The organism is Pricia mediterranea, from assembly GCF_032248455.1.
Lineage (GTDB): Bacteria > Bacteroidota > Bacteroidia > Flavobacteriales > Flavobacteriaceae > Pricia > Pricia mediterranea.
The window spans coordinates 2,919,627-3,034,969 of sequence record NZ_JAVTTP010000001.1 but is presented as its reverse complement, the minus strand read 5'-3'; the positions used below and the strand labels follow the sequence as shown (position 1 = coordinate 3,034,969).

Here is a 115,343-nt window from a genome sequence, read left to right as displayed (position 1 = left end):
TATGTATGAACTGCCACAAATCGATCTATGAGGTCTCCGAGGAAACCTTGGCCGTAGGAAAGGAGGAATATGGGGTGGACTATAACGAGGAAATAAAGAAATTATATGCAGCGGTAGGCTGGGACGATGAGAACCAGCAATATACCGGAGAGACCCAACCGGTCGAATGGGTCCGCATCCATAACCTGCCCGACCTTGTGTATTTCAATCACTCCCAGCACGTTTCGGTAGCGGGCATACAATGTCAGGAGTGCCATGGCCCCGTCGAAGAAATGGAAATTATGTATCAGTATTCGCCTCTGACCATGGGGTGGTGTATCGAATGCCACCGGGAAACCGAAATTAACATGGAAGGTAGCGAGTACTATGAAAAAATACACGCCCAGCTCGCGAAAAAATATGGGGTAGAGAAGGTTACGGTTGCCGACATGGGAGGAATCGAGTGTGGCAAGTGTCACTATTAACAGAATAAGAGAGCAGCTAATTACAGGTAAACGTATGGCATCAAATAAGAAATACTGGAAGAACGAAGCGGAGTTGAATCCCAATGACTCCATTGTCGAGACGCTACGGCAAAACGAGTTTGTCGAGGAAATTCCGGTCGATGACTTTTTGGGTGACAAAGAAAAATTATCCGATTCATCTACCAACAGAAGGGATTTTTTAAAATACATCGGCTTCAGTACTGCGGCCGCTTCCCTAGCGGCATGTCAGGGCCCGGTAAAAAAGTCCATTCCCTATGTAGTCCAGCCCGAGAACATTGTACCGGGGGTGGCCAACTACTTTGCAACAAGCATTGCCAACGGTTTCGATTTTGCCAGTATCCTGGTAAAGACCCGCGAAGGGCGGCCCATCAAGGTCGAGAACAATGTCGATGCCAAAGTCGGAGGAGGTGCTAACGCCCGCGTCCAAGCTTCCGTGCTGTCCCTTTATGACAGCACCCGTCTTCAAGGTCCGTTGGCTGACGGCGAACCTGTGGAATGGAGCGCCTTGGACGCCGCTGTAAAATCCAAATTAGGGAATTCAGGCAATTCAGCCCAACAGATAGCCGTATTGACCCAGACCTACGCTAGCCCATCTACCCAAAGGTTAATGGCGGAGTTCAAGACGCAGTACCCCAACGTGAACCACGTGACCTACGATGCCGTTTCCGAAGATGCCGCGCTAGATGCCTATCAGGGCAAATATGGGGAGCGCGCCCTTGCGGACTACGATTTCGCAAAAGCAGACCTTATTGTTTCCTTCGGGGCCGACTTTTTGGGCGACTGGCAAGGCGGAGGCTATGACAGCGGCTACGCAAAGGGCCGTATTCCAAAAAATGGCAAGATGTCGCGCCACGTACAGTTCGAGGCGAATATGTCGCTGACCGGCGCTAACGCAGATAAGAGGGTACCTCTTACTCCGATGCTTCAAAAAGTGGCCTTGGCGCAACTCTATGCCAAATTAAACGGCACCAACGTTGGCGGCGAGCTTGACGAAAACGTACAGCGGGTCATTGATGACCTCGCCTCCCAGATACGAAAAAACAAGGGCAACGCCGTGGTGGTATGCGGACTAGATGACGTACATGCCCAAACCGTGGTCTTGGCCATAAACGAAATGTTAGGGAGCAAGGCCTTCGACCCCGAAATGCCACGTTATGTGCGCCAAGGAAACGTCAAGGCCGTTAACAAACTGATCGAGGATATGAAGGGCGGAAAGGTCGGTGCCCTGATCATGGATGGCGTCAACCCCATGTACACCTTGCCCAACGCTGCCGACTTCAAGGAAGGTATGGAGCAAGTGGACCTATCGGTAATCTTCTCCGCCAACTGGAACGAGACCACCGAAGTGACCCAGTATACAGGCGCTGCAAATCATTATCTGGAGTCTTGGGGCGACCTGCAGATCAAAAAAGGACATTTCAGTTTGATGCAGCCGACCATTAGAGAACTGTTCGATACCCGACAGTTTCAAGCGGCCCTTTTGAAATGGTTGGACAGCGATAAAACGTACTACGATTACGTTAAGGAAACATGGGACACTTCTATACTTAACGGTGGGGATTGGAACAAGGCATTGCACGATGGGGTATTGCCATCCAAAGACAACGTCGGCCCCAACATGTTCCCGATCATGTCGACAATGACCTCCGAACTTACGCAAGAATTGGGAATGACGGGTCAGTCCATCAACGAAGCATCGGCAGACCCTGATAATACGACTTCCGAAGAAGACAAGGAGCAGACTGGTACAGCCGTCCAAGACGAGGCCATGAACGAGGTTCGGGCCATCCCGATCGCTACCGCCATCAACTACCTGACCAACGCCACCAGCGGTAACGGAATGGAGTTAACGCTTTATTCCAAAACGGGGATGGGCGCGGGCGATCAGGCCAATAACCCTTGGTTACAAGAATTTCCAGACCCGATTACGCGTGTTTCTTGGGATAATTATGTAACAGTTTCCAAAGCGGATGCCGATCGGATGGGCTTTGAGAACCCACATGTTGCAGACGGCGGGATGAACGGTAGCTATGCCAATGTATCGGTTAACGGCGCTACCATAAATAACGTTCCGGTAATCATACAGCCTGGGCAGGCCACCGGCTCCATCGGACTTTCGTTCGGTTACGGAAAGACAGTGGGAATGAAAACCGAAATGCAGACCGGGGTAAATGCGTATCCCCTGTATCGGGATTTTAAGAACATCCAATCCGCTACCATAGAAAAGGCTTCCGGCGTTCACGAATTCGCATGCGTCCAGCTACATAAAACCTTAATGGGGCGGGGCGATATCATCAAAGAGACCACTTTGGAAATCTTCAATACCAAAGATCATGCGGAGTGGAACCATGTGCCCCAAGTATCATTGAGCCATCAAGAAGTTCCCGCCACATCGGTGGACCTTTGGAGAGGTTTTGATCGTTCCGTAGGCCACCATTTTAATCTCTCCATCGACTTAAACGCCTGTACGGGCTGTGGCGCATGTGTTATCGCGTGCCATGCGGAGAACAATGTACCCGTAGTCGGGAAGGCCGAGGTCAGAAAAAGTAGGGATATGCACTGGTTGCGTATCGACCGGTATTATTCCTCCGAGGACACTTTCGAAGAGGACCTCACGAAAAAGGAGGAAATGGACGGGCTCTGGGGCGACAAAGGATCCCTGGGCGGTTTCGACGAGATGGAAGATCCCGCTACGAACCCCCAGGTAGTCTTTCAACCTGTCATGTGCCAACATTGTAACCATGCCCCGTGTGAAACGGTTTGTCCCGTCGCGGCAACTTCGCACGGTAGGCAGGGCCAGAACCAAATGGCTTATAATCGTTGCGTAGGCACGCGATACTGTGCCAACAACTGCCCTTACAAAGTACGGCGCTTCAACTGGTTCCTGTACAATAATAACGATGAATTCGACTACCACATGAACAATGACCTAGGCAAAATGGTCATCAATCCGGACGTCAACGTCCGTTCCAGGGGGGTCATGGAAAAATGTTCGATGTGTATCCAAATGACGCAAAAAACCATTTTAGATGCCAAAAGAGATGGTCGCACTATAAAGGACGGAGAATTTCAAACGGCGTGTTCTGCCGCTTGTAGCAACGGTGCAATGGTTTTCGGCGATATCAATGACGAGGAAAGCCAGGTTTCGGAATTGCTCGAAAGCAATAGAATGTATCATTTGTTAGAGTACCTGAACACAAAACCCAACGTATTCTACCACGTAAAAGTGCGAAATACCAACGAGGCATAAGAAGTTAAAAGTTAAGTAATTATAATTAATATTTATGGCGTCGCATTACGAAGCACCTATTCGAAAGCCCTTGGTTCTCGGGGACAAAGGTTACCACGATGTTAGCGTGGATATCGCCGCTCCCGTCGAAGGAAAGGCGAACAAACATTGGTGGATTGTTTTTTCCATCGCTCTGGTCGCGTTTCTCTGGGGTGTAGGTTGTATCATTTACACCGTGTCCACAGGCATCGGAACATGGGGACTCAACAAGACCATAGGCTGGGCGTGGGACATTACCAACTTTGTTTGGTGGGTAGGAATAGGACACGCGGGCACATTGATTTCCGCGGTACTGCTGCTCTTCCGGCAAAAGTGGAGAATGGCCATCAACCGTTCTGCGGAGGCGATGACCATCTTTTCGGTCATACAGGCAGGGCTTTTCCCCGTCATTCACATGGGCCGCCCCTGGTTGGCCTATTGGGTGCTGCCTATCCCGAACCAGTTCGGTTCGTTATGGGTCAATTTTAACTCCCCCCTGCTCTGGGACGTTTTTGCCATATCGACCTATCTCTCCGTTTCCTTGGTATTCTGGTGGACGGGACTTTTACCCGATTTCGCCATGATCCGTGACCGGGCGGTCAAACCTTTTCAGAAGAAAATTTACAGTCTATTGAGCTTTGGATGGACCGGTCGTGCCAAAGACTGGCAACGTTTCGAAGAGGTATCCTTAGTATTGGCAGGTCTTGCCACGCCCTTGGTACTTTCCGTACACACCATTGTATCTTTTGACTTTGCCACTTCCATCGTGCCTGGATGGCACACCACCATTTTTCCGCCCTATTTTGTAGCTGGAGCCATATTTTCGGGTTTTGCCATGGTGAATACCCTTCTGATTATCATGCGTAAGGTATGTAGTCTTGAAGCGTATATCACCGTGCAGCATATCGAATTGATGAATATCGTAATTATGCTTACCGGTTCGATTGTAGGATGTGCCTATATCACCGAACTGTTTATGGCTTGGTATTCTGGTGTCGAGTACGAGCAATATGCCTTCTTGAATCGGGCTACCGGGCCTTACTGGTGGGCCTATTGGAGTATGATGACCTGTAATGTATTCTCCCCGCAGTTTATGTGGTTCAAAAAATTACGGACCAGTATTATGTTCTCGTTTTTCATTTCGATTGTCGTGAACATAGGGATGTGGTTCGAGCGTTTCGTGATTATCGTTACCTCGTTGCACCGCGATTATTTACCTTCGTCATGGACCATGTTCTCGCCGACTTTCGTCGATATCGGAATATTTATCGGGACCATCGGATTTTTCTTTGTATTATTTCTTCTGTACGCGAGAACCTTTCCGGTTATTGCCCAGGCGGAAGTGAAGACCATTTTGAAATCCTCGGGCGAACGCTATAAGAAATTACGTGAAGCTGGGAAGCCATTGTATACCATCGAAAAGATGAATAGGATCGAACCCGAACAAGAGTCAGTTACCCAAGATGTTTTGATGGGCGAGGTGGTTCCCCCAAAGGATAACAAAACCGGCGTTTCCGATTTATTGCGCACCATCGGTAGGTTCGATGCGGCACAAGAGAAACCCGACGACCTTAAAAAGATAAAAGGAATCGGTCCGCAGATGGAAGCTACCCTCAACGACATCGGAATCTTTACCTTCGCCCAGGTCGCAAGAATGACCAAACGGGAATACGACCTATTGGATACCATTACGGAATCGTTCCCCGGGAGGGCGCAACGTGACGATTGGGCCGGACAGGCAAGATTGCTCAGCGGCAAGGAAAGAAACAAATAGGGCAAAGCGATGGCCGTAAAGCCTTGATAGTATCAAAAAAAGTAGTAAGTAATAATTAGCGATCATTAATTATTGAGAGATTATGTTCAGGGCTTAGTTGTGCCGGTCTTTCGGTAGCGACAGACCAGAACTTGATAAGCTCGCCCGGAAATGTCGGGAAACTAGAATTTAAAAACTATGGCATCTAAAACGATACATGCATATTATAACGACGACGACGTGTTGATGCATGCCGTTGGTAAGGTAAAGGCGGCCAAACATCACATTGAAGAGGTATATTGTCCTTTCCCCGTCCACGGGTTGGACAAAGCCATGGGCCTGGCCCCGACCCGTATCGCGATAACATCGTTCCTTTACGGTTGTGTCGGCCTTGTCGTATCAATTGTGATGATGAACTATATGATGATAGAAGATTGGCCTCAGGACATCGGTGGCAAACCGAGTTTCAGCTATATCGAGAACATGCCGGCCTTTGTCCCAATCATGTTCGAGCTCACAGTGTTCTTTGCAGCACACCTGATGGTCATCACCTTTTACCTAAGAAGCCGTTTGTGGCCTTTCAAAAAAGCGGAAAATCCCGATGTTCGTTCTACCGACGACCATTTCATCATGGAAATCGAAATTCATGAAAATGAAATTGATTTGAAAAACTTGCTATGGGATACCGGGGCAGTAGAGATTAATATATTGGAAAAAGATAGTCATTGATGATGAACAATTTCAAAAATTTAGGGTTGCTATTGGGCATGGTTTTTCTTTTGGCATCGTGCTTCGACAAAAACGAGAGAAACTATGAGTACATGCCCAACATGTACGATGCTGTAGGTTATGAAACCTACGACGAGGTTTATTTTCTCCCTGGAGGGACGGAAGCCCAGAGGCCTGTCGAGAACACGATCATGCGTGGATGGATACCCTATGGTATCGAAGACAGTCCGGAAGGCAAAGAACAGGCCCGTTTGCTGTCCAGCCCATTAGATTCGACAGACCGGGAGGAGAACTTGGCCGTCGGAGGGCAATTATATACCATATATTGTGCCATTTGCCATGGTGATAAAGGTGAAGGCCAAGGCACCCTGGTAAAGCGCGAAAAGATATTGGGCGTACCCAGTTATGCCGATCCGGCACGTAATATTACCGTGGGCACCGCCTATCATACTGTACATTACGGCTTGAACGCCATGGGTTCATATGCCTCGCAGATGAATACCAAGGAAATGTGGCAAGTATCGGAGTATGTCATGAAACTGAAAGACGATTTATCAAAATAATAGATTAGCACGCAGATATATGTACACAATTTCGAATAACTTAAAAATTGGGGCCATTGTTTTGATGGTAGTCGGTGCGTTGGGCATCATCGGTGGTTTTCTGATGGCACCGAATACCGTCGAGGAAGCCCAGGCCATGGTATCGGAACACGATGACGGCCATGAAGCTGCAGCCTCCGATGCCGGGGAATACGAAGAAAACGAAGATGCCGCCATAGGCATGGGCGCGGAAATCGAGCATGGTAATGCCTTGGATGCCCAAGCGGGTGAACACGATGCCGACCACGGGGAACATTTATTGCACCAATTACAGAACCGCCCATGGTCCGCCTTGTACGTGGCCGCGCTGTTTTTCTTTATGATCGCCTTGGGGGTATTGGCCTTCTATGCCATTCACCGAGCCGCTCAAGCAGGCTGGACGCCCTTGCTTTTCAGGGTAATGGAAGGCATAACGGCCTATTTGGTGCCTGGCGGAATAATTGTATTCGTTATTCTGCTCCTATCCGTACTGCACATGAACCACTTATTCGTTTGGATGGATCCCGAGGTCGTAGCCAACGACCATTTACTGCAGGGCAAATCCGGTTATCTGAACCCGACCTTCTTTCTGATTCGAGCGGTCGTCTTTTTGGGGGGATGGATTGCCTATCGCGAATATTCCAGACGACTATCGTTGCGCCAGGACGAATCGGAGGACAATTCAAACTTTAAACTGAACTTTAGGATTTCTGCAGGTTTTCTTGTTTTTTACCTCATTACAGAATCCATGGTATCATGGGACTGGATCATGAGCATAGAACCGCACTGGTTCAGTACTCTTTTTGGATGGTATGTTTTTGCAAGTATGATGGTATCGGGGGTAACGGTCATCGCCATGGTTACCATTTATCTGAAAACCATGGGGTATCTGCCCGATGTCAATGATAGCCATGTTCACGATTTGGCTAAATATATGTTCGGTTTCAGTATCTTTTGGGCCTATCTCTGGTTCTCACAGTTTATGCTTATATGGTATGCCAATATCCCCGAAGAAGTCACTTATTTCGTCCAGCGCATCGCTGATTATAAAATACTGTTCTTCGGAATGCTTGTAACTAACTTCGTACTTCCTTTCTTGCTGTTGATGAACAGTGATTATAAACGGATCAACTGGTTTGTAGTCATGTCAGGCATCATCCTTTTAGTGGGGCAGTACGTCAATTTCTTTCAAATGATTACGCCTTCGACCGTTGGAGATCAATGGTATATAGGCATACCGGAACTCGGTTCCATCCTGTTCTTCGCGGGACTGTTTATTTTTTGGGTATTCCGAGCTTTGGCCAGCGCACCCTTACAGCCTAAACGCAATCCCTATATCGAAGAAAGTAGGCACTTTCATTATTAAAATAGGTAATTGTTGAGTAATTTTAACGCATAATAGTAGAGCATACGATGACTACAGTTTTGATTTTAGCGGTGTTGATCTTAGTGGCCATTGCCATTTGGCAAATGACGAAAATATTCGAATTGTCACAACTCAAGGCCGAAAGTTCTCAAATAGCGAACGACTCCGATAACAACACCAACGGATATCTTCTTTTCGCTTTTCTGATCTTTATCTACGGCATTACCATCTTCAGTTTTTGGAAATATGGTAATACCTTGTTGCCGGAAGCAGCATCTGAACACGGTGAGGAATATGACTCCCTGATGCTCGTATCCATGATTATCATCTTTTTTGTTCAGACCATAACACAGGCACTTTTGCATTACTTCGGATATAAGTATCGAGGAAAAGAAGGCAAAAAAGCACTGTTTTATGCCGACAACGACCGATTGGAGTTTATCTGGACCATTATTCCTGTTATTGTTTTGGCCGGACTGATACTGTGGGGGCTCTATGCCTGGACGAACATCATGAGTATCGATGAAGAAGACGACCCCTTGATTGTCGAACTTTACGGACAACAATTTAACTGGACTGCCAGATATGCAGGAGAAGACAATGTACTTGGCCTGGCCAATGTCAGAATGATCGATATCAATAAGGCGAACATTCTCGGTATCGATGAATCCGACACCTATGCAGCTGATGATATCATCGTAAAAGAGCTTCATCTACCGGTGGGAAGAAAGGTAAATTTTAAGATCCGTTCGCAAGATGTGCTGCACTCCGTCTTCATGCCACACTTTCGCGCGCAAATGAACGCGGTACCCGGTATGATTACCCAGTTCTCCTTTACACCGACCATCACTACGGCAGAGATGCGACAGAAATCGGAAATCATCGAAAAGGTGAAAAACATCAATGATATTAGAAAAGAACGGGCGGCAAATGGAGAGGATAACTCCGATCCTTGGGAATTCGATTATGTTTTATTGTGTAACAAAATTTGCGGGAAATCGCACTACAACATGCAAATGAAAATTATCGTTGAGAGCCAAGAAGACTATCAGGCCTGGATGGCCGATCAGAAAACTTTCAAGGAAAATGTCATGGGCGATGATTCCGAATCCGAGCCTGACATGGCGGAAACCGCCTCGACCGAAGCGCAAGGACGATAGTCTTTTTGCAATGAAAAAAAGCTAGAAAAAGTAAAGTAACAAACTAAAAAAAAAAATATGTCTGTAAGTGCGAATACACACATAGCCGATGATAATGCTCATGACGAGCATGCCCACCATCATAAGGAGACTTTCATCACAAAGTACGTCTTCAGTCAGGACCATAAAATGATCTCTCGACAGTTTTTAATCACGGGGCTCATCATGGGGGTTATAGGCATCGCTATGTCACTGTTGTTCAGAATGCAATTAGCATGGCCTGGCGAATCTTTCGCAGTATTCGATGCTTTGTTGGGAAAGTGGGCACCGGATGGCGTCATGGATGCCGACGTTTATTTGGCGCTGGTTACCATACACGGTACCCTGATGGTCTTTTTCGTGCTTACCCAAGGTCTGAGTGGAACCTTCAGTAACCTATTGATTCCCCTTCAGATCGGCGCGCGCGATATGGCGTCGGGGTTTTTGAACATGATCTCCTACTGGTTGTTTTTCATCTCTTCGGTTATCATGCTAGGCTCTTTGTTCGTTGAAGCGGGGCCCGCCGCTGCCGGATGGACCATATACCCTCCGCTGAGCGCGTTGCCCATGGCACAGCCGGGTTCCGGTTGGGGGATGACCCTGTGGCTGATTTCCATGGCGATTTTTATCGCATCATCGTTAATGGGCTCCCTGAATTACATAGTGACAGTTATCAATTTGAGAACCAAAGGAATGTCGATGACGCGCCTGCCCTTGACCATCTGGGCCTTTTTTGTCACGGCCATTATCGGGGTAGTCACCTTCCCGGTACTTTTATCGGCCGCCCTCCTATTGATTATGGACCGAAGTTTTGGTACTTCTTTTTTCTTGTCGGACATTTTTATCCAAGGTGAGGTATTGCATTATCAAGGTGGATCACCCGTACTTTTTGAGCATCTGTTCTGGTTTTTGGGGCACCCGGAAGTATATATTGTCATCTTACCTGCTATGGGTATCGTATCCGAAGTATTGGCGGTCAACGCCCGAAAGCCTATTTTTGGATATCGCGCTATGATTGCGTCTATATTGGCCATCGCCTTTTTATCTACAATCGTTTGGGGCCACCATATGTTCGTGTCCGGCATGAATCCGTTCTTGGGCTCCGTCTTTACCTTTACGACACTTTTAATCGCCATTCCTTCGGCGGTCAAGGCTTTTAACTGGATAACTACCCTCTGGAAAGGCAACCTACAATTGAATCCTGCTATGCTGTTCTCCATAGGTATGGTCTCTACTTTCATAACCGGGGGACTGACCGGTATTATCGTAGGTGACAGTACCCTTGACATCAACGTACACGACACTTATTTTGTGGTAGCCCACTTTCACTTGGTTATGGGGATATCGGCACTCTACGGGATGTTCGCCGGTATTTATCACTGGTTCCCTAAAATGTTCGAGGGCAGGTTAATGAATAAAAATATGGGATATATCCATTTTTGGATTACCGCTATCGGATCATATGGTATCTTTTTCCCGATGCATTTCGTTGGAATGGCGGGCGTTCCACGACGCTATTATGAGAATACCGCCTTTCCGATGTTCGACGACCTTACCGATATTCAGGTACTTATGACCGTATTTGCACTGATTACCGCGGGGGCCCAATTGATTTTCGCCTATAATTTCGTACATAGTATCTTCTACGGGGAAAGAGGTCCAAAAAATCCATGGAAGGCAACGACCTTGGAATGGACGGCACCGCAAAAACACATTCACGGCAACTGGCCGGGGGCCATACCTGAAGTACACCGCTGGGCCTACGATTACAGTAAAGTCGATGAAAACGACGAATACATACTTCCAGGTCAGGATTTCGTACCCCAGACAGTTCCTTTGCAAAAAGATGAAGAAGAACTCAGTCATTGACGTACTGAATCAAATCACGCTCTTAAATTAAAGAAGCCATCCCAAAATACTCGGAGATGGCTTTTTTCGTATCCTTCCGTTGCCATTTAGATGATTCCCGAGGTTGTCATGAAGAATACCTCTCCAAAAAATGATGAGGCCCACGGCATTTTCCTATTGCTCGTTTTTCAAATTTTACTTATATTATATGGAGGCAGTATGACTTAATGGGTATAACCTTTAATAAGAAAGGCATGTATAGACTATTTACTACCTTACTCGTACTATTTATAACAGTATCAAGCCTCGGTCAGACAGATTACAAGCTACAAAGGGCACATATGGTCGAAAAACAACTAAAGAATAGGGGCATAACCGACAGGCCAACATTACAGGCGATGTCAAGAGTACCGCGTCACGAATTTGTACCAGATCGGTTGAAAGGGGATGCCTATGACGACGGCCCGCTTCCCATCGGAGAAGGACAGACCATTTCGCAACCCTACATCGTGGCATTTATGACCCAATCGTTAAACCTCAAACCCAGTGATAAAGTGCTTGAGATAGGAACTGGCTCAGGGTACCAGGCCGCAGTGTTAGCCGAGATCGTGGATTCTGTTTACACCATCGAAATCGTCGAAAAGCTGGGCCATAGGGCCGAAGACCTACTACAAAGGTTGGAATATAGCAATGTCTATGTCAAAGTCGGTGACGGCTACGGCGGTTGGCCGGAAAAAGCACCCTTTGACGCCATCATCGTCACCGCTGGCGCGGAGGAGGTTCCCCCGCCACTTTTGGAACAACTCAACGAGGGAGGTCGCCTTATTATACCCAAAGGAGCTCAAGGTTCAGTGCAACAATTGATATTGGCCACAAAATCGAAAAACAAAATAAAGACGGAAAAACTATTACCGGTCCGATTCGTTCCCTTTACCCGGGACCAAGATTGATATCGCTTGCGATTTCAACCAAGCCTCTCGCAGTAGCGCCTGATTGGGACTGACGTTCTCTACGGGCACGATGGTTCCTACTTCGAGCATCGGCGTACCCACCTCTCCCTCGAGCTTCACCGCTTCATCCCCGCGTCGAACGGTCATGCTGATTTTCGAATCGGGAGACCACGAAAAGCTTTCCCCGATGATAGGTCGCATAGATTCCAATGTTATCGGTACTCCGTTAATGCTTTCTATCACATCTCCCCCTTTTGCTCCCAAATCGGTAAAAAAGCTATTGAGCGGAATACCCTTACGCACGAAGACCGCATTGTTTTTGGTCGGATCGATATCGATAAAAGGTTCTTGTCCGTCAAGAAAATATCCGGTCTGTTTCTCGGATCTTTCCATCTTAAGTCCGACTTTGGCCAGGTAGGTGTCGTAATCGATCGGGGTGTTGCCAATAACATGGGCATCAAAAAACCCGCGTATTTCCGGATAGGTCATCGCAACGATTTCATCGATCAATTCGTCGTCTTCGAACGGCCTATCCTGTCCGTATTTTTTTGATAGCTCTTTCATGAGCCATAAGACTCCGTTTTCACCGTTGCTCAATTCCCGCAGCTCGATATCCAAAGCCATATTGATCAAAGCACCTTTCTCGTAAACATTTGCATAATTCTTTTCGTAGGGCTTTTCAAGAATATTGCGGCTCATGGTCGTAAACGACATGGCATCGTCGTAGGCTTTCGCGTTGGTAATTTTATCCATCATCCGTTGGTAAAATTCCGCTTCATCGATCAGTCCCTGCTGTACCTGAAAAAGGTTTGCGAAATATTCGGTCGTACCTTCATACATCCAAAGATGGCGTGACATTTTGGGGTCGTTAAAATCGAAATCATGAACTTCTTTTGAATGTATGTTAAGCGGTGTTACCGTGTGAAAAAACTCATGCGAAACCACATCGATCATGGCCTGCTCCAATCGATCTTTCGGCATGGCCTCGGGCAATACCACCGTAGTGGAAGTATGGTGCTCCAAGGCACCGAACCCCCCGGCATCGGTGGAGTCCCACTTAGAAAGATACAGCAGGATATCGTATTTTTTAGTACTGTTGATATCGCCTAAGAAGGCTTTTTGGGCCGACATCATCCTTTCCATTTTATCCTTAAGGTCCGATGCCTTATAGACGTCGTTGGGAGAATACACGCTTAATGTAACTTTGATATCATCCAGGTGAAACGACTCGGTGTTGGGTTCGGCGTATAAAATAGGGTTGTCGATAACTTCGAAATAGCGGCTGGCCGTGAAAACATCCATTTCGGGATACGTATCGGTCGGCCCTGCCATAGGCAAGGTCGTCGTGGGCTTGAGGTTTTCGGGCACACTGATCTTGATCTCATAGGGCACTTCCTTGAAGCCGTTAAAATATCCGATAAAGCCGTGCAGGTTGAGCATGAAATTCTCATCCTTTAAAATATTCGTTCCAGCCGGGGAAAACACCGCGTTTTCGGTTTTCGATTCCATGTCGTAGGTATCGTTCACGTAATAGGTAAGCTTGTCCAACTTTTTGGCATTGGATATTAACCAGGTGTTTTCGTCCGATTTTGTGACTTCGAGCTCCTTTCCGCCATAATCCAAGGCCTTCAGGTCTTCGATATACTGTCCGTAATTATCGGTACTGTAGGTGCCTGGGACCGTTTTGGGAATATGAAAGGTAACCTCATCAGTGGAAAAGCTCCCGGGGTCTATAGAAACCATGACCTTATCGTCGATGACATTCTTAAGGTCCAGGGAAGTGCGAATCGGAGTCTTATCGGCCGTAACCAAGCCTCTGGTCGATCCGCAGCTGTAAAAGGCGATAGCGGTCAAGGTCAGTAACACCAAATTTTTAAAACTGTTCATTTACTGTTAAATTTATGCGGACATCCGCTTTACAATTAATCCATGCAAGATTATAAATTTTAGGAGAAACCCGCGGTATGATTGGCAAAGAATTAAGGAGACGGACCATCGAACTCCCGTCCCATTTTCTTCGGTACCACAAACAATTTTTGACTATTTTTGCTGCAAAGAAATCGTTTCGGATGCAATATAAGAGGATACTTTTAAAACTCAGCGGAGAGGCTCTGATGGGCGAAAAGCAATACGGGATCGATCCCAAACGGCTCGCGGAGTATGCCGAGGAAATCAAGAAAGTAGCGGACAAAGGAGTAGAAGTTGCCATCGTCATCGGAGGCGGAAACATATTTCGGGGAGTTGCGGGCGCGGCTACCGGTATGGATCGTGTGCAAGGTGACCATATGGGCATGTTGGCCACCGTCATTAACGGCCTGGCCTTACAAAGCGCCTTGGAAACCACAGGGGTCCAGACCCGATTACAATCTGCAATACACATCAACGAAGTGGCAGAACCCTTTATCCGGCGAAGGGCGTTGCGCCATCTAGAAAAAGGACGCGTCGTCATTTTTGGCGGAGGAACCGGGAATCCGTATTTTACAACGGATTCGGCAGCCGTATTACGCGCCATCGAAATCGAGGCCGATGTGATCTTAAAGGGAACCCGGGTAGACGGCATCTACACTTCCGATCCCGAAAAGGATAAAGATGCCACCAAATTCGATTCGATTTCCTTTGCAGATGTGCTTTTAAAGGGCTTAAAAGTTATGGATACCACCGCTTTTACCCTAAGTCAAGAGAACGAACTGCCTATCGTAGTGTTTGACATGAACAAGAACGGTAACCTTTTGAGATTGGTAGAAGGCGAGAATATCGGGACGGTCGTAAATCTTTGATTGGGTTACCAAGCCGATCGGGGATATTATTTTTATCGATAGAACATTCAAGATATTTAGCTATTATTATATTTGAGTTATGAACGAAGAAGTACAGTTTATATTAGATACCGCTAAAGAAGGTATGGCAGGCGCCATCAAGCATTTGGAAAAGGAGTTTATGAAAATCCGTGCCGGCAAGGCCAGTCCCGCGATGTTATCATCGGTGATGGTCGAATACTACGGTTCGGAGACACCACTTTCACAAGTTTCCAATATCAATACCCCCGATGGCCGTACCATTTCGGTACAGCCTTGGGAAAAGAATATGTTACAACCGATCGAAACCGCGATCATGAATGCCAATCTGGGGTTCAATCCTATGAACAACGGCGATTTTGTAATTATTAACGTACCCCCGTTGACGGAAGAACGCCGGGTTCAATTGACCAAACAGGCCAAGGCCGCTGCGGAAGAGGCCAAGATCGGAGTGCGCAATTCCCGGCAAGAAGCCAACAAAGACCTCCGGGACCTGGATATATCCGAAGATCTGCGCAAAAATGCCGAAGTAGATGTACAGGAACTTACGGACACCTACAGTAAAAAAATCGATGTCTTTTTAGAAGCCAAGGAAGCGGAAATTATGAAAGTATAGGACGAGATAACTGCACCTTAGATTTTCCTATAATGGTCCAACTTGCTCGCGGCCGAGTTCAGACTCGATTATACTATCTTTATCTATAAGGCCAATCAACCGCCTTACCTAATAAACACGAGCCGCCGCTCGTTCATTTCTCCTTTCTGTACTAATAACATGTAATATCCGGTGGGCACGTCTCCGACTTCCAGTGGGTTATTGGGGGTGTCTAAGGACTTGATCGAGAATCTCAAACTTTACCGTTACCGGTTATCCGGCACTAGCGGCGCCCCGGTCTTCGGCATAAGCGATAGCGGTCAAGGTATTGGTGCCGAGATTGGCTATCCATGGCCAATAATCGCAATTGGAATTCCCACCAATAGCATAGACAGGAACATTTTCTGTATGGTAGTTTGCCTCGCCTTGATAATCAAAGACGACACTCTCGGCATCTGCGGAAGGTTCGGCCCTAATGTCCAGATTGGAAGTGCCGTTATTTTTGTGATTAAAACCTCCGCCTTCGATAATCTCGCCAATATCTTGGTCCGTATCCGCATTGACCAACATCAAGCCTTGAACGACCCGGCCAGAAGAGTCTCCCCCGACCTGGTCGGTAGAATTGACGGAAAGGGAATTGGTGTCCAATAGAGTATCTGCCCCGTTAGGGGAAGCGTATACCTTACCCGCAACACTATAAGTTCGAAGATCTGGCACCCAAGGCTTATAATCGTCACCATTTTTTCCGGCCAGGGCAGAGCGAAATTTGTTTTCGCTCTGCCCTGGGCTCTGTTCAATTCGAAGACAAGGCTTCCTACAGGCCCCGAAGTATTTGCCCGGTACCAGGTTGATTGGTTGCCAGATTTGAATAAAAAGTTGAGATTGGATCCAGATTAAAATTTCGAGGAAACCAGTGCTCGTATAGCTTCCAATTTACATTTTTTAGAAATTTGAGTTGGGCGAAAAATCGATGTAGATAGTTTGATTTTGCCCGTGGTCAGAACTTAAAAAAGAAAACAACCTATCAATAGTTGGCTCAAACCTATCGTGTTTACCATCCTGTTTTTCATTACTGTGAGGCATTTTTTGTTTAAAATTAAGAAAACTAGTGTTTACAGTTCTCAGCAGCATCCTGTCCATGGCTAGTATATTCAAATATTCCGCCGCTCTAGGAACAATCCCCGTCATTCCCTACCTTTGCCCTCGGCAAAAAACGCAGCGCATTGGCAAACTTTACGAGGGGCTTTTGGGAAAAAACAGCGAACATCATTCTCCGGAACCGGATTCTGATTTTGGTCCTGGTCGCCGCCTTTACCGTTTTCTTGGGGCTGCAATGGAAAAACATGCGTTTTAGTAATTCGCAGGCCAACCTTTTGCCCGATCACCATCCCGTAAACCTGGAGTACGAGGCCTTCCTCGAAAAATTCGGCGAAGAGGGCAATGCTATCGTATTCGGCATCAGGGATTCATCGTTGTTCACCCCTTCCAAACTGAACCGCTGGAACAAGTTCAGTAAGCAATTGGACGCCTTTCCCGAAATCGATTTCGTACTTTCCCTCGACAACCTTCAAGAACTAAAAAGGGACACTACCGACCAGAAGTTCGTGCTAGAACCGCTTATTACCTCCCAAATTAGGACCCAAACGCAGCTCGATTCCCTTAAAGACCATCTCTTTAACGAGCTCCCCTTTTACGACAATCTGCTCTTCAATAGGGAGAGCGGCACCATACGCACCGTTGCCAATCTGGATAAGGAAATCGTAAACACCTCGGTCAGAAAGGATTTCATTCTGCAGGAAATCAATGACCTGGTCAGAGACTTTGAAGCGGACACCGGACTCGATGTACACGTATCGGGCATGCCCTACATCCGGACGATGAATTCCCAAAGTATCATCGACGAGATCGGTAAGTTTATCGGGGCGGCACTTTTGGTGACCTCATTGATTTTCTTTTTCTTCTTTCGAAGTTTCCGGGCTACGTTCATCTCGATGTGCGTGGTAATAATCGGGGTGATGTGGGCCTTTGGTATTTTGGGCTTGTTGCAATATGAAATCACGGTGCTGACCGCGCTCATACCGCCCCTGATCATCGTCATCGGGATCCCCAACTGTATTTTCTTGATCAACAAATACCAGCAAGAAGTCAAAAAACACGGGAACCAGGCACTTTCATTGCAAAGGGTCATTTCAAAAATCGGGAATGCGACCTTGATGACCAACATGACCACGGCCTCGGGCTTTGCGACGTTCATCATCACCGATAGCCACTTGTTAAAAGAGTTCGGCATCGTTGCTTCCCTGAACATTATCGGTATTTTTATTCTCTCGCTATTGATCATCCCCATCGTCTATAGCTATTTGTCGCTGCCGAAAACCCGACATTTAAAGCACCTGAACAAAAAATGGATCGATGCCTTTGTGAATAAGATGGAATATTTTGTTCGGCACCAGAGAATTGCGGTTTACATTGTGGCCCTAAGCCTTTTGATTGCTAGTATTATCGGCATTTACCAAATTAATATTTCCGGTAGCCCAATAGAAGACATGCCCAAGAACGCCCAGTTCTTTAAGGACATCCGGTTCTTTGAAAGAGAGTTCGACGGTATCATGCCCATTGAGATCGTTATCGATACCAAGAGGCCGAAAGGGGTGATGAATGCGGGCAACTTGAATAAAATCGATCGACTGGACGAGGTGATTACCGAGATACCCGAACTCTCCCAACCCCTTTCCGTGGTAAATCTGGTTAAATATTCGAAGCAGGCCTTCTATAACGGCATCCCCAAATACTACCAGCTTCCCACCAAACAAGAGACGAATTTTATTTTGAGCGTTGCCCAAAAATCGGCGGGCAACAATAACCTTCTTAAAAATTTTGTTGACAGTACGGGGCAGACTGCACGGGTCACCACGTTTATACAGGACGTAAAGACCGATAGAATGGAAGAAATTATAAACCGGTTGTCCGAGAATTTGGACAAGTTTTTTCCACCTGATCGCTATGAAACATATATGACGGGCAGTGCCCTATTGTTCTTGAAGGGCACAAAATATTTGGTGAAGAACCTCGTTCTTTCCCTAACCTTTGCCATCTTTTTAATCGCCCTGTTTATGGCCTACCTGTTCCGATCGTTCCGGATGATTATCATATCCCTGATCCCCAACCTGCTCCCTTTACTCATTACCGCCGGGGTCATGGGTTTTATAGGCGTGCCCATCAAACCCTCGACCATCTTGGTCTTCAGTATCGCTTTTGGTATCTCGGTGGACGACACCATTCACTTTTTAGCAAAATACCGGCAAGAATTGATCGTGAACCGTTGGCAAATCAAAAAATCGGTCTATGCGGCCCTGCGAGAGACCGGGGTGAGCATGTTCTACACCTCCATCGTACTCTTTTTTGGATTTTCGGTCTTTATCATATCCGATTTTGGCGGTACGGTCGCCTTGGGCTCCTTGGTATCGGCCACCTTGCTGTTCGCGATGCTATCGAATCTTGTTCTTCTTCCCTCCCTTTTGCTATCCCTGGAAAGAAACATTGCCAGCAAAAAATATCTCAAAGAGCCCCAAATCGATATCCTCCCCAAGGACGAAGAACGCAAATGAACGTCCTTCAGAACGTTTTATCCAAAGAATTAATCCCACATCAAAATCGGATGTTTTTCCCCAATATCCTATCTTTGGGGGCTAATTTGAAGTAAGCCACAATGAAATCGACAAGTGTAAAAGAACTACTTTCCAAAAGCCTGCTGTTACAGGAAGTGAGTGTAAACGGATGGGTGAAGACCTTCCGCAGCAACCGTTTTATTGCCCTTAACGACGGATCGACCTTGGCCAATATTCAATGTGTGGTGGATTTCGAAAAACTCGATCCGGCGCTCTTAAAACAGATAAATACCGGCGCGGCCCTTAAAGTATCGGGAACGTTGGTCGAAAGCCAGGGAAGGGGCCAGAGCGTAGAGATACAGGTATCGGATATTTTTGTACACGGAGGTTCAGACCCAGAAAAATATCCCATTCAGCCGAAGAAGCATTCCCTTGAATTCTTGCGCGAAAAGGCCCATTTACGCATCCGCACCAATACCTTTGCCGCGGTCATGCGCGTCCGGTCCGCCCTGTCGTTCGCCATTCATCAGTATTTTATCGAAAACGGATTTTATAACCTTCACTCCCCCGTCATAACCGGATCCGATGCCGAAGGTGCCGGCGAGATGTTCAGGGTCACCACCTTGGATGGCCAAGAGCCGCCGTTAAACGAAGACGGATCGATAAACTTCAAGGAAGATTTCTTTGGAAAGGAGACGAATCTGACCGTATCGGGGCAACTTGAGGCGGAAGCCTATGCGATGGCCCTAGGGAAGGTGTACACATTCGGCCCGACCTTTAGGGCAGAAAACTCAAATACTTCGAGGCACTTGGCCGAGTTTTGGATGGTGGAGCCCGAGGTCGCTTTTTATGATTTGGACGACAATATGGACCTGGCGGAGGATTTCATCAAAAAGGTCATTCAATATATCTTAAAGCACTGTCAAGAAGATCTAAAATTCTTGGAAAAACGCCTTTTGGACGAAGAAAAATCCAAACCCCAAGCCGAACGCAGTGCCATGCCTTTGATCGAAAAGCTGAAATTCGTATCCGAAAACACCTTTCAACGGCTGACTTACACCGAGGCCATCGACATCTTGAGGAACAGTAAGCCCAATAAAAAGAAAAAATTTCAATACACCATCGACGAATGGGGCGCTGATCTGCAAAGCGAGCACGAGCGGTACTTGGTAGAAAAGCACTTTAAATGTCCCGTTATCCTCTTCGATTACCCTGCAAAAATCAAGGCGTTCTATATGCGTTTAAACGAAGACGGTAAGACCGTGCGGGCCATGGATATATTATTTCCAGGAATCGGGGAAATTGTCGGAGGCTCACAGCGAGAGGAACGCCTAGAGGTCTTAAGAGAAAAAATGGCCGCCCTTCACATTCCCGAAGAAGAACTCTGGTGGTATCTCGACCTGCGAAAATTCGGAAGTGCGGTACACAGTGGCTTCGGACTCGGTTTTGAACGCCTCGTACTCTTTGCCACGGGTATGGGCAACATTAGGGACGTGATTCCCTTTCCCAGGACGCCCCAGAATGCCGAGTTCTGATCGGAATTGACTAACTTTATAGTGCAAGATTTTAGCCCTGATGTTAAAACAACACCTACAATTTAAGCTTTCACAAAAACTATCTCCGCAGCAGATACAGCTGATGAAGCTGATTCAGCTGCCCACACAGGCATTCGAACAACGGCTCAAGCAAGAGCTCGGAGAGAATCCGGCACTCGAGACGGGCAAGGAGGCCTCGGACTCGGCAGAAGATGCCTATGACGACCTTTACGAAAACGACGATTCGGGGGATAATGAGACCATCGATACGGAGGATATCAATATCGATGAATACCTCAGCGACGACGAAATTCCCGATTACCGCACAAAAGCGAACAATTACAGCGCGGACGATGACGATAAAAACATACCTTACGCGGCTGGTATCTCTTTTACCCGGTACTTGCTCAACCAACTTAATACGGTGTATCTCAGTGAAGAAGAGTGGGGCATCGCAGAGTTCCTAGTTGGAAGTGTCGATGAAAGCGGCTACATCCGAAGGCCTCTTTCCGATATTCTTGACGATCTTGCCTTTACCCAGAACATTTATACCGATGAAGAGACCATCGAAAAAGTACTCAAAATCGTTCAAAGTCTTGATCCGCCGGGTGTTGCCGCCCGTTCACTTAAGGAGTGCCTTATCATTCAGCTCGAAAGAAAAGAGCCCGACCCGGATATAGAGCTGGCCATTGCCATATTGGATAGATCTTTCGATCAGTTTACCAAAAAACATTATAAAAAACTCTTGCAAAAACACGGCATTTCGGAAGATCAGCTCAAGGGTGCCATTTCCGAAATCGAACGTTTAAACCCCAAGCCGGGCGGCTCTTACGCAGGCAATAACCGTATTGTAGAACACGTAGTGCCCGACTTTTCCATTCGTATCGTAGATGGCGAGCTCGAACTCACCCTCAACGGCCGAAATGCGCCGGAGCTACACGTATCCCGCGAATACAGCAACATGCTCAAAGGATATAAGGAGGCAAAGAAAAAAACAAAATCGCAGAAGGACACCGTACAATTCATCAAGCAAAAACTAGACGCTGCCAAATGGTTTATCGACGCCGTGCGCCAACGACAGCAAACCCTTTTCGTTACGATGAGCTCTATTATGAACTATCAAAAAGAATATTTTTTGACCGGGGACGAGCGCAATCTTCGCCCTATGATCTTAAAGGATATTGCGGATGAAATCGACATGGACGTATCTACCGTGTCCCGAGTGGCCAACAGTAAATACGTGGACACTCCTTATGGCACCAAACTCATCAAGGAATATTTTTCCGAATCCATGAAGAACGATCAAGGAGAAGAGGTCTCTACAAGGGAAATAAAAAAAATATTGGAAACGGTAATCAAGGAAGAACCAAAGAAAAAACCTCTTACCGACGACAAGCTGGCCGCAATTCTCAAGGAAAAAGGGTACCCGATAGCCCGACGCACTGTGGCAAAATATCGGGAGCAACTGGATATTCCCGTGGCACGCTTGCGTAAGAAAATTTGATGAAGATCGTCGCCAAGGTAATATCCTATCTATCCCATCCGTTGTTCGTTCCTATAGCTGGGGCGGGGACGTACTTTATCACAACGCCTAAATACAACCCTGATGGTCTTCAGGATTCTGTTTTGCTGCCCCTCTTCATTCTTACCGTCATTATTCCTATCATTGCTTATTTCATTCTGAGGAATATCGGGATAATCAGTGGGGTGTTCATGCCTACCCTCAAGGAACGCAGGTATCCCCTGTATATCCACATCACGCTACTCTTTATTGTGGTTTTAAAAGTGGTCCCTTTCCCTTATGTACCCGAACTTTATTATTTCTTCCTAGGCCTTATTGCTGCTGCCATGACTGCACTAATACTACTGTTTTTAAGGCAAAAGGTGAGCCAACATCTCATGGGTATGGGTAGTTTGTTCGTTTTCCTGGTATGTCTGAGCATACACTTCGAGAAAAATAGCATCCTAGCCATTAGCCTGTTGGTTTTTTCCATCGGTCTTGTAGCTACGTCTCGCCTCTATCTAAAAGCACATTCAAGAACAGAATTAATCATAGGATTCTTCGTGGGACTGCTCTCCCAGACCGTAATGCTCAAGTTTTGGCTATAGTTCCAAGGCTAACTTGGACATTTTGATCATTGAACATTCCGACTTATAGGATGTAGAAAATAAGGCCGACCCGAAGTGGCCTTATCGATAGCTCCGACCCCCCAAGCATGGTATTATCCTCAAAGAGTCCATTTAGCGCATAATACGCATGTAAATTGAAGGTATTGTAACCAAAATTAAAGGTCAGGCCATATTGAAATTTACGGATATCGTGGTTGTAGAACGACTCCTTTAGGTCTTGTGATGCATATTTCGAGCGTCCTCCGAACACGTATCCCAGCTTAACCCCGACATAAAGTCTCCAAAATTTATAATCGACAGCATTGGAGTTTCGCAACCGAAATTCGATCGGCACCTCTAACATATGAGTCTCGACCTTGTTTCTTTTTAAATTATCAACGTCGGCTATTACGGAATACTCAAAACTGTCATGGGTTTCTATGGCCCGAAGGTTGGAGTAATAGGAGTAAATCCCATATCCCAGACCGATTCCAAATGCCGTTGTACGCTTTTCATTTATGGGAATATCTTTTATTATACCTGCCTGAAGACCATAGGACAGATTCCGTTGATTCACGTTGTCGGGAATATCAATTAAAAAATTATAGGTCAGTCCTATATAAAATTGGTCCTCGAGGTACTTGGCATCCCGCAGGGTAGAATCGGGATAGACCTGCCCGAAAGACAAGAAGACAGACAACAAAAACGTACCGAGCCAAAACTCTTTAACTACCATATCCCTTTCCAACTAAAAAGGGTGCTTCGGACCGTCGGTCCGAAGCACCCTTCTCCTAAATTATCATAATCGACTTAGTCTACTATTGCAAATTAGTGAAGGCATCACCCTCGTACGTAGTATAATTGACCTTTAAGGCGTTTACCTTACGCAATTCCTGTTTAATATCGGAGATAAGTCCCATATTTGCACTTTTATCGACCTTAAGGGCTATAGTGAGCACATTTTGAAGTTCTTGTGATTTTTTAGCGCGCTCCTCCAAAACATAGTTACCGACATCGGAAGGTGATGAAAATTTATCGTTCAACTGAATACGCGCCTCATCACCGAATTTAGCGGTATACTGAGATGTGGGCTTTCCGACATAGATATATATTATCCGGTCTTTTTTCTCCAATTTCTTGGTCTCGCTTGCGTTTGGCAAAGTATTCTCGACCTTGAGCGTATTATCTTTCATAACGGTTACCGTCATGAAAAAGAACAATAGCATAAAAACGATATCAGGCAACGAAGCTGTATTCACCGCTGGCAAACCGGCATCTTTTTTCTTTGCAAACTTTGACATATCGAACTTATTTAAACTTGATTAATTCGTAGATGAGGTTTCAGCTTCCGATAATTTTTGCGGAAATAGTTCTTGTATCCGCTGGACCTTCTCCTTTAATTCATCCTTCACACTGGAAGGAGTTTCGGGATTTAAGTAATCGGCTTCCATGTCGGTAAAATCCCTACCGTACAATCGTTGCGCCTCTCGATTTCTCAATTCATTGTAAGCTCCGACAAGTTCATTTTGAACTGTTATATAGGTAGCATACTTCGTTTCTCGATCGTTCTTCAAGGAAATAATGGCCTTGGTGGGGTTATCCGAGGAGTCGGGACTGCGCCTTCCTTTACAATAACTGCAGAATTCCGGCGATCCTGAGGGGGCGCCCCCGTTATCCAAAAAGGCAACCGCTTTTTGGCGCAAATTCTTGATGTCGGTGATTTCCTCCTCGACCAAAAGTTGACCGTTACGGTTGATGTTCACCGTAAAAATATTCTTCTCCTTGATTATCGGCGGATTTTCTGTTGGCGGCTCAATGGGTGGCAACATCCGATCTAATCCCGCGTCCGTTTCAATGGTCGTGGTGACCAAGAAAAATATCAACAGTAAAAACGCAATGTCGGCCATTGAGCCTGCATTTACCTCTGGTGGTGCTCCTCTTCTAGGCATAGTTTCTAAATTTTAATTACTTCGTCGCTTTTCTGATTGCGCCCCAAATCATTCCTCCTACAGCGATAATCACCAAAATAAAAAATACGTTGATTCCAGCGCCTATCCTTTTAATTGTAGTCTCGGAGGTCTCGATACCACGGTCGGCCATTTCAGGAATGCTGACGTCGGTTCCATCGGCCAACACATATCCGATGGCCACGACCAAAAGGAACCCGACTACAACGAAAATGGTTTTTTTAATGCTCGCCGGGTTGGCAAAAAGGTGAATTATCGAAAAAATAAGACTCGCCGCAGCCGCAATACCCAACAAAATAAAGGTAATCCAAAACATAGCATTAAGGGCTCCATTTTGTGTGGCCTGACTTACCGGGGCATCGGAATCGGGCAGCATGAACCACAGTACGGCACCGGCCAAACCTACAAGTATCAATAGAATCTTTACAATTTTATTCATGATCTAATCTCTTTTATAGGTTTCTAGGTTTACTTCTTTACAACAACATCCCTTCTGTAATCGACCAACATGTCGATCAATACAATGGAGGAATCTTCCATATCGTTTACGATACTATCGATTTTGGCAATTATGTAGTTGTAAAAAATTTGAAGTATAATCGCTGTAATAAGTCCGAATACCGTGGTCAATAACGCAACCTGGATATCACCTGCGATAAGCGAGGCACTCAAGTTACCTACCGCACTAATCTTTTGGAAAGCCTGAATCATACCGATAACCGTACCCATGAACCCAAGCATGGGCGCGATAGCTATAAAGAGGGACAACCAAGAAACATTTTTTTCCAACTGACCCATCTGGACACCGCCATAGGCGACAACTGCTTTCTCGGCATTGTCAACACCTTCATCGGCCCTATCCAGACCTTGGTAATAAATCGAGGCAACGGGACCCTTTGTATTTCTACAGACCTCTTTGGCTGCTTCGACTCCCCCGGATGCCAATGCATCTTCGACCTGCTGCTTAAGCTTACTGGTATTGGTGGTGGCCATATTCAAATAAATAATACGCTCAATTGCCACGGCCAGACCGAGGATCAAACAAAGTAGAACGATGCCCATAAAGCCGGCACCACCTTGAATGAACATTTCCTTAAGCACCTGGGTAAAGCCTTTGTCAGCTTCTTCAGGGGCGGCATCTTGAAGCATCGTTGCAGTGGTTGCCATTGCATTTACAGTGTTCGTGCCCACTACAAACAAACCACCTGCGGCTAGGATAGAGAATAATTTTTTCATTTTTTCAAGCTTAAATTAGTTATTTAATAGGGTTAAAGATAAAAAAAAATCACAATAAAAAAAGTAAAAGCGCTTTGAAGGAGCAAAGTGACGATCATGTTCCAATACGGTTCAGAACAAGAACCTTTTATTGACGCGGGCTCGCTTTCCATAGCCCTCACCGTAGTTTACCTACACATATGGAACTAAACTACGAAGAATTTCAGAATAAACTAATTTCTATCCTAAAATTCTTTTTGACTTTGCAGAGAGGAAGGGATTCGAACCCTCGATACACTTTTGGTGTATACACACTTTCCAGGCGTGCGCCTTCGACCACTCGGCCACCTCTCTATTGGTCGTCAACTTAGCTTGAGCTAACGATTGGGCAAATAACGAAAAAAATGTTGGTTGGTAAAATTTAATCCGAAATTTTATTCGATATATTCCCAAATCATAGCGAGTCAGCGGTTCTCGGTCCTTATTGCATCTCCCCTCGCAAGGGCGTTTCGAAAACCGTTTTAAACAATCTGCCACTAATTTCATTACCTAAAAGATACATCAATTTGGTAATGGCCGCTTCTGTAGTAATGTCTTTTCCGTCGATTACCTGCAGTTTCTCAAGTTGCTCACTGGTCTGATATTGGCCCATTTGTACGCTTCCCCCCGAGCACTGGGTTACATTAACAATAAACAGGCCCCTTGTCTTCGCTTTTTTCAGGCTCTCGACAAACCAGTCCTCCGTCGGGGCATTACCCGCTCCATAAGTCTCCAATACCAAGGCCTTGAGCCCGGGGATGTTCAACACGCCCTCGAGCATGGCCACATCGATTCCCGGAAAAAGTTTTAGTACGGCCACGTTTCGATCCATCTTAGTGTGTACCTTGAACCTTTTACTTCGCGTATCGCGGTATAAATTGGCTTCGAAAACATTGAGGTGCACCCCCGATTCGACCAAGGGCGGATAGTTAAGGGAGGCAAAGGCCTGAAAATGCTCGGCATTTATCTTCGTCGTCCGATTGGCCCTATACAATTTGTATTCGAAGTAGAGGCCGACCTCCCGAACCACCGATTGGCCATTCTTGCGCAGCGCCGCAATCTGGATCGAGGTAATCAGGTTTTCCTTGGCATCGGTACGCAAATCCCCGATAGGCAATTGCGAGCCGGTGAAGATAACCGGCTTGGCCAGATGCTCTAACATAAAACTCAATGCCGAGGATGTATAGCTCATCGTATCGCTACCGTGCAGCACGACAAACCCGTCATAGCGATTGTAATGCTGTTCGATCAAAGTAGCGATCTTGACCCAATGCGAGGGATTCATGTTCGATGAATCGATAGGCTTTTCAAAAGACACCGTCTCGATATAACAGTCCAATTGCTGCAGTTCGGGAACATATTTAAGCAGCTTGTCGAAATCGAAATTCTTTAGCGCTCCGGACGCATAGTCCTTGACCATACCGATGGTGCCGCCAGTGTATATTAAAAGAATGTTGGTCATCTCAAAAGTTCAAGTTTCATGTTTCAAGTCCAAGCGCAAATTTCAGGTGCCAGTGCATTTCGCACTCACCTACAAGTTTTTTTGCAAGCCTAGATGCCGAAGACTTCCGTGGAATTCTTCGTCGTGACCTCGGCAATTTCTTCTTGGGATAGACCGTAGATATCCGATAGCTTTGCCAAAATAGGGATTAGGTAGGCACTTTCGTTCCGTTTTCCGCGGTATGGGGCGGGTGCTAGATAGGGCGCATCGGTTTCCAGCACAATGTTTTTCAGGGGGATTTGATTCAAGAATTTATCGATTTTGCCGTTCTTAAAGGTGGCCACCCCCCCGATACCCAGCTTCATATTGTAGGATAGTGCCTGGTGTGCCTGCCCCAGAGTACCGGTAAAACAGTGGAAAATTCCGAACAGGTCCTCGTCTTTTTCGCTTTCTAAAACTTCGAAAATCTCATCGAAGGCATCCCGGCAATGAATAACGATGGGGAGCTGATGTCTTTTAGCCAGCTTGATCTGAAATCGGAAGGCCTCCCGTTGCTGCTTTAGAAAAGTATGGTCCCAATACAGGTCGATACCGATTTCCCCCACGGCATAACATTGATGTTCTGCAAGCATCTTTTCGACATGTCGAAGCTCTTCCCTAAAGTTGTCCTTGGTATGGGTGGGATGCAACCCCGCCATCAAAAACATGTTTTTGGGATAATCGTCCCTCAGCTTTAGCATCGCTTCGGTGTAGGTGGAATCGATGGCGGGAATAAAAAAACGTTCGATGCCCTGTTCCAGGGCATTTTTAATAACATCCGCGCGATCATCGTCGAAGGCTTCGCTGTACAAATGGGTATGTGTATCGGTTAGTACCATACCGCAAAAATAGACTTATATTCGCTGAATGACATCTCTCAAGAAGTTTTTGAAAAAGAAGAAATACGTCAAGATTCCCCTGGAGCTGACCGAAACGAACCATTTTGCGATTACGGCAAAGGTCAACGGTATAAAAGGGCGCTTTATTTTGGACACGGGAGCTTCCAATACCTGCGTCAGCTTTGACAAAATCGAGTTTTTTAAGCTGACCTCCGAGGAGTCGAAAATCAAGGCCGCCGGTGCCGGGGCAACCAATATGGAGACCTTGATATCCACCAAAAACCGCATTAAAATCGGTAAATGGAAGACCAAAAAACTGCAGATCGTGCTATTCGACATGATACATGTCAACGAGGCCCTGACCGCTCATAAAGCACCGAGGGTGGACGGTATTATCGGCGCCGATGTACTTTTAGAGGCCGGGGCGGTCATCGATTACGGAAAAAGTCGCCTTTACCTAAAGCGTTCCTAGCTCTTACAGCAAATCGGTAGGGTAATCCATACGCCCTTATCTCGCCGCTCTCCTTACATCTCCAGCGCCTTCTCCACATTACCGTCCATCAACAGTTCCTCGGGGTTTTCCAAAGCCTCCTTGATGGCGACCAGGAACCCGACGGATTCCTTACCATCGATGATACGATGGTCGTAGGAGACTGCTACGTACATAATAGGGGCTACCGCGATAGCACCATCTACCGCAATCGGGCGTTCCACTATGTTGTGCATGCCGAGAATGGCACTCTGCGGGGGGTTGATAATTGGAGTGGACAGCATTGATCCGAATACGCCCCCATTGGTAATGGTAAAAGTACCGCCTGTCATTTCATCGACGGTGATTTCCCCTTCGCGTGCGCGCATGGCCAAGCGTTTGACTTCGGACTCAATACCCCGGAAGGTCAAGTTTTCGGCATTTCGGATAACGGGAACCATCAATCCTTTCGGACCCGAAACGGCAATACTGATATCGTAGAAATCGTAGGAAATCATTTCCTTGCCATCGATCATGGAGTTGACCGTTGGATATTCCTGTAACGCCCTTACCACCGCTTTGGTAAAGAATGACATAAAGCCGAGCCCTACCCCATGCTTTTCCTTAAAATCTTCCTTATAATTTTTGCGCAGCTCAAATATCGCGGACATGTTGACTTCGTTGAACGTGGTCAACATCGCGGTCTCGTTTTTTACATCGACCAATCGCTCGGCGACCTTTCTGCGAAGCATCGAAAGCCTAGAACGGGTCTCGCCGCGATTGCCTCCGGTAGGGGACCCCATGGATGGCTTGGCATTGACCGCATCGTCTTTCGTAATACGTCCGTCTTTACCACTACCTCTTATGGATGAGGGATCGATATCTCTTTCGGCCAGTATTTTTTTGGCCGCCGGAGAGGCCGTTCCCGTAGCATAGGTTTCCTTGGTCCGTTTCGGCTGTGATGCCTTATCCTTATCGTCGGAATCCCCATCCGAAGCGGACGTCTCTTTTTGGTCCTTTTCCTTTTCTTCGGATGTTTCTTGCGATGCGTCCTTGTCCGAAGCCTTATCTGAATCCTTATTGTCCTCGTCCTTTTCGTCCGAACCGCCTCCGGACTTCTTGCCTTCGGTGTCGATCAGACATACTACCTCGCCAACCGCTACGGCATCACCGACCTCGGCCTTGAACGTAATCGTTCCGCTTTCCTCAGCGGGAAGCTCTAGAGTAGCCTTGTCCGAATCGACTTCGGCGACCGCTTGGTCCTTTTCCACATAATCACCTTCTTCGACCAACCACTCCGCTATCTCAACTTCTGTGATGGATTCGCCCGGCGAGGGGACTTTCATTTCTAAAATCATGCTCTTAATGTTTGCTTTATTATCCTATTCTTCTCGGACCGCTCCTTCTATTTGAAAGCGTTGCCCGCATCTCTTTCCCGTGCTGCTTTTTTTATAACGTTGCCCGATTCCGACTCTGAAACCCGACAATCCGAATCTCACAGATAGTTTTAACGGAACCGTGCAGCATACAGCATCCTGGCCTAAGCCTCTTCCCCCTCTTCCTTTGGCCTTGGTTTCGGCTTCGACATGTTGTTTTTGCTTTTATCGAACACATAATCGATGACCTGTTCGTGCCGCATTTTAGAGCGGACCGCACTACCGGCGGCGGGGGAGGCGTAAAACCGTCTCGAGGCTACCCTGAGCTTATGGGCATCCGGGAAATGCATCATCAGATGGCTCCATGCACCCATATTCCGGGGTTCTTCCTGGGCCCAGACAAAATCGTCGGCATTCCTATATTTTTTCATAAGATCTTTCATCTTCTGAAAAGGCAGTGGAAACAGCTGTTCAATGCGTATCAGGGCCACATCGTCACGCTCGTGCTCTTCCTTAACGGCCAAAAGGTCATAGTAGAATTTCCCGGTACAGAACACCGCACTTTTTATTTTTTTCACCTCCGCGGAAGCGTCATCGATAACGTCCTGAAAACTACCGTTTGCCAGTTCATCGACCGTAGATACCGCCTTCGGATGCCGCAAAAGGCTCTTGGGGGTGAAAATAATCAAGGGTTTCCTGAAATTGACTTTCATCTGCCGACGCAGGATGTGGAACATCTGGGCGGGCGTGGTGACATCGGCCACATACATGTTATCGCGGGCGCAGAGCTGCAAATATCTTTCCATACGGGCGGAGGAGTGCTCGGCTCCCTGCCCTTCGTAACCGTGGGGCAACAACATGACCAGCCCGTTCTGTAGCTTCCACTTGTCTTCGGCGGCCGAGATGTACTGATCGATCATGATCTGGGCACCGTTGCTAAAATCGCCGAACTGCGCCTCCCAGATGGTCAGGGTTTTCGGACTCGCCATGGCATAGCCATAGTCAAAGCCCACGACCGCGTATTCCGATAATAGGGAGTTATAGATTTGAAAACGGCCCTGACCTTCCGAAATGTGGTTCAATAGCATCACCTCTTCCTCGCTCTCCTCTACCTTCATCACCGCGTGCCGGTGCGAGAACGTCCCTCGCTCAATATCCTGTCCTGTCATCCGAACCTCAAAACCCTCTTCCAAAAGGCTACCATAGGCCAAGAGTTCGCCCATGGCCCAATCGAGCTTGTCGGTCTCAAAGAACCGCTTTTTACGGTCCTTCACCAATTTATCGACTTTCCGCAGAAACTTTTTGTCCTCGGGCAGCTCCGTAATCGTTTTGGCGACCTCGGTGAGCTTTTCTCTATCGTAGGTTGTATCTATTGGCGCCATCATCTCCCATTCACGAACGTTTTCAAAGCCTTTCCATTCATCGGCCATAAACGGGGTAATTTCCGTTGTGTCTTCTTTTCGCGAATCTTCCAGTTCTTCTTCGAGAAATGCCTTGTATTCCTTTTCCTGCGTTTCGACGAAGGCCTCATCGATCACCCCTTCCTTCAATAATTTTTCGGCATAGATGTCCCGCGGGTTCGGATGGTCGGCAATCGCTTTGTACAATTTGGGCTGGGTAAACCGGGGTTCGTCGCCCTCGTTGTGTCCGTACTTACGATATCCCAAGAGATCCAGAAAAATATCGCGGTTAAAGCGCATCCGGTATTCCAACGCCAAGAGCGAGGCATGGACCACCGCCTCGGCGTCATCGGAGTTGACATGTAACACGGGACTCAAGGTAACTTTGGCCACATCGGTACAGTAGGTAGAACTACGGCCGTCGAGATAATTGGTCGTAAATCCGATCTGGTTGTTGACCACGATATGTACCGTTCCGTTGGTACGATACCCTTCCAACTTTTCCATCTGTATCACCTCATAGACCACTCCTTGGCCGGCAATGGCCGCGTCACCGTGAACGATGATCGGAAGCACTTTCGAAAAGTCGTCGGGGAAATGGTCGTCCTGTTTCGCGCGGGCGATACCTTGAACCACAGCGCCCACCGCCTCTAGGTGCGAAGGGTTCGGGGCGATGTTCATATTGATCCGATTGCCGTTATCGGTCTTACGTTCTGAAGTCCATCCGAGGTGATATTTTACATCCCCGTCAAAGATTTCCTGTTCATAATCCTTTCCGTCGAACTCACTGAAAATGTCCCCGGCCGCCTTTCCGAAAATATTGGTCAGCACGTTGAGTCTTCCCCGGTGCGCCATTCCCATAACGAACTGTTGTACGCCCAGTTCCGCTGCGCGTTCGACCATGGCATCCAAAGCGGGTATCAACGATTCGTTACCTTCTAGGGAAAAGCGTTTTTGGCCCACATATTTAGTATGTAGAAAGCTTTCGAAAGAGACCGCTTGGTTCAGTTTTCTAAAAATACGCTTCTTATGTTCGTCGCTAAAATCGGGATGGTTGTCATTGACGTTCAAACGATCCTGTATCCATGCGATTCGTTCGGGGGTCCGCATGTACATGTACTCGACCCCAATGGCATCGCAGTAGATTCGTTTTAGGTGCTCGACAATCTCTCTCAGGGTATTGGTGCCGATTCCGATAATCTCACCGGCATTGAAAACCGTGTCCAAATCACTTTCAGAGAGTCCGAAATTCTCGATATCCAAGGTAGGCTCGTATTGCCTACGATCGCGAACGGGGTTGGTCTCAGTGAACAAATGGCCCCTGCTCCGGTACCCGTCTATAAGTCGGATAACCTGAAACTCCTTTTGCAGCGATTGCGGCATTTCCGCTTGTTGGCCGTTGCTGGACGTCACAGTATCGACTCGGGACTGCGTATCGGCGGTTCCCGGTGTGCCATAGACCTCGAGTTCGTCCAAGGCGCTCTCGGTTCCGAAATCAAAACCTTGAAAAAAAGCGCGCCAGCTGGGCTCAACGCTATCGGGGTTCTTAAGATATCTGTCATACAAATCCGCAAAAAAAGAAGCGTGTGCGGAATTTAGAAAAGAATACTTATCCATAAAAAAGTGCTCTGTCTTGCCAAGGGTTCAAATGGATACAAAAATACGACATTTAGTAAATATGGGCGTATCTTAGCGGCCATTCATACAAAGGAGGAAAGATAACGAATTAAATAGACCCTATGTGCCCAAAACGTATTTTTTTGAGCGTTTTTCTTGTGAGTGCCGTGTCGGTGTGTTCGGCCCAAAATCCATCCGGAAAGAACGACTTTTGGAGCCATATGCGTTATGGCGGCAATATCGGGCTTGGCTTTAACCAGGGCGGCTTCAACGCCTCGGTATCCCCGAGTGCCATCTACCGGTTCGACCGACGGTTTGCCGCGGGCACCGCCGTCACCTTCAATTACGCCAAATATGGAGACGCCCGGCGTATCGCCTATGGGGCGAGCCTACTTTCACTGTACAACCCCTTGCCTTATTTACAGCTATCGGCGGAGTTTGAACAGTTGCGGATCAACTACAAATTTGAGAACCTGCTCGCAAACAGGGAGAACAACTACTGGTCGCCGGCCCTGTTCTTCGGTTTGGGATACACCCAACAGTATTTTACGATCGGCATCCGCTACGACGTACTTTACGATAGCGGCGAAAGCATCTATGCCAATGCCTGGATGCCGTTCGTTCGGATATATTTCTAGGGATGTCTTTTAGGAATACTTCTGCTTCAACCAGACTTTCTGCAATTCCCGCTGCAAGATTAAAAAGGATACCTGGTCGGCCACTTCGACCACGTCGGTGACCTGAATGTCCTCAAAGGCTTTTTCGGGAACGTCAACGATGTAAAGCAAGTTCAGGTATTCGGGAAAGCGCTCCATGATCAAATGGTATATTTTTTCCCGAAGGACGGATTTTAGTTCATCGGGAGGAATCTTCGCATGCAGTTGGACGGGAACGTTCGCCAAACCAAAGTCCTTTTTCAACTGGGCCACCAATGGGGAATACAATTCGGCTTTCTGCGCATCTTGAAGCAGTATCGTGCTGTTGGGGAAGTTCATTACCATACTCTATGTACGGGAAAAGTTAGGGTTCGGTTCTTTGCGATTGTCCTACGGACCAAATCGGCGTACTTAGAACCAACCCGCACGAGGCTCAGGCCCTACCCTCCTTTACTTTCGAATTGGGAAGTACTACTTTTTACCTTGTTCCCGAATTTTAGTTGGGTTCCAAGTTTCATGGCATGGCGGCACCGGGTGCTGTTAAGAAAATCCATCAAAAAAACCTTCGCACTAGCCATTCCACCGACCGCCTATTGCTTATAGACCACCCCGTCTTTCATCACGAAGACGACATTTTCCAAGGTGTCCACATTGTTTTCGGGGTTTTCTTCGACGGCAACGATATCAGCCAGGAAGCCCGCTTTGAGTTGCCCGAGTTCCTTCCCCATACCCAATAGCTCTGCCGGTGTTACAGTAGCTGATTTCAGTGCCTCCATGACGGGCATGCCCCCTTCGACCATGTAGCCGAATTCCTTGGCGTTGAGGCCGTGTGGAAACACTCCGGCATCGGTACCGAAAGCGATCGGCACCCCTTTCTTATAGGCTCTTTCGAACATACTTTGAATCATCGGTCCGATTTCGGCGGCTTTTTTGGCCACGACCGGAGGAAAATAGCCATCGATCTTGGCCTTTTCCGCCACTTGTCTGCCGGCGGTGATGGTGGGTACCAAATAAGTGTCGTTTTCCTTCATCATCTCCATGGTCTCATCGCTCATAAGGGTACCGTGTTCGATGGTTTTAATACCTCCCTTGATGGCACGCTGCATTCCATCGTCGCCGTGGGCATGGGCAGCAGTCAGCATCCCGTAGTCCTTTGCGGTCTCGGTTATGGCCTTGATCTCCTCGACGGTAAATTGGGGATTTTGCCCACTTTTGGCTACGCTGAGCACGCCCCCGGTGGCAGTGATCTTTATCACATCGGCCCCGTTTTTATAGCGTTGCCGAACGGCCTTTCGTGCCTCTTCAGGAGAATTGACCACGCCTTCCTTGGGGCCGGGATCCCCGGTCAGGTCTTTACGCATACCATTGGAGGGGTCCGCGTGTCCGCCCGTCGTTGCGATGGATTTCCCTGCGGTAAAGATTCGGGGGCCTTCTACCCGATCGTTATCTACGGCCTTCCGCAACGCAATGTTGACGCCACTGCCCCCAAGATCGCGAACCGTCGTAAATCCCGCCATCAAGGTGCTTTTGGCAAACCCCACGGAATTAAAGGCAAGATCGGCCTCGTTGTTAGTGAATCGGTCAAGATAGGCTTTCGGTCCGGATTCGCTTTCCAGATGCACATGCATATCGATAAAGCCAGGGAGCACGGTCCTGTTCTTTAAATCGATTACGGTATCGGTTTTGGAACCGTTGACAAAACCGTCTTCAATACTTTTTATCCTATTACCGGAAATCACAAGGGTTTTTTCGGATAGCACCTCGCCCGATTCGGTATCGACGATACTACCGCATTGCAGGTACTTGTCTTGTGCCGATGCGGTCTGGGTGGAAGCAGTGAGGATTGAAAATAAGAATAGGAAGAGGATTGGTTTTTTCATTTTTAAACGGTCTTTTATTAAAGGTACAAGGTAATACATAAACTTAAAATTTATAAATACGCCATCCGATAAACTTACAACGGCATAACCTATAAGCGCATAAATTCGATCAAGACCTGATCTTCCGCTCCCAATCCCAAGCCGATTTCATGGCCTCGTCCAGCGTGTATTGGGCTTTCCATCCCAGCACCTCATTCGCTTTCGCAGTATCGGCATAGGCGGTAACGATGTCGCCAGCGCGTCTATCGACAATCCTATAATTCAGCTTTTTACCGGACACCCTTTCGAAACTTTCGATGACCTCGAGCACCGAACTCCCCTTGCCCGTACCTAGGTTGAACACCTCGTAATTCTCCAGGTTCTTATCCTCCAGCAAACGTTTCAAGGCCTGGACATGGGCCTTGGCCAAATCGACCACATAGATATAATCACGAATGCAAGTACCATCTTCCGTGGGATAGTCATCCCCGAAAACGGACAGTTCTTTGCGGAGTCCCACCCCGGTTTGGGTGATGAAGGGCACTAAATTCTGGGGCACTCCGATGGGCAGCTCCCCGATTTCGGCACTGGGGTGGGCGCCCATGGGGTTGAAATAGCGAAGGGCGATCGCGTTCAGGTTCGGAGTTACCAGACAGGTATCCCGGATGATTTCCTCCCCGATCTGCTTGGTATTTCCGTAGGGCGATTCGGCAGGTTTTACAGGAGCATTTTCAGTAATGGGCATCTCGTCGGCCTGCCCGTACACTGTACAGGAGGAACTGAAAATAAAGCTGGATTTCTCGTTTTTCGCTAGTTCCTTTAAAAGGTAGACCAAGGTTCCGATATTGTTCTCATAGTACAGCAAAGGCTTTTCAACGCTCTCCCCTACCGCCTTCGAGGCGGCAAAATGGATGACTCCTTCCAAATCGTCATGGCGTTTGAAGAAATCGGAGACCTTTTCGTTATCCTTCAGGTCCAACTTTTCGAACAGGGGCATCTTACCCGTGATGGCATGAATTCCCTCCAAAACTTTTTCTGAGGCGTTCGAGCAATCATCGATAATGACCACCTCAAAACCTTCTTTTTGCAGTTCTACTACGGTGTGCGAACCGATAAAACCAAGCCCGCCTGTTACTAAAATTTTCATATTATTCTCTTTCTGTTACCCTCGTACTTAAGCTCAAGACTCAAGCGCAAGTTCAGGAATCAAGCGCAAGTTCTCCCAAAATTTTGCTGGAGGACGCTCATTTAGTGTGAAGTTAAATTCCGTCATTGCCAGGTTCAAGGTCCTTTCACAAATTCGATGACCGTCTTGGTGATAAAGACAATCTGTTCGTTGTCCAATTCCGTATGCATCGGCAGGGAGATCACTTCCTTGACCAACTGGTTCGTTACAGGAAAATCGGCTTCATCATAGCGATCATCGGCATACGCCTTTTGCCTGTGCAGGGGAATGGGATAATAGACTCCGCAGGGAATATCGTTTTCCCCAAGATGTTTTACCAAAGCATCCCGTTTTCCATTGGTAACACGTAGGGTGTATTGATGAAAAACATGGCAATTACAGGTATCGCAGATATTTTCATCGCAAAGTTCGGCACAATAGTTCACGGTTTTCGGCACGATGATATGCTCTTGATCCTGTAAGGCCGCGGAATATCTCCGGGCCGCATCCCTCCTAGCATTGCAATATCCATCCAATTTGGGCAATTTCGCCCTTAGCACGGCGGCTTGAATAGAATCTAGCCGGCTGTTTACCCCAACGACATCGTGGTGGTAGCGTTCGTACATCCCATGGTTGACGATACCGCGCAGGGTATGGGCCAAATTGTCATCATTGGTGAAAATCGCCCCACCGTCGCCATAAGCCCCCAGGTTTTTGGACGGAAAAAAAGAAGTCGCTGCCACATGGCCGATACTGCCCGCCTTTCGAGTGCTTCCATCCTTAAAGGTATAATCGGCTCCAATCGCCTGGGCATTGTCCTCAATAACAAAAAGACCGTGCTTTTTGGCCAACGCCATTAGCGCCTCCATATCCGCACATTGCCCAAAAAGATGCACCGGAACGATGGCTTTGGTCTTTGGTGTAATCGCCTTTTTGACAGCTTCGATATCAATATTAAAGGTATCGGAATCCACATCGACCAATACGGGGGTCAATCGCAAAAGCGCGATGACCTCGACCGTGGCCGCAAAGGTGAAGTCCGCCGTAATGACCTCATCTCCCGGCTGCAACCCGAGTCCCATCATGGCAATCTGAAGGGCATCGGTTCCGTTGGCACAGGGAATGACATGTTTGACGCTGAGATAGTCCTCCAATTGCGTTTGAAAAGTTTGCACCTCGGGGCCGTTGATAAAGGCCGATGTCTCCATCACTTCGGCAATGGCCAAATTGACCTGCTCCTTTATACCTTCATATTGGCCGCCTAAATCGACCATCTGGATTTTCTTCATATCGCAACAAAAATACGAAACCCCTTAAAGATATAGGCGAAAGAAATGTATTTTAGCCTCCTTAAACCCATCGGCAGTGTACGCTATCTATAATCTGGTCGTCAGTATTTCGTGGTTCTTTCTTAAAATCCTGGCGGTTTTCAATACTAAAATCAAGCTTTTCGTAGCGGGACGAACCGTATCTTTCAAAAAACTTAGGTCAAGCCTCTCTAAAGACGATCAGGTTATCTGGATGCACGTGGCCTCGTTGGGGGAATTCGAACAGGGACTTCCGATCATCGAGGGCCTGCGTGCCGAATATCCGTCCCGCAAAATTCTGCTCACCTTTTTTTCCCCTTCGGGATACGAAATCAAAAAAAACACCCCGGCCGTCGACGTAGTCGTCTACCTTCCTATGGATACCCGGAAGAACGCATCCCGTTTTTTGGATATAGCACGGCCCGAGCTTGCCATTTTCGTCAAATATGAAATCTGGCCGAACTATCTTAGGGCCCTTGAAAAAAGGAAAGTCCCAACCCTTTTGGTTTCCGCCATTTTTAAGGACGAACAAATATATTTTAAGGGATACGGCGGTTATATGCGGAAGGCCCTGCGCCGCTTCGATCATTACTTTGTGCAGGATGAAGCCTCTCAAAAATTATTGGGATCCATCGAAATAAAAAACGTGACCATCAGTGGGGATACCCGCCTCGATAGGGTTTCGGAAATTTTGGACGCCGACAACCACCTCGACTTTATGCGGGCCTTTAAAAAGGATCGGCTCTGTTTTGTCGCCGGAAGCACCTGGTCCGAAGGGGAGTCCATTTTGATAGACTACATCAACCATGCCCCCAAGAACCTAAAGTACGTCTTGGCCCCACATACCATCAGAAAAGATAAGATATTGGGGCTTGCAGGCGCCATCACTAAGAAAAAGGTGCTCTACTCCAATATCCGCGAGCATTCCGCAGGGATCTTCTCGAACATCGACGGGCAACCCGTCGGAGATTGCGATGTTCTGATCGTAGATACCATCGGCCTGTTGACCAAAATTTACAGCTACGCCGATATCGCCTATGTTGGCGGAGGGTTCGCAACGGGGCTCCACAATACCCTCGAGCCTGCCGTTTTCGGGATCCCGGTAATCATCGGTCCGCATTTCAAGGGCTTTAAGGAAGCCGAGGACCTCGTGGCGCGCAAAGGAATCTACCCAGTGGCGGATCAGTGGGCGTTCGACGAATTCATGAAAAAACTGCTTGACGATCCGGAATTCCGGAAGAGAACGGGAAAGATCAATGCGGAATATATCGCTAAAAACAAGGGGGCCAGCGCTCAGATAATGACCTATATTCGTAAATTGCCATGAGAGGCCCCGCCTTGAAGATTTTACGTAACCACCAAACCCAATGCTATGAATTCCAAAATTCTGAGAATTTCTATGATTGCCGCCTTAGCGGGATTTTTGTTCGGTTTCGATACCATAGTCATATCGGGAGCAGAGAAAAAACTTCAGCTTTTGTGGGGCTCTTCCGATTGGTTCCACGGTACCATCGTAGTCGGCATGGCGCTTTGGGGCACCGTGGTCGGCGCAATTTTCGGCGGTATACCGACCAATAAAATCGGCAGACGAAACACTTTGATCTGGATCGGGATACTGTATTCGGTATCCGCCATCGGATCGGCCTTTGCCAATGATCCCATCGTATTTGCCGCCGCCCGCTTTATCGGGGGACTCGGGGTCGGCGCCTCGACCGTGGCGGCACCCGCCTATATATCGGAAATCGCCCCGGCAAAGGATCGGGGGCGTTTGGTCGGCTTCTATCAGTTTATGCTGGTTTTCGGAATCTTGATGGCCTTTGTGTCCAACGCCCTGTTGAGCAACGTTGGCGAAAACGACTGGCGCTGGATGGTCGGGGTCGAGGCCATTCCCGCCATCATCTACACCCTGTTCGTTATCTCGGTACCCAAAAGTCCCCGATGGCTGCTCACAAAGAATCGTACCGAGGAAGCCCGGGCCATCCTCGCCACGATCAATCCCCAACTGAGCGTAGAGAAGCTGAAGGCGGACATGGAAGAGGGCACGGACGAACACAGTAGCTCAGAGAACATTTTTATGAAAAAATACCGATTTCCACTGATGCTGGCCTTCCTTATCGCCTTCTTCAACCAATTTTCGGGTATTAATGCCTTTTTGTACTACGCCCCACGTATTTTCGAAGCGGCGGGTCTGGGGGAGAGCACTGCCCTCTTGAGCAGTATCGGTATCGGGGTCACCAATATCATTTTCACCTTTGCCGGCATCTTTTTAATCGACCGGTTGGGGCGCAGGCAGCTGATGTACATCGGCTCCGTAGGATACATCATATCGCTATCGCTGGTAGCCGCGGCGTTTATACAGGGATGGCAAGGTATGGCCGTCCCGATTTTCTTTTTTCTGTTCATCGCCTCCCACGCCATTGGCCAAGGTGCCGTTATATGGGTATTTATCTCCGAAGTGTTCCCCAATCATTTGAGGGGGTCGGGACAGGCTTTCGGAAGCTCGACCCACTGGGTGCTGGCGGCCATCATTCCATCGGTGATACCTTTTTTGTTCAGCGTAATAGGTCCCGGACCGGTATTCGCTTTCTTTGCCTTTATGATGGTGTTGCAATTGCTGTTTGTACGTTTCTTGATGCCGGAAACCAAGGGCGTATCCTTGGAAGAATTGAGCAAGCAGTTCCGGGGAAAGGGGGTTTGATATAGGCTGGGAAAAAAAGCAGGGAAATGAACAAGGAATAGAGAACAGAGAGCCGATAATAAAGGTACGGATCAGATGGTAGAAGACGGCAGTGGCTGACGAGGATGGCTGACGAAATAAAACAATCCACTCTGAACAAGGAAGTTCACAGCGATCAAAAATTAGTGGTCACCGTTTTACGGCAGAAACCGGCACTGCGCCATCTGGCTTCTAAAAAATCCCGTAACCTCCCTAATTTCATCGAAAAACCGAGCTCTTCAACGACAAAACACACTAAAAATGAGTCGGTTAATCGAAAAATATTCACAATCAACCATTAGCATCCAATTTTTCCGTAACTTGATGTAATCAATACTAATCATTATGGAACAAGAACTGAGTCCCGGTGTAAAATTGCTCAACAACTTTTTAAGGATAATGATATTCTTTCTGGTTTTGATTCTACTCGCGATACCCGTAGCCTTCATCCTATCCGTACTTGGAGTTTTTAACTAAGGGTTCGTCGGTGTACGCGCAATACAGCATGCAAAGTTTAGGTTCTTCCTGAGAGCCGGACTCTTGATGTGAAAAAAGCAATACAAAAAGACCCCGTTCATAGGGGTCTTTAATTATTTATATACCGTGGTCAAGGAGATTACACGGAAGGCTCCCAACCATCGGCGTACTCCCTCTTCCACCAATCCTGCATTACCTTATCGTTGTTCGTCACCTTTCCTGTTGCTGCATCTACCTGCAAGGTTTCTCCCGCATCCTGGGCCATATTGCCCAAATGGCAGAGCATGGTACTTACACTGGCATCGTGGATATCTGAGTGTAGGGATTTATCTTCCCGGATTGCCGCGAAAAAATTGCCGATATGGTTTGCGTCCAATCCGCCTCCTCCTCTGGTATTCGTACCGGCACTTTGGCTTCCACTCTCTTTTTCTTCCTTGATCAGTTTCCCGCCCAGATCATAAAGTCGGTATCCGTCACGCGCCAAGGTAATAATGCCTTCACTGCCATAAATGGTGGAGCCCCTACCTGGTTGATCGGGCATAATAACGCCCCGGCTGTGTCCCGTCCACGTAATAAATTTATCATCCGGATATTTGAAGGTCAGCTGCTGGTTGTCCACAAATTCCCAATCGTCATCGTAGGTATATTTACCCCCGAAGGAAGTAACGCTGTCCGGTAGTCCGACCCCCAAGGCCCATCTACAGATATCGATTTCATGGGTGCCGTTGTTATGCACTTCGCCGGTACCCCAATTACGGAACCAGTGCCAATTGTAAGGGTGGATGTTATCGCGGTAGTCTTCCCGTGGTGCGGGGCCCTGCCACATTTCCCAATCCAAGGTCGGGGGAACTTCGATTTTCTTTCCGGTTCCGATAGAGCCCCTATTGTTCGAATAATAGGCCTCGCCCTTATATACATCACCGATGATACCCTCGTTGATTTCCTTGACCGCCATGATGGACGTATTTGCGGAACGCTGCTGGTTGCCCATTTGTACTTTCTTGCCGTATTTTTTTTGGGCGTCGACCAAAAGCTGGTTTTCATGGGGATTATGGCTGCAAGGCTTTTCGACATAGACATGTTTCCCCGCCTTGAGTCCTGCTATGGCCATGGGCGCGTGCCAGTGCTCGGGGGTGGCGATAAAGATGGCATCGACATCCTTGTCCTCCAAAATTTTCCTGAAATCCTTCTCCACCTTGGGAATGTAACCGATATTTTTTTTGCACCAGGCATTATGCTCTTCTATAATGGTATCGTCTACATCACAACTATAGAGTACCTTGGCGTTCGGATCTTGCTTTATGGCCTCAAAATGGGCCTTCGCCCGGCTCCGTACCCCGATGACTGCGCAATTGATCTGGTCGTTGGCACCCCATACCCGGCGGTAACTAGAAAGCGACATAGCGTTCAAGCTACCTCCAAAAGCGATACCGGCGGCGCCGACAGACGCCTTTTTGATGAAATTTCTTCTATTTTCTGACATGATTTTATCCTTTTTAACGTGTTTACAAATTTTGGCCGTTCGATTTGAAATTCCGTTGAAAACAGCAAGCAGGGAGCTACGGTAATTTCAGTGCCCGGAAATCCTGAATGTCCAACCTGAAGTAGATCAAAAGATCAATCAAATTATTTACCTCAACTTCGCTGCTAGCCTGGAACGTGTAATCAGCTTTCCCGGTCCGCTTATTCATTTTCCTCGTTCAGCGTCTTGATTTTAATATTCCGAAAAGAAACCAAATCGCCATGGTCCTGTAGCAGGATATGCCCTTCATCGGATTCCCCGAAATTAGGCCATTTGTCGTATTTGCTTTCCGAGACCAGTTTTTTGTACTCGGGACCTTTGCGTTCGTATTCCAGCACTTTTACCCCGTTCAACCAATGCTCGACATGGCTGCCGTCAGATACGATACGCGCCGTGTTCCACTCCCCGATGGGATTTATGGGCTTGTCCGGATCGGCCTGAATCAAATCGTACAACGAGGCTACGGTACGGCTGCCTTCGTGATTGCCCTTTTTGGCATCGGGATGCCGCTCATCGTCCAAAATCTGATATTCGAGTCCGATAGACGAACCTGGCCCCCTGTTCAAATCGGTATCCACAAAATATTTGATGCCGCTATTGGCGCCTTCGGTCAGCTTGAAATCGACCATCAGTTCGAAATTCCCATACAGGTCCTCGGTCACGATGTCTCCGCCGGCGGCCGATTCTTCCCCGCCCGAGGACAGTACGCTCAAGACCCCGTCCTCGATTCTCCAGCCTTTCTCGGGAAATTCGTCGAGTCGGGCACCGCGCCAGCCGTCCGTGGTCTCTCCGTCCCAGAGCAGCTTCCAGCCACTGTCCTTTTCCGACGCGGTAAGCGTATTCTTGGTGGTAACCGGAGGAATGGGTGAGGTTTTGTTGTATTTGGACAGACTATCCGTCAGTATTTTGATATTTTTCCACATGATTTCCGTACCAGCCATGTTTTCTTTGGGAATACTGTGCACCTGTAAGGCAATAAACCCTTCCGATGTTTTGTCATCGATCAAGTTTGCCGCAGGCACCCCGTTAATCCAGGTCTGGATCGTATCGCCGATAGCTTCAATCCTATAATGGTTCCAATCGTTCTGCTTAAATGCTTGCTGCGCTTCGGGATTATCCGGCAGCGGATTGAGCCACCCCCGTCGCCCTTCGTCATAGATACCGGCACTCCACGCCCTATCGGAAGGATCAATTTCGATTTGGTAGCCGTGTACCCGCCCATCCCGGTACCATGGAAAACTATTGCTTCTAATTTGGATACCGGAGTTCATGGTGGAGTCCACCTTATAATCCAACTCCAAAATAAAATCCCCGTACATCTTGTCCGTAGCCATAAAAGAGTTTGGGGTGTCGTGGACCGTACTTCCAACAATCATTCCCTCACGGACCTCGTATTCGGCCTCGCCGCCTTTTTGACTGAACCCGTTCAAGGTCTCCCCGTCAAAGAGGTCCACCCAGGGTGTGTCGTCTTTAGGACCCTGATTGCAGGACAATAGAAAAACCAGCATAAAAAGGGAAAGTAAGCTCATGCGAGATTTTGTTTTAAAGATTCTCATTTTCATAAAATAGAAGGTTATCAGGTTAATTGATGCTGTGGACCCTGTTCCAAGGTGTCGGTTCAACCTTGATATTGTTGACTCGGCTTGAGTTGAACTATTACCTACAAAACGAGTTCACCGCAAAAACAGGGGAAGTTATGAAATTTGTAATTATTTTGCGTTTTATCACTAATTTTTCTTGAAAATTAACTTGTCCATATCACTTCGTCGCTATTCTTGCGATATGTTTATTATACTTGTTATCAAAACGTTACTACCCAAGCAATTTATATATTTTCTGGAAAAAGCAAAAATTATCATAACTTTTTACAAAAAATTATATATTCGTGGGAAATTACCTTGTTTTATTGCAATCATCTTATCCATTAACTGACATATCAATCTTTCATTAAATCTTTCACATGCAAAACACCAATACAATCCACCTGACGATGGTAGTCGCCATATTTTCGCTTCATACCACCTTCGCACAGGTATCGGGTACGGTAATGGACGAAAATAACGCTCCGTTGCCCGGGGCAAGTGTCGTCGTCAAAGGGACGGTGACAGGTACGACCACTGACTTTGACGGCAACTATGAAATTGCCGCCGACGGAACCGATAATCTAGTCTTCAGCTATGTCGGTTACAAGACCCAGGAAGTATCTATAGATGGCCGATCGACGGTCGATGTCCAGTTGGTGGTCGATGCGAGCCAACTTGAAGAGGTCGTCGTAGTGGGTTACGGAACCCAGAAAAAAGGCGAGGTTACCGGTTCGATCTCAACTATAGGTTCCGAATCCATCGAAAAGATTGCCACCTCGAACAGTGTCGATGCCATTAAGGGCCAAGTGGCAGGGGTCGACATTCAGGCGAACGGAGGCCGACCCGGTGAAAATTCAACGGTACGCATTCGCGGCCGGCGTTCTATTTCAGCGTCGAACGACCCGCTATATGTAATAGACGGCATCCCACAAATCAGCGGCAACGCTTCCGTGTCGGACATCAATCCGCAGGATATCGAATCGATGAACGTGCTCAAAGATGCCGCCGCCACCGCAATTTATGGGTCTCGGGGCGCGAACGGCGTCATACTGATCACTACAAAACGAGGACGCTTGGGCGCGGATACCAAAGTTCGATATAGTACGCATTACGGGGTGACCTCGGCAACGCGCTTAGTCGATATGATGAACGGGGAGGAATACGCCGCTATGAAACGTGAATCGCGACGCAGGGGAGCGAACGAGGGCGACCCGAATTGGAACGGTACCATTCCGGCCGACGAGGTAGTTTTTGACGATCCTATCGAACTGGAATCCTTGGCCCAGGGGCGATCGACCGACTATTTAGATTTGGTGCTGAACAACGGTTATCAGACCAACCATCAGGTAAGCGTCAGTGGGGGATCGGAAAAGACCAATTTCAATACTTCGGTGGGCTACTTTAATGAACAGGGAATCATCAAGACAATGGATTTTGAACGCTTTACCGGCCGGTTGAACCTAGATCATAAGATCAGCGATGTATTTAAGGTAGGTATGTCCTTTACCGTATCGCATTCCATCCAAAATTATGGATCGAACGCAGTGATGGGCGAAGCACTATCGAACAACCCCTTGGGGGTGCCCTACGATGAGAATGGCGATCTGCTTTTTTTGCCTACCAACGACGGTATCCGAACCAATCCGCTTAGTGAACTGGTGCCCGGCGCGTACATCGACGAACGCAAGGTCACCCGGATTTTCGCCCCGGTATATCTCGATATCAATATCGCCGAAGGTATCAAGTGGACCACCAATTTCGGTCCCGATATCCGGTATTATAGAAGGGGCGAGTTCAGGGGCAGCTTGACCAATGACAACCGCGGGGGACCGGGGGATGCCGAGGTGGAGAACATACAAAATTTCGGCTATACCTTGGAAAACATATTGAATATCAATAAGACCATAAACGAAAAACACAATATTGGGGTGACCCTGCTGCAGAGTATCCAGAGCTCGAGGGAAGAGCGCTTTTACAGTGAGGTAGCGAGCATTCCGTACGAGCAGCAGCAGTTCTATAACATGGCTACGGCATCGGTAAAGGGGGATATCGAATCGAATCTGGAGGAATGGACACTGGCGTCGTTTATGGGAAGGGTCAATTACGATTTCGAGGGGAAGTACCTTTTCCAAGCCTCATTACGGGCGGATGGATCTTCAAGACTGGCCCCAGGCAATCAGTGGGACTATTTCCCCGGTGTTTCGGCGGGATGGCGTATCTCCCAAGAGGATTTTCTGCAGAATTCCAACACGATTTCCGATTTAAAACTTAGGATATCGTACGGGGAAGTGGGCAACACCTCGGTAGATCCCTATCAGACCCAAGGTACCTTGACCACTTCGGATTATGCCTTTGGCGAAACCCCGGTATTGGGACAGCGCCTGGATAAGCTTTCCAATAATCAACTCGGGTGGGAGGTGTCCAAAACCATCGATGTCGGTTTTGACTACGGACTCTGGACCAATCGGGTAACCGGTTCGTTCGATTATTTTTCCACGGAAACAAGTAATCTGCTGCTCGAAAGGGCGCTATCTCCCGCCATAGGTTTTGACGACGTGTTCCAAAACGTGGGAGCCACGGCGACCAAAGGGGTCGAGTTCAGTATCAACGGAGATATCATTCGTAACCCGGAGGGCCTTAACTGGAACCTGGCATTTAACATCGCCAGCTACAAGGAAGAAATTACCGAACTACCCCTAAAGGACGAAAATGGGAATTCCCTCGACGATCTGGGCAACCGGTGGTTCATCGGTAGCCCGGTGAATGTCTTTTACGATTACGAGAAGGTAGGCATCTATCAAATCGACGAACAGGCCTTGGCCACCAGTGCGGAAAGCAAGGTGCCCGGAGAGATCAAGTTGGGAGACCAGAACGGGGACGGAATTATTACCGATGCGGACCGTATCATTCTAGGCACGGACATCCCCGACTATTACGGAGGTATCACCAATACCTTCAACTATAAGAATTGGGACCTGAGTTTCTTTTTCTACTTCCGGCAGGGACAGATGATACGCTCCCGGTTCCACGACAGCAATAACAACCTGTTCGGCCGATACAATAACTTGGATGTCGATTATTGGACCATTGACAATCCGACTAACGATCAGCCCAGGCCGAACCAGAACCAAGAGTTTCCCGAAAACTCTTCGACCCGATCGTATTTTGACGGCAGTTACATCAAACTTAGAAATTTGCAGCTGGGGTATAACTTTCCGAGTTCCTTGACCGAAAAATTGAACCTCTCGAACATGCGGCTGTATTTGGCCGGTCAAAACCTGTGGTTTATTTCCGATTATGAAACCTTCGACCCTGAAGTTTCCGAGGACAACGATGATGGAGGGGGAGGTGTATCGAGCAGTACGGTACCAAGCAACAAGATGTTTTCTGTGGGCCTCAACGTAACTTTTTAGATAATTTATTGACAAGACAAATAACAGTATTATGAATAGAAAAAAATTACTGATTTTGCCACTGGTGTTGTTATCCATCACCATGGCATGCGACGATTACCTGGAAGAGGAACTGGTCTCGGACGTCTCCGCAGGTCAATACTACACCGATGAAGCAGGTCTGGAAGATGCTTTGGTCGCTACATACTCTTGGCTGAAGGGATTCTACGGCCCCGAACGTGGCTTTACCATGACCACTTTTGGCACGGATATTTTCACCAACGGGTCCGACGGCAGTCATAAGGCCATCAACCTATATGACGGGTCCTTGAACGCCTCCCAAAGCTATATGAACGAAGCTTGGCGCGATTGGTACCGTGGCATCAATCAGGCCAACGCGGTACTGAACAGGGCGACCGACATCGAAATGGACGAGGCCAAGAAAACCTTGCGCCTGGCAGAGGCACGTTGGTTAAGGGCCTTTTATTATTTTGATATCGTACGTACCTACGGCGATGCATACCTGACTCTCGATGAGACCACCGGGGTAGAAACGGAGGTGGACCGTTCTCCTGCCTCGGAAATCTACGCGCAGGCCATCGTTCCCGATCTGGAGTTTGCGATTGCCAATCTAGAAAATCCGGGAGACACCGAATACGGAAGGACGCACAAGGCAGCAGCGGAATTTTTGTTGGCCAAGGTGTTGTTACGCCGCAGTTACACCGACTATGCCGCCGGCGATGATGCCTCTAGGGCAGAGACGTTGCTATCCAATGTCATAAACAATTACGGTTTTGAGTTATTGGATAATTATGGTAATCTTTGGGATATCACCAATCAAGAGAATTCGGAAATTGTCTGGAACCTCACCATTTCAAAGTCCGCCGTAGACGATGGCACCGATGATGAGGGCCACCGTGGTCATCTTTACTTTTTAATGGAATACGACAAGGAGCGGGGCATGTCACGTGACGTGGCCAATGGAAGGCCCTGGAAACGCTTTCGGCCAACGGATTTCTTTTTAGACCTGTTCAATAGGGATATCGATACCCGCTACGATCAAGGTTTTAAACATGTATGGTATGCGAATCAGGAGGTATCCGACGACCGGGGCAATTTGATGGTGGGCGATACCGCCATTTACATACCCGGACCCGGAAAGGATGTCAATTGGCCCCAAGCCAGAAAAGATGCTGCGCCCTATCTGGTATTTACCGAAGAAGATTACACCGAACGTATCTACCCGACCGTTAAGAAATGGCTGGACCCTACCCGTCCAGATCGTCAGAAGGAACAAGGACAACGGGATGTGGTCTTAATGCGCTTGGCGGATGCTTATCTTCTCAGGGCCGAAGCCAAATTACAGCAGAACAACCCCGGTGGGGCGGCCGACGATATCAACGTGGTACGTACCCGGGCCGCCGTCGAGGGGGAGGAGTCGGCCATGCAGATTACCGCGGCCGATGTGGATCTGGAATTTCTCCTGAACGAGCGTGCTCGGGAGATGTACGGCGAACACGCCCGATGGTTCGACCTGACCCGGACCCGCACACTGGTGGAGCGCGTGAGACTGCACAACCCGCAGGCGGCACCCAACATTCAAGATTATCATGTGCTGCGACCCATCGGACAGGATCAGATCGATAGAACCGTGGGAGGTTATCCCCAGAACCCGGGCTATCCGCAATAAAATAGAGGAACCATCTTGACCGATAACCAGCCTTGATCTGCGCTAATGCGTTCCGTTATTATTGGATGAAGCCCTACTTCGAGTACGTTGCAACGGGCCAAATATCATTAGAGAAGTTCACATCGGGGACTATTTTATCGGGATCAAGTTCTACGGTTTTCACCCTTTTGTCTGTTTCCAATAGGTAATTCCAGTCGTTGCCGCGCTCCCAAATCTCGACGGGCAGTTCTATGATTTCGGATGTATCGTCTTCATAACCGACGCTCATCTTTACCGGCATAGGCAAATCGCCTTTATTGGACAAAATGATGACGTAGTCTCCTTGATATGGCACTACGTTTTCAATTCCCAGGTCGATTGTCCCGGTGCCATAGAACCATCCTTTCCAGAACCACTCCAAATTTTCGCCGGCCACGTTGTTCATGTGATTGAAAAAATCGTTGGGCTGTGGATGCTTATACGACCATGTTTTTATATACGATTTGAAGGCGTTGTCGAACCGCTCCTTCCCCAGAATATACTCTCGAAGCAAAAGGAGACCTGTTGCGGGCTTTACATAAGCCGTCATCCCCAGGTTTCTGATGTCGACCACATCGGGATAAGTCTCTATTCCTTGACTGTCGGGGTCGAGGTACCAGTTGACCCTGTTCCGGGTCTGGTCGAGATTACCGGCATACTCCCCGTTATTGAACTGCTCGCTACTATAGTAATTAATAAAGGTAGTGAAGCCTTCGTCCATCCATGGATAGAGCCGTTCGTTGCTGCCTACGATCATCGGGAACCAGTTGTGTCCGAATTCGTGGTCGGTAACACCCCAAAGATCTTTACCCTTACTTTTCCAGCTACAAAAGCTGACCCCTGGATATTCCATGCCGTTGACTTCTGCGGCTACGTTTACCGCTACCGGATAGGGATACTCGAACCACATGTTCGAGTAGTTCTCGATCGAGTTTTTAGTGTACTCGGTGGACCTCCCCCAAGCGGCATCCCCTTTGCTTTCGACGGGGTAGACGGACTGCGCCAGGGCCGTCTTGCCGCTGGGCAGGTTGATTTTGGCCGCGTCCCAAATAAATGCCTTTGAAGATGCAAAGGCGACATCCCTTGTGTTCTCCATCTTGAAATGCCAGGTAAGCGTACCTTCTTGTTTTACCTTTAGTGAGGCATCATTGATCTCTCCGGGCTTTACGATAAATACGGTGGAATCACTTTTGGAGGCCTTGTCCATTCGATCACGCATGGTGGCCGTCATTACCTCATTCGGATTTTGCAAGGCTCCGGAAGCTACGACAATATGGTCGGATGGAGCGGTAATGTAGTAGTCGTAATCGCCATAATCGAGATAGAATTCTCCCGCCCCCAAATAAGGAATCACGTTCCAACCTTCGATATCATCTAAAACAGCGGCCCGGGGAAACCATTGCGCCATCGCGTAAATCGTACCGTTCTGTGTGTCTACCCGCCCCATTCGGTCCATGCCCTTGACAGGTATTTTATAGTTGAAATCCATGGACACCGTTCCCGTACCTCCGTTGGCGGGTATCGGCTCGTTGAAAAAAACCTGCATCCGGGTATCGGTGATGATATGTTCGGAAGAGCTGCCCCGCTTTACGCTGGCTTTCAAATTTGTGATTTCGTAACCGCCATCAATATCCCCGTTGTACCGGTTGCCTTGGATGGGAGTGGTCAGGTTTCCGCGTGAGGTCGGGGTGAACCGGTTCTGTTCCAGGTGCATCCAAATAAAATCCAGATTTTCGGGACTATTGTTGGTATAGGTCAGGGTCAATTTTCCGGTAATCGTATGCGCTTCGTCGTCCAAAGTGGCCCGAATCTCGTAATCGGTCCGGTTCTGCCAATATTCGGGACCCGGTCTTCCTGTGGCGGTGCGGTACCTATTGCCGTTCGGTTCCGTAAATTCCATGAATGGCGACTGATTGTTCGTATCCGTCTCCTGAGCTTGGACCATTTTTGAAGCCGCACAGCATAGCAGCAGTGCCATCGCGGCATTTTGCACAAATTTCATTGTATTCATAATTAAGTACATTTTGATAATTACGCTAGCCGCAAGACATTTTGCAGGCTGATCAACCTACAAAGATATATGTTTTCAAAGTTAAAAATCCTCACGGAAAAAGGAGACTTGTGCATATGGACGGGGAGACTTGTTTCCGCTGCCCGTTGGGATGAATCTGTCGTGCAGGCGGTTGGCATAAACTTCTCATCTCCCGATTTTCCTCCTGGTGGCGAACGTTTCAAAAAAAGACCTCTTATTTCCAAAAAGCCTTTACGTACAGATGGGGAGACTTGCCGAGGCTCCGCTCGGCATAAACGTCTCGTATCCCCACCTTCGCACGACCTGAACGTGTTTCACAAAAAAAGCCTCTCGTTTCCAAGAAGCTTTGCTGTACAGATGGGGAGACTCGAACTCCCAAGCCTTGCGGCACTAGTACCTGAAACTAGCGTGTCTACCAATTCCACCACACCTGCGGAAAAAAAATAATTTCAAAATCCAAAGCTCCAATTGGAAAGAAGTGGAGGATTTGATGTACGCTATGGGAACAACCGATGAAGAAAGCGCCCGGAGATTTCTAAGGATTCTATGTACCTCCAGGGTGGTGCATCGACTTACCCTACAGAATTGAATATTTTGGGTTATCGCTCGGCATACACCTTCCCTTCATTCAGATTGTGCGTCCCATTGGGATAACAAGCTTTTCAAAAAACTAGACCCCAAGTTTCCAAGAGGCCTATTGTGCGGCTGAAGGGAGTCGAACCCCCACACCTTTCGGCACCAGATCCTAAGTCTGGCATGTCTACCAATTCCATCACAGCCGCCGCTGATAATTTGCGCTCCACAAAATGAATTTTTGTCGAATCGGGTGCAAATATAAAGCAAAAATTGAAATCTCTAAATTTCCACGCCTTAAAAAAGTCCTTATTTTCGTATTTTTAAACTTCTGCACTAGAAAATCCAATTAATTCAGAATCGCTTCCATGCAAGATATCCAAGACTATATTTCCGAAAACAAGGCACGTTTTCTCGATGAGCTCATCCAACTTCTGAAAATCCCCTCCGTTAGCGCTGATTCCGCCTTTTCCCAAGACGTACTGGACGCGGCCGATGCCGTAAAAAATGCCTTGCAGGAGGCTGGCTGCGACACGGTTGAAATTTGCCAGACGGATGGCTACCCCATCGTGTACGGAGAAAAAATAATCGATCTAGATTCACCGACCGTACTGGTTTACGGCCATTACGACGTACAACCGCCCGACCCGATGGACCTGTGGAACTCCTCCCCTTTCAAACCCGTTATCGAAGAAACGGAGCGGCATCCGGATGGGGCCATCTTCGCCCGTGGGGCCTGTGACGACAAGGGACAGATGTATATGCATGTCAAGGCGTTGGAGTTTATGGTGAAGTCCGATCGGCTTCCCTGTAACGTAAAATTTATGATCGAGGGCGAAGAGGAAGTGGGCAGTAGCAATCTGGGGCCTTTTGTGGCCGCAAATCGGGATAAATTGTCCAATGACATCATCTTGATTTCCGATACGGGGATGATCGCAAACGACGTACCCTCGATTACCACGGGGTTACGGGGAATGAGCTACGTGGAGGTCGAGGTGACCGGCCCGAACCGCGACCTGCATTCGGGACTCTACGGCGGCGCGGTCGCCAACCCTATCAACGTTCTGGCCAAAATGATCGCGGCCATGCATGACGAAAACAACCACATCACCATCCCCGGGTTCTATGATAAGGTCGAAGAGCTATCCCAAGAGGAACGTGCCAAAATGGCCCAGGCTCCCTTTGATTTGGAGGAATACAAAAAGACCTTGGATATTTCCTCCGTTTATGGGGAAGCGGGATACACCACGAACGAGCGGAATTCTATCCGTCCTACTTTAGATGTCAACGGTATCTGGGGCGGATACACCGGGGAAGGCGCCAAAACGGTCATCCCCAGTAAGGCCTACGCCAAGATTTCCATGCGGCTGGTCCCGAATCAGGATTGGGAAGAAATTACGCAACTCTTTACATCCCACTTCGAAAACATCGCCCCTGAAGGGGTTTCGGTAAAAGTAACCCCGCACCACGGAGGCCAAGGTTATGTGACGCCCATCGATACTATTGCTTACCGGGCCGCCTCGAAAGCCTACGAAACCACTTTTGGCAAAAAACCGGTACCGCAACGCAGTGGAGGCAGTATTCCTATCGTCTCCCTGTTCGAAAAAGAACTCGGTAGCAAGACCATTTTGATGGGCTTCGGACTGGACAGCGACGCTATTCACTCCCCCAACGAGCATTTCGGGGTATGGAACTATTTGAAGGGCATCGAGACCATCCCGTATTTTTATAAGTATTTTACCGAGATGAAGACTTCCGATTCGGATAATTGAGTCTGCGGCGCCACCTATGAAAGATATTGAGGTTTAAGGAGCAAAGCCTAAGTTTTCTTCACGTATTTAGTGATGATTACAATATGCTGCCCATCGACCTTGCCCTCGATATATTCGGAATTTTCCGGGTCTAGGGAAATCCGCCTTACGGCAGTACCTTGCTTGGCGACCATGCTCGAGCCCTTGACCTTTAAATCTTTAATCAGTACTACGTTGTCACCGGCTTCCAAAACCACGCCGTTCACATCGCGGTGAACAATCTTTTCACTTTCTTCGGAAGCTTCTACGGTCTCCTCTCCGCTAGCTTTGGCCCACTGCAAGGTCTCGTCATCCAAATACATCATGTTCAACAGGTCTTGGGGCCAGTCTTGATCCTTCAAACGGGTCAACATCCGCCAGGCTACTACCTTTACCGCATCGTGCTCGCTCCACATGCTATCGTTTAGGCAGCGCCAATGGTTGGGATCCACGGTGTCGGGGTCCTCGATTTGCCCGACACAGGTTTCGCAAGCCAAAATACTGCTGTCCGCCCCTCCGTCGTTTACGGGCGGCACCTCATAAACCTGTAGGTTCTTTTCGTTACCGCATAATTCGCATTTGTTCCCGCTTCTTTCCTGAAGTGCTTCCCGCGTCGTCATTTGTATGGTTTTCGGATGCAAACATATTACTATTTAAGGTTCTGTCATTGTTTTCCGGTGAAATAAGGATGGTATTAATGTGATAAAAAGACGAAAAGAAGAAAGAAAGATAAAGAAGGGGATATTTTTTAACAAGCGAGGCTATCCCAAGTGAGAAAAGGCTTTAGCCTTATCCAGTAAATTCGTGACGAAACCCTTTTAATTAAGGGAAGTCGCCAAGTAGAAATATATCTAAAAAAAATAACCTCTACACTTGTAGAATTAAAATTTTTCTTCTATGTTTGTAGAACAATAACCTATAAATAGCTACGGCATGCAACTGTCAAAATCGGAAGAAGAGTTGATGAACATCTTGTGGAAGCAGAAAAAAGCCTTCCTAAAAGATCTGCTCGAAGCCTACCCCGAGCCTAAGCCGGCGACTACGACGGTGGCCACGCTCTTAAAGCGGATGGCGGACAAGGGCTTTATAGCCTACACCAGCGAGGGGCGCTCCCGTGAATACTATCCCCTGGTGAAAAAGAAGGTCTACTTCTCTAAACAGGTGAATTCGCTGATCAAGAATTTTTTTAACGACAGCCCCGGGCAATTTGCCTCCTTTTTTACCGAGGCCACGGACCTCAGCAAAGCCGAGCTTGAGGATTTGAAAAAACTGATCGACCAAGAAATCAAAAAACGATAGCCATGATCGTCTTCCTACTTAAATCGAGTGCTTGTTTGGCCGTTTTTCTGCTGTTCTACAAACTGCTCCTGGAAAAACAGCGCATGCATACTTTTAAGCGCTACTATTTATTGGCCGCGTTGGTGGTTTCCCTGATTATCCCTTCCCTTAGGTTTGTCGAGTACGTCGAGGTGCCCACCGCTGCCGTTCCCGTCGAACGTCCGGTCGGACGTACCGTTGCAGATGCAGACGTCCCGATAGCGACCGCAAGCAAGGAGGCTCAATTTTCTCAAATCTATTTCGAACAATGGACGACAGTACTGTGGACACTCTACGGCTTGGGCGTACTGCTCTTCGGATGGAAATTCCTGCTCAATCTTTGGAAAATCGCACATAATATTCGAAATAATCCGAAATTAAAAATCGATACCTTGATCAACGTACTGCTTAAGGATGCCGTGTTGCCGCACAGCTTCTTGAACTACATCTTTCTCAACCGGAGAGAATTTGAGTCCCGTGCAATCCCCAACGACGTTCTCGTGCACGAAGCTGCACATGCCCGGCAAAGACACAGTTTGGATGTACTGTTCGTCGAACTGCTCCAGGTCCTGTTCTGGTTCAACCCACTGATTCACCTTGCCAAAAAATCGATCCGCCTCAACCATGAATTTTTGGCCGACCAGGCCGTTCTCGAGCAAGGGGCCTCCGCCCCACGCTATCAAAATACATTACTGGCCTTCGCTTCATCAACGGAGGACAAAAAGCATCAGCCATCGATGGCCAATGCCATCAATCATTCATCTTATTCATCAATCAAAAAACGTTTTATCGCCATGAAAACACGAACCTCGAAGAAGTCGAATTTGATCAGAAGTATTTTGATATTGCCCTTGTTCGCTCTTTTGCTGTATGGATTTAGTGAAAGGGAAGTTCGGGAAGTAAAGACTCCTAAAATAGCTCTCGAAAATTCCGTTCAGGAAAAATCCCATCAGGAAGGCGCAACCGAAAAGCAGCTGGCCCAGTACAATAAACTGGCCAAAAAATACAATGCACTGCCAAAACCAGCTAGGGCCATCCCATCGGGGGATTTGAAAAGCTTGGAAACCATTTACAGAACCATGTCGGAAAAGCAAAAGGCGGAAGTCCTTCCCTTTCCAGAATGTCCCGATCCCAAAGTATCCGACACGGATAATTCGGACTTTGAAAAACCCCTTCAAGAAAATTCCCTTCAAGAAGGCGCGACCAAAAAACAAATCCGCGAGTACAATAGATTAGCGGAAACATACCATGAGATGTTAGCTAATAAGGGAAACATACACATCAAAAAATCGGATGTTGACCGTTTGGAATTTCTGTACGATCTTATGACAAAGGAACAGCGGGCAGATGCCGAACCTTTCCCCGATTTTCCGGAGCCGCCGGAGGCGCCTGAACCCCCTGTGCCACCGAAAACACCTAATGAGCGAACGGTGGAGACCAACGTTGAAGTGAACGAGCAAAAGGTAGAGGAAATCATTGAAAATCAGGAAATCTTTGACGAACTGAGCCATAACATCTATTCCCGACCTGACGGAACACAAAGGTTCGAAGCCATGGTACGCCAGCAATCCGAATTACAGGGACATATTAAAGCGATAGAGGAAAAGGCAGTAGAAATGGCAAAAGGAGAAAGGCTTAGCGAAGAAGAGCAAGCAGAGATGCAAGAGCATATACAACGGATAAGAGAGCAGGGCGCCAACATGAAAAGACACCTGATGCACTTGGAACGACAAAAGACTAAATTAGAGAACATGCATCACAAAGTGGAGGCTAGAGGACCATCGCAACCTCCTTCACCACCCAAACCCATTGCGCCAAAATCGTCCCTAGAGCTCCTCGAAGAATTGAAAGAAGACGATGTGAGGATAATCTTCGACGGCAAGGAAATCAGTTACAAGGAAGCCAGACAACTGTTTAAGAAGAATACCTTTCTCCGAATAGATGTCCGAAAAAATTCCGAAAACAGACCGGTGCTAGAGGTTTGGACGGAATAGTGCCCCTTTCGACCATAGGCAACACGCTCAATTCCCCCACATCCGGTCCCAAAGGGCGGCGAGCAATTTTTTGGCATCGCGTTCGGACTTTTCACTTTCCCGCACGTGGAGTCCATCTTCACTTTTAGTCAATTCATAACTAAAGACGAAGCGGGTTTCCCGAGGGTCCAGACTCATAAGGCCAAAACGCAGATCATTAAAGTACAGCACCCCCTCATCTTCCGAAATCGTAAACCAATCTTCCGCAATTTTGGCGAGACGTTTTACTTTGTCGTTTTCCTTGAGCGGCCCTAGCAGCTGACGGTTCTTCGGGTAGGCGGTAAAATCGATTCCCTTGGAATCAAAAAAGGAATAATTACCGATCAGGTAGGCGTCGCCAACGTCGATATTGGCCGTCCAAAGTATGGTGCTAAGGGGAGCGGGGCGGGTATCGATGGCTTTGTAATCGATTTGTTGGGCCTGCAGGCTGTCAATGAATTTGTTATAGGCGAATCCCTTTAGCACGAGGGTAAGCAACAGATAACTACTGCTTACCACCAGGCCGATACGGTTGTAACGGGCACGTTTTGGGGAGGTTCGTTTTTGACGCATCGCCAAAATCAGGAATGCCAAAAACGGGAAGGTGTACAGCGGATCGATCACAAAGATACTCTGAAAGGCCAATCGCGTTTCGAAAGGCCAGAACAGCTGCGTACCCCAAGTGGTAAAGGCATCCAACAGCGGATGGGTGAACAGTCCCCAAAACATCAAAAGCGTCCAATCTTTCCAGGTAGCCTCGCTTTTCCTTTCGATTTTGGAAATGATCCATCCAAAAATGGGTGCGAACAGCACGGCAAAGAAAATGGAATGGCTAAACCCGCGATGCCATTCCGTGGCCGTTACGACATCCGTAAAATTGCTGGACAACACATCGAGGTCGGGAACCGTACCGGCGATTGCCCCGTACAACATGGCCTTGTTCCCGACTTTCTTGCCTAAAACCGCCTCCCCGACGGAAGCGCCCAATACGATCTGTGTTAATGAATCCATATGTAAAGTTCAAGTGCAAGTTCAAGACTCAAGCGCGGAATTCCCGACTTCCGTCTTCCATCTCCCGTCGCCGTCCTCCGTCTCACGTCCAACGTCTAAAGACTAACGACTAATCCACAATCTCCATCTTCCGAAGTAAAAACGACGCGTTCATGTTCTGGCAAATACCTTCCTTGAACTTGTAGTCAAAATGCAGCTCATTATCGATGATTTCGGCGTCGAAATAATGGTTCTCGATTTGGGGATGGTCTTTAGCGACCTCACAAAGGCTTAGATCATGCGTCGCGATGATTCCAGTGGATCTCGAGGCAACAAGACGTTCGACGAATTTTCGGCTTCCCTTGGCCTTATCGGTGCTGTTCGTGCCTTTGAGAATTTCATCCAAGACAATAAAATAGGTGTCCCGCTGCACCTCGTCCACAATAAACTTCAACCGTTTCAGCTCCGAAAAAAAGTAGGATTCGTCATCGGTCAAGGAATCTGTCGTACGTATACTGGTAATCAGTTTTATGGGTGAATATTCTACCTCGGAAGCACAGACAGGCAAGCCTACGTTGGCCATCACGATTTGCAGCGAGGCAGTTCGTAAAAAGGTGCTTTTACCCGCCATATTGGCGCCGGTGATGATAAAGAACTGTTCTTTTTTAATTTGGAGGTCGTTTAAAACGCTTTTTTCGGGATGTAACAAAGGATGGCCCGCTGCTTTGGATTTCAAAACTATTTCCCCGGAGGATAGAACGGGATACGCGTATTTGGGATGGTTAAACGCAAAATTGCCCAGACTGTTGAACGCGTCGAAATGGGCGATGGTCACGAACCATTTCTCGACGGAGCTGCCGTGTTGCTGAATCCAGTTCTCGATCCGATAGCAATGGTGAAGGGTCCGCAGAAAATATCCATTGGCCAAAAACAGATACACCACGTTGTTGTTCTTATCGAGACTATTCAACTGATTGGCCAACTTTTTTATTATTTCCGAGGTTCTTTGGGTTTCGCCCACCACCGCGGCCTTCCAATTTTGAAGATAGACGGATTTAAATTCCGTCTCCTCCAAAAGCGTCAAAAGCTTGTTGTACTGTTGAAATGTACTTTGGACTCTCGTGGCCTCGGCGGTCAGACCGGTTATCTTTTTCATATACATACCCGAGATGGCCAAACCGATGAACAGATTTAAAAGCAGCAAGGAAAAAGTGACCAAATCAATAAAATAAAGTACTAATACAATCAAAGAGATTACTGAAAAAATCCAGGGGGCAATTTTCATTATTTTCGGTACAAATGGGGAATACGAGGTCAACCATTGCACGATACGCTCCGAACCCGTTTCCGCTTTGGTCAACGAGGCGATAGCCGAAAAATGCTGTCGCCATTCGGGCATCGCCGCCAACTCTTGGATAGCTTCCTGTTTTTGGGGGATGTTCACTATGGAATTTTCCATCAGCAACCCGGCAAAGGTTTCGCTGCCCTGCCCTAGGGCCGTCCGGTTGGCGTACTGGTAGAAGGAACCTCTTCCGAAAAGGTCGATATCATGACTAAAATAATGGTCGGGATTTTTGAATTCGTTGCCTTCCGGAAGTCCTTGGAAGTCGCGCCGAAGCACCCTGAGCTCCGTCTCGTTGATCTGTACCAAGGCTTTTAGCCTATCCCGCTCGTACTGTAGGTTCTGATGCCGGGAAACCAGGAACAGAAACAGCCCCACGGTCATCAACACAATGGCCAAAACCCATTTGAAGTTCCCAAACACCAAATAAACGCCCAAACCCGCTGCCAAGAACACCGCCAATCGAATCATGCTCGAAGCGAAAAGTCGCTTCTGTAGTCGGGAAAGTTCGGCCGAATAGTTTTCGATCTGGTGTTGATAAAAGGAAACAGGGTCTTGCATTCGGGGATTCGAAATTAATGAGGCGCAAAGATAAGGTTTCCGTCGTAGCCCCTATAGTGTTTAGTTTTGCGATCAAGCCTACGGCCCCTTAATCAATTGCGTCCAACTCCCTCTTGGCTCTTTGCGTCAGCTTGGCGACGACCAAATCATAGGAATGGTCGACCAGTTCGACAATCAGCTTGGGCGAAAGATGATCGAGATAAAGGGTGTTCCAATGTGTCTTGCTCATATGGTACCCGGGAACAATATCGCCATCGTGCTCTTCCCGGAGTGAAATGGCCCGTTCGGGATCACATTTCAAATTGACCTGGGGAGGAAGCCTTTCCAACGCGCTTAACGCGAACATCTTGCCCATAACCTTAAAGACCAAGGCATCGGGACCGAAAGGCAGTTGTTCCGTCACGCCCTTTTTGGAAAGACAGTAGTTTCGGAATTCCTCTATGTTCATATTCCCTGCGAGTCGTACACGATCACCTTCTCCCATAACTTCTCGGATTCCTCTACGAAGCGTTTATGAGGGGGTTCGATCTGATATTCCTGCTGCGCCTCGGCGGACTCAAAAGTGACGATCAGCGAATAGGTGAACGACCCATCGACCACATCGCGGCTAGCTCGGGGCGGTTTTCCGATAAAGCGGGTCTTGGCGTAGGCCGAATGGTCCAAAAACCGTTTCAGGGATGTTTCGAAGGCCGTCCGGTCTTCTTCACTATCGGGATTTTTCAGCCAAAAATAAACGGTATGGGCAAAATTGGGGTCGAATTCTTTCATTTGTACTGTACTTTTTTTGTCATTCCCGCTTTCGTGGGAATCTGTTTCTGTTTGGCCGTAGGTCGCTATGGAAAAGGTTAAAAATAATACGGCAATTTTAAAAGTTCTCATAGTTTTGTGTTTGTATTTGCGAGCGAGGCGAACCCATTTGGCAAACCTTTTAGAAAGCTCGAAAGATTGCAACGTCGCGCTCACCTTGTTCTAATTTTTAGATCTTTGCGCGCTCCTCGCAACTGCCTGTTCTTAATTACTTTTCTATTAGCTGCTTTTGTTCCTCCGTAATCTCCAGCGCCGAATAGTCCAACTTCCAACCAATGGTCTCCACAATATTTTCGATAAGTAAGACAGCCTGTAGGACTTCCTTGCCAGCGGTTTCCATCAAATCGCTTTCGGGCACTTTTTCTCGGATGTGCTGCTTGGCCTCCTTGTTCAGCAGGGTCAGATCATCCGAGGAAAAAAAATTGAACATCCCGCTTCGGATATCATAAAACTGGATTTCGGGTTCAATGGACAATATCTCGGGTCGGGGAAACTTCCGCATTATGATCTTCTTACTTTCGGTATCGGCCGTCAGCTTCACTTTCTTCAAGTCATAGCCAATCTGTACCTTGGCATTGATAATCAGCAACGCCTTTTTTTTACTGCCCACCAAGCTCATAAAATATTCCTTGATATTCTCGTACCTGTAGATCTCGGCAAAATCGCCCTCTACGGTCACCAGCTTGCAGACGCTACGAATTTTGTCCAACAGTACGGTGGACTGGTGTTCGGTGATCTCCTTGCTTTTTTTCTTTCGGAGCAAGGTATAGACCCAATACGTAACAATCGCACCGAGTGCCAAGCCAAGAAATATGTCGAAAACACTATCCATCTTTCGTTCTTATTTTGCCCAAGTGTGTAAAGGCAAATCCTTTGTCGTATTTAAGGCCATAACCAAAAACCCGGTCCATTGCGGAATGCGAAAATAAGATGATTCCTGTCAATTGCCATAAAGGTAACGAAAGATAATTTCCTAAAAGGTACACGGCGATGGCCACCCCTTTATGATGAAAAAGGTTATAACCGACCGCTCCGATTTTATTTCCGAACAGATAGCCGATCATCCCGATATCGGGTGCCAGGATCAAAACCAAAAACCACCACCATGCATAATCTAACATCCCAAATAGGTATATCCCTAAGACGAACATTAATATCTCTTCAAGCTTTAATAGGGCTTTCATTCCTCCGAAATTTGATATAGAACCGGTCGGCTGGGGCTGGCATCGTTCTCGAAGGCTGCGACCTGTAGGTTTAAGAGGTAGGGTCCGTCCGTAATACCGTCAGGAACGTAAATCAGTTCGGTGATCGTGGCCTGTTTGCGCAAGGTACCGTCGAAATTCCAAAATGCTTTATGGGCCCTAAGGGCCCCGTTATCGTTTTCACGGTCTATGGAGGGCAGGTCGATCAAGAGGTGTTCGACCCCAATTTCCAAAAGATAGGCGGCGGCCTCTTCCAACAAATAGGGGGGATTGGTACCGGAATACTGCCGAGTCAACTTACTGCGGTCGTTCGGCAGGGTCCTGATCACTAACGCAGAAATCTCGGTCGATCGCGCCTTCTTCAGGGCCACCTCCAAAATATGTTTCGATAGTACCCATTCGTCGTTTTGCAGTTCGGGCGCCACGGATATCAGTTCCGCCAAAAAGAAAAATCGGTCCAGGTTTTGGTTGACGGAATGGAATTCCTCCGTGATATGCCCCACACATTCGGTATGGGTGCCGTGCGCATGGGGATTGAAGGCAATATCGTTGAAATTGACGGATGCCCCTTCGGATACCTTCCCAATGAAGTCCCCATCACGATGGGGTGTTATTTTTGGATGCGGCAGTCCCCAGGCAGCTACGTTCTGTTCTTCGCCGCGGAGGGGGATGGAGATGTCGAGAGGAAGTGAGAGATCGATTTGGAAACTTTCACCATCATATTGTATGGAAGTTTTCATAGAAAATGCTATTTAAAATCATAATTACAAGCATTGCGCGGATATCTGTTGAGCATTGTAGCGTTTTAAACAGATTGCAGCGTCGCGTTAACGCTGATACGAGGTTCAACCTTTCCAGCCGCTCCTCGCAATTACTGACCCAAATTTAGCATAAACAGATTACTTGCGATCCCATCAGCTAAAAAGCGTCCTTTTTTGGTGGTCAGCAAGAGGTCGCCATCCAAAAACAAAAGTTGTTCCTGCAGATGTTTTTCGGCCTGTCGCAGGAGATACTCGCGATATATTTCCCCATGATCCGATGTAATTTTATCCATAGAAACGCCCCACATGGTCCGCAGTCCGGTCATGACGTACTCGTTGTATCGGTCGGTGGTCGATAGCACTTCCGTTTCCATGGGGAGTACGCCTTCCGCTATCGCTTTCAAATATTTGGGATTGTTGTTGATGTTCCAGCCCCTGCGCTGCCCGTCATAGGAGTGCGCCGAGGGCCCGATACCAATGTACTTCTTCTGCTGCCAATAGGCCGTATTGTTTCGGGAAAAATAGCCCGGCATGCCGAAATTGGATATCTCATAGCTCTCGTATCCCGCCGCTTCCAAGGTTTCCGAAAGGATGTGAAAATGTTCTTCCGCCACGGCATCGTCCACGTTCTTTACGACCCCCTTTTTGATAAAATGGGCCAAGGCGGTGTTGGGCTCCACGGTCAGCGCATAGCTCGAAATATGGGGTACCTGTAGGGACAATGCCTTCTCGATATTTTGCTTCCAACGTGCGTTCGACATATCGGGAATACCATAAATAAGGTCGATGGATATGTTGTCGAAGTGTTTTTTGGCGGCTCGGATGCAGGCTTCGGCCTCTTGGGCATTATGGGCGCGGTTCATCAGTTTTAGGTCCGTCTCAAAAAAGGATTGGACCCCGATACTAAGGCGGTTGACCAGAGATTCGCCCAAGGCAGCGACTTTTTCGGGGGACAGGTCATCGGGATTGGCCTCCAAGGTAATCTCGGGGGTATCCGATACGTCGTAATGGGCGAAAACCGCGCCGATGATGGCCTGTAATTCATCCAAAGTAAGCACACTTGGCGTTCCTCCCCCGAAATAGATGGTTTCGACAAGCTCGTTGGCGAACTCATCCTTCCGCAACCTCAACTCATTCTTCAACGCGGAAACCATCTCCTCCTTTTTTCCCATGGAAGTGGAAAAATGGAAGTCGCAGTAGTGACAGGCCTGCTTGCAGAAGGGGATATGGATGTAGATGCCGGACATTGTTCTATAAATGTATCAGTATATCAATGTGTAAATGTACCAATTACATTATCGAAATATAAATGGTATGGCATTCGCTAAAAAAATGATGTTCGCTTCACTTTTTGATTCTGGAATCGTTCTGCTTCACGAACGCCTCCCAGCCGGAGTAGCTCTTTCCCGTCGAGATACGGCCCTGGTTGTAAAAGTGGCAGACCGCCGCGGCGAGTCCGTCCGTACTGTCCAAGTTTTTGGGAAGGGATTTTAGTCCCAAGGTGCTTTGTAGCATCTTGGCGACCTGTTCCTTGCTGGCGTTGCCGTTGCCCGTGATGGCCATCTTGATTTTTTTTGGTAGATACTCGGTAATGGGAACCTGTCTTGATAGTCCCGCTGCCATGGCGACGCCTTGAGCGCGGCCCAATTTGAGCATGGACTGTACGTTCTTCCCGTAAAATGTGGCCTCTATGGCGATTTCATCGGGATGGTATTTATCGATCAAATCGACCGTACGCTCGAAAATGAGCTTCAGTTTTGTGTAGGGGTCTTTGTACTTGCTCAGAAGGAGTTCGTTCATTTGAAGGAACACCATTTTTTTATCGACCACCTTGATCAAGCCGAAGCCCATGATGGTGGTGCCGGGATCGATGCCGAGTATGATTTTTTCGTTGCTCAAAAGAAGTTGTTGGTTAAAAGAGTTATGGTCTGTTTAACGAAAGAGCCTGCTTGGTTTAGGATTTGATTGTTTACATAGACCATCTATCCCGTTTGGTTTAAGGTTTAATCGCTACTTCGTGGCTGTTCAAGGTTCAGGGTCAGAGCGCATATTTAACCTTAAACCTTGAACACTGCTTAAATATGATTGAACCTTAAACGATTGCTGGCAAAAGGATTTTAACGGCCGCAGGCCACCCCTAAAATCACGTAAAATTTTATTTCAAATTTTCAAATCGGCACATTTTGAATCAAGTTACTGCAACACAATAGGTATCCGAAATTTCGCGCTGACCGGGATGCCGCGTTTCAGGGCCGGTTCGATTTTCGGCAGGCTGTCCAGGCTTTTTTCGATATGCTTTCGAAAATCGGGCAGCTGGTTCTTGATCTGCTCGTCGTTTTTGATGTTTATCAAGGTGATGGCGCCCGTATCCTCCATTCTAAAATCTACAAACAACGTATCTTTTATATCTTCTTCCAACACTAGGTTGGATTCCTGAAGGGTCTGGGAAAAATGGCGGAGCAGGGTCTCCATAAAGCACCGTTTCTGTTCCGGTTTGTCGGCCAGTTCGTCACAATCGGCGAACAATGGATATTGGTCCACATCTTCCCAATCGATGGACTTCATTTCTCGGTCCACCAATTCTTGCATTTTTTTCTCCCGTTTGGCCGGGCCGTTACAGGCGGTCAATAGGCATAGCAAAAATAAGATGGGAAGCTTCCGCATTACCTTGATTTATTGGGCGGAAATTACGATTTTTTGACGGATTAACGACGAAATGTAGGAAAAGAGGGCGGTTTGTAAGTCCCGCTAGTTATCCCTAAAATGAATCGCCTCCCTAAGTTCCTCAATTCGTCGGGTGGCTATTTTTGAGGTATAGGGACTTGTTTTTCCGAACTGCATGATAAAGCTTTCGTAGTACTTTAATTTGGTTTTCGGGTCTTTGTACAGCTGATCGGCCAAGGTGCAGATGTTGAAGTATATCATTTGGTCGGATGGGGTTTCTTTATGTGCCATTTTGTAATATTCCAAGGCGGACTTCAAATCGTTTCGATCCCGCGCCAAACCTGCCAGTGCGCTATAACCCTCCGCAAAGACCGGCCGCTGCACGTCCATCGCCTTTTTGATGTAGATTTCGGCGCTGTCGGGCTGTTTGTTCCTTCGGTAGGTTTCGCCCAGGCCGAAATAGGCGTCGGAGTTCGAATCGTCGAGGGCAATTAGGGTGCGATAGGTTTCCTTGGCCCTTTCGAATTCCCAACTTTTGTAGTAGCAAAATGCCAATTTTTCATAGACATAGGGCTGGGTTTCCCCAAGTTCCAGCACCTGCTCGAACCAGGGAATGGCTTTTTCGTATTGGTTATCGTTGAAGAGAATCAGGGCCTTAAGGTTGATGAAGGACACATCTTGTTCGTAGAACCAGAGTCCGGCATCCACATATTGCAGAGCTTGATCCCTTTCCTGTTGTATCGTAAAGTATTTGCCCAATCGAAAGAGGCTGCGCAAGTGGGTACTGTCTATTTCGATTGCCTCTTTAAAGGACACCAGACTGCTGGCAGGTTGATCCAATTCCCGAAACGCCTCCCCCAAATAGTAGTGGTATTCGGGATTATCACGGTCGCTTTCGACCAAATGCGCAAAGCGTTTTCGGGCCTCTTCGTACTTATTTGTTCGTAAGAGCAGCTTGCCGAGCTCGAACGCCGCCACCTGGGCATCGGGTTCCCGATCGACCACACTGCGGTATTGTACGATCGCTTTTTCGTAGTGGCCAATGGCACTGTACGCCCTTGCAATCTGTAAAGCCGCGGCCACGGAACCCTCTTCCGCATAAACATTGATGGCCTTGGTATAGTTTCCGGTGGCGTAGAGGCTGTCGGCCATCACACCATTATCGGGCTGGGCCGATACCTCGTGCCCTGACAGCAGTGTACATAGAAATAAAAAAACCAATTTTTGTAAGTCCAAATAGCGGTTTGCAATATCGGTGCTCATCAAGCAAGCAAAAACCATCTGCTTCATGCTATTCAGGTTGTTTGCTTTTGGTTAGCTCGATGGCCTTTTCCAGAAACCCGTCCTTACCCAAACCGATTCCGTCCACCGTTTTGTTAACATACACGTCGGGTTGTATGCCGATACCGTGATGTTGTGAGCCATCGTGTTTGACCACTTTCATTCCCGTCCATGTGATTCCATAGCCCCCGGGAAGATTGAAGGAGTTCACATTGCCATTGGTACCGGCGGTAGGTTGGCCCACGATCGTGGCCAGCTCATAGCCTTCGATATATCCCATAAAGCTTTCGGCATAACTGATGGCCTTACCGTCAATGATGAAGATAATCTGCTTATCGCCCAAATAGGCGGGGAAAACAACGAATATTTTTTTCATGATTAGCGTTAGTTTGCTATAAGTTAAGCGTATATCATCACAGCACGGACAACTTTAACTTGCTTTGCACAGGTCAAATCTAATGGGTAGCGCAAATGGCACATTGACCAATTCACCCTTATGATTTCCAGGTTTCATCGTGGGCAACAGCGTTATGATACGCCTCACTTCGTCTTCAAGCAATTGATGGGAGCCCTTTGTCATTATATTTTCTATGGCACCCGTCTTACTAATCGTAAACAAAACGGAGATCATGCCTTCAATCTCTTTTCGCTCTGCCTCTTTTGGATATCTAAAATTCTTGCTGATGTGCAGTTGCAGGCTATTCCTAAAGCAGTCCCTTTTGTTCCCTGCTTCTTCACATCCCGGAAAAATAGGGACGTGATGCACTACCGCGAAAGGAACGGTTTCGCCATCGGCCAAGGCCGGTCCTTGACCGTCGAGTTGCTGCGTTTGCGCCCCGGCATTAGTGTAAAAAATGAGCGCTATAATGAATAGTATATTTTTCAATTGGCTACCTTAATTTAAAGTTAATGGGAATCGCAAAGGGAACATTAACGTTCTTCCCGTCTTCGCTTCCCGGCTTCATTTTTGGCAATTGTGATATAATCCGTGCGGCCTCATCCTCCAAGGAAGCATCGGGGCCCCTTGTCGCTATGTTGGTGATGTTGCCTACGGCATCGATCAAGAAGAGGATGCTGACCCGGCCTTGAATGTTCTTCTTCTGCGCCACTTGGGGATACCTGAAATTGTCTGCGATGTGTTTTTGGATCTTTTCCTGAAAACAGGCACTCGGGTCGGAAGCATCCTCGCAGCCAGGGAATACTGGAACGTTCTCCACTTGGGCAAACGGGATGCCGTTTCGATACTTCCTTTGCATATCACCCGGCATTTCGCTAATCTGCTCTTCTTGTAACGTCACGTAATTGGCATCTTGGGAATGTGGATTAAAACCGGCTTGTTGTAATTTAAAGGTAATGGGAATAGAAAAGGGGACGCGAACGGGCTTTTCCTTGGATTTTCCCGGTTGCATTTGCGGCAATTTCTCGATTATCCGGACGGTCTCGTCCTCCAAAAGAGGATGGGGACCCCTTTTTCGGATATCGGTGATTGCTCCTTGTTCGTCAATGGTGAACATGACCGATACCCTACCCTGAATACCTTGTTTCTGGGCATCATCGGGATATCTGAAATACTTGCTGATGTGCTTTTGCATTTTTTCCTGAAAACAGGCGCGCGGATCGGCCGCATTTTCGCATCCAGGAAATACCGGGACTTCTTCGACCACACCAAAGGGAACACTACCTCCGTTACCCGATATTGATATTCCCTTTAATTTCGTGCCCATAAGGTTGAAATCTTCATCAAGGATATCTGATTTGACAGTCATTCTCGCCTTTATAGGAAATCCGTTGGGCCCTGAAATCACCGAGCCCTGCTTTAAAGGTTTTGAAAATATAATTTCTGTATTGGTATCCTTGAGGAGTAATTCCCAATCCTGCGGTTGTTCGGATAGGTCGATCAATCGTGTAAAAACCTTCTTCTCTTCTTGTAGGTTAAGGTTTTCGATATCTCCCACGGTTATTGTTTCATGAGTGTGTTCCTCACCGAAAGCATCCCGGTCGCAAGAGGTATAGAACAACATCCCGATTAATAACGGCACCAAGGCCAAATACTTTACTTTCCAGATTCTACGTGACTTTTCTTTTGTTAACATGACGATTCGTTTTTTGATTAATGATGATTTAAAAAATTGATTGATGAACGATATACTTTGCGTTTGAAAGACCTGGGAAAGCAGCAGCTCGTAGTGCTCCTCCCTGTCCGTTTTGGCCACATGGGCATCGGCTATGAACTCGTGCAGTTCCGATATGCGGTTCTGATAGACGTACACTAGGGGATTGAACCATCCCAGGATCCGCATCCCTTCAAAAAACAGAAGATCATAAGTGTGCCGCTGTCGAATATGCACCAGCTCGTGTTCGATGATATTGCCGTGCTCCTTTTGTACTATCCGATCACCCAGGAAGATGGACTTGAAAAAAGAAAAGGCGACATTGCTGTCGGCGAGCACGATACGGGTAAAGTCCTCAAAATAATGGATTTTCCCTTTTTGGCGCAATCGGTACAGCTGAAGCATTTTAAATCCGAACAGGAGGGCGGCCATCAACATTCCCCCATAAAGAAGGCCTTGTTCCCAGGAAATCGAAAGTCCCGATGCCTCCGTTACGGTGGCCGTTGCGGCATCGTTCGCGCCCCAAAGGTATTCCGGATAAGCATAGAAGCCATCCGGCACGGCCGACTTGAACGCCTCGATTTTTATCCATGGCAAGAGCAGGGACAGGATGTAGGTACCGATCAAATACGCCCGGTTCCACTGGAAAAAGGTCTCCCTTTTTAGGAAAAAATCGTAGATGGCCAGAAACACCAACTGAAAAGCGATACATTCCAAAATATACTGTAACATAAGGCGTGTTTTAGAGATTAAAATAATCCTCGATGGACGGGCTTTCAACAGGGGTGCCTGACGCTTATTTCTCCTTATCCTTTTTAATTTCCTTTAAAACGGACTCCAATTCCGACAGGCTCATATCGTTCTTCTTCATAAAAAAGGAAACCATACTCTTGAACGAGCCTTGAAAATAGCCGTCCACCAATTTATTGATGCTCTGGTTACTGTAGTCTGATTTTTTGACCAGCGGAAAATACAGATGCCCCCTGCCCTCTTGCTCGTGATCGACGAAACCCTTGCTCTCCAATATCCGTACAATGGTCGAGACCGTGTTGTAGGCAGGTTTCGGTTCTGGCAATACTTCGATAATAGCGGCAACATTGGCCTTTTCCAACTGCCAGAGGATCTGCATCACCTCTTCTTCTGCTTTTGTTAACTGTTTCATATCGTTTAATTGTCTTTTTTAATCCAGGCCTGTCCGAATGTCTTCAAGTAAGCGTTCTTAACTTCGTTTGCCAGATCCAGCACTTCGGCTGCGCTCAGCACGGGCGAAACCAAGATTTGTCAGGTCGAGCACTTCGACTGCGCTCAGTACAGGCGCAGTCGAGCCTAACTCCTATGAACGCTTCTCGACCCTCAGTACTGGTTCAGCGGGAATGATTCTTTCCGGCTGGGGCTCAAAAGGATATTAACATTACTCGCACAACAAATATAACTAAAAATATAGTTATAACTAATATATTAGTTGTTAAAATTCTTAGATGGGATGTCCCGGGCAGTTCAATAAAGGGGCTATCCCTTCCATTTTCAGGGGCGTTCGAGACATCGCACCCGGTCAAAATAAAATCCTAAAAACGATTCCGTCACCTCACTCTATCCGTAGAGAGAACGATAACAATTTCATCGTATCTTAGCCAAAAGGGATTGTAAATGGATATTGCCTTACTTATAATTGGTTTCATCCTCATGCTGGTCGGCATCCTCGGAAGCTTTCTGCCCGTATTGCCGGGGCCGCCCATAAGTTGGGTCGGGCTGTTGCTCTTGCACCTGACCGCGGGCGTACCCCAAAACTGGACGTTCTTGGGCATAACAGCGGCAGTTGCCGTTATCGTTCTTGCGCTCGATTATATCATCCCCGCTATGGGAACAAAAAAATATGGCGGCAGCAGGGCGGGCATGATCGGTACGACCATCGGACTCGTAGTGTCTTTGTTATTTCCGGTGCTGGGAATTTTTGGGATAATAATCTGGCCCTTCTTGGGAGCCCTCGTCGGGGAACTTATCAACAAGGCTGACCAAAAAACGGCATTGAAGGCCGCTTTTGGTTCCTTTATGGGGTTTTTGGCCGGTACCTTTTTAAAGTTCGTAGTCTCGGTTGTCTTTTTAGGACTTTTTATCGCAAAGGCTTGGGACTATCGGAAGGCCTTGTTCCCGATTTTGGATTAGCTACTCCATCCAAACCACCTTCTCCCCTATCGGCGTCCGGGTCTGCCCTTCGACTTCCCCATCGTAACGGCCCATATAAAAGAACCCCAAGCAAATCTCTCCTTCGTTTAATTCGAAAAATTCGTCCATATATTTTATGAGTCCGGGGGAGCTCCAGTAACATCCGATGCCCATTTCGGTACAGCAGAGCCACATGTTCTGTACGGCCATGGCAGTAGCGGCGACCTCTTCCCAATCGGGAATGCGTTCCTGCGGGTCGCGCTGCATGCAGATGGCGATGACCGCCCCTGACATTTTGGGCTTTTCAATGAGCTTTCTGGCCTTTATCTTTTTGGGCCGCGCCTCGGTTTCCATATATTTATAGGATAGAAAAAGTCCCAATTTCTCCTTCGCCTCCCCGGTCATCACCCTAAAGCGCCAGGGTTCGGTCTTTTTATGGGTAGGGGCCCAATTGGCGGCTTCGAGAATCTTTTCGATTTCGGCCTTGGATATGGGTTCGTCGTTATATTGTGCGGGAAAGATGGCCCGTCTTTTTCTAATCAAATCAAAAATCATACTTCGCACTTTAAAGGAATCAAGAACTCGTCTTGAATTTTAATTTCATCTACGCTCAGCCCATTTTGCCACCTAATCTTGTCTTCTTTTCGTACCGTAGCTATGGCTATGCTACTCTAACAAGCTTTCATTAGACCGAAAAACCGCAAATCTCGGTCCCTAACGGAAACCCAAGACAAGAGCAAAGATAAGTGTTATCCTTTCGCTATTCTCGATCAAAATCGATACTTTTAAAAAGACGAAAATTCCAACATCAGATGAGCACCAAGCCTAAGACCTTCTTATACGGGGAAGATCGGATGACGGCGGGGACCGCCTTAGCGATAGCCCGCGGAAAAACAGCGGGTCTGATCTCTGACGAATCCCGAAAAAAAATAAATGCCAGTAGTAAGATAGTCGCCGATATTGTGGCGGAGGGGCATCCCGTGTACGGCATCAATACGGGATTCGGGCCCTTGTGTACGACCAGTATTTCCAAGGAAGAGACAAAAATCCTGCAAAAAAATATCCTCCAAAGCCATAGCGTCGGCGTAGGAAAATCCATCCCCCAAGAAATCGCCAAATTGATGCTGGTCTTAAAAGTTCACGCCCTGGCCCAAGGCTATTCGGGAATCGCCGAAACCACGCTAGACCGTATTTTATGGCATATCGAAAATGATGCCACCCCCGTTGTGCCCTCACAAGGCTCGGTCGGGGCCTCAGGAGATCTTGCGCCATTATCCCATTTGTTCCTGCCTCTAATCGGACTGGGGAAAGTGGAATACGAAAATAAAACTATTGATGCCCATACACTTTTGGAAAATAAGGGATTCGAACCTTTGGAATTGGGCCCCAAGGAAGGTCTCGCCCTGATCAACGGCACCCAATTTATAGCGGCCCACGCGGTAAAAGCCGTCGAGCGATTACACGCATGCCTTTCTCAGGCCGATGTCATCGGAGCCATGATGATCGAGGGCCTTCAAGGCTCGATCAAACCTTTTCACAACGAATTGCACGCTCTGCGCCCTTTCAAGGGCAATCTTCATGTCGCGCAACGGATCCAACGCCTCCTTAAAGGTTCCGAAATCCTCGAGGACCATATCGATTGCGAACGGGTACAGGATCCCTATTCCCTTCGCTGTATTCCACAGGTGCACGGGGCTTCGCGAAATGCTTGGCTCCACCTGAAGGAGCTGCTCGAAATAGAATTGAACTCGGTGACCGATAATCCGGTGATCATCGATCGGAACCTGACCATCAGCGGGGGAAATTTTCACGGGCAGCCCTTGGCCATGGCCTTGGACTACACTTGTTTGGCCTCCGCGGAAATCGGAAATATTTCCGATCGCAGAATTTATCTGGCCCTGGAAGGCAATAGCCTCGGACTTCCCAAACTCTTGATGGAAGATACCGGCATCAACTCCGGCTATATGATTCTGCAATACACCTCCGCGGCTCTGGCGAGCGAGAACAAGGGGCTCTGTTTTCCGGCGAGCGCGGACAGTATTCCCACCTCATTGGGACAGGAAGACCACGTGAGCATGGGCTCCATCTCCGGCCGAAAGGCCCTGCAGGTTATCGAAAACGTAGAGAAGATTCTGGCCATTGAGCTATTAACGGCAGCGCAGGCATTCGAGTTCCGGAAACCCTTAAAATCAGGAGTGTTTTTGGATGAAATACACAAGGAAATACGAAAGCAGGTGACCTTTGCGGATAAGGATCGGGTATTCTCCGAGGATATTGAAAAAGGAATTGCCATGATCCGCGACAAAACCTTGATCAAGGTCATCGAAAGGGTGCAAAAACGAGAGAATGTTGCGTTTCAGGTCGCCTTTTCGGATGACTTTGAACAGTATTAAGGGGTGAAAATAAGAATAAAGAGAACAGAGACAAGAATCAAGAGTCAAGACAGTAAATATTGAGGATGGCGCGTGATGGAGGATTAATGACGGAAAGACGAAATGAGGAAAGAAGAAGGACGAAAGGAAGAAGGATGTAAGGCTGGGTTTCGAAGAAGGACGCGGGGCGATGGAGGGCAGAAAGGAAGAATGACGAAAGTTATGAGGAAGAAGGACGGATGATGGATATTTGATCGTCGATAAAGCATGAACGAAAAATCGGAATATGAAAAACACACAGCTTATAGGTCCCTTTAAACAGCTGGTCCCCATGACGGGATTAGCGCTGAAAGGTCCCATTGCGGACAAGGAACTAGTCGTGATGCCGTATGCGGGTCTGCTTGTAGAGGACGGGAAAATACGGGCCATCGGAAAATTCGACGAGCTGCAAGACAAACATCCCGAGGTCGACACGCACTGGTTAGAGGGCAATCATGTCGCCCTCCCCGGGTTTATCGATGCCCATACCCATATCTGTTTTGGAGGCTCCCGAGCCGATGACTACGCCCTGCGCAATGCGGGAAAATCCTATCTGGAAATCGCTAAGGCCGGGGGCGGTATTTGGGACACCGTGACCCAAACCCGAAAAGCGAGCCAAGAGTCCTTAATAAAAAACACGGCCAAACTGGCAAACCGGCACCTGAAAAACGGAACCACCACCCTAGAGGTCAAAAGCGGATACGGGCTGTCCATCGACGAAGAAATCAAAATGCTCCAGGCCATCAAAGAAGCGGACACCAAAGCTTCGGCGGACTTGATTGCCACCTGTCTGGCCGCCCACATGCTCCCTCGGGATTTTGAGGGCATGGCATCCGAATACCTTAAAGAGATCAGCACAAAACTTTTTCCTATCCTGAAGGAAAAAAACCTCACCCGGCGTATCGACGCCTTTGTCGAAGAAAGTGCGTTTTCGGTCGAGCAAATCGTGCCCTATTTTAAAAAAGCCCAGCAAATGGACTTCGATATCACCGTGCATGCAGACCAGTTTTCTACCGGAGGAAGCCGTGTCGCGGTGGATTTCGGAGCCGTTAGCGCCGATCATTTGGAGGCCAGTACCCAGACCGAGATCGACCTTCTGGCGCAAAGCGATACCATTGCCACCGCCTTGCCAGGGGCTTCTTTGGGACTGGGCTGTGCCTTTGCCCCTGCCCGTAAGATTCTCGATGCCGGTGGCGCCCTGGCCATCGCCAGCGACCACAACCCCGGATCGGCGCCGATGGGAGACCTTCTGACCCAGGCAGCGGTATTAGGGTCCTTTGAAAAACTGTCGAATGCCGAGGTATTGGCGGGCATAACCTTTCGCGCCGCAGCGGCCCTTCGATTGTCCGACCGGGGCAAATTGGAAGAAGGCCAGTTGGCGGACTTTTGTGTCTTCCACACCGATAATTTCAACGAAATTCTGTACAATCAAGGCAATTTTAAACCCTGTATGTTATGGAAGAACGGGATACTCGTATACAATAAACATAAAAAAGGATAAGGGTAGGCCAAGCCGTCCGGACATGTTCCCTGCTTTATCCGAATCCGGCCAAAAAACGGGCGAAAGTACAGCGGACAGCGAGCCTGGCGAGAATCACGCTGCTCAATAAATTGGCAGATGAGACAGCCTCCAGCTCGTCCCGGGGAATGCGAAGCCGTAATTTTGTGACCCGCTGGATCGACAGATCGGACAACCCCGGACAAATCATTTCAAACTTTATAAAATGACCGCACAAGCATCCCATTTTAATAAACAGATACTAGAGGGCATCCCCAATGAACTTCCCCCGAAAAGGCAACCCGACCCGGATGTCGCCCTTGCTCCAAAACGCAAGGACATCCTCGCGTCCGAAGAAAAGAAACTGGCCATCCGCAACGCCTTACGCTATTTCCCTAAGGCCTGGCATGCCGAACTGGCCCAAGAATTCGCCGAGGAACTGAAATCCCGTGGCCGTATCTATATGTATCGGTTCAAGCCGGGGTATAAAATGTACGCCAGGCCGATTCACGAATATCCGGCAAAATGCCCACATACGGCCGCCATAATGCTAATGATACAGAACAACCTGGACCCCGTCGTGGCACAGCATCCCGAAGAATTGATTACGTACGGGGGCAATGGGGCCGTGTTCCAAAATTGGGCGCAATACCTCTTGACCATGCAGTATCTGGCCACCATGACCGATGAACAGACCTTGCAGGTGCATTCCGGGCATCCGATGGGCCTCTTCCCTTCCTCGAAGCAGGCGCCTAGGGTCGTGGTCACCAACGGGATGATGATCCCCAACCGTTCCCAACCCGACGACTGGGAAAAATACAACGCCCTTGGCGTGACCCAATACGGACAAATGACCGCCGGATCCTACATGTACATCGGACCCCAGGGCATCGTACACGGTACTACGATTACGGTGATGAACGCCTTTCGAAAAGTCTTGCAAGAAGAGAAATCCGTGGCCGGAAAAATATTTCTGACCTCCGGCTTGGGCGGGATGAGCGGGGCACAGCCCAAAGCGGGCAATATCGCGGGCTGTATCACCGTGTGCGCCGAGGTGAATCCCGCCGCGGCGAAAAAACGGCACGAACAGGGTTGGGTCGACGAGCTTATCGATAATCTGGATGCGTTGGTCGAAAGGGTCCGAACGGCCACCGAAAACAAAGAAAATATTGCCCTGGCCTTTATCGGGAACGTAGTCGAGGTCTGGGAACGCTTCGATACCGAAGATATCTTCGTCCATCTCGGATCGGACCAAACTTCCCTACACAACCCGTGGGCGGGGGGATATTATCCAGTGGGATTGAGTTATGAGGAATCTAACTCCTTGATGAGCGAAAATTCCGACCTGTTCAGGAAAAAGGTCCGCGAATCACTGCGAAGACAGGTCGCGGTCATCAACAGGCACTCGAAAAAGGGAACGTATTTTTTTGACTACGGCAACGCTTTTCTGCTGGAAGCCTCTCGAGCGGGAGCCGAGGTGTATCGGAACGCGCAAGGAGAGCCGGTTGCTTCGTCCGATAGCACGGAAGAAAACACGCAGGCCGGGGAATGGGCCTACCCTTCATACGTACAGGATATTCTCGGCCCCATGTGCTTCGATTACGGGTTCGGTCCCTTCCGCTGGGTCTGCACCTCCGGAAAACCGGAAGACCTGCAAAAGTCCGACGCTATCGCCCTTGACATCCTAAAGGAAATCAAGGCCAACGCCCCCGGGGAAATCCAACAGCAGATGCAGGACAATATCAAGTGGATTTCAGGGGCGGAAGAGAACCGCTTGGTCGTGGGCTCACAGGCCCGGATCCTCTATGCAGACGCGGAGGGACGGATAAAAATAGCGGAAGCCTTTAACGAGGCCATCCGATCGGGCGAGATTTCGGCGCCCATTGTCTTAGGCCGCGACCACCACGATGTCAGCGGGACGGACTCTCCCTTTCGGGAGACGAGCAATATTTACGACGGGAGCAAATTCACGGCCGATATGGCCATCCACAACGTTATCGGCGACAGTTTCCGGGGGGCTACCTGGGTCTCCATCCACAATGGCGGCGGCGTAGGCTGGGGCGAGGTCATCAACGGTGGCTTCGGAATGCTGCTCGACGGTACTGACGAGGCATCTAAAAAACTGGCAGCTATGCTGTTTTACGATGTCAACAACGGCATCGCCAGAAGAAGCTGGGCGCGCAATAACGAAGCGTTATTTGCTATCAAAAGGGAAATGAAACGCAGCCCGGATCTTAAAATCACGCTGCCGAATTCGGTGGAAGATGGGATATTGGAGAAATTGTTCGAGTAAGATCTTGTCGGAGCAATAACGAGGCCGATCGAGAATTTACAAACATTAAAACGACGAAAAAAATGAGCTCTTACCGCAAACCACATCCTGACAATTGGACCGGCCGAAAATCCGGCAACGCCCTGTACCTGCACGAAAAAGTAGAATGTACTGCCATTGAAGATACGGGGTCGCATCCATCCCAAAAAACAATCGCCATTTTGGGATATGCCTGCGACGAAGGGGTCAGAAGAAACCAAGGCAGGATCGGGGCGGCCGAAGGTCCCGATGCCATCAGAAAACAACTGGGGAAAATGCCGAACCATTTATCCCCCGAAGTCAGGCTCATCGATGTCGGCAGCGTCGAATGTCCCGATGGGGACATGGAAGCTGCCCAAAACAGCCTGTCCGAAAAAATAGTAGATCTTTTAAGTGCTAGAACAATTCCCATCGTACTCGGAGGGGGACATGATATCGCCTACGGGCACTACAATGGCATCAAAAAACATTTGGGCAGCCCTGCATCCATCGGAATTATCAATTTCGACGCCCATTTCGATCTTAGAGATGACGAAAATGGCAACAATTCCGGTACCCCGTTCTATCAAATAGCCCAAAACAATGCATCCGAAGGCCATCCCCTTAACTATCTCTGTTTGGGGATACGAAGGGATGCAAACGATTCCCAACTGTTTCAAACGGCGGAGAAATTTGGCGTGGACTATGTCGAAAGCGAGGGTTTCAATACGTCGAGCTGGGCATCCATCGAAAAAATACTGCGCCAATTCATCGACGAGATGGACCATCTTTACGTCACCATCGATATGGACGGTTTTTCATCGGCTTATGTCCCCGGGGTAAGTGCCCCTTCCCCTATGGGTTTCTCTCCGGATATCGTTTTGAAATGCCTTAAAACGTTTATCGAATCAGGCAAATTGATCAGCCTCGACATCGCCGAAATGAATCCAACCTACGATATCGACAGCCACACCGCGAAATTGGCCGCTTCCTTGACGCACTATGCCTTACATAGCATGACCGGCAAATAGTAGCATGTTCATCAGAAGCCTTGGGCCATCTTTTGGATGTCCCCATATCATTGTATCTCCATTTTTGCGGCCCGTATTCCACATTTTTAGCATCAATAAAAATTCCGTAATAGCGCATGCATCGTGCTACGCTGCCTTATCTTAAAGTTCACAAAGCGACAATTCAAAATGAAGAAAAAGGACGAAGAAAAAGAACCGAAAAAATCAAAAGAAAAATACAATTCGGAGGTCACCAAAGAAAACATAAACGCTTTGGGATCCCAGGGGTTAAGTATGGATACCGGTGATGATCGTTTGCTGGAAAAACGAAACCAAAGTAGCGGCGAGGCCAAAAGAGAGACGGACTTTACCGGTAAAAATCTAGATATCCCGGGAAGGGACATCCCGAATACCGCAAACACGAAGAAATTGAAGGATGAAGAAAATACCTTATACGGTCAAGGCGCAGAAAGCAAGGAAGACTTGGAAGCCCCTGAAAGAGCAAACACGGACAAAAGCCAATAATCAATCGGATAGGGTACAAGTAAATAACCCCCAAGTAGCATTCCCATAGCCGAAAATAGCACCATATGAACAAAGATAAGAAAGAGGAAATTCGGAACCGGCGGTTATTTACGTCCGACAACCAAAAAAAGTTTCCGTGGACGACGCTAATCATAATATTATTGCTCATCGTCATTGCCGGCGCTATTTTTCTTTTGGCGACTGCATGAGATATGTCTTTCAAGCCCTCCGACCGTTCCACTGACTTTTTCGGACGGATTTACGCAGGATTCGCGCAGCTTGGAAAGATAATTTCATACTCAGCTTCAGGATTAGAGGATAAAATACAATACGAATACTAACACTTAAAATGACTAGGATGAACGACAAGAAAAACGAGAACAAAGAGAACAACCTAATTGATAAGAGCGATAAGCAAAGCCTAAAGGAGCAGGCCATTGACGAGTCTGCCACCCACGGCAAAAAAATCAATCATCAGGTGAAGGACAAACGCGACCAGCATCAACCGAGGGATACAGCTTAACGCGGTTGCGCGAAAGTTCCGCTTCGGACCATAAAAAAAGCCTTCCGGTATCCCAAATCCCGATTGACCATCGGAACGGGAGGAAAGCCTTTCATTGGCCCCGACCTCTTTCAAGGTCATGGGTCACAACACAACGTGTAAATATACTAAAGGTTTTTTGATTTATAATCCCGTCGAGGCCATAAACTAAGGGTTATTTCGAAATGGCCCGGGCAGAGATTGAAAGCGTACAATGAGCTGACTTCCCTTAACCTAAGGTTTAGGGCGAAAAGGCCGTACTATCAAACGTGCGGCCTTGTCGTAGTTGATGTAATTATACACCCAATTGAAAAAGACGACCATCCTATTTCTAAAGCCGACGAGGGCCATTAGGTGGACGAACATCCAGACGAACCAAGCGAAGAAACCCGCAAATTTAAGTTGGTGCAGGTCAACGACCGCCTTGTTCCTTCCCACGGTCGCCATAGTACCTTTGTCATTGTACTCAAATGCTTCCATCTGTTTTCCATTCAATAACCGCTCGAGATTGCGGGCCAGTAACTCGCCCTGCTGAATGGCTGGCTGGGCCACTTGAGGATGCCCGTTTGGATACTCTTCTGTTTCCATGTAGGCGACATCGCCGATTGCGAAAACATTTGTAAATCCCTCCACCTGGTTGTACGGGTTGACCTTGAACCTATTCGATTTTTCGACCCATTTATCCGCAGTAAAACCGTCGAGTTTCGCCCCCGTGACCCCCGCCGCCCATATAAAATTCTTACAGCGCATGCTTGTACCGTCATTGATCGCAACAGTCTCCCCATCGTAACTGTCCACAATAGTTCCCAAATGAATTTGGACGCCCAATCCATGTAAGAAAGCCGTGGCCTTCTTCGAGGCTTGTTCGCTCATCGGGGGCAACACCTGATCGGCCCCTTCGAACAGATGTATTTCCATCTCATTGATGTCAAGATGCCGGTAGTCCTTTGGAAAAACATTGTTCTTAAGTTCGGCCAGAGCACCCGAAAGTTCTACTCCCGTGGGTCCGGCACCTACGATACAAAAATTGAGCAGGGCCTTGCGTTCATCTTTGTCCTCACAGTCGTCGGCCGCCTCGAAATTTTGTAACATTAGGCTCCTAATATTCAGGGCCTGCGGTACACTTTTCATGGGCATGGCATGCGCGGCGATGGTCTTGTTGCCAAAAAAATTGGTCCGGGTGCCGGTCGCCATGACCAGATAATCATACGCCACTATTCCCTTATCGGTAGTGATTTCCCGCTTTTCAGGATCAACACGGGAAACCTTTGCCCAGCGAAAATGGAAATCCTCGATTTTTCTCAGGATTTTTCGAATGGGGTAGGCAATGGAGTCAGGTTCGAGTCCGCTTGTAGACACTTGATACAGCAGGGGTTGAAAAGTGTGGTAATTATGTCGGTCAATGACTACGAGCTGAACGTCAAGTCCTTTGAGCTTTTTGGCCAAGGATATACCGCCGAATCCACCACCGATGATAACAATCCGTTTTTTATCTGTCTTGGGGAGGTTCATGACTTTTTTTCAAATTTAACCATTCCCGACTTCACAAGCGAGTTCTTAGATGATGAAATACGGCCCAGTCGAATCGGCCAGTAAGATTTCATCCGGGGCGCTCGCGCCTGTTTGCTTTAGACGGAAACTCGTCGAACCCGGAGTCCGGCACCATTTTTTTAGTATATCTTGAGAAAAAAATGTAATTTTCTTCTTTATTCTAACCAAAACTATTCTCGAATGGACAAGTCTTCAAGGAGATTTTTCCTTAAAAAAGCCACCTTGGGTTCTGCCGCGCTGAGCTCGGCACCCATGGTTTTTGCCTCTCCTTACAAAGAAAAAATACTGCTCACAAGAGCCTATGAAAACGCTCACTATGCCGTGAACGACCAAATCAATCTCGCCCTGATCGGCTGTGGCATTCAAGGTATTTACGATACGCAGTCCGCACTACGGGTCGACGGAGTGAAGCTGGTCGCCGTCTGTGACCTCTACACCGGCCGATTGGATCGAAGTAAGGAGCTTTGGGGCGATGCTTTTTTCACGACCCGGGACTATCGTGAGATTTTAGGCCGTAGCGAAATCGATGCCGTTATCATTGCGACTCCCGACCATTGGCACAAACAGATTGCCGTCAATGCGTTGAAGGCCGGTAAACATGTGTATTGCGAAAAACCGATGGTGCAACGCTACGACGAAGGCCAAGCGATCATAGATGCCCAAAAGGCGTCAGGAAAACTTTGCCAGATCGGGAGTCAAAGCATGTCGTCCCTGGGCAATGAGAAGGCAAAACAGCTCTATGAAGAGGGGGCCATCGGAGATATCGTCATGTTGGATTTTTACAACGACCGCTATTCCGCCGAAGGAGCGTGGCAATATCCGATTCCTCCTGATGCCAACCCACAGACGGTAGATTTTGACACGTTTTTGGGTACGGCACCGAAAGTGCCCTACGAGAACAAGCGATTTTTCAGATGGCGCAATTATAAGGATTACGGAACGGGGGTCGCGGGAGACCTTTTTGTACACGCCTTTTCGACGCTCAACTACATTGTCAGCTCGTACGGACCTAATCGGGCACAGGCCACTGGGGGACTACGCTTCTGGAAAGACGGCCGCGACGTTCCCGATGTAAGTATAACGCTATACGACTACCCGAAGACCGATACCCATGCGGCGTTCAACGCGGCTTTCCGAATCAATTTTATCGCCGGAAGTGGTGGCGGTAGCGGTTTCAAACTGGTCGGAACCGAAGGCGAAATGGAAATCGGACAGAACGCCGTTACGCTAAGACGCTCCAAGCTGGATTTGGTGCCCGACGGGTATTCGATGATTGCCTATACCAAGGCCACCCAAGAAAAAATCAGGGAAGAATATGCCGCCAAGAACCTCGAGTCCCGGGCGTCCTCTCTTTCAACGGGCGAAACGACCTGGCAGGCGCCCAACGATTACAAAGGGGCACATTACGATCACTTCCATAAGTTCTTTCAGGCGATACGTGAACAGGATACTATCATCGAAGACCCTACATTCGGACTCCGTGCCGCCGGGGCGGCCCTTTTGGCCAATGAAAGTTATTACGGTGAAAAGCCCGTAAACTGGGATCCCAAGGCCATGAGGCTGATATAATGCCGACAGCACTATAAAAACTAAACCTAAAACGACCAAATCATTTGCTGAAATCAGGTCGTTCATATATGAAAATGGTGGGTTTTGAGCTGAAGTAAAGAATTTACCCTAGTAGGGCTATCAACCCCACCAAGGAGGTGGGTTTTTAAAATGAACTAAAATAACGACCAATGAAACGATTTCTTCCTGTTCTTTGCCTTACCCTTTTTACCACCACAACCTTTTCCCAAGCGGAAAAAATCAACGTCATCGTTTTCGGGGCGCATCCCGACGATTGTGATAACGATGCCGGGGGTACCGCCATCCTCTTTTCGCAAATGGGCCACAATGTAAAGTTCGTGTCTCTGACCAATGGCGATGCGGGCCATCAGGACAAAGGCGGGGGCGAGCTGGCCAGAATCAGGATTGCCGAAGCCAAGGAGGCGGGCAAACGCTTCGGGGTTGAATATACGGTATTGGACAACCATGACGGCGAACTGATGCCTACTTTGGAAAACCGTCTCAAAGTCATTCGGGAAATACGAAAATGGAACGCCGATATCGTGATTGCGCCCCGGCCCAACGACTACCATCCGGACCATCGGTATACCGGGATCTTGGTGCAGGATGCCGCTTACCTGGTCATCGTTCCCAACGTAGCACCCGATGTTCCGCCCTTGAAAAAGAATCCCGTCTTTTTGTATTCGGAAGATAGATTTCAAAAGCCGAATCCCTTCCAGCCTGATATTGCGGTTATCACCGATGAAGTGTTCGACCAAAAAATCTACGCCATGGCGGCCCATGAATCCCAATTCTTCGAATGGCTCCCCTGGACCTCCGGAAAACTGGACCTAGTGCCCGGGAACGAAGACGAGCGGTTACAGTTTTTGGCCGATTGGCGTACAAACGCCCCGAACGAAGCTACTATGGAAAGTTTGGAAAAATGGTATGGAGACAAAGCCAAATCCGCCGAGCACACCGAAGGATTCGAAATTTGCGAGTACGGAAAACAACCCTCGGACGAGGAGATAAGAAGGTTGTTTCCTATGCTGGGGGAGTGAGAGGCTGCGAAGAGCGTAAAGAATTTGCTCAAATCGGGCTATCCACCCCCAAAGTAGATGGGTTTTTAAGATGGAACTAAACCTCCTGCGGGACCCAAATAAAAAGACGGCTCGATGCCCAGTGACAACAACCTATTCATTATCCGGGGTATCCCTGCGTTGCAACGAATCGAATTCGGACCGGTATCGTTCCATAAAATTTTGCTGCATAGTTTCCATGCGTTCGCGGATTCTGTCGATGTCCATAAAATCCTCGCCGAATTGGCTGTCGAAGAAATCCTTGTCGAAGAAACGTTTCGTAAAAAGTGAATCTTCGGTGAAGAAATCCCCGAAGCCTCGGTCATCGAATCCCTTAAAATTCCTATAAAATTTGGATCGGAACGATTGCAATAGGCTATCGGGATTCTTTTGCGCCAATTCCCCGAGATAATCTGACGACGACCATGAGTAAATGGAATCGTACCTGATCAAGTTCCCGTCCTCATCAAACTCCTTGTCGACTTTCCACGTGCCTTTGGGTTGTTCGGTGATTTGTTTCTGATTATCCTCTTGTATATTTTCCTCATTTTTATGCTCTTGGCCCTTGCAACTTGCAGTTAAAATTACAGCCAATGAAAGCATTACCAGTTTTTCCATTTTACTGAATTTTAGTTAGACATCATATTGATTATGATTCAAAAAAAATGCCAAACCTCTCATACGCAGTAATTTGACAGGTTAAAAGATGTTAACGGAACTTTATTTTTTTTGTTTTGGATTTTTTTGGAAATATACATCCCCTTATATTTAGTCAATAATATATCCCGGCATCATGACATTGGAAATTGCCCTGATATTCTTGATTATCGCAACAATTGTCGCGCTTTTTGCCTTCGAGATATTTCCTATGGACAAAATCGCCTTTTGTATCATAGGGGTTCTGATCCTCCTAGGTCTCGTCACCCCTGAGGAAGGCATCAGCGGGTTTTCGAACGCCGCGGTCATCACCATTCTATGTTTGATGATTATTGCGGCCGCACTTGAACAAAACGGGGTCATTTCTTGGATGGCGAACGCACTAAAACGCTTCAAGGGTTGGCCGATTTATTTCATAGTGCCGGCATTTATGTTCATCACCGGTTCCATATCGGCATTTATCAGTTCCACGGCCGTGGTAATCGTATTCATTAAAATAATTACAGAGCTTTCCGATAAGCACGATATTTCGAAGAACAAACTGTTACTACCCATTTCGTTTGCGAGCATCCTCGGGGGAAGCTGTACGTTGATGGGCACCTCGACCAACCTTATCGTCAATTCCATTTATTTTGACAGGACGGGTGCGCGGTTCGCCTTCTTTGAGTTTTCATGGCTCGGCACCATATTTTTGACGGTGTCCATCCTTTTGGTCACCTTGTTGTCCAAATATCTTCCGACGGATTCAAAAAATAAATTGCGGAAGCAATACGATCTCGACAGCTACCTTACGACCTTTGAACTCACCCCGGATTCTAAACTGATCGGAAAAAAAATAAAGGATACCTTTTTTCAGGATGACGGCATTTCGGTGCTAAAGTTCTCAAGGAACGGTAGCGAGGACACATATCCCGCTAAGCAAACCATACTCAAGGAACGGGATAGATTGTTGGTTTCCTGCAACCTGGAAAACCTTCTTCGACTGAAGAGCGATGAAGAAATTATCGTCTCTCCCGATGGCGAAGGCCCGGGCACCTATTCCCATTATGAATTCAAGGATAGGAAGACCGTAAAAAAAGATTCTAACGGCAATATCATTTTAGTGGAAATGATGATGATGCCCGGTGCCCGCTTTTTGGGAAAGACCTTGAATGAGCTCAAACATTCGATGCTCCACGATGCCGTTCCGCTCGCCATTAAAAAAAGAAAGAATCTCCGTTTTTTAAGGGATAGGTTGTTTACCGATGACCTGGACCTTACCCACCTAAAGGTCGGCGACAGGGTGCTTCTCGAAATCGACAGGGATACCATTGCGGATTTCGACCTCTACGACAACGTGGCGATATTACAGCAGTACGAGGCCCCGGAAATCTCCAGGTCTTCAAAACGGAACCTGACCCTGTTGGTCTTGGTCGGGGTAATCGTTTTGGCGGCCAGCGGAATTTTGAACATTTTGCCCAGTACGATATTGGGGTGTATGGCACTATTGCTGCTAAATTGTATTACGTTGGAAAATGTGTACAAAAAGATCAATTGGCAGATATTGTTCCTGTTGGCGGGTATGATTCCCCTGGGCATCGCCATGCACAACACCGGAACCGATGATTGGCTATCGGAACAGCTGCTCAATGTAATGCAGGGGCAAAGACCGGTATATTCCATCGGAATCCTCTTCTTGGCCACCATGCTGCTCAGCGCGTTCGTATCTAACAATGCGACGGCCATTATCATGGCGCCTTTGGCCATTTCGATATCCGCTGGAATGGCACTGCCCGCCAAACCTTTTGTATTGGCCGTTATGTTCGCGGCGAACTTTAGTTTTTTTACCCCGGTCGGCTATCAGACCAATTCCCTGATCTACAGCATGGGCATTTATCGATTCAGGCACTTTATCGTAGTGGGAGGTGCAATCTCTTTGGTACTATTGATATTGGGTACGCTGCTGCTGGGTTCGATGGTCTGATCCTTAAACCATGTTGTGCAAATATCTAGAGGCATGTTCGTAACCGATCACAAAGGCCTTTTCGATTCCTTTTTTGTCCAACATACCAATATATTCGAGACCCTTGGGCCTGAACAGTAGGTCGCATGCACTCAACTTCTCGCTGCAATTGGAATGTAGCATCAACATTTTCGTCCGATTGGTCAATTGCAACGGGTTCTTCAATTCGGCCTTGCCGACTTCCTTCAGGGCAGAGGTATAGCATCCGATGACAATATCGCATTCATCTACTATGGGTTCCATAGGAAAATTGTTCATTATTCCTCCATCGGCATAAAGCACCCCATCGATGGACACGGGGCAGAATACGGGCGGCAAGGCGGCCGAGGCCAGTAAGGGCCTTATTAGTTCCCCGGAACTGAAGGTTTTGGGCATGCCCCGTTGTAGGTCGGTCGCCGTAACGAACAATTTCTTTTCCAACGCTCCAAAGGAATCTTGCGAAAAGTACTTCTGGAAAAATAGCAGGTATTTTTCGGTATCGAAGAGCCCCGGCTTATTCACCGAAAAAAAATTGTATTTGAACAGCGGCGTTTCCTTAAAAAAGTCCAACATGCCCAACGGCATTTTGCCATTGGCGTACAACGCCCCTACTATGGCCCCGGCACTCACCCCGGAAATCATATCGGGATAGATATCATGCTCATTAAGGGCCTTCAAGACGCCGATGTGCGCCATGCCCCGCACCCCACCGCCCGAAAGTACTAGGCCTATGTTCTTTCCGTTCAATTCTTGAATATTCATCTGCCCTTTCTTAAGTTTTCGAAAGCTATTTTCCCATGTTTATCATTTTCCGAATACGTACAACCTTTTATCGATACCGGGCAGGGCCACGGAAAGTCTACAAGCGACATCCCCGGTACTGATGTTCGTAGACGGAATAGTCACCAGTTCTTCATGTTCGTTCTTTCGGCGCGGCAGTAACTTGTCCACAAAATTGTCAAGGAATGGTGGAAACTTGATTGTCATGTCCAATGCCATGCCAAATACTTTCATTTTTTTTACGAATTCCGGTAAAACAAAATGGTTAAAAAAGGGGCCGTAGTACCGGCCCCCATCTGTTGATCTTGAATTAAGAAATCTTGATACTTCTTGCGGGCTTTTGTTTGGCTTCTTCCTTCTTGGGAAGGTGGATGCTCAAAATACCCTCGTGGTAGTTCGCCTTGATCTTCCCGTCCTCTACAGTTTCGGGCAAGGTAAAACTTCGTTTAAAGGAGGAATAACCGAATTCGCGACGGGTGTAATTTCCATCCTTATGTTCATTTTCCTCTTCCATTTCGGTAGAGATTGAAAGCACCTGGTTGTCGAGGTCAATATGAAAATCAGATTTTTTAAGTCCGGGTACGGCCATTTCGACAAAATAGGCGTCGGCGGTCTCCTTGATATTTACCATCGGCAGGCTGATGCCTGAATTAAAATTTTGGGAAAACACCGATGGAAGATCACGGTTAAAGATGTCGTCGATCCAAGAAGACCACATCGAAAGGTCTGCTGGTCTGTTTGAATTTCTGCTTGTCAAACCTCCACTTTTAGGAATATTAACTAAAGTGCTCATAACAATTAAGATTTAAGTTAAACAACAAATTCAAATATGCTTAATTATGGACAAAAAAAATGCCAAAGCGCAAAGATGAAAAACCTGCCAACGCCCTTTAATAAAAATTAAGAAAATGCCTGTCCATTTTTCGTGGAAACACGCTGTGAAAATGTCAAAATGACACTGAGGAACAACAAATTTTCAAGGTGGAATTAAGTTTCAGTCCGTTAATATATAAAAACCCACCTGTCTTTTGGCAGAACTCAAAACCATGGAAAATTGGTGTTGGCACTTTAAAAAACATTGAAATAGGATCAATCTGAAAGGAAGTTCCCTACCCTATTGCCGCACTCTTTGCCAAATTCTCCCGCACCCTGAACCTTACGATTTTTTCAATCAAGTCGAGAGGCAAGGGTTCATTCAAAGGAAATTGTACCGAACCTTTGCCTTGCTTATATCCCGAAAGTTCCGTTTTAAATTTGGTGTGTCCCGATGGGGTCGCATAAAAACCGATGTGCTTCTTGTAGCCCCCAAAATAGACGAGCGGTTTTCCGTTCATTTTAAAAGCGGGCATACCGTACGCAATACCCTCATCCGATTCAGGGGCTTCTTTTTTGATGGTAGCCCTTATTTTCTCCAACACGGTCTGGACATCCTCGGGGAAACCGGCGATGTATGTTTCTATATTTTCCGGTGAAGCGCTCATCAATTTTTAGATTCCGCGTATTTTTTGAAATTGTCCAGTATTGCCTGCCAGCCTTCCCGTTGCATTTCTGCAGGATTAGTGTTTTCAGGTTCGAAGGTTTCCGTGATATTCGTTTTATTTCCTTCGGATGAAAAAACGATTTCGACCTTTCTACCGTCGTCCAAGGTGTAGGTAATACCTTCCTTGGCCCTTACCTCATCGTAAGTGCCCCCGAAATCAAAACCCATACTGCCATCTTTTGCTTCCATTCTAGAAACAAACTTGCCCCCTGCCCTTAAATCGTTTTCAGCTTTTGTGGTATGCCATTCGTCGCTGGCCCTGTTCCAGTTTTTGATGTGCTCGGGCGTTGTCCACAGCTCCCAGACTTTTACTACTGGGGCTTTAACGGTCGCTTCAACGGTAATCAGCTTGTCTTTTGTTTCCATTTTTAGATAATTGGTTAAATTCAAAAACTTTGGTCATCGGCAGAAGGACCGTAACTGGCGGGTACCGAAATATCCAACAAGCGGTAGTAAACTCCCAGTTGGGCCCGATGATGGGTAATTTGATTAAGTCCATGACGAATAGCCCCGTATTTTGACCATTCCATTAATTTCTGACCGTCCATGGTAAGCGCCCACTTAGGCTCGAGGTCGGATTCGGAAGCCTGTTCCAACGCCGCTAGCGAGGCCTTAAATTCTTGGTCCAATACCGATTTTAACTGCGCTTTATTGGCTGTTTTTTCCGTTTTATCCGCTTCGGAGATATCGAGTTCGGAGGTATTCAATATAGCAGGCGGCCAACCAAAAATCGCCGCAATATGGCTGACCAGGTCGATCATCTTCATACTTTTTTCATGCGGGGCATAGTTGTTTTTCCCTTCGGGATACTTGTCGAAGAACTTCTTGGTAACCGTGTATTCATAGGTCAATTCGTCTCTTAGTTGCTTTAAAGTGTCCATAGTTGATTATTTTAGGGTTCTTGCCTCAATTTAAGGAATGCTAGCCAAAACAGTCCTAAACTGGCCAACCAAACTTATTTTTCATTCCATCCTTTGCCTCTAAGAATCTTGGACGTATATTTTTCAATCCTCCGTGTACGGGTTTTGAATTGTTTGGCATCGGAGAAATGCAACAAATATCCCCGTTGCATCCTTTACGGCGATTATGGGTCAAGCTTTGTCATCGTAGGTTTCTTTCAAACTATATTTCATGGAATGTACCCCGATCATATTGCCTTCGGTATCATAAAACAGGGATATAAACCCGAATTCGCCGATGGACATTTTTGGCTTAAAGATCTTGCCGCCGGCTTTTTCTACCCGATTTTCTTCGGTAATACAGTCTTCGCTACCAAAATAGATTAGGCTGCTGTTGCCGCCCGCTTTTACACCTTCCATTTTTACTAAAGCTCCGTTAGCCCCATATTTCTCCATGTCTCCCGGAAAACTTTTCATTTGTAGGGAATCGTCGCCGGGATTGGGCAAGGTTTCCAGTTTCACGTCCAAAACGTGTTCATAAAATTTAGATGCCCTATCCATATCGTCTACATAGATTTCGAACCACACTGATGCATTTGAATTTCTCATAATTTGTAGAATTATTGATTATTGATTACTTATCCTGGGGGAAGTCGATAGTTCTATTATTGATTAAAGTTAACTGATCTTAAGTTATTTTTCCCGTTTCCGAAAGTTCTTTTACTTTGTGAAGTGCCTTAGGCTAAGCTTTTTCGAACGTTTCGAGATAGGCTTCGGGAATGTCAGTTTCGATGAGCAGCTCCGTCTCATCGAAAAATATGCGGGAAGAGCCACAGCCGTCATGGCCGCCAAAGGCTTTATGATGGCCACCTACATTAATTCCTCGGAGGAAGGCAACGTATTTTCCTCTGCTTTCATTCAATTCGGATTTTTTTAGTCCTGCCTTGATGTTAATTCCCTGTTGAATTCCAGCGCAAGTTCCAACCAATACCCAAAATCCTTTTCATTTTTAAGATTTTTATCGGCTACACGGATGTAGCCTTTGTACTCCCTACCTCCCATAACTACGGCCTGGCAACCTTCCTTTTTAAGTTCCCGTTCGTGCAGCACAGGGTCAATACGGCACATCATGCTGTCGGAACCAGCGTTCAGGCACATTTTGCCGTTGACCATAAAGGCGAGATGCCCGAACATTTTTTTCTCTTCGACCGGTAGGTCCGCCAAGGCTTTTCTAATGCTGCCGGCCAATTTTTCGTTGTATGCCATTGTAAAACATTTATTGATAATCCGACGAACGATTTTCTATATGGAACGGACAAATATCCTAATCAAGTTTTAAATATTCCAAAACGGCGGCATCCCCTTGTAATGCATCGGCCGGCAGCGGATATTCTTCGTTGAAAACCTTTAGCTCGTCTTTTTGCAATAGGGTCACAAAATCTTCCTTATAACCGTCCTCGTAAGGGATGGTGCCACCATTCAAATTTAGATGGGCATCGAAAAAATTGTACACAGGAGCTCTTTTCGAGTAGCGGTAATCGTGCCTTTCGGCCGGTAGGTGTACGTTTTCGATTTTGTGTTCGGCATCGTACAGCGCATAGACATTTTGGAGATAAGGATATTCGATTTGAGGAGTGTTCCGTGTCCAGTCCCCTCCATTGGAGACCAAGATCATCGGCCTCGGTGCGGCCAGTGCGGCAATCTCGACATTATTGGTCTGGATATCGGCCGATCGATGAACGGGCATCCCACTTTCACAGACACAGCCTCCAAAAAAATGGGCGGATACCTGTACCACCGGGGCGGAGGCGGTAATCCTATCATCGATGGCGGTCAGCATAAAGGTTTGTGTGGCCCCACCGGAGCCCCCGGTCATCCCTACCCGCTCGGGATCTACATCGGGCCGTGAAAGCAGATAGTCCAGCACTCGTTTGCTGTTGTAGGTCTGAAGGGCGAGCGCAATGGGAATGTAGTGGTCGACCTGTTGGCTCTCGCCCCTACCGATCATATCGTAGGCGAAGACCACCGCACCCATTCTGGCCAGCACGGCACAGCGCGTCTGTACATCCTCGAGCAAACGTTTGTCTTCGAGGTGCCCGTGCGGACTCAGGATGGCGGCCAGCTCTCCCTCGGATTCGATCGGCCTGTACAAATTACCGGTGACATAAAAACCAGGGAAGCTTTCGATGGCGATATTCTCCACGACATAGCCGTCCATTTTCCGTGTACTGTGGATTATAGGATTAAAATTTCCTTCGATGTCGGGCATCTTGTCCCATTGCATCCCCTCGCGCACGACCGTACGTATTTTTTCCGCCCGTTTTTTCCAGGATTCCAGATCGTCCCATTGTGCGGCGAATTCTTTCATCTTCAGGTTGGCCTCATCGGGCGTCCAGTACCGGCCAACGCAAAGCCTATCGTTGGCTTGCTGGCCATAGGCGGCCATCGCGATCAGCATAAACAGGATCCATATCGAATTTCTCATCGTGTTTACTTTACAATGCACCGTCTAAAATATGAAAACCGGGGCAGTAGTCCATCCTATTTTCAGGGATAACGGCAATTAAGTCCTCCCAAGCCGGAATTTTACCCGTAAAACCCTATTTTTGCGCCATAAAAGGCACTCGTCCCAAGGAATCCCGAAACCAGCGTTCCGGGCAGATTCCCGGGGGATCAAACCACTTTTGATTCAAAAATAAGAAAACATGACCTTACTTCTGATGGCCGCAGGAAGCGGAACCCGATACGGAAAACTGAAACAATTCGATGATCTCGGTCCTAAAGGGGAGTTTTTAATGGAATTCGGCATCTACGACGCCCTGAAGAACGGGTTCGACCATGTGGTTGTCATTACGAAAAAAGATCAGGTCGAGTTCGTGGAAGAACACCTTCGCGAACGCTTGCCTGCCAACATAAAACTGGATGTCCTGGCCCAAGAAATCACCGATATTCCCGATGGAGCCACGTTTGACATCGACCGCCAAAAACCTTGGGGCACCGCTCATGCCGTATGGACGGCGCGCAAGGTGATCGACGGTCCGTTCGCGGTCATCAACGCCGATGATTTTTACGGACAGTCCGCCTACAAAAATGCCGCTGATTTTATACGGGCGCACCGCGATGACAATACCTACGCGCTTGTGGGCTACACCCTGAGGGATACCCTTTCTGAACACGGATCCGTCTCTCGTGGGGTCTGTCAAGTCGAGGGCGACAATCTGCTCTCGGTAGACGAACGCTTAAAACTGGAGCCGGACGGCGACAAGGTCAAGGACCTCGATTCGGGGAACACCTACTCCGGCGAGGAACACGTCAGCATGAACTTTTGGATCTGCAAACCGTCGATATTCAGCAAAATAGAAAGTGAGTTCAGAACCTTCCTTGCCGACAAGGAACTGGGCATGAAGAGCGAACTGTACATTCCCAAGACCATACAAGAAATGCTGCAAGCAGGAGAAATCAAAGTCAAGGTAGTGCCCTCGGAAGGCGACTGGTTCGGGGTTACCTATTCAAGCGACCGTGAAAAAGCGGTGGCCGACCTTCAGGAGAAAACAGATGCAGGAAAGTACGATTCCCCGCTTTGGAAGTGATTCAATCACAATGACCAATGGACTTTCCGAAGCAAGCAGGTCAAAACGGCACACCGATTCTTCGAGCAAATCTTTCTAATTCATGAAACACTATTCCGATAGCGATCTGAACGGTATTCTACGGCATTTTTCCGTTGCGAAGAAAGCCTACGGGTTCCGACTTTTGACAGACGGCTATATCAACGACACCTTTTTGGTATTCGAAGGCAAGACGCCTCGCTATATTTTACAGCGGATCAACCACAACGTATTCAGAAACATTTCGGGGGTGATGAACAATATCAAGTTTGCCCTTAAGTCTTTGGATGCCCCGGATTACAGCAAAATTATCTTGGTAGAGACCAAATCCGGAAAGGAGTACCTCGAGCTTAAAGAGCAAAGCTCCGATTACTGGAGGATGATGACCTATATCGACGAAAGCACGGCCCACAATACCACTACGGACCCGAAAATCGCGTTCGAGGCGGGTCGCATCATCGCCAAGTTCCATTTGCTGCTGGAAAACGATACTATTGAAAACTATGTGGATACCATTCCTCGATTCCATGACCTTGAACTACGTAAAAATCAGTTCGTAGAGGCCTTGTCCACCACATCCCATGAAAAAAGGCAGATAGCGGACTCCGCAATTGGGTTTGCCCAGAGAACGTTAACAGTTTTGGAAGACATTAATCCCGCGGAGCAGCCGATTCGAATCTGTCATAACGACACCAAATTGAATAATATTCTTTTTTCCAAGACAACCGGAAAGGCGCTGTGTCTCATTGATCTAGACACCTTGATGACAGGTCGTTTTCTGTTCGATTTCGGAGATGCCGTCCGCACCATCGTCAACACCGCTCCAGAAGACGAGCAAGACCATTCAAAAATCACATTTGAGAAGAAGCTGTTCGAGGCTTTTATAGACGGACTGGCGGTCAATAAATCGGTATTCTCCAAAAAGGAAATCGAGATTATGTCCTGGGGTGCGGTGCTGATGCCTTTTCTACATGGTATCCGGGCACTGACCGATTACCTCAATGGCAATATCTACTATAAAATCGCCTACGAAAACCAAAATCTCGACCGTTGTTTGAGCCTCTTCGATTTCACCGGAAAGGCACTAGCCCGTACGGAATATATGAGAGAGGTCGTTCAGGAAAAGTTGGGATAGAGCGGCAAAAGGTGTGCACTTCTCTGTCCTTGCCTACGTTTTTTTGAAGGATAAAGTATGCAAGGCTACCAACGATCCCTTTCTTCAAACGCTTCGAACGGTATGCTGTGGCTTCTGGTGCCATTCCCCAAGCTAAGATTCTGTGGCCCCAAGATTCGAAGATTCAAGGCATTGTCATGCCCCTGTCAAAACGGATATCCAATCGCAAAATTCCACACCAGATTATTGTCCCCACCGCCGAAAAAGGGTGTTCGCGTGCGTTCGCCTTCGGGCAGATAGGGTACCTGCACCGGCGAGGCCAAATCTAAACGGATGACAAAACTTTGGATGTCCACCCGCAACCCAAAGCCTACCCCGATACCCAGTTCCTTGGTCCAATTCTTTCCGAATTTTCCCTTAGTGAATAGTTCTTGGTTGAAATCAACACTGCTCTGCGGCTCGTCATCCGATATTTCGGGTTGGCTAGTCAGCCATATATTGCCGGCATCGGCAAAAACCGCCCCCTTGAGATAAGAAACTATGGGGAAACGATATTCCAGGTTCCCTTCTAGTTTCAGATTTCCCGATTGATCGAAAAACGAGGTCGATTCCGTGTTCTCGGAGGTAAAGATCCCCGGACCGAGCGAACGGATCTTAAAGGCCCTCACACTGTAAGGTCCCCCGGAAAAAAACTGTTTCACGAAAGGCAGGGTGCTCGAGTTTCCATAGGGAATACCCCATCCTGCGTAAACCCGGGCGATCAGGGCCTGTTCCCTGCCCCATCTAAAATATTGCCGGAAATCGACATCTAACTTAGCGTATTGGGCATATTCGAGACCGAATACCGTTTTGCTATCTCCCGTAGCCAGGTCCAACGTATTCCCGGCCACGTCTAGATTAGTGGAAAAAAAGAAGGGAAGGGACTTGTCTTCGTCGACCAGTTCATTATAGGTAAAACTGTAGTTCATGCCCGCAATAAACTGCTGTTCGAAACTTTGCCGTAAAAACGGATTTTTGTTCAGGATACTATCGAACTCCGCCGTGGTATCCGCCAGATTGACGTAGTTCAGACTAATGGGATTCAGCTCGTGAAAAACGTATTTGTTGGCTTTCCAAGTATATCCGAAGGACGCGTTTACCGAAGTGAGGGTATAGAGCTTGCTTCTTTTCAAAATATCCCCGCCCAAGCTGATTTTGGTCTTGGGTACAGCATACTTGAAACGGCTCGGGGAAAAGGGCACCAAGCGCGGAATAATCAGGTCGGCTTTCAGCCCCCCCGCGATACTACTTAAGCCGGAATCGCTGCCCCCTGAAATCTGGGTCTCATACGAAAAATTACCACTAAGGCTAAAGGTCTCCCCCCCTTTTAAAAAATTGTGGTTGTTATAACTCAGTCCGAGGCCCGGCCCCGCAAATCCGTTGGATTTGCTGACGGCCTTCAGCTCGGCACGTATCGACCTTTTCGTCCGTGGGGAAAGAAAAATATCCGCGTCGAGCAGCCCGTTGCCATTTGCATTGGCAACGGTATCCTTTTCATTAAATCGGATGTTCACGAATTTGTAACTGCCAATCGACGATAATCGGTTACTGGTCAGCCGGGCGGTCTGTGAATCGTATTTTTGTCCCTCTTCGATCAAGATGTATGGTTCCAGTTTTTCGGGTTTGAAAAACTCCTCGCGCTGTACAAAATAGATTCCATTCACCGTATCGGTCACTGTTGATAAAGTATCGCTATCAATAGTATAATTCGGGTGTACGGTAATGGAGTCAATGGCGTAGGGAATCACGGAACGGCTTGGAACGTTTTTCTTCAATCGAAGATAAAGATCGAATTTCTTATTGTCGTATCGGTTGGTATCGGCCTCGAAGATTAGAAAATCGGGATTGAAATTGTAATATCCACGCTGTTTTAAAGCCTTATCGATCCGTTCCCGTTCAAACTTCATCAGCTGTAGATCGAAACGGTCGCCTTGGTCGATTCGGGTGTCGGCCACAAGATCTTGCAGCTCATCATAAATGGGAAGGGAATCTTTTTCAAGTTCAAAAGTTTCTACGGTATAGGGTTGCGGCACCTCCACCTTATACTGCACGTGGGCAAATTTTTCGGTACTATCGATTTCCGAAACGGCCTGACCGTAGAAAAACCCACGGTTGTCCATCCGGTTAAGAATCAGTTCCTCGACCCGCTGGGGATTCACATCTGAGAAATAGACGGGCTCCTCCCCTATTTTTTTATTGAGCCATTTGTTGATGAATCCCGGATTTTCGCGCTGTGCCTTATAATAATAATACAATCCCAAGCGCATGCCCAAAATCTTAGAATTCGGTTCGGGCCGGAGCAAAGTATTCAGCTCCGCATTCAATCCGCCGATGTTGACATCTTCCGCATCTTCTTCGAGCGTGGTCACGATTTCTGCGCCGGTGTAAAGATTTTCGTCTTTGGGAATAAATTTTTTAACGCTGCACGAGGTCGCGACGACCACAATGAACAACATCCAAATCTGGTTATATGTGGCTCTAAGCTTCAACTATTGAATTTTTTTTCATATACAATTAATCGTCCGTTCGAATGGTCGCCTGAACAAGGCCGAAATTTGGGTTTCGTCTTCCTTTCAATCCCAACGATCTCAAGCTAGGCGAATTTCCTAATTTTCATTGTCCTCTGTCGCTTCTGTGTCATGTTTCTTATTAGTTTGTTCCGTGTCCGAATCCTTAGTTTTTATGTCAGCACCATTTTCCTCCTCGTCTTTCAAGGGATTGAACAGTTCACTGAATTCATTGAACTCTCTGTTAAAGATCAGAGCCAGCCCGGTGACGATCAACTGGCCGTCAATAACATTGGTATATTCGTTCTTACGGTAGCCCCTTAAACGATAGCGGCCGTTCTCGGTCAGGAGATATTCCAAGCTTACGTTTCCGATAAGGGGAGTCTGCCCCTGATTTTCAGAAGCACTGCCTTCGACATCGACCGAGCTCCCCGCCGAGACGATCAATCGGTCGTCGAACAATTTTTTTTGAGCTTCGATGTCAAGCTGGGTGCGGTCTTGGGGACTGTCCCCTTGATAATCGGTGAAGCTGTCAAGGTCAAAATTAAGGTCGATACCGGTATTGCCAAATACCTTGTCCGAAAAGGCGTTCATCTGGCCCGAAAGCACCTTGTTCACATTGTCCCGCGCCATGGCCGCGGTACCCCCACCACTACCGTCGCTACCGGACCCTGGGAAAAAGCGGTTAAGGGCCAGCAACGAGAATACCTGTCGGTTTAGTTCGCCCTCTTGCTCGTTCAACTGCTTTACCCGTCCGTAGACCGCCCCCCCCAGGGCCCCTTGTTCGTCTTCCGGCATATCCATTCCGAAAGAAAGTTTCGGCTGCAGCAGTTCGCCCTCGACGTAGAGATATACCAGAAAGGGTAGCACCTGCCTGTATTTTCCGGCTACACTGGGATTCGCGCCCGAGGTTACGGTGGACATCAGAGGCGCGGCAGAGGTCTCGACCTTGTACACTGCGGTCACGTCCAGGGCCGCATCCATTGGATCGCCACGCCAGGTAACGGTACTTCCCGGTTTGATATCGAACCTTCGGTTGACCAGATTATACAAACTGGTCTCGTAATGACCATCGTTAAGTTCGTACCGTCCCGAAAGTCCGATTCGACCGCTCGGTTCGATGTTTAGGTTCAGCTCGGCATCCCCCGAAACCTCGAGATTGTCACCGGTCTTTTGGTCCATGATGACGTGAAAGACCGCATCGTTCGCAATTTCAAGAACGACCTGAACATCCATCCCCTTAAAGAATGCGGATGTTTCTTCCTGCTCTTTCCGGGTCAGGATAGCATCGGGATTGTCATGGTTGACGAAGATGACTACCCCGTCCCGCTCTTGCACATCAAGTGTGGCTTCGGGCACCACGTAAGTAATGTCGGTCACCTTGCGAATACGGAGCCTGCCTTCCACATTAGGCAAGTTAAGGTTGCCTTTTACGGTCATATCGGCATCGAAACTGGCCTTTCCGTAATAGAGTTCATTGTCTTCCTCTGTGGAATTCAGCACCTGAAAGGCATCGGCTTTGAGATTGAGGTCAAATTCAGGATTTATCAAGGATTCGGTAAGGATATTCCCATCGACGGTAAAGGCGTCGCCCTTCTTATCCGCAATATCAAAAGAGTCGAGATAAAGTCCCGAATTATCCAGCCTTAGCGTTTCGTTGTCAATCTTAAAAACGGAATTCAAGGTAGTTACGTTAAACGCCACCTGATTAAAGGCGAACTCTCCTTGATACTCGGGTTCGGTCGTGGTTCCGCTCACCTGTACATTACCCGAAACGAAGCCCTCGGCCTGTTTGATCGCCCCTTGCGATAGCGCTTCCGCTGCCGACAGTTCGAGCCGGTTTAGGTCGAGGTCCAGATTCAGCTCCGCCCCAGTCTCGGACGCGGTATAATCGCCGGTCAGGTCGAAATCGACACCACCCTCCTTTAGGGCCAGGTCGAAATCATAGCTGTTTTGGCCCTGCGAAGCCGCCTTTAAAGCCAAATTTCCCAAGCGAGCCTGCAGTACCCGGAGGTCATTGATATTAAGATCGGCCACGAGTCCGGACGCCCCAAAGGGATTTTCGACAACTACCCTGCCCTCGACCAGTCCGCCGGCCAAAGCATCATCGGGATTTAAAAGGCTCAAAATGGTCTGCAGCGCAAACTTGTCAAAGCTGACCCCGATATGTTCCCTGTCGATATCGGACAGGGAATTGCTTACCGTAAGCTGCTGGCCATTTTGGCTCAGCCTAAAATCGGTAAAGTCAAGAAAGCCATCGCCGATGGCTATCCGGTTGTCTTCTGGGATGCTCCACTTCTTTTTGTTGAAAATCAATTCTTCGGGGGCGATGTGCAGGTGTATCGTATCGGTTTTCATGGCTACATTGGAGCCCACATGAATCAGCCGGTCCGGCCCGTCGAAAGAACTAAAGTCGAGATACATTCGCCTATTCTTCAGCTTCCCCTCAAAAATCGTGCGTTTGATATCGATGGGGTCCGTTTGTATCCCGGCAAAACCGGCGCTAAAGTCCAAATTGTCGGCCCCGCCGTTGATGAGTACCTCCAGGCTGTCGATGGCGGTACCCCCGTATTCCGCAATTGGCACGTTGAGTCCTGCGGACAATTTTTTGGTGGCGGCATTGAAATCTGCCTTTACAACAATGGTATCGAGACGGTCGAGTCCCTTAAGGAATACCTCCCTTAAAATGGGGGTAGTGGTCAGACCGGCATTTAGATTCAGGGTTACGGGACCGGAGATAGTATCAGTAGCGCTTTGGGGTGCGGCACCGCTGTTGTTTCGTGAGTAGGTTTGGGCGACTGTCTGGTTGTCGGGTTCAATCCCGGAATCAAGGTTATCGCTGGAATTGGTAACGGTGCCGCTGCCGGAATCGGCATGGTCAATTTGGTCAAACTCGTTCTTCGTCAAGGCGTCGCCATTCTCCCTGGTCAGGGCGTTCGTTCCCGCGGCATCCGATTCGCCGGACAATGGTTTTCCTTCGGAAAAATACCCTTCGAACTGATCTTGTAAAGCGGATAGCAGTTGGTCGGGGCTGGCATTCGCCTTTAGGTCGCCCTTTAGGAATTCACTCTCGATCCTGACTTCGGTACCCATTTCGCGAACCACTGCACTCAGGTCGACATCACCCAATTTGTACTGGTCGTTTTCGTACACCGCCGTACCTTCGGATAGCAAGGCGTTTAAGTCGAAGCTATCCGCGTTGCCCTTGAATTCAGCGTTCAATTTGATTCCCGTACGGATATCCTCTTGGGTAACCCCGAGGGCCTGCAGGTCGGCACCGATCAGGTTCAGGTCCAGTTTGATCTGGGAGTCGGTACTGTCCAGATCGACCTGGGTATTGGCTTTTAAATTCAGGTTATCGTCTTTAAAAGCTAGATGGATATCACCTTGCCCATCGACGATATCGCCATTTAGTTCAAGATTCGAAAAATCGTAATCGTCGAAGGAGAGTTGGGTGAAGTCGGACTCCAAAGTCGCATTAAGGGTAGAAAGACTGCCGCCGCTGCCCTCGGCGTCTATCGTGAAGGTTACTCCGCCCAGTTGGGCGTTTTTTAAGATTTTGTCCAATCTTAGGCTGTCCACTTTCAGTCTTCCATCGAAGGCCATCGTCTGCCGGTTGGAATAGCTACCGGCCAGCTGGACCGTGCCTTCGGGAATTTGCAGTAGGACATCCGCATCCATAGCATCGACCGACCCTTGCGCAGAAGCGTCCACCTGCATCGTTTCCGGAACGGAGATACCCAGACTGTCTTCCGATATAAATTGCAGCACGTCTTCCCGGGCGGATGTCATCCGGATGGTCTCGAAGTCGAAGGCCAACGCATCGGGTTCGGTGGCATTATCCAGCTGTCCTATCGCCTTAAGGGATGTGCCCTCTCCCCAATCGAGTTCCAGGGTCGGAATCTCAAGGCTTGCCAAAGTACCCTTCGCCTCAAAATTACCGGTAACGGCTTTTTGGGCGGCTTTTTTCAGGTATTCGTTATCGGCCAAATCGGGCTGAAAGACGTAGGCATCCTGCAGGGCGAGCTTCAAATTGGGAATATCGATCTCGATTTCTGCGTTTTCAGGAGTTTCCATCAGGGCATCTACCGTGGAATAGTCCAAGGAGATGTCCCCGGAAACGGAACTGTTGTTTGTGCGTAATTGCAAGTCCGAAAGGGATGCACTGTTATCTTCGAGACGGGCATCGAAGCTAAATTCCTTCAACTGGAATCCGCTCTTTTCAGTGAAGGCCAGCTGCCCTAAGTCAAGGTTGGCGGTTTTGGGCCGATATACAATGTCGTTGGCCTGAAGGATAAAATTGGAAATAGCAACGGCATCAGGATTGAACTTGCCCGCTTTTGGTCGATTATTTCCCGTAGTGTAGGCAAAATTATTGTCTTCAAAGTCGATTTGGTCGACCTGTACTGTAAATTCAGGCCATTCGAAGCCTTCGCCGGCGTCGGCAACGGCCACCGAATCTTCGGTCTGTGGTGTCTGGGCGGCCATCCTGAGGGAAATATCGGAGTCTTTCAGTTCCAAGCTTTCCACTTCGATGTCGCTCTTGGCCAGGTCGGCCTTGGGCAGTTCCAACAGGAAATTCCCAATGGCGACATCGGCCGTCAGGCTGTCGGGAACGGAACTATAGTTCGCCTTTACCCTTTCGATGTTAAAATTATCCACCGCTAGATAGGGCAAGGCCGTTTCGGTGGTGTCCTCGGTCTCGGGAAAGGGTTTTGTCTGTTCATAGACCGCCTCGGTATCGGTCAATTGGAGCTCGTCCAGTTCAAAGCGCATGGCCTCAAGGTCGATGGTATTCGCCTCGGTATAGAGCCGCCCCAACCGGAGTTTAGCATCAATCCCCAAAAAACCGTCATCGTAAACGATATCGAAATCCTTCAGATCGATAGTGCCTACGTTGACTTCCATGGGTTCGGCATCCTCTTCGGGAGCGGGCACGGAATCCTGCGAAGCAAAGGCATCCGCCAGAAAACTGAAGTTGAAATCCTCCGAACCCTCCTGTCGCGTCACGTTAGCTTTTAGGCCTTCCCATTCCAAATACTCCAAATTGAAGGTATTCCCGAAAATGATCTGCGATAGCCCCACATCGGCTTCCAGGGCCTTGGAAAAGACCAACGTATCTCCTTTTTTATCCTCCAAATACAAGCCTTCCAAGGAAAGATTTCCCGAGAACGTCAGGAACAAACGGTCGATATTGACCTCCGTACCGGTCTTTTCCGAAACGAAATCGGTGACTTTAGAGACGATAATGCCTTGTCCCCAAGGACTTCGGATAAAAAGCACCAATGCGACGAAAAAAACCAGAAACACGAGCAGTACCCGCCCTATACGCCTTAAGATCTTATTTCTTTTCTTTTTCTCCAAAGTTAATTGTGCTGTCGGACCAAGCCCTCAAAAGTAAAGCCTTTGGCAGAACATATATGCCAATCTTCTATTAATTTAGGCGGCCGCAATCAGGCCACTAGATAAGAAACTATTCCCCTCCGGACTGATGCATTCGGGATTATTTTTGAACGATACGATTTAGCCCTGAAAGATGGATATTCGAATTAGTGTCCGCCACCGCCTATTTTTATTTAGACCGGCCCGCCAACGAGTTGCCTCAACTGCAGTCCGTTGAAATTCGGACTGTCAACTTGGAACCAAAGAGGCGGACATCCTCCCGAGGTCGCGAATTTGGTCCAATAAATTGTTCCAGTCCCGATTCCGCGCAATAGATAATGCGTTGAATAAACGGTACTTCCATTTATAATCCTAAATTTGTCCGTACCCTAAAAATGGTCTGACATCATGCCGGCACGATTAAAACCATTCCAATTTCTGGCCCTGCTTTTGCCCCTATGGCTCTGTGCCCAACACATATTGCCGCCGATTCAGAACTACAGGACCTTTGACTACCACGCCGCGAGCAAGAACTGGGGCCTGGCGGCAAACGAAGCAGGGGAAATATTCGTCGCCAATAACAAGGGCCTACTGCATTTCAACGGGGAGGGATGGACCCTATATGAACTACCGGACCGAACGGTCATACGTTCCGTAGCCTATATCGATGCCAAGGTATATACCGGGTCGTACGAGGAGTTCGGTTATTGGGAAAAGGATGCCACGGGGGTGCTGCAATACACTTCTTTAACCCATCTGATCAAGGAGCATAAGTTTACCAGCGAGGAGTTTTGGCAGATTTTGTCCTACAATGATAGCATCCTTTTCCGGTCCTTTTCAGGCATCTACCAGTATAAGGATGACGACATCACCATCATAGACTCCGACCTTATTAGCGTTAACATCGCGCTCTATGAAGGACGCCTGGTGGTAGCGGCCGATGGCGGGTTTTATCTCTTGGAAAACGAGGAACTCGTCCGCATCAAAGATCTCGGCCTTTTGGATGGGAAGACCATCATCGACATGGTTCCCACCCCCGAGGGATTTTTGATCGGCACCAAACTCAACGGCTGCTACCTTTATCGTAATGATCGGGTCGCGGCTTGGGACGCCCCTATCAACGCGGAGCTCAAAGCGCAACAGCTTAACAGGATTTTGCCCCTTAACGACCATAAAATAGCCTTTGGCACCATCAAGAACGGTATCTATCTCTACGACCTTGAAAGGGAGGCCAGCCAACACCTGAACCGGGAGACGGGCCTGCAGAACAATACGGTGCTGGCCCTGCTTCAGTTCAAAGATCAGCTTTGGGCGGGCCTGGACAATGGCATCTCCCGCATCAACCTCGACGCGCCTATCACCTCCTACACCGATTATTCGGGCGTAGTGGGCACGGTGTACGATCTGGCTCTTTTTCAAGGTACGCTGTATATGGGGAGCAATACCGGCATTTATTATTTCGAGGATGACCGATTGCATTTTCTGCAAGGCTCCCAAGGCCACGTCTGGGATCTTGAAATTTTGGAAGGGGAACTCTTGGCCGGCCACAATACCGGCACCTTTAGGATCGAAAAGGCCACCATGGACAAAATATCGGACATTTCGGGCGGCTACCAGTTCGCCAAAGTGCCGGAGAACGGATCTACCTACCTACAGGGCACCTACACGGGGATGGCCAGATACCAAAAGAATGCCGCTGGGAAATGGCAGGTCAAAAGAGTGGCAGGTATCGATTTTCCGGTCAACCAATTGTGTTTCGAAACCCCCCGAACGCTATGGGCGGCGCATCCGTATAGGGGGCTTTATCGGATGACGATCGACCCGGATTATGGCCAAATAATGGAAAAACAGAAAATTGCCACCGATGCGCTGCCGAGCAACTTCAATATCAAACTCTATAAAATCAAGAACCAGATTGTAATCCAAAGTGGGGGGCGGTGGCATAAATACGATCCTATTTTGGACGAGATAACCGATTTTGAGGAGTTCAGGCCCTACGACCATATGAGGCTGGTGCACCATGATCGAGGATATTTTTGGTTCATCGACAGCGAGAGGTCCAAAGAATTGATTTCTACCGACCTGAAAAAGGATAGTTTGGCCATTGCGGAGCCCCTCTTGAAAAAACGTATGGTTCCCGATACCGAAGCAATGGTCAAGATCAACGACTCCATCTACCTTTTGAGTCTGGTCGATGGTTTTGGTCGTATCGACCTGAACGGATTAAAACAGCACCTTCGGAATACCGAGATTTTAGCACCTAAGCTCGCCTTTTTCAGGGACGGAGAAAAACGTCATCCCTTGACCGACAGCATTTTTCAAGTCCCGAACGGGAATACGCGGAATATACGAATACAGGTAACCGCGCCAGAATCCTTCCGGTCTCGGTATCGCTACGCTTTAAAGGGACCTGAAAATCGTTCCGCCTATACCGACACCGGCACCATTGACTTTCAAAACCTGCCCCACGGCAGTTACACCTTACTGGTTGCTACATTGGGAAGGGACAACGGCACCTCGCCCATAAAAGAGATTCGATTTGAAATCGCCCCGCCCTGGTACCTTTCGTGGTGGAGCCTACTCATCTACACAGGGGTCTTGATCGCTACGATATTCATTGTAAGGGAATACCATCGAAGAAAACTTCGGAGGGAACAAGTGGCCTTAAAGCGGCAGATGCACCGAGAGGAACAAGAACGTTCAGCGGCACGGGAAAAGCAAAAACTGGAACAGGAAATTATGCAAAAACAAAAGGAACTCGCCCGAACTACCCTGAACATAGCCAAGAAAAACGAGCTGATCTTGGAACTTAAAGATATGCTTGCCTTAAACAAGAAAGCCTTTTCGAACCAACGCCGATACCATTCCCTACAAAAAAAATTGGAAGCATCTCTTGACGGCGATGCCGACTGGAAGTATTTCGAGATCAACTTCAAAGAACTGCACGGCGACTTTTTTGAGGGCCTGCTCCGCCAGTTTCCCAAATTGACGCCCAAAGACTTGAAGTTATGCGCCTACCTAAAAATGAACCTGTCCTCTAAGGAAATCGCTCCCCTTATGGGCATTTCGACCCGCGGCGTTGAAATACATCGCTATCGGCTACGAAAGAAGCTCAACATGGAGAAAGCACAGAACTTAAGCCGATTTTTGATTCAGTTTAGTTAAAAATTGTTGTATTTTTAATGAACGTACTACATCAACGCTACATCGCAATGTTAAATTTTTAAATGAGTTTAACAGTGAAAACACTACAAACCCGTTGCAGCACAGGGCTGACACTAGGTTCAGCAATGATGTAGCTTTCATGTAGCGGTTCCCCTACGAACACATACCATAGTTTATTAATTTAGTGGAAATCTAACTCACTTAATGATCAACTATGAAAATACGTAACGTTTTATTGGTGATTTTATTATTGGCATCGTCCGGAACGCTCGTTTTTGGGCAAGACAATATAACAGTCACCGGTACGGTTTCCGATTCGATGGGGCCATTGCCCGGGGCCTCGGTCGTCGTTCAAGGCACGACCACGGGAACACAGACGGACTTTGATGGAAACTTCACCCTGGACAACGTTCCCGCCGATGCCACTTTAGAAATCAGTTACATCGGATTCGCACCCCAGCAAATTCCCGTTGACGGGCAGACTACTCTCAACGTTACCCTTCAGGAAGATGCACAGGCACTGGAGGAGGTCGTGGTAATCGGATACGGTGAAATGAAGTCAAAAGATTTGACCTCCGCCATTACCACAGTTAAATCCGAAGAACTGGAGGCGACCCCGACGGGCCAGGCGATGCAGGCGTTGCAAGGTAAGGTCGCCGGCCTACAGATCGTGAGCAGTGGTGGCCCCGGGCAATCGCCTACCGTTAGGGTTCGCGGTATCGGATCATACGATACGGATGCATCAGGACCCCTTTATGTGGTGGATGGGATGTTCTTCGAAAACATCGATTTCTTAAATACCGCCGACATCGCCTCCGTTTCGGTGCTAAAAGATGCATCGGCGGCCGCTATTTATGGCGTACGGGCCGCCAACGGAGTAGTACTGATCGAGACAAAATCCGGATCATACAACCAAAAACCTGAAATCACGTACAGTGGTTATTCTGGATATCAGGTGCCCCAGAACGTGCTAAAAATGGCGAATAGCGAACAATTCTCCACCCTGGCCAGGGAATCGGGATCCGAACCGGATGCCCTGTTTATTGAAAATGCGATGCAGCGATACGGGAGAAGCCGTATCAATCCAAACGTTCCCGCGGTCAACACCGATTGGTACGATGAGATTATGCGCAATGCAATGATCCAAAACCATAGCCTTAACTTTACGGGGGGCGGTGAAAATGCCAACTACGCCATTGGGGCCAACTATTTTGAGCAAGGCGGACTTCTAAAAATGAAAAATGAGTACGAGCGTTTTAACCTCCGGAGCAAGATTGATTTTAGGGTCAATGACAACCTTACCATCGGGGGCAACGTGGTCATCAGCAACGCCACCCGTTTCGATGCGGAGGATTCCGCTTGGCGGCGGGCCTATTATGCCGTACCTACCATGCCCGTATTCGACCCCTTGCTCGGCGATGATCCCCAAGTATTTCCTGTTAATTACGCAAATGCGCAAGATCTGGGCTATCGCGGCGGCCAAAATCCTTTTCCCCTCATGGATTTCAGCGAGTTCCGGAACAAAATCCGCAATGTGCTGGCCAACTTTTATGCCGAAATCGATATCGTTCCCGAGGTCTTATCCTTTAAAACAGCCTATAACCACAATTTTGAGACACGCTCACGACGTGAAGTACGCTTGCCTTATTTTTTAGGGAACAATTTTCAGCGTGAAGATGCGGAATTGGTCAAGAGAAATGAGACTTACTCCAACCAAATTTGGGACAATACGCTAACTTACAACAATGACTTCGGCAAACACGACCTTACAGTCTTGGCCGGTGCGTCGTTTCGTGATGAGTCTTTTGAACGCCTATCCGCCAAAGGACTAAACTTTCCGCTGACCGGTGAAGAGGCTTATTTCTTAAATCAGGCCCAATCCACACCTGAAGATGACGTGGGTGATGACGGTCGCCGGGAATACGGTCTTTCGTTCTTCGGCCGAATATCCTACAACTATGACGACCGCTACTTGCTCTACGGCACCTACCGGGCCGATGGCACCAATAAATACCAGGAAAAATGGGGCTACTTCCCCACCGTAGGTGCGGGATGGGTGCTATCGGGAGAGTCGTTCTTTCCTCAGAATAGCTTTGTCGATTTCCTGAAATTGCGAGCCAGTTGGGGCGAACTGGGCAACGACAAGGTACCCTCAAGTGAAGGCGGGATTGTTTCTGAGGTGATAACCACCGCTTTGGACGATACAATGGTAAGCGGCGTAGAGACCAGCAGTGACTTTACCGCCTTAAAATGGGAAGTGACCGAGGAAATCAACGGGGGAATAACGGCCCGGTTCTTCGATAGCAACCTGTCGCTGGAAGCCGATTATTACGTCAGAACGACCAAAGATGCTGTAATTGACGTTTTACGGCCATTGATCCCTGGGGCAACTCGACAGAATGTAGGTGAAATCAGAAATTCGGGCCTAGAACTCGCGCTGAACTGGAACAAAACAGTCTCGGAAGATTTTAGTTATAGTGTAGGAGCCAACTTTGCCTCCCTAAAAAATGAGGTACTTGATCTGGATGGACAACCCTATCTCGATGCGGGGTCGGCGGAGTTTCGCCAACGATCGATCGTAGGTGAACCCATCTTCGCCTTCTACGGACTTGAAACCGTAGGCGTGTACCAAAACGAGGCCCAGATTCAGGCCGATCCCGTAGCCGTGGATAACGGACTCGAACCCGGTGACTTCATTTATAAAGAGAACGGGGGAGACCCTAACACTATCGATGGGGACGATCGCGTAGTACTAGGATCCTATTTGCCTTCCTATAACTTTGGTTTCAATCTGGGATTCAACTATAAGGCGTGGGACTTTTCGGCCAGCGCTATCGGACAGGGTGGAAACAAGATTTTAAACCGAAAGCGCGGCGAGGTCATCTTTACCAGTGATACCAACTGGGACCGAGATTTTGCCGTCAACCGTTGGCACGGCGAGGGCACTACGAACAGTTATCCATCATCTAAAGGGGTGCGAAAAAGTTGGAACCAGCAACTTAGCGATTATTATGTAGAAGACGGAGACTTTATCCGGATACAAAACCTGACCTTGGGATATACCATCAACAGGAAAGGTGAAATCAAGGGCCTAGCCCGTACCCGGATCTACGTAACCGCCGAAAAACCTTTGACGATTTTCGATTACAACGGGTTCAACCCCGAGGTCCCTAACGGGGTGGACAACCAAACCTATCCGGTACCCGCTACGTATACTTTTGGGGTAAACATCAAAATTTAAAAAAAAGCCACTATGAAACTGTTTCAAAACATACGAAATTTAACACTGTTCGGCCTAATCGCAGGCTTGATCTTCGGGTGTACCGACAAATTGGACGAACCGGAACTCAACAACAACTTTGCTGTCGGTACTGACTTTTCCAAGACCGAGGATATGCAACTTTCCCTGATCGGGGTATACGCAGCCTTTCAACGTAGGGGCTGGGAGCAACCGCTTCTCATTTCGGTCCGCGGTGATGATGTCAATGCCGGGGGTCTCGGCGATCAGCAACCCTTTTCGGATACCGACCGATTCGATTACAATAAAGATTATTGGATGTACAACTCGTTATGGCAAACGGTCTATCGGGAAATTATTACCGCCCATACGGCCATGGAACAGATAGAAAGGTACCAGGAACTCGCAGACAACGATGGTAAGGCCTTGGGTAATCAGTATATTGCCGAGATCAAGGTGTTGCGGGCCATGATGCTCTATTTTATCTCACAAACCTGGGGCGATGTCTTTATTCCGGAATCCTCCGATACCGAACAACTTTTGGAGGTCGAGAACTTGCCTACCAAAACCGAGGTGATGCAACATATTTCCGACCAGATGGACGCGGCCATCCCCTTGTTGCCGCCAGGCCATCCCAATGAAAGAACCGGTATCCCCGGCGGGGTCACGGTCAACACCGCTTATGCCGTCAAGGCTTTGGCCAACCAGGAACTCGAAAACTATCAGGCCGTAGCCGATGCGACCGCACAAATTATAAATTCTGGCTCCTATAGCCTATTTCCAGATTTTTACGAACTGTTTAAAAATCCCGGTAAACTCAGCGATGAAACTGTCTTGTCCCTTCAATATTCCGATTACGGACAGGGGGAAGGCGATCGGTCGGGCCATTTGTACGCGCCCTACGGACCCCAAGGCTGGACGCCCGCCGTCGAAGGGGCCTCAAGTGGATGGGGCTTTTACGAGCCTAGTTTGAAGTTTATTAAATTCATGCTCGACCGTGGTGAAACGGTCCGTTTAGAAACCAGTGTGCTATTTACCGATAGGGGCATCGCAGAACTTCAACAAGATGCAGATTATGCGACCCTTCCGGGTTTCGTTTCCAATACGACCCGTGACGGCGATGTAATCAACGATTATGCTCGTGCCCTCTTCGCCAGTGGTAAGCATTATCTGCCCTCGAACCAATTGATACCCGGCAGAACGGCCTACGGCAGTAACAAAAACTATATCATGATACGCTATGCGGAAATTCTCTTGATGTACGCAGAGGCCTTGGTGCAGGGGGCCAATGGTTCGGCGATGACCGCGGACCAGGCCGTGAACCTGGTCCGTGAACGGGCCGGAATGGCCCCGATAACGGGCGTGACCCTCGACCAGATCGTGGACGAAAAATTTGCCGAACTCAGTATGGAATGGGGCAAACGCTATTTCGATATGCTTCGCCTGGGCCGCTACGAAGAACTGAGCTATGGCGGAAGGACTTTCTCGGAGGATAAGAGTTACCTCCCCTATCCCCAGGAACAGGTGGATCAATTCCCCATTTTGGAAAACTAGCAATAAACTAACAAATCAATAAGGATGAAAAAGTTCAAAAATAGTGTCGTGGCATCGATAGCGGTCTTGTTGCTGTACGGATGCGACCAGGGCATAGATCCGATAACGCCCGTAGCCCCCGGGACAGACGAATCCGCCCCGGCAATAACCATCAATTCCCCTACGGAGGGCCAAACGATCAAGGTCAACGAGGAATTGGCGAGTGTGGATATCGATTTTGAGGTGACCGATGATATCGAGGTGGCCTCCGTAAAAGTAATGATAGACGGCAAACAGATCGGTAGTTACAGCAACTTTAAGGACTACCGACGTCTAATAGTCGATGACCTGAGCTATGATAAATTGGCCGATGGCGCCCACGAAATGAGCGTTGTTGCCACCGACATAGATGGCAAGACCACCACCTCTACCGTAAATTTTACCAAAGAGCCCGCTTACCTTCCCAAATATGCAGGGGAGTTGCTTTATATGCCCTTCGATGGGGACTATACCGATCTGGTGAGCCTTAAAAAAGCTACCGTAGAGGGTGATCCCGGCTTTACCGAAGAAAGCCTGGCCGGCCCCAGCGCCTATGCAGGTGCCGAGGAATCGTACCTGACGCTGCCCGGCGACCGCTTTAAAAACGGGGAATTCAGTGCTATTTTTTGGATGAAGGTCAATGCCGTACCCGATCGGGCCGGAATCTTGGTTATGAGTCCCCCGATGGAAGGGGATGCCAATGATCTCACCAAGGGCTTCCGCTTCTTTAGGGAGAATGCCGGCGGTATGCAACGGTTTAAATTGAATGTGGGCTCAGGTGACACAGGGAATTGGTTCGATGGAGGGGAAGCAGCCGATGTGGACCCTGCAGCGGATAAGTGGGTCAACATGGCCTTTACAATTTCGGGAACCGAGGCCATCGTGTACATCGACGGACAAATCGTTAAACAGGATGCCCTGGATGGAATTGACTGGTCGGATACGGGTTTGCTTTCGATTATGTCGGGCGCCCCTAACTTTACGGGATGGGGCCACCTGTCCGATCAAAGCTTTATGGACGAGCTCCGTATTTTTGATAGGGCCATTTCGCAAGCGGAAATTCAACAGATCATGGCCGACGACTCCGGTGAATTCGTGTCGTCGTACACACCTGCTTTTGCCGGCGAAATGTTCTATATGCCCTTCGACGATAACTATAGCGAACTCTTCAGGGATATGGAGGCCGAAGCGGTCGGCAATCCCGGTTTTGCCGGAGAAAGTGTCGCGGGATCGAACGCGTACGCCGGGGCCACGGATTCCTACTTGACCTTCCCGATTAATGAAATGGGGCCGATCACTACCCCGCAGTTCAGTGCTACCCTATGGTACAAACTGAACGCCGATCCCGACCGTGCCGGTATTTTGACCATCTCCCCGGAAGATCCCGAAAACGAGAATTATCCCGAGGTGCAGAACAACCGCAACAGCGGGTTCCGATTGTTGAGGGAGGGCAACGCCGAGAGACAGGTGGTCAAATTGAACGTGGGTACCGGCGATGGCAATGAATGGGCCGATGGCGGTGACGCCGCCGCCTTAAACCCCGCTACGGCAACCGATTGGGTACATTTGGCGTTTACCATATCGGACGATAGTGCCAAAGTCTATATCGATGGAGAAATGGTAGCCGAAAAAGCACTACCCGGCTTCGACTGGACCGGTACCGAGATACTTTCCATAGGCTCCGGTGCCCCCAGGTTTACAGGTTGGAACCATTTATCGGACCTAAGCTATATCGATGAACTGCGTTTCTACGATAAGGTCTTGACCCAAGAGGAAATACAAACGATAAGGGATTTTGATCAATAAATAGTTTGAGCCCGATTTTATGAAGTTAGTTTTGAGTGTAGTGTCAATGGCCGTTGCTTCCCTGATTACGGGCTGTAACGGCCATAGAACTACCGATAAAAAAATTACACCCGCAGAATCCGGTACATCCTTTTCGGATGAGCAACTATTGGATAGGGTACAACGCCAAACCTTTGATTATTTCTGGTCGGGGGCCGAACCTACTTCCGGCCTCGCCCGGGAACGCATCCATATGGACAATGTCTATCCGACCCACGATAAGGATATTATCACGACCGGTGGGTCCGGCTTTGGACTTATGGCCATTCTCGTGGGGGTCGAACGTGGATTCATCAGCCGGGTACAGGCCCTAGAACGCTACGAAAAAGCGGTCGATTTTCTAGCGAAGGCGGATCGCTTCCATGGGGTTTGGTCACACTGGCTCACGCCCGACGGCAAGATGACCCCCTTCAGCAAAAAGGACAACGGCGGCGACCTTGTAGAAACTGCTTTCTTGGTACAAGGACTACTTACCGTAATGGAATATTTCAAGGATGGCAACGAAAGGGAAAAACAACTCGCGGCCAACATCCAAAAACTTTGGGAGGAAGTGGAATGGGACTGGTACAACAAAAACGGCGAAAACGTATTGTATTGGCACTGGTCTCCCGAATACGGCTGGGAAAAAGATTTTGCCGTACACGGCTACAACGAGGCCTTGGTCATGTACGTGCTGGCAGCCGCCTCCCCGACCCATCCCGTTTCCAAGGAAGTCTATGATCAAGGCTGGGCCAGAAACGGTGACATCACCAACGATACGCTATTCTATGGTCTAGAAACGGAACTCGACCACTATCCGGGAGGCGATTCTCCCGTGGGCCCGCTCTTTTGGGCGCACTATTCGTATTTAGGACTAAACCCGAAGGGATTGACCGACCAATACGCCGACTATTGGAAACTGAACAAAAACCACGCGCTTATCCACTACGAATATGCCGTCGACAATCCTGAAAATTTTAAGGGCTATGGCAACAATCTGTGGGGCATGACCTCGAGCTATTCCGTAAAGGGCTATTCGGCGCACCGGCCGGATAAAGATCTGGGGGTAATTTCCCCGACCGCCGCATTATCCTCTATGCCTTATACCCCCGATAAGAGCAAGGAGTTCTTGCGGCATCTCTACACCGACCTCGACAGTCTGGTAGGCAAATATGGTCCGTACGATGCATTTAGTCTTGAAAAAAACTGGTACCTACCCCGCTATCTGGCCATCGACCAGGGACCGATTCCGGTCATGATCGAGAATTATCGCAGCGGCCTGCCGTGGAAATGGTTTATGAAGAACGAAGACGTACAAAAGGGATTAAAAAAACTTGGATTTGAAACAGGTGCTAAAGCAGAACAAGAGCAAGGTCCGTAAAGAACCGGCGTAAAAAATAGGATAGAGGTGAGTAGATAGTTACTCATCTACTTACAGTCCACTATCAGCAAAATGTCAGGCCGAGCGCAGTCGAGACCTAATTAAAACGGGCATCTTCTGACAATCAGTAATTTAAAATCAAGGCTCTAAAACAGGATTCTTGGAAATGGTTTTACAAATCAGCAATACGGAAACAGGATGGAACAGGATGCTCGTATCCCTAGCCACCATCTTCCTGCTTGTTTCTTGTTCGAACGATGACGGCCAAGGTCCTACCGGCGAATCGCAACTCCCCGAAACTCCCAAGGATACCGTACCCGACAAAGGGGAAGAACCACCCGCAATCAGTGATGAAGCACTGCTCGACCTGACCCAGGGCGAAACCTTTAAGTATTTCTGGGATTTCGCCGAAGCCAATTCGGGGGCGGCGAGGGAGCGCTACCATCCCGGCAACCCCGCCAACGACCCCAATACGGTGACCATCGGGGGCACCGGCTTTGGAGTAATGGGAATCCTAGTAGGTATCGAACGCGGGTTCGTCACCCGGGAACAAGCGGTGGAACGCCTTGATCAAATCCTGAATTTTCTGGAATCCGCCGACCGTTTTCACGGCGCATGGCCGCACTGGCTTGACGGTAATACGGGCAAAGTCAGGCCTTTCAGTCCGCTAGATAATGGCGGCGACCTGGTCGAAACCGCCTTTTTGGCGCAAGGTCTTATCTGTATCTCGGAATATTTTAAGGGCGGCACCGATACCGAAAAAGCCCTAGCGGAAAAAGCCGATAGCCTATGGAAAGGTGTGGAGTGGGATTGGTACACCCAGAACAAGAACGCTTTGTATTGGCACTGGAGTCCCGATCACGACTTCGCCATCAACCTCGAACTCAAAGGATACAATGAGGTGCTGATCACCTATGTTTTGGCAGCGGCCTCTCCAGATCACGGCATCACAAAAGAAGTATATACCAACGGCTGGGCCTCCAACGGCAACATCGCTTCGGCGGAATCCGCCTACGGTATCCCCCTAGTGGTCGACCATGCCGGCAACGCACCCAAGGGCGGACCGCTGTTCTGGGCCCATTACTCCTACCTGGGACTCGACCCAAGGGGACTTTCCGACGATTTTGTAAATTACGGGGATGCCGTGGTGAACCACTCCAAGATCAACCATGCCTACTGCGTTGACAACCCCAAAAACTTTAAGGCCTACGGGGAAAATTGCTGGGGCCTCACCGCGAGCTATACCCGTAAAGACGACGGGGGAATCGGATACACCGCCCACAGCCCCTCCAACGATACCGGGGTCATTTCGCCTACGGCGGCGATCGGTTCCCTGCCCTACACCCCCGACGAATCAATAAAGGCCTTGCATTATTTTTATAGGAACAAGGGCAAACTTTTGGGTCCGGCAGGATTTTACGATGCCTTTAGTCCACAATACGATTTCTGGGTAGCGGAAGCCTACTTGGCCATCGATCAAGGGCCGCAATTGGTCATGATCGAAAACTACCGCTCGGGACTGTTATGGAAACTTTTTATGCAAAACGAGGATGTGCAGGCAGGCCTCGACAAACTCGGTTTTAATTATGCGAACTAAAAAATTACTTTCGACCGTTCTTCTTCTCTCTTATGGATGTGTTGCGCTTGCCCAGGAGCACAGCTTATACAAAAAAGAGCACTTTATCGACGGAAAGGATACCCTCTTGTACCGGATTTTGTATCCCAAAAATTTTAGTGAAGATGATTCCTACCCCCTAATCCTGTTTTTACACGGCGGCGGGGAGCGGGGAAACGACAACGAAAAACAGTTGACGCACGGAAGTCGGTTGTTCGCAAATCCATCCCATAGAAAAGAATTTCCCGCAATCGTTATCTTTCCCCAATGTCCCGCCGATAATTATTGGTCCAACGTAGCCGTAGACCGTAGTTCGTACCCGATCGGTCTGGATTTTCAGTATGCAAAGGGGCCTACAGAACCATTAAGTCTTGTGATGGAATTGCTGGATGAAT

The 115,343-nt window shown here is 48.1% G+C and carries 93 protein-coding genes and 3 tRNA genes (2 of these 96 cut by a window edge); 43 read left to right on the top strand and 53 right to left on the bottom strand.

The features are described from left to right. From RQM65_RS12375 to RQM65_RS12335, 9 genes are all read left to right on the top strand, one after another. Positions 1–464: the 3' end of a cytochrome c3 family protein gene (locus RQM65_RS12375; protein WP_314015409.1), read on the top strand. It extends 922 nt beyond the left edge of the window; the window shows 464 of its 1,386 coding nt (coding positions 923–1,386); its start codon lies beyond the left edge, outside the window; the stop codon is at positions 462–464. Positions 465–498: 34 nt separating this feature from the next. Continuing rightward, a complete protein-coding gene (locus RQM65_RS12370) occupies positions 499–3,735 on the top strand; it encodes a TAT-variant-translocated molybdopterin oxidoreductase (protein ID WP_314015408.1) in 3,237 nt (1,078 codons plus the stop codon). 34 nt (positions 3,736–3,769) lie between these two features. After that, a complete protein-coding gene (locus tag RQM65_RS12365; RefSeq protein ID WP_314015406.1) occupies positions 3,770–5,527 on the top strand; it encodes a helix-hairpin-helix domain-containing protein in 1,758 nt (585 codons plus the stop codon). 177 nt (positions 5,528–5,704) lie between these two features. Next, positions 5,705–6,235 carry a DUF3341 domain-containing protein gene (locus tag RQM65_RS12360; RefSeq protein WP_314015405.1) on the top strand — a complete coding sequence of 177 codons (531 nt, stop codon included), beginning with the start codon at positions 5,705–5,707 and terminating at the stop codon, positions 6,233–6,235. Further along, on the top strand, positions 6,235–6,798 hold the full coding sequence (locus RQM65_RS12355; protein ID WP_314015403.1) for a c-type cytochrome: 564 nt from the start codon (positions 6,235–6,237) through the stop codon (positions 6,796–6,798). The genes RQM65_RS12360 and RQM65_RS12355 overlap by 1 nt, the downstream gene beginning before the upstream one ends. A 19-nt stretch (positions 6,799–6,817) precedes the next feature. Then, on the top strand, positions 6,818–8,182 hold the full coding sequence (locus RQM65_RS12350; protein ID WP_314015402.1) for a quinol:cytochrome C oxidoreductase: 1,365 nt from the start codon (positions 6,818–6,820) through the stop codon (positions 8,180–8,182). Positions 8,183–8,229: 47 nt separating this feature from the next. After that, entirely contained in the window at positions 8,230–9,342 is a 1,113-nt protein-coding gene (locus tag RQM65_RS12345; RefSeq protein WP_314015400.1) for a cytochrome c oxidase subunit II, read from the top strand. 57 nt (positions 9,343–9,399) lie between these two features. Beyond that, positions 9,400–11,229, top strand: a complete 1,830-nt coding sequence (locus RQM65_RS12340; RefSeq protein WP_314015398.1) for a cytochrome c oxidase subunit I — start codon at positions 9,400–9,402, stop codon at positions 11,227–11,229. A 233-nt stretch (positions 11,230–11,462) separates the two neighbouring features. Continuing rightward, a complete protein-coding gene (locus RQM65_RS12335; protein WP_314015396.1) occupies positions 11,463–12,158 on the top strand; it encodes a protein-L-isoaspartate(D-aspartate) O-methyltransferase in 696 nt (231 codons plus the stop codon). Here the strand turns inward: RQM65_RS12335 and RQM65_RS12330 are convergent. Next, on the bottom strand, positions 12,117–14,045 hold the full coding sequence (locus RQM65_RS12330; RefSeq protein ID WP_314015394.1) for a M61 family metallopeptidase: 1,929 nt from the start codon (positions 14,043–14,045) through the stop codon (positions 12,117–12,119). The genes RQM65_RS12335 and RQM65_RS12330 overlap by 42 nt on opposite strands. A gap of 182 nt (positions 14,046–14,227) precedes the next feature. Here RQM65_RS12330 and pyrH point away from each other — a divergent pair, with 182 nt between their 5' ends. Both pyrH and frr read left to right on the top strand, forming a co-directional pair. Next, complete coding sequence (gene pyrH, locus RQM65_RS12325; RefSeq protein WP_314016831.1) at positions 14,228–14,935, top strand: UMP kinase; 708 nt, start codon at positions 14,228–14,230, stop codon at positions 14,933–14,935. A gap of 79 nt (positions 14,936–15,014) precedes the next feature. Then, entirely contained in the window at positions 15,015–15,569 is a 555-nt protein-coding gene (gene frr / locus RQM65_RS12320) for a ribosome recycling factor (RefSeq protein WP_314015393.1), read from the top strand. Between the two features lie 252 nt (positions 15,570–15,821). Here frr and RQM65_RS12315 read toward each other — a convergent pair whose 3' ends face one another. Continuing rightward, on the bottom strand, positions 15,822–16,265 hold the full coding sequence (locus RQM65_RS12315; protein ID WP_314015391.1) for a hypothetical protein: 444 nt from the start codon (positions 16,263–16,265) through the stop codon (positions 15,822–15,824). A 506-nt stretch (positions 16,266–16,771) separates the two neighbouring features. On the opposite strand from RQM65_RS12315, the gene RQM65_RS12310 reads away from it, so the two are divergent. From RQM65_RS12310 to RQM65_RS12295, 4 genes are all read left to right on the top strand, one after another. Continuing rightward, on the top strand, positions 16,772–19,156 hold the full coding sequence (locus tag RQM65_RS12310) for an efflux RND transporter permease subunit (RefSeq protein ID WP_314015389.1): 2,385 nt from the start codon (positions 16,772–16,774) through the stop codon (positions 19,154–19,156). 101 nt (positions 19,157–19,257) lie between these two features. After that, on the top strand, positions 19,258–20,691 hold the full coding sequence (asnS, locus tag RQM65_RS12305; protein ID WP_314015387.1) for an asparagine--tRNA ligase: 1,434 nt from the start codon (positions 19,258–19,260) through the stop codon (positions 20,689–20,691). Between the two features lie 40 nt (positions 20,692–20,731). Further along, the gene (gene rpoN / locus RQM65_RS12300) at positions 20,732–22,195 is read left to right on the top strand and encodes an RNA polymerase factor sigma-54 (protein ID WP_314015385.1); all 1,464 of its coding nucleotides are present in this window, start codon (positions 20,732–20,734) and stop codon (positions 22,193–22,195) included. Beyond that, the gene (locus tag RQM65_RS12295; protein ID WP_314015383.1) at positions 22,195–22,800 is read left to right on the top strand and encodes a hypothetical protein; all 606 of its coding nucleotides are present in this window, start codon (positions 22,195–22,197) and stop codon (positions 22,798–22,800) included. The genes rpoN and RQM65_RS12295 overlap by 1 nt, the downstream gene beginning before the upstream one ends. A 43-nt stretch (positions 22,801–22,843) precedes the next feature. On the opposite strand, the gene RQM65_RS12290 is transcribed toward RQM65_RS12295, so the two are convergent. The 8 genes from RQM65_RS12290 to RQM65_RS12255 all read right to left on the bottom strand — a co-directional run bounded on the left by RQM65_RS12290 (position 22,844) and on the right by RQM65_RS12255 (position 28,340). Next, entirely contained in the window at positions 22,844–23,536 is a 693-nt protein-coding gene (locus tag RQM65_RS12290) for a porin family protein (RefSeq protein ID WP_314015382.1), read from the bottom strand. Positions 23,537–23,618: 82 nt separating this feature from the next. Beyond that, positions 23,619–24,101, bottom strand: a complete 483-nt coding sequence (locus RQM65_RS12285) for an ExbD/TolR family protein (RefSeq protein ID WP_314015380.1) — start codon at positions 24,099–24,101, stop codon at positions 23,619–23,621. A 21-nt stretch (positions 24,102–24,122) separates the two neighbouring features. Then, positions 24,123–24,749 (bottom strand): ExbD/TolR family protein, encoded by a 627-nt coding sequence (locus RQM65_RS12280; protein WP_314015379.1) that lies wholly within the window; start codon positions 24,747–24,749, stop codon positions 24,123–24,125. Between the two features lie 16 nt (positions 24,750–24,765). Continuing rightward, positions 24,766–25,206, bottom strand: coding sequence for a hypothetical protein (locus RQM65_RS12275; RefSeq protein WP_314015377.1), 441 nt, complete (start codon positions 25,204–25,206; stop codon positions 24,766–24,768). A 29-nt stretch (positions 25,207–25,235) separates the two neighbouring features. Next, positions 25,236–26,003 carry a MotA/TolQ/ExbB proton channel family protein gene (locus tag RQM65_RS12270; protein WP_314015375.1) on the bottom strand — a complete coding sequence of 256 codons (768 nt, stop codon included), beginning with the start codon at positions 26,001–26,003 and terminating at the stop codon, positions 25,236–25,238. A 245-nt stretch (positions 26,004–26,248) separates the two neighbouring features. Continuing rightward, positions 26,249–26,336: transfer RNA gene (locus RQM65_RS12265), tRNA-Ser, on the bottom strand. A 127-nt stretch (positions 26,337–26,463) separates the two neighbouring features. Then, the gene (locus tag RQM65_RS12260; RefSeq protein ID WP_314015373.1) at positions 26,464–27,483 is read right to left on the bottom strand and encodes an asparaginase; all 1,020 of its coding nucleotides are present in this window, start codon (positions 27,481–27,483) and stop codon (positions 26,464–26,466) included. Positions 27,484–27,572: 89 nt separating this feature from the next. After that, positions 27,573–28,340, bottom strand: coding sequence for a TatD family hydrolase (locus RQM65_RS12255; protein WP_314015372.1), 768 nt, complete (start codon positions 28,338–28,340; stop codon positions 27,573–27,575). A 28-nt stretch (positions 28,341–28,368) separates the two neighbouring features. Between RQM65_RS12255 and RQM65_RS12250 the strand changes: the two genes are divergently transcribed. Further along, a complete protein-coding gene (locus RQM65_RS12250) occupies positions 28,369–28,812 on the top strand; it encodes a retropepsin-like aspartic protease family protein (RefSeq protein ID WP_314015371.1) in 444 nt (147 codons plus the stop codon). Positions 28,813–28,865: 53 nt separating this feature from the next. Here the strand turns inward: RQM65_RS12250 and odhB are convergent, their stop codons facing one another. Together odhB and RQM65_RS12240 are read right to left on the bottom strand one after the other, a co-directional pair. Then, positions 28,866–30,167: a 2-oxoglutarate dehydrogenase complex dihydrolipoyllysine-residue succinyltransferase gene (gene odhB / locus RQM65_RS12245; RefSeq protein ID WP_314015370.1), complete on the bottom strand. Its 1,302-nt coding sequence runs from the start codon at positions 30,165–30,167 to the stop codon at positions 28,866–28,868. Positions 30,168–30,349: 182 nt separating this feature from the next. Further along, a complete protein-coding gene (locus tag RQM65_RS12240; protein WP_314015368.1) occupies positions 30,350–33,202 on the bottom strand; it encodes a 2-oxoglutarate dehydrogenase E1 component in 2,853 nt (950 codons plus the stop codon). 143 nt (positions 33,203–33,345) lie between these two features. Here RQM65_RS12240 and RQM65_RS12235 point away from each other — a divergent pair, with 143 nt between their 5' ends. After that, complete coding sequence (locus RQM65_RS12235) at positions 33,346–33,840, top strand: alpha-ketoglutarate decarboxylase (RefSeq protein WP_314015367.1); 495 nt, start codon at positions 33,346–33,348, stop codon at positions 33,838–33,840. Between the two features lie 9 nt (positions 33,841–33,849). Here RQM65_RS12235 and RQM65_RS12230 read toward each other — a convergent pair whose 3' ends face one another. From RQM65_RS12230 to RQM65_RS12215, 4 genes are all read right to left on the bottom strand, one after another. Further along, complete coding sequence (locus RQM65_RS12230) at positions 33,850–34,197, bottom strand: hypothetical protein (RefSeq protein WP_314015365.1); 348 nt, start codon at positions 34,195–34,197, stop codon at positions 33,850–33,852. A 251-nt stretch (positions 34,198–34,448) separates the two neighbouring features. Next, a complete protein-coding gene (locus tag RQM65_RS12225; RefSeq protein WP_314015363.1) occupies positions 34,449–35,738 on the bottom strand; it encodes a metal-dependent hydrolase family protein in 1,290 nt (429 codons plus the stop codon). 109 nt (positions 35,739–35,847) lie between these two features. Then, entirely contained in the window at positions 35,848–36,864 is a 1,017-nt protein-coding gene (gene galE / locus RQM65_RS12220) for a UDP-glucose 4-epimerase GalE (RefSeq protein ID WP_314015361.1), read from the bottom strand. A 134-nt stretch (positions 36,865–36,998) separates the two neighbouring features. Then, the gene (locus RQM65_RS12215; protein ID WP_314015360.1) at positions 36,999–38,171 is read right to left on the bottom strand and encodes a DegT/DnrJ/EryC1/StrS family aminotransferase; all 1,173 of its coding nucleotides are present in this window, start codon (positions 38,169–38,171) and stop codon (positions 36,999–37,001) included. 76 nt (positions 38,172–38,247) lie between these two features. On the opposite strand from RQM65_RS12215, the gene RQM65_RS12210 reads away from it, so the two are divergent. Both RQM65_RS12210 and RQM65_RS12205 read left to right on the top strand, forming a co-directional pair. Then, positions 38,248–39,516, top strand: coding sequence for a 3-deoxy-D-manno-octulosonic acid transferase (locus tag RQM65_RS12210; RefSeq protein ID WP_314015359.1), 1,269 nt, complete (start codon positions 38,248–38,250; stop codon positions 39,514–39,516). Between the two features lie 45 nt (positions 39,517–39,561). Next, the gene (locus RQM65_RS12205; RefSeq protein ID WP_314015358.1) at positions 39,562–40,887 is read left to right on the top strand and encodes a sugar porter family MFS transporter; all 1,326 of its coding nucleotides are present in this window, start codon (positions 39,562–39,564) and stop codon (positions 40,885–40,887) included. 634 nt (positions 40,888–41,521) lie between these two features. On the opposite strand, the gene RQM65_RS12200 is transcribed toward RQM65_RS12205, so the two are convergent. Further along, entirely contained in the window at positions 41,522–42,865 is a 1,344-nt protein-coding gene (locus tag RQM65_RS12200; protein WP_314015356.1) for a Gfo/Idh/MocA family protein, read from the bottom strand. A gap of 200 nt (positions 42,866–43,065) precedes the next feature. Then, a complete protein-coding gene (locus RQM65_RS12195) occupies positions 43,066–44,433 on the bottom strand; it encodes a 3-keto-disaccharide hydrolase (RefSeq protein ID WP_314015354.1) in 1,368 nt (455 codons plus the stop codon). A gap of 431 nt (positions 44,434–44,864) precedes the next feature. Here RQM65_RS12195 and RQM65_RS12190 point away from each other — a divergent pair, with 431 nt between their 5' ends. After that, positions 44,865–47,900: a SusC/RagA family TonB-linked outer membrane protein gene (locus tag RQM65_RS12190; RefSeq protein ID WP_314015352.1), complete on the top strand. Its 3,036-nt coding sequence runs from the start codon at positions 44,865–44,867 to the stop codon at positions 47,898–47,900. Between the two features lie 31 nt (positions 47,901–47,931). Next, positions 47,932–49,569, top strand: coding sequence for a RagB/SusD family nutrient uptake outer membrane protein (locus tag RQM65_RS12185; RefSeq protein ID WP_314015350.1), 1,638 nt, complete (start codon positions 47,932–47,934; stop codon positions 49,567–49,569). 73 nt (positions 49,570–49,642) lie between these two features. Here the strand turns inward: RQM65_RS12185 and RQM65_RS12180 are convergent, their stop codons facing one another. The 3 genes from RQM65_RS12180 to RQM65_RS12170 form a co-directional block, all read right to left on the bottom strand. Beyond that, entirely contained in the window at positions 49,643–51,589 is a 1,947-nt protein-coding gene (locus RQM65_RS12180) for a M1 family metallopeptidase (protein ID WP_314016830.1), read from the bottom strand. Between the two features lie 382 nt (positions 51,590–51,971). Further along, positions 51,972–52,053: transfer RNA gene (locus RQM65_RS12175), tRNA-Leu, on the bottom strand. A gap of 266 nt (positions 52,054–52,319) precedes the next feature. Then, a tRNA-Leu gene (locus RQM65_RS12170) sits at positions 52,320–52,401 on the bottom strand. A gap of 159 nt (positions 52,402–52,560) precedes the next feature. Between RQM65_RS12170 and RQM65_RS12165 the strand changes: the two genes are divergently transcribed. Beyond that, on the top strand, positions 52,561–53,964 hold the full coding sequence (locus RQM65_RS12165) for a dipeptidase (RefSeq protein WP_314015349.1): 1,404 nt from the start codon (positions 52,561–52,563) through the stop codon (positions 53,962–53,964). 47 nt (positions 53,965–54,011) lie between these two features. On the opposite strand, the gene RQM65_RS12160 is transcribed toward RQM65_RS12165, so the two are convergent. Continuing rightward, on the bottom strand, positions 54,012–54,602 hold the full coding sequence (locus RQM65_RS12160; RefSeq protein WP_314015347.1) for a PhnA domain-containing protein: 591 nt from the start codon (positions 54,600–54,602) through the stop codon (positions 54,012–54,014). Between the two features lie 313 nt (positions 54,603–54,915). Here RQM65_RS12160 and RQM65_RS12155 point away from each other — a divergent pair, with 313 nt between their 5' ends. Both RQM65_RS12155 and RQM65_RS12150 read left to right on the top strand, forming a co-directional pair. Then, positions 54,916–55,281: a BlaI/MecI/CopY family transcriptional regulator gene (locus RQM65_RS12155; protein WP_314015346.1), complete on the top strand. Its 366-nt coding sequence runs from the start codon at positions 54,916–54,918 to the stop codon at positions 55,279–55,281. Between the two features lie 2 nt (positions 55,282–55,283). Then, a complete protein-coding gene (locus RQM65_RS12150; RefSeq protein ID WP_314015344.1) occupies positions 55,284–57,293 on the top strand; it encodes a M56 family metallopeptidase in 2,010 nt (669 codons plus the stop codon). Between the two features lie 27 nt (positions 57,294–57,320). On the opposite strand, the gene RQM65_RS12145 is transcribed toward RQM65_RS12150, so the two are convergent. From RQM65_RS12145 to RQM65_RS12075, 15 genes are all read right to left on the bottom strand, one after another. After that, positions 57,321–58,322: a metal-dependent hydrolase gene (locus tag RQM65_RS12145; RefSeq protein WP_314015342.1), complete on the bottom strand. Its 1,002-nt coding sequence runs from the start codon at positions 58,320–58,322 to the stop codon at positions 57,321–57,323. A 109-nt stretch (positions 58,323–58,431) separates the two neighbouring features. Further along, complete coding sequence (locus RQM65_RS12140) at positions 58,432–60,204, bottom strand: MutS-related protein (RefSeq protein WP_314015340.1); 1,773 nt, start codon at positions 60,202–60,204, stop codon at positions 58,432–58,434. 88 nt (positions 60,205–60,292) lie between these two features. Then, entirely contained in the window at positions 60,293–60,652 is a 360-nt protein-coding gene (locus RQM65_RS12135) for an MmcQ/YjbR family DNA-binding protein (protein ID WP_314015339.1), read from the bottom strand. Continuing rightward, a complete protein-coding gene (locus RQM65_RS12130) occupies positions 60,649–61,083 on the bottom strand; it encodes a Dabb family protein (protein WP_314015338.1) in 435 nt (144 codons plus the stop codon). The genes RQM65_RS12135 and RQM65_RS12130 overlap by 4 nt, the downstream gene beginning before the upstream one ends. Before the next feature lie 136 nt (positions 61,084–61,219). After that, positions 61,220–61,843: a DUF4230 domain-containing protein gene (locus RQM65_RS12125; protein WP_314015336.1), complete on the bottom strand. Its 624-nt coding sequence runs from the start codon at positions 61,841–61,843 to the stop codon at positions 61,220–61,222. Further along, a complete protein-coding gene (locus RQM65_RS12120) occupies positions 61,836–62,195 on the bottom strand; it encodes a DUF4260 domain-containing protein (RefSeq protein ID WP_314015334.1) in 360 nt (119 codons plus the stop codon). The genes RQM65_RS12125 and RQM65_RS12120 overlap by 8 nt, the downstream gene beginning before the upstream one ends. Then, the gene (locus RQM65_RS12115) at positions 62,192–62,953 is read right to left on the bottom strand and encodes a cyclase family protein (RefSeq protein WP_314015332.1); all 762 of its coding nucleotides are present in this window, start codon (positions 62,951–62,953) and stop codon (positions 62,192–62,194) included. The genes RQM65_RS12120 and RQM65_RS12115 overlap by 4 nt, the downstream gene beginning before the upstream one ends. 131 nt (positions 62,954–63,084) lie before the next feature. Next, positions 63,085–64,221 carry a radical SAM family heme chaperone HemW gene (hemW, locus tag RQM65_RS12110; protein ID WP_314015331.1) on the bottom strand — a complete coding sequence of 379 codons (1,137 nt, stop codon included), beginning with the start codon at positions 64,219–64,221 and terminating at the stop codon, positions 63,085–63,087. A 97-nt stretch (positions 64,222–64,318) separates the two neighbouring features. Further along, positions 64,319–64,873, bottom strand: coding sequence for a crossover junction endodeoxyribonuclease RuvC (ruvC, locus tag RQM65_RS12105; RefSeq protein WP_314015329.1), 555 nt, complete (start codon positions 64,871–64,873; stop codon positions 64,319–64,321). A gap of 294 nt (positions 64,874–65,167) precedes the next feature. Further along, the gene (locus RQM65_RS12100) at positions 65,168–65,638 is read right to left on the bottom strand and encodes a hypothetical protein (protein ID WP_314015328.1); all 471 of its coding nucleotides are present in this window, start codon (positions 65,636–65,638) and stop codon (positions 65,168–65,170) included. An 84-nt stretch (positions 65,639–65,722) separates the two neighbouring features. Beyond that, a complete protein-coding gene (locus RQM65_RS12095) occupies positions 65,723–66,928 on the bottom strand; it encodes a tetratricopeptide repeat protein (protein ID WP_314015326.1) in 1,206 nt (401 codons plus the stop codon). A gap of 1 nt (position 66,929) precedes the next feature. Then, a complete protein-coding gene (locus RQM65_RS12090) occupies positions 66,930–67,295 on the bottom strand; it encodes a S41 family peptidase (protein ID WP_314015324.1) in 366 nt (121 codons plus the stop codon). 54 nt (positions 67,296–67,349) lie between these two features. Next, positions 67,350–67,805 (bottom strand): energy transducer TonB, encoded by a 456-nt coding sequence (locus RQM65_RS12085; RefSeq protein ID WP_314015323.1) that lies wholly within the window; start codon positions 67,803–67,805, stop codon positions 67,350–67,352. A gap of 4 nt (positions 67,806–67,809) precedes the next feature. Further along, positions 67,810–69,762: a M56 family metallopeptidase gene (locus tag RQM65_RS12080; protein ID WP_314015321.1), complete on the bottom strand. Its 1,953-nt coding sequence runs from the start codon at positions 69,760–69,762 to the stop codon at positions 67,810–67,812. 64 nt (positions 69,763–69,826) lie between these two features. Continuing rightward, positions 69,827–70,192, bottom strand: coding sequence for a BlaI/MecI/CopY family transcriptional regulator (locus RQM65_RS12075; protein ID WP_314015319.1), 366 nt, complete (start codon positions 70,190–70,192; stop codon positions 69,827–69,829). Positions 70,193–70,677: 485 nt separating this feature from the next. On the opposite strand from RQM65_RS12075, the gene RQM65_RS12070 reads away from it, so the two are divergent. After that, on the top strand, positions 70,678–71,193 hold the full coding sequence (locus RQM65_RS12070; RefSeq protein ID WP_314015317.1) for a DUF456 domain-containing protein: 516 nt from the start codon (positions 70,678–70,680) through the stop codon (positions 71,191–71,193). On the opposite strand, the gene RQM65_RS12065 is transcribed toward RQM65_RS12070, so the two are convergent. Continuing rightward, positions 71,194–71,748, bottom strand: coding sequence for a nitroreductase family protein (locus tag RQM65_RS12065; protein WP_314015316.1), 555 nt, complete (start codon positions 71,746–71,748; stop codon positions 71,194–71,196). Between the two features lie 257 nt (positions 71,749–72,005). On the opposite strand from RQM65_RS12065, the gene hutH reads away from it, so the two are divergent. The 6 genes from hutH to RQM65_RS12035 all read left to right on the top strand — a co-directional run bounded on the left by hutH (position 72,006) and on the right by RQM65_RS12035 (position 79,450). Then, complete coding sequence (gene hutH / locus RQM65_RS12060) at positions 72,006–73,586, top strand: histidine ammonia-lyase (protein WP_314015314.1); 1,581 nt, start codon at positions 72,006–72,008, stop codon at positions 73,584–73,586. A gap of 265 nt (positions 73,587–73,851) precedes the next feature. Further along, the gene (hutI, locus tag RQM65_RS12055; protein WP_314015312.1) at positions 73,852–75,105 is read left to right on the top strand and encodes an imidazolonepropionase; all 1,254 of its coding nucleotides are present in this window, start codon (positions 73,852–73,854) and stop codon (positions 75,103–75,105) included. A 223-nt stretch (positions 75,106–75,328) separates the two neighbouring features. Further along, positions 75,329–77,395 (top strand): urocanate hydratase, encoded by a 2,067-nt coding sequence (hutU, locus tag RQM65_RS12050; protein WP_314015311.1) that lies wholly within the window; start codon positions 75,329–75,331, stop codon positions 77,393–77,395. 62 nt (positions 77,396–77,457) lie between these two features. Beyond that, positions 77,458–78,423, top strand: a complete 966-nt coding sequence (gene hutG / locus RQM65_RS12045; protein WP_314015309.1) for a formimidoylglutamase — start codon at positions 77,458–77,460, stop codon at positions 78,421–78,423. A gap of 168 nt (positions 78,424–78,591) precedes the next feature. Beyond that, on the top strand, positions 78,592–78,927 hold the full coding sequence (locus RQM65_RS12040) for a hypothetical protein (protein ID WP_314015308.1): 336 nt from the start codon (positions 78,592–78,594) through the stop codon (positions 78,925–78,927). A gap of 358 nt (positions 78,928–79,285) precedes the next feature. Then, positions 79,286–79,450 (top strand): hypothetical protein, encoded by a 165-nt coding sequence (locus RQM65_RS12035; protein WP_314015306.1) that lies wholly within the window; start codon positions 79,286–79,288, stop codon positions 79,448–79,450. Positions 79,451–79,702: 252 nt separating this feature from the next. Here RQM65_RS12035 and RQM65_RS12030 read toward each other — a convergent pair whose 3' ends face one another. Beyond that, on the bottom strand, positions 79,703–80,980 hold the full coding sequence (locus RQM65_RS12030; protein ID WP_314015304.1) for an NAD(P)/FAD-dependent oxidoreductase: 1,278 nt from the start codon (positions 80,978–80,980) through the stop codon (positions 79,703–79,705). A 219-nt stretch (positions 80,981–81,199) separates the two neighbouring features. On the opposite strand from RQM65_RS12030, the gene RQM65_RS12025 reads away from it, so the two are divergent. Continuing rightward, complete coding sequence (locus RQM65_RS12025; protein ID WP_314015302.1) at positions 81,200–82,588, top strand: Gfo/Idh/MocA family protein; 1,389 nt, start codon at positions 81,200–81,202, stop codon at positions 82,586–82,588. A gap of 170 nt (positions 82,589–82,758) precedes the next feature. Continuing rightward, entirely contained in the window at positions 82,759–83,628 is an 870-nt protein-coding gene (locus RQM65_RS12020) for a PIG-L deacetylase family protein (protein WP_314015300.1), read from the top strand. Between the two features lie 132 nt (positions 83,629–83,760). On the opposite strand, the gene RQM65_RS12015 is transcribed toward RQM65_RS12020, so the two are convergent. Then, positions 83,761–84,264 (bottom strand): hypothetical protein, encoded by a 504-nt coding sequence (locus RQM65_RS12015; protein ID WP_314015299.1) that lies wholly within the window; start codon positions 84,262–84,264, stop codon positions 83,761–83,763. A 175-nt stretch (positions 84,265–84,439) separates the two neighbouring features. On the opposite strand from RQM65_RS12015, the gene RQM65_RS12010 reads away from it, so the two are divergent. Continuing rightward, positions 84,440–86,266 carry an SLC13 family permease gene (locus RQM65_RS12010; protein ID WP_314015297.1) on the top strand — a complete coding sequence of 609 codons (1,827 nt, stop codon included), beginning with the start codon at positions 84,440–84,442 and terminating at the stop codon, positions 86,264–86,266. Positions 86,267–86,269: 3 nt separating this feature from the next. Here the strand turns inward: RQM65_RS12010 and RQM65_RS12005 are convergent, their stop codons facing one another. The 11 genes from RQM65_RS12005 to RQM65_RS11955 form a co-directional block, all read right to left on the bottom strand. Next, the gene (locus RQM65_RS12005; RefSeq protein ID WP_314015295.1) at positions 86,270–87,046 is read right to left on the bottom strand and encodes a patatin-like phospholipase family protein; all 777 of its coding nucleotides are present in this window, start codon (positions 87,044–87,046) and stop codon (positions 86,270–86,272) included. A gap of 42 nt (positions 87,047–87,088) precedes the next feature. Then, positions 87,089–87,298 (bottom strand): hypothetical protein, encoded by a 210-nt coding sequence (locus tag RQM65_RS12000; RefSeq protein ID WP_314015293.1) that lies wholly within the window; start codon positions 87,296–87,298, stop codon positions 87,089–87,091. 76 nt (positions 87,299–87,374) lie between these two features. Further along, entirely contained in the window at positions 87,375–87,857 is a 483-nt protein-coding gene (locus RQM65_RS11995) for an Hsp20/alpha crystallin family protein (RefSeq protein WP_314015292.1), read from the bottom strand. Positions 87,858–88,173: 316 nt separating this feature from the next. Next, complete coding sequence (locus RQM65_RS11990; protein ID WP_314015290.1) at positions 88,174–88,545, bottom strand: iron chaperone; 372 nt, start codon at positions 88,543–88,545, stop codon at positions 88,174–88,176. Further along, a complete protein-coding gene (locus RQM65_RS11985) occupies positions 88,545–88,970 on the bottom strand; it encodes an SRPBCC family protein (protein ID WP_314015288.1) in 426 nt (141 codons plus the stop codon). Before RQM65_RS11985 ends, RQM65_RS11990 begins: the two co-directional genes overlap by 1 nt. A 20-nt stretch (positions 88,971–88,990) precedes the next feature. Then, complete coding sequence (locus RQM65_RS11980) at positions 88,991–89,485, bottom strand: DinB family protein (RefSeq protein WP_314015286.1); 495 nt, start codon at positions 89,483–89,485, stop codon at positions 88,991–88,993. A 74-nt stretch (positions 89,486–89,559) separates the two neighbouring features. Beyond that, positions 89,560–89,676, bottom strand: a complete 117-nt coding sequence (locus RQM65_RS11975; RefSeq protein ID WP_314015284.1) for a YdeI/OmpD-associated family protein — start codon at positions 89,674–89,676, stop codon at positions 89,560–89,562. Positions 89,677–89,695: 19 nt separating this feature from the next. Beyond that, positions 89,696–90,112 (bottom strand): VOC family protein, encoded by a 417-nt coding sequence (locus RQM65_RS11970; protein WP_314015282.1) that lies wholly within the window; start codon positions 90,110–90,112, stop codon positions 89,696–89,698. Positions 90,113–90,245: 133 nt separating this feature from the next. Further along, complete coding sequence (locus tag RQM65_RS11965) at positions 90,246–90,425, bottom strand: hypothetical protein (RefSeq protein WP_314015280.1); 180 nt, start codon at positions 90,423–90,425, stop codon at positions 90,246–90,248. Between the two features lie 11 nt (positions 90,426–90,436). Then, positions 90,437–90,769, bottom strand: coding sequence for a TfoX/Sxy family protein (locus tag RQM65_RS11960; RefSeq protein ID WP_314015279.1), 333 nt, complete (start codon positions 90,767–90,769; stop codon positions 90,437–90,439). A gap of 58 nt (positions 90,770–90,827) precedes the next feature. Then, on the bottom strand, positions 90,828–91,988 hold the full coding sequence (locus RQM65_RS11955) for an alpha/beta hydrolase family protein (protein WP_314015277.1): 1,161 nt from the start codon (positions 91,986–91,988) through the stop codon (positions 90,828–90,830). Positions 91,989–92,208: 220 nt separating this feature from the next. Here RQM65_RS11955 and RQM65_RS11950 point away from each other — a divergent pair, with 220 nt between their 5' ends. After that, a complete protein-coding gene (locus RQM65_RS11950; RefSeq protein WP_314015276.1) occupies positions 92,209–93,093 on the top strand; it encodes a nucleotidyltransferase family protein in 885 nt (294 codons plus the stop codon). A gap of 82 nt (positions 93,094–93,175) precedes the next feature. Then, positions 93,176–94,246, top strand: a complete 1,071-nt coding sequence (locus RQM65_RS11945) for a phosphotransferase enzyme family protein (protein ID WP_314015275.1) — start codon at positions 93,176–93,178, stop codon at positions 94,244–94,246. Positions 94,247–94,431: 185 nt separating this feature from the next. On the opposite strand, the gene tamL is transcribed toward RQM65_RS11945, so the two are convergent. Both tamL and RQM65_RS11935 read right to left on the bottom strand, forming a co-directional pair. Then, positions 94,432–96,753: a translocation and assembly module lipoprotein TamL gene (gene tamL, locus RQM65_RS11940; protein ID WP_314015274.1), complete on the bottom strand. Its 2,322-nt coding sequence runs from the start codon at positions 96,751–96,753 to the stop codon at positions 94,432–94,434. A gap of 117 nt (positions 96,754–96,870) precedes the next feature. Next, the gene (locus RQM65_RS11935) at positions 96,871–102,135 is read right to left on the bottom strand and encodes a translocation/assembly module TamB domain-containing protein (protein ID WP_314015272.1); all 5,265 of its coding nucleotides are present in this window, start codon (positions 102,133–102,135) and stop codon (positions 96,871–96,873) included. A 426-nt stretch (positions 102,136–102,561) separates the two neighbouring features. On the opposite strand from RQM65_RS11935, the gene RQM65_RS11930 reads away from it, so the two are divergent. The 7 genes from RQM65_RS11930 to RQM65_RS11900 all read left to right on the top strand — a co-directional run. Beyond that, entirely contained in the window at positions 102,562–105,318 is a 2,757-nt protein-coding gene (locus RQM65_RS11930; protein WP_314015270.1) for a helix-turn-helix and ligand-binding sensor domain-containing protein, read from the top strand. Positions 105,319–105,532: 214 nt separating this feature from the next. Then, complete coding sequence (locus RQM65_RS11925) at positions 105,533–108,559, top strand: SusC/RagA family TonB-linked outer membrane protein (protein ID WP_314015268.1); 3,027 nt, start codon at positions 105,533–105,535, stop codon at positions 108,557–108,559. A gap of 12 nt (positions 108,560–108,571) precedes the next feature. Beyond that, entirely contained in the window at positions 108,572–110,110 is a 1,539-nt protein-coding gene (locus RQM65_RS11920) for a RagB/SusD family nutrient uptake outer membrane protein (protein WP_314015267.1), read from the top strand. Positions 110,111–110,134: 24 nt separating this feature from the next. After that, positions 110,135–111,934 (top strand): LamG-like jellyroll fold domain-containing protein, encoded by a 1,800-nt coding sequence (locus tag RQM65_RS11915; protein WP_314015265.1) that lies wholly within the window; start codon positions 110,135–110,137, stop codon positions 111,932–111,934. A gap of 19 nt (positions 111,935–111,953) precedes the next feature. Next, on the top strand, positions 111,954–113,333 hold the full coding sequence (locus tag RQM65_RS11910; RefSeq protein WP_314015263.1) for a glucoamylase family protein: 1,380 nt from the start codon (positions 111,954–111,956) through the stop codon (positions 113,331–113,333). Positions 113,334–113,541: 208 nt separating this feature from the next. Beyond that, entirely contained in the window at positions 113,542–114,930 is a 1,389-nt protein-coding gene (locus tag RQM65_RS11905; RefSeq protein ID WP_432279869.1) for a glucoamylase family protein, read from the top strand. Beyond that, positions 114,920–115,343 carry the 5' portion of a carboxylesterase family protein gene (locus RQM65_RS11900; protein ID WP_314015261.1) on the top strand. The gene runs 362 nt beyond the window's last position, so the window shows 424 of its 786 coding nt (coding positions 1–424); it begins with the start codon at positions 114,920–114,922; its stop codon lies beyond the right edge, outside the window. The genes RQM65_RS11905 and RQM65_RS11900 overlap by 11 nt, the downstream gene beginning before the upstream one ends.

Excerpts from the sequence above, each read along its gene's own strand:
- RQM65_RS12370 (WP_314015408.1), top strand. The coding sequence starts at position 499 with ATGGCATCAAATAAGAAATACTGGAAGAACGAAGCGGAGTTGAATCCC.
- RQM65_RS12365 (WP_314015406.1), top strand. The coding sequence starts at position 3,770 with ATGGCGTCGCATTACGAAGCACCTATTCGAAAGCCCTTGGTTCTCGGG.
- RQM65_RS12360 (WP_314015405.1), top strand. The coding sequence starts at position 5,705 with ATGGCATCTAAAACGATACATGCATATTATAACGACGACGACGTGTTG.
- RQM65_RS12355 (WP_314015403.1), top strand. The coding sequence starts at position 6,235 with ATGATGAACAATTTCAAAAATTTAGGGTTGCTATTGGGCATGGTTTTT.
- RQM65_RS12350 (WP_314015402.1), top strand. The coding sequence starts at position 6,818 with ATGTACACAATTTCGAATAACTTAAAAATTGGGGCCATTGTTTTGATG.
- RQM65_RS12345 (WP_314015400.1), top strand. The coding sequence starts at position 8,230 with ATGACTACAGTTTTGATTTTAGCGGTGTTGATCTTAGTGGCCATTGCC.
- RQM65_RS12340 (WP_314015398.1), top strand. The coding sequence starts at position 9,400 with ATGTCTGTAAGTGCGAATACACACATAGCCGATGATAATGCTCATGAC.
- RQM65_RS12335 (WP_314015396.1), top strand. The coding sequence starts at position 11,463 with ATGTATAGACTATTTACTACCTTACTCGTACTATTTATAACAGTATCA.
- RQM65_RS12330 (WP_314015394.1), bottom strand. The coding sequence starts at position 14,045 with ATGAACAGTTTTAAAAATTTGGTGTTACTGACCTTGACCGCTATCGCC.
- pyrH (WP_314016831.1), top strand. The coding sequence starts at position 14,228 with ATGCAATATAAGAGGATACTTTTAAAACTCAGCGGAGAGGCTCTGATG.
- frr (WP_314015393.1), top strand. The coding sequence starts at position 15,015 with ATGAACGAAGAAGTACAGTTTATATTAGATACCGCTAAAGAAGGTATG.
- asnS (WP_314015387.1), top strand. The coding sequence starts at position 19,258 with ATGAAATCGACAAGTGTAAAAGAACTACTTTCCAAAAGCCTGCTGTTA.
- rpoN (WP_314015385.1), top strand. The coding sequence starts at position 20,732 with ATGTTAAAACAACACCTACAATTTAAGCTTTCACAAAAACTATCTCCG.
- RQM65_RS12295 (WP_314015383.1), top strand. The coding sequence starts at position 22,195 with ATGAAGATCGTCGCCAAGGTAATATCCTATCTATCCCATCCGTTGTTC.
- RQM65_RS12290 (WP_314015382.1), bottom strand. The coding sequence starts at position 23,536 with ATGGTAGTTAAAGAGTTTTGGCTCGGTACGTTTTTGTTGTCTGTCTTC.
- RQM65_RS12285 (WP_314015380.1), bottom strand. The coding sequence starts at position 24,101 with ATGTCAAAGTTTGCAAAGAAAAAAGATGCCGGTTTGCCAGCGGTGAAT.
- RQM65_RS12280 (WP_314015379.1), bottom strand. The coding sequence starts at position 24,749 with ATGCCTAGAAGAGGAGCACCACCAGAGGTAAATGCAGGCTCAATGGCC.
- RQM65_RS12275 (WP_314015377.1), bottom strand. The coding sequence starts at position 25,206 with ATGAATAAAATTGTAAAGATTCTATTGATACTTGTAGGTTTGGCCGGT.
- RQM65_RS12270 (WP_314015375.1), bottom strand. The coding sequence starts at position 26,003 with ATGAAAAAATTATTCTCTATCCTAGCCGCAGGTGGTTTGTTTGTAGTG.
- RQM65_RS12260 (WP_314015373.1), bottom strand. The coding sequence starts at position 27,483 with ATGACCAACATTCTTTTAATATACACTGGCGGCACCATCGGTATGGTC.
- RQM65_RS12255 (WP_314015372.1), bottom strand. The coding sequence starts at position 28,340 with ATGGTACTAACCGATACACATACCCATTTGTACAGCGAAGCCTTCGAC.
- RQM65_RS12250 (WP_314015371.1), top strand. The coding sequence starts at position 28,369 with ATGACATCTCTCAAGAAGTTTTTGAAAAAGAAGAAATACGTCAAGATT.
- odhB (WP_314015370.1), bottom strand. The coding sequence starts at position 30,167 with ATGATTTTAGAAATGAAAGTCCCCTCGCCGGGCGAATCCATCACAGAA.
- RQM65_RS12240 (WP_314015368.1), bottom strand. The coding sequence starts at position 33,202 with ATGGATAAGTATTCTTTTCTAAATTCCGCACACGCTTCTTTTTTTGCG.
- RQM65_RS12230 (WP_314015365.1), bottom strand. The coding sequence starts at position 34,197 with ATGAACTTCCCCAACAGCACGATACTGCTTCAAGATGCGCAGAAAGCC.
- RQM65_RS12225 (WP_314015363.1), bottom strand. The coding sequence starts at position 35,738 with ATGAAAAAACCAATCCTCTTCCTATTCTTATTTTCAATCCTCACTGCT.
- galE (WP_314015361.1), bottom strand. The coding sequence starts at position 36,864 with ATGAAAATTTTAGTAACAGGCGGGCTTGGTTTTATCGGTTCGCACACC.
- RQM65_RS12215 (WP_314015360.1), bottom strand. The coding sequence starts at position 38,171 with ATGAAGAAAATCCAGATGGTCGATTTAGGCGGCCAATATGAAGGTATA.
- RQM65_RS12205 (WP_314015358.1), top strand. The coding sequence starts at position 39,562 with ATGAATTCCAAAATTCTGAGAATTTCTATGATTGCCGCCTTAGCGGGA.
- RQM65_RS12200 (WP_314015356.1), bottom strand. The coding sequence starts at position 42,865 with ATGTCAGAAAATAGAAGAAATTTCATCAAAAAGGCGTCTGTCGGCGCC.
- RQM65_RS12195 (WP_314015354.1), bottom strand. The coding sequence starts at position 44,433 with ATGAGCTTACTTTCCCTTTTTATGCTGGTTTTTCTATTGTCCTGCAAT.
- RQM65_RS12190 (WP_314015352.1), top strand. The coding sequence starts at position 44,865 with ATGCAAAACACCAATACAATCCACCTGACGATGGTAGTCGCCATATTT.
- RQM65_RS12185 (WP_314015350.1), top strand. The coding sequence starts at position 47,932 with ATGAATAGAAAAAAATTACTGATTTTGCCACTGGTGTTGTTATCCATC.
- RQM65_RS12180 (WP_314016830.1), bottom strand. The coding sequence starts at position 51,589 with ATGAAATTTGTGCAAAATGCCGCGATGGCACTGCTGCTATGCTGTGCG.
- RQM65_RS12165 (WP_314015349.1), top strand. The coding sequence starts at position 52,561 with ATGCAAGATATCCAAGACTATATTTCCGAAAACAAGGCACGTTTTCTC.
- RQM65_RS12160 (WP_314015347.1), bottom strand. The coding sequence starts at position 54,602 with ATGACGACGCGGGAAGCACTTCAGGAAAGAAGCGGGAACAAATGCGAA.
- RQM65_RS12155 (WP_314015346.1), top strand. The coding sequence starts at position 54,916 with ATGCAACTGTCAAAATCGGAAGAAGAGTTGATGAACATCTTGTGGAAG.
- RQM65_RS12150 (WP_314015344.1), top strand. The coding sequence starts at position 55,284 with ATGATCGTCTTCCTACTTAAATCGAGTGCTTGTTTGGCCGTTTTTCTG.
- RQM65_RS12145 (WP_314015342.1), bottom strand. The coding sequence starts at position 58,322 with ATGGATTCATTAACACAGATCGTATTGGGCGCTTCCGTCGGGGAGGCG.
- RQM65_RS12140 (WP_314015340.1), bottom strand. The coding sequence starts at position 60,204 with ATGCAAGACCCTGTTTCCTTTTATCAACACCAGATCGAAAACTATTCG.
- RQM65_RS12135 (WP_314015339.1), bottom strand. The coding sequence starts at position 60,652 with ATGAACATAGAGGAATTCCGAAACTACTGTCTTTCCAAAAAGGGCGTG.
- RQM65_RS12130 (WP_314015338.1), bottom strand. The coding sequence starts at position 61,083 with ATGAGAACTTTTAAAATTGCCGTATTATTTTTAACCTTTTCCATAGCG.
- RQM65_RS12125 (WP_314015336.1), bottom strand. The coding sequence starts at position 61,843 with ATGGATAGTGTTTTCGACATATTTCTTGGCTTGGCACTCGGTGCGATT.
- RQM65_RS12120 (WP_314015334.1), bottom strand. The coding sequence starts at position 62,195 with ATGAAAGCCCTATTAAAGCTTGAAGAGATATTAATGTTCGTCTTAGGG.
- RQM65_RS12115 (WP_314015332.1), bottom strand. The coding sequence starts at position 62,953 with ATGAAAACTTCCATACAATATGATGGTGAAAGTTTCCAAATCGATCTC.
- hemW (WP_314015331.1), bottom strand. The coding sequence starts at position 64,221 with ATGTCCGGCATCTACATCCATATCCCCTTCTGCAAGCAGGCCTGTCAC.
- RQM65_RS12100 (WP_314015328.1), bottom strand. The coding sequence starts at position 65,638 with ATGCGGAAGCTTCCCATCTTATTTTTGCTATGCCTATTGACCGCCTGT.
- RQM65_RS12095 (WP_314015326.1), bottom strand. The coding sequence starts at position 66,928 with ATGAAGCAGATGGTTTTTGCTTGCTTGATGAGCACCGATATTGCAAAC.
- RQM65_RS12090 (WP_314015324.1), bottom strand. The coding sequence starts at position 67,295 with ATGAAAAAAATATTCGTTGTTTTCCCCGCCTATTTGGGCGATAAGCAG.
- RQM65_RS12080 (WP_314015321.1), bottom strand. The coding sequence starts at position 69,762 with ATGTTACAGTATATTTTGGAATGTATCGCTTTTCAGTTGGTGTTTCTG.
- RQM65_RS12075 (WP_314015319.1), bottom strand. The coding sequence starts at position 70,192 with ATGAAACAGTTAACAAAAGCAGAAGAAGAGGTGATGCAGATCCTCTGG.
- RQM65_RS12070 (WP_314015317.1), top strand. The coding sequence starts at position 70,678 with ATGGATATTGCCTTACTTATAATTGGTTTCATCCTCATGCTGGTCGGC.
- RQM65_RS12065 (WP_314015316.1), bottom strand. The coding sequence starts at position 71,748 with ATGATTTTTGATTTGATTAGAAAAAGACGGGCCATCTTTCCCGCACAA.
- hutH (WP_314015314.1), top strand. The coding sequence starts at position 72,006 with ATGAGCACCAAGCCTAAGACCTTCTTATACGGGGAAGATCGGATGACG.
- hutI (WP_314015312.1), top strand. The coding sequence starts at position 73,852 with ATGAAAAACACACAGCTTATAGGTCCCTTTAAACAGCTGGTCCCCATG.
- hutU (WP_314015311.1), top strand. The coding sequence starts at position 75,329 with ATGACCGCACAAGCATCCCATTTTAATAAACAGATACTAGAGGGCATC.
- hutG (WP_314015309.1), top strand. The coding sequence starts at position 77,458 with ATGAGCTCTTACCGCAAACCACATCCTGACAATTGGACCGGCCGAAAA.
- RQM65_RS12040 (WP_314015308.1), top strand. The coding sequence starts at position 78,592 with ATGAAGAAAAAGGACGAAGAAAAAGAACCGAAAAAATCAAAAGAAAAA.
- RQM65_RS12035 (WP_314015306.1), top strand. The coding sequence starts at position 79,286 with ATGAACGACAAGAAAAACGAGAACAAAGAGAACAACCTAATTGATAAG.
- RQM65_RS12030 (WP_314015304.1), bottom strand. The coding sequence starts at position 80,980 with ATGAACCTCCCCAAGACAGATAAAAAACGGATTGTTATCATCGGTGGT.
- RQM65_RS12025 (WP_314015302.1), top strand. The coding sequence starts at position 81,200 with ATGGACAAGTCTTCAAGGAGATTTTTCCTTAAAAAAGCCACCTTGGGT.
- RQM65_RS12020 (WP_314015300.1), top strand. The coding sequence starts at position 82,759 with ATGAAACGATTTCTTCCTGTTCTTTGCCTTACCCTTTTTACCACCACA.
- RQM65_RS12015 (WP_314015299.1), bottom strand. The coding sequence starts at position 84,264 with ATGGAAAAACTGGTAATGCTTTCATTGGCTGTAATTTTAACTGCAAGT.
- RQM65_RS12010 (WP_314015297.1), top strand. The coding sequence starts at position 84,440 with ATGACATTGGAAATTGCCCTGATATTCTTGATTATCGCAACAATTGTC.
- RQM65_RS12005 (WP_314015295.1), bottom strand. The coding sequence starts at position 87,046 with ATGAATATTCAAGAATTGAACGGAAAGAACATAGGCCTAGTACTTTCG.
- RQM65_RS12000 (WP_314015293.1), bottom strand. The coding sequence starts at position 87,298 with ATGAAAGTATTTGGCATGGCATTGGACATGACAATCAAGTTTCCACCA.
- RQM65_RS11995 (WP_314015292.1), bottom strand. The coding sequence starts at position 87,857 with ATGAGCACTTTAGTTAATATTCCTAAAAGTGGAGGTTTGACAAGCAGA.
- RQM65_RS11990 (WP_314015290.1), bottom strand. The coding sequence starts at position 88,545 with ATGAGCGCTTCACCGGAAAATATAGAAACATACATCGCCGGTTTCCCC.
- RQM65_RS11985 (WP_314015288.1), bottom strand. The coding sequence starts at position 88,970 with ATGGAAACAAAAGACAAGCTGATTACCGTTGAAGCGACCGTTAAAGCC.
- RQM65_RS11980 (WP_314015286.1), bottom strand. The coding sequence starts at position 89,485 with ATGGACACTTTAAAGCAACTAAGAGACGAATTGACCTATGAATACACG.
- RQM65_RS11975 (WP_314015284.1), bottom strand. The coding sequence starts at position 89,676 with ATGCAACGGGGATATTTGTTGCATTTCTCCGATGCCAAACAATTCAAA.
- RQM65_RS11970 (WP_314015282.1), bottom strand. The coding sequence starts at position 90,112 with ATGAGAAATTCAAATGCATCAGTGTGGTTCGAAATCTATGTAGACGAT.
- RQM65_RS11960 (WP_314015279.1), bottom strand. The coding sequence starts at position 90,769 with ATGGCATACAACGAAAAATTGGCCGGCAGCATTAGAAAAGCCTTGGCG.
- RQM65_RS11955 (WP_314015277.1), bottom strand. The coding sequence starts at position 91,988 with ATGAGAAATTCGATATGGATCCTGTTTATGCTGATCGCGATGGCCGCC.
- RQM65_RS11950 (WP_314015276.1), top strand. The coding sequence starts at position 92,209 with ATGACCTTACTTCTGATGGCCGCAGGAAGCGGAACCCGATACGGAAAA.
- RQM65_RS11945 (WP_314015275.1), top strand. The coding sequence starts at position 93,176 with ATGAAACACTATTCCGATAGCGATCTGAACGGTATTCTACGGCATTTT.
- RQM65_RS11930 (WP_314015270.1), top strand. The coding sequence starts at position 102,562 with ATGCCGGCACGATTAAAACCATTCCAATTTCTGGCCCTGCTTTTGCCC.
- RQM65_RS11925 (WP_314015268.1), top strand. The coding sequence starts at position 105,533 with ATGAAAATACGTAACGTTTTATTGGTGATTTTATTATTGGCATCGTCC.
- RQM65_RS11920 (WP_314015267.1), top strand. The coding sequence starts at position 108,572 with ATGAAACTGTTTCAAAACATACGAAATTTAACACTGTTCGGCCTAATC.
- RQM65_RS11915 (WP_314015265.1), top strand. The coding sequence starts at position 110,135 with ATGAAAAAGTTCAAAAATAGTGTCGTGGCATCGATAGCGGTCTTGTTG.
- RQM65_RS11910 (WP_314015263.1), top strand. The coding sequence starts at position 111,954 with ATGAAGTTAGTTTTGAGTGTAGTGTCAATGGCCGTTGCTTCCCTGATT.
- RQM65_RS11905 (WP_432279869.1), top strand. The coding sequence starts at position 113,542 with ATGCTCGTATCCCTAGCCACCATCTTCCTGCTTGTTTCTTGTTCGAAC.